The sequence below is a fragment of the Enterobacter sp. SA197 genome (assembly GCF_054131575.1).
Genome location: NZ_CP096393.1, coordinates 4,890,294 through 5,005,636 on the forward strand (window position 1 = coordinate 4,890,294; position 115,343 = coordinate 5,005,636).

Here is a 115,343-nt window from a genome sequence, read left to right on the forward strand (position 1 = left end):
CTTAACCGCCAGCGTAACCCGTACCTGCGCATCGCTTCCCTGGTGATCGCGATGGCGGTCGGCTATGTCGTGGCCATGATGATGGGCATGCTGCCGGACTATGTTGCCCCGGCCGACACCTTTATGATCCCGACGCCGCTTTACTACGGTCTGAGCATCGACTGGAGTCTGCTGCTGCCGCTGATGCTGGTCTTTATGATCACCTCTCTGGAAACCATCGGCGACATCACCGCCACATCTGACGTCTCTGAGCAGCCGGTTTCCGGCCCGGTCTACATGAACCGCCTGAAAGGCGGTGTGCTGGCAAACGGGCTGAACTCTTTTGTTTCTGCGGTATTTAATACCTTCCCTAACTCCTGCTTCGGTCAGAACAACGGCGTTATTCAGCTGACCGGCGTTGCCAGCCGCTATGTAGGCTTCTTTGTCGCCGTGATGCTGATGGTGATGGGCCTCTTCCCGGCCGTGGCCGCTTTTGTGCAGCAGTTGCCTGAGCCGGTACTTGGTGGTGCGACCCTGGTGATGTTTGGAACGATCGCCGCTTCCGGCGTGCGCATCGTTTCCCGCGAACCGCTGAACCGCCGCGCCATTATGATTATCGCGCTGTCGCTGGCCGTGGGCCTTGGCGTCTCTCAGCAGCCGATGATTTTACAATTTGCTCCTGACTGGCTGAAAAACCTGCTCTCCTCCGGCATCGCCGCAGGGGGTATCACCGCCATCGTGCTGAACCTGGTATTCCCTGTCGATAAGCAGTAATTCCATCGCGGCAGCGGGTCACACCGCTGCCGCTGTCGCCCCGCTGTAACGCTCTTTCACTAATCGTACCTTGAGGATTGCGCACAAATCGTGCATAACTCCTGTATCGGTATTCGAGGATGGAAGATCATGAAATTTATTGGAAAGCTCCTTCTTTTCGTTGTTATCGTCCTGCTGATCGCAGTAGTTGCCTGCTATTTCCTGCTGAAAACGCAGTGGGGTGCAACCCAGGCCAGTAACTGGATTAACGAAAACAGTGACTATCACCTTACTTTCGATGCCATCGATCACGCGCTTTCTTCGCCGTCCCATGTCCGTTTACGCAATGTGAATTTTGGCCGCAAGGGCCAACCCGCGACGCTGGTCGCTAAAGGTGTCGACATCGGCCTGAGCAGCCGCCAGCTTACCGATCCGCTGCATACCGATACCATCCTGCTTCAGGATGGCACGCTGAATCTTTCGCCGGCTACCGCGCCTCTGCCCTTCCAGGCTGACCGCCTGCAACTGAGCAATATGGCCTTTAACAGCCCGGCGACCGGCTGGGATCTCAGCGCCCAGCGCGTGACGGGCGGCGTGAGTCCCTGGCAGCCGGTTGCCGGGAACGTGCTGGGAACGCAGGCGCAAATCCAGATGAGCGCGGGCTCCATGACCCTTAACGGCGTGCCCGCCAGCAACGTGTTGATACAGGGGAGCATTGATAAAGGCACGGTGACATTAACCACTCTCGGCGCAGACATGGCACGTGGTTCGCTCACCGGCAATGCGCGGCGTGACGCAAACGGCGGCTGGGTGGTGGATAACCTGCGTCTGAACGATATACGCCTGCAAAGCGACAAGTCGCTGACTGACTTTTTCGCCCCACTGACCACCCTGCCGTTGCTGCAAATCGGGCGACTGGACATCACCGATGCGCGCCTGCAAGGTCCCGCATGGGCCGTTACCGACCTTGATTTGAGTCTGCGTAACCTGACGCTTGCCAACGGTGACTGGCATACCGATGACGGTCAGTTGTCGATGAACGCCAACGAATTCATTTACGGCTCACTGCACTTCTTTGACCCCATTCTCAACGCCGATTTCACCCCGCAGGGCATCGCCGTTAAACAGTTCACCACCCGGTGGGAGAACGGCATGGTGCGCACCTCAGGCTACTGGGCGCGCAGTGGTAAAGCACTGGTGCTGAACGATGCGGCCATCGTCGGTCTGGAGTACACGCTGCCTGAGACCTGGAAACAGACCTGGATGGACAGGCTCCCTGACTGGCTGCACAGCGTTGAAGTGAAAAAACTGAGTGCCAGCCGTAATCTGGTCATCGACATCGATCCCACCTTCCCCTGGCAACTCACCGCCCTTGACGGCTACGGCGCAAACCTGATGCTGGCGCGGGATCGTCAGTGGGGCATCTGGAATGGCAACCTTAAGCTGAATGCCGCCGCTGCGACCTTTAACCGCGTGGACGTTCGCCGCCCGTCATTAGCGCTGAGCGCCAACAGCAGTACGGTTAATATCACTGAACTGAGCGCCTTTACCGGCAAAGGGCTGCTTGAAGCGACCGCGGTGGTGGGGCAAACGCCTGAGCGCAGCGTCAACCTCAGCCTTAACGGGCGCGGCGTACCCATGAACGTACTGCAGGAGTGGGGATGGCCGGTGTTACCGGTCAGCGGTGAGGGTAATTTGCAACTGACGGCCACCGGCCGGGTTCAGGCCGATGCCCCTCTCAAACCCACCGTGAACGGTGAGCTGTCGGCGGTAAATGCGCAACAGCAGCAGATCAGGCAGAGCATGCGCGGTGGTGTGGTGGCGGGCGCAGACGTCGCCGCGTCACAGCCGTAGACCAAAAAAAAGGTGCCATCCGGGGATGGCACCTGTGGTGTTGCTAAACCATCAGACCAGCGGCTCTTTGTCGTTATCAACAGGTGACCAGTCAAGTACGCCCTGCTCCCGCACCTGACGCCAGGCGAGGAACGTCAGCATCAGCGTGACCACCCCATAGGCAAAGGTGACCGTTGGCGAGGCGTTCACCGCCATCTGGTGGCCGTGAATAAAGCCGAAGAAGGAGAGCACCGTGGCCGCTGCGGCATAGACCGCCGCCCAGTTAAAACGTCGATCGATAATAAAGGCCGCAATCGCCCCCATCATCAGCCCCGCCAGCACCGCGCCGCCACCAGTGGTCGCCATGCCGTTATAGAGCACGCCGTTGTTGGCCATATTGCTCATCACTTCAGCCGGCAGATTGACGGTATTAGCCCCGGCCGCATTCAGCGCACCGTCCACCTGAGTTTTCGCCCATTCGGCGATGTTCGGCACTAATGCCAGCACAATAGCCGGGGCGTGGCGTTTTGGGGATACCTGGAACGCCTGTGCGCCGATCACAAGGCCGATGAACAGCAGGATAGGCACAATCGCCACCAGCGGAATGATCGACAGCAGCAGGGCGGTCAGGCCGAGGAAGCAGACAATCGCCATGCAGATGCCGGTCGCCAGCGAGTAGCCAATACGCCCGCCCATCGCTTTCCAGCCAGGATGACCGATATAGACCGCAGGCGGGAACGGTGAGCCGAGCAGTGCGCCCACAATCGCCCCAACACCATCTGCCGCCAGCACCGCACGCAGGTTATAGCTGTCGCCGCCCACGGCTGCCGACTCGACGTTGTTGAGGATTTCGGTGAAGTTGAAGATGCCCAGAGGGATTGCGGTGACCAGCAGCGGCCAGACCAGCTCAGAGGGCACGCTGAACACATCGCCCGTCAGCGACGGCAGATGCAGCGCAAAATTGCCCGCCGCCTCTTTAACCGCCGCCGGATTCATGATGTCGCTGAAACCTAAGAAGGTCGCGCCCCAGCCCAGCACGCACCCGACAATAACCACCGCCAGCCCGCCCGGCAGGCCAAACGGCAGACGCACATTACCGACCCAGTTGAGCAGAATAATGGCAAAGCAGATGACCCCAATCCACGCGGTATCAAACATCTGGTAAGCAGGGCGCATGGCGATGAATGCAATGGCAATACCGGCCAGCGTCCCCAGCATGGCGGCACGCGGGGTGTATTTACGGATAGTCGGACCGACCACCACACCGAGCAGGACAATAACGCCCACGATCATCGCCCAGATAAGCCCAAGCTTCCACGCCAGCATCCAGTCTTTATGGATGAGCAGTGTGGGCAGCATCACCACAAACACCACGATAAACATATGCGGCACGCTGGGACCATACGGCAGGGCGGTCACATTATTGCGACCCTCACGCCGGGCCAGTCGCCAGGCAAGCCAGGCGTAGAAGAGGTTTCCAAGGGGAAGGGCAATGCCCAGGGCGGGCAGGATACGGCCATAAACGGTGGTCGCCGGAATTTGCGCGACGTACAACGCCAGCCCGGAGAGGACCAGCACATTCAATAAGACATTGGTGAACAGACCAAAAAAAGCGTTTAAATCGCCCGCGACCCAGAGCTGTGGTCGGAAAGCGGTGTTTCCTTGCGCCATGATCCTACTCCTGACGTTATTACTCAGTCATATAGTGGCCGGTATACGCTCTCCAGCCTCCCAGGGTGGTTATCTCTTTTTGCCCTTCCACCAGCCAGGGTTCGGCCAGTACGCCAAGGACTTCGCTACCGTCACGCAACTCCACTTTGCCGATACACAACCCGGCAGGCTCTTTTTGTAAAATCTCGCCAAGTCCCGCAGGCGGAACGGCCCAAATCTCCAGCGCAATCGGCCCACCGTCCCCGGGGGTACGGATCATGCCAGGATGATTATCGTTGATGGTCCAACAGCGGTAGCAGGCGGCGGTAGTGTCTTCCCTGATAAAGTCAGCCTGTGCAGCAATCATATTCGGATTGAGCACAAGGCCACGCATTAATGTGCCATTTACTGCGAGTAAGATCTTGTTATTTATCATAGTATTTTGCTCTGAATAGACTGCCTGTACTAGCACGTAAAACGGGTTCCGCCCTCGCCACGCAGCGCACGAGCAATACCCTGCGGCGTGGTGATAAGTCCGATGCCCTGCGGTTGACCACGCAGATAGGTCAGCATCGCCTCAACCTTCGGGGCCATGCTGCCTGCGCCAAACTCACGACTCTGTAGCAAGGTTTCGGCTTCGCTGAGGGAAAGCTGGCTAAGCCAGCGCTGCTGCGGCGTACCAAAATCAACCGCCACCTGATCAACCCCGGTCGGAATAAGCAGCATCTGCGCGCCCAGTTCACAGGCGAGCAGCGCCGAAGCTCTGTCTTTATCGATGACGGCCTGCGCGGCAACCAGACTGCCGTCGCTGTCGCGCCAGACAGGGATGCCGCCGCCACCGCAGGCGATGACCAGGACATTTTGTTCAAGAAGGGTACGAATAATGGGGGTTTCGATAACGTCCAGCGGTGCGGGAGAAGCCACCACACGTCGCCAGCCACGCCCGGCGTCTTCACTAATCTGCCAGCCCTGCGTGCTGGCAAGACGGGTCGCCGTCTCATGATCCATGTGCGCGCCGATGGGTTTATCTGGCTTCGCAAACGCCGGATCGTTGGGGTCAATGCGCGTCCGGGTCACCAGCGCAACCACGCTTACCTCCGCCAGCCCCCGCGCGGCCAGCGCATTGCCTAAGGCGTTCTGGAACATAAAGCCCATCGCCCCCTGCGTATCTCCCACCGCGTATTCCAGCGGCACGGTCGGGGCGGCCTCTTTCGCCACTTCGCTGCGCCGCAGAATGAACCCCACCTGCGGTCCATTGCCATGCGTCAGGACAACACGCCAGCCCTCAGCAATCAGCTCCACCACATGCGTGGCGGTCTCCTTTACGGCTTCATACTGCTGCTCAAGGGCGTTTTCACCCGGCGAGCGAATAAGCGCGTTGCCGCCGACGGCGACGACAGCGATGCGGCGTCCAGACATGGTTATCCCCCTTCGGAGAGCGCGGTCAGTCCAGCAATGAAACAGGCCAGCGGTGCGGTGGTAATGCCCGCACCAATTTGTCCAACCCCGGCCAGCCTGTGGGCAATGCCGGTGTTGATGATAGGAAGAATGTTACTGTCCACGACGCGACGGGCGTCAATTCCGCAGCCGCTACCAACAAAATTCAGCGCAGGCAGCGTAAACGCTGGCTGTGTGGTCAGCGTAATTTCATGCATCGCCTGGCTGTGCCGCACCGCATCGGCCGGGGTGCCGCCAACAAACTTCACAATGGCAGGCGATGCCGCCATCGCAAAACCACCGATACCTGCGGTTTCGGTAATCGCAGAGTCGCCTAAATCCGCAGCCGCATCGCTGACGCCAAAGCCGGGGAAGAAGAGACCGTTGACCGGGTTAGCCGGTGCCTGGAACCAGCGGTCGCCGGTCCCGGAGAGGCGAATCCCGAAGTTCACCCCATTGCGCGCCATCACCGTCACCATTGAGCTGTGCGGGACGTTGCTTGCAGCATCCAGCATCGACTTACAGGCGGCCATTGAGAGATTAAGAAAGAAGTGGTCGTTAGCGGCAATAAACTCCAGCACCTCCGGCCCGTGCGCAATGCGCGCGAGATCGGGAGCAAGGCGGCGGAACAGCAGACCGCTCGCCGCCACATTACGGTTGTGGCACTCGTCGCCCATGTGCAGCGCCTGAGCAATAAGCGGCTTAAGTTCAATGTTGCCGCTCATCGCCAGCGCCTGTTTAAGCGTCGGAGCAAGGACGTCAGCCATCCAGCGCAGGCGGTTGAGCACATCTTCGTGGTTAGCGCCAAAGCGCAGCACTTTGCCCAGGCCTTCGTTGAAGTTGCAATAAGCGCGATTACCGTGAGTCTTGTTTTCGACCACCCACACCGGCATCGACGGGCTGATAATGCCCGCCATGGGTCCGGTCGCGTGATAATGGTGACAGGGCTCCAGCGCGACTTCGCTGTTTGCGGCCATCAGCATGGCCTGCTCAACGCTGTCGGCCCAGCCTTCCAGCACAATGGCACCGGCAATCGCGCCCTGCATCGGGCCGCACATATCCGCCCATGCGATGGGCGGACCGGCATGAAGAATTTTACGCGCTGTCGCCAGCGCAGGAATGGCGTCCCGGGCGGTGGTGATGTCCACCAGCACCGGTTGCGCATCCAGGTAACGCTGAAGCGCAATTTCATTGGCAGCATCGACCCGCGTATCGGCGGTCAGTGTCGCCAGCATCCAGTTAGCCTTTTCGTCCCCTTCAGCTGCCGGCTGCCATTGCAGATGCAAAACGTCCCCACCGGCATCACGCAGATTATCGGCGAAGCTCTCCAGACCGAGATTGATAACGCTAAGTGGTTGTTGAAATAACGACGTCATACTCTATTTCCGTTGTTGTGCGACAAATGCCGCCAGCCGTGCAGCCTCGATATTACTCTCAGCCACCAGTACACCCGCCTGATGCAGACGTGCAATTTGCTGCTGACGATTCTGGGGATCGTCTTCAGTGCCACAAACATGTGCGATCAGTAAAAGTGTTCGCTGCTGCCGGGCAGCCTCCTGCTGCAGGGTGTCCAGTACCGGCAGCAGCCTGGCGCACGGATCGGCGCTGGCACCGTAGCCCAGGACAATATCGAACAGCAGGACAGCCGTTGCGGGGTCGCGCCCTTCGGAAAGCAGGCGCGCGTTGCGTAGGGTGGGATCTATCATCGGATGCGGTCGGCCCTGCGTGAATTCGTCGGCACCCATATCAACCAGACTGTGTCCGTTACCCTGCCCGGGATTTCGCAACGGCTCAGCGCCCTGAACAGGCGCATTAGATTCACAGGTGAGGCCAGCCGCCAGCAGGGCGAGTTGTGCTTCGTAACAGAATGTGCCACCGGCGAAAACGCCGCGAATGTCTTTTTGTACTGCCGCCATCGTCCCGATTCTGGTGCGGGCTTCGGCGAGGAGGGATTCCCTGGTATTGGACTCCTGAGGCGCTTTTTTGCCCTCTGACGTGGCTACCGCGACTTCAGCTGCATGGAGCAGGCTGCGTGCGGGGATAACGCCTTCATATTCTAAGCTGTGGTCTTCGGCGCCGAGAAAATGGACGACAACCGGTTTGCCACTCTGGCGCGCGCTGGCCAGTACTTTTTGCATAATCCCTGGTGCGGGCGGTTTTGAAATAAGAACAATAAGGGTAGTGTCTGGATCCTCGGCGAGCATACGTATTCCCTGAATCATGCTCAGGCCGCCGATAGCCTCATGTAAATCTCGTCCGCCCGTGCCGATAGCCTGCGACACGCCCGCGCCGAGATGGTGAATATGACAGCTTACTTCCTGTAAACCGGTGCCGGAGGCAGCCACCAGGCCTATTGACCCGCGCCGCACCACGTTGGCAAAGCCAAGCGGCATACCGTTAATAATTGCAGTACCGCAGTCCGGCCCCATGACCAGCAGTTCATGCTGGCTGGCATAACGTTTAATCGCCGCTTCCTGCTCTTCGGGGACATTGTCGCTAAATAGCATCACGTGGAGGCCCTGGCTCAACGCTTTCAGGGCTTCTGCCGCCGCGTAACGCCCCGGCACCGAAATCAGGGCGAAGTTGGCCTGCATTTCATCGTGCACTCCCATAGCAATACTGACCGCCGGGCGGTGCACGTCATTCGATGTTTCCTGCGTTGTCGATGGCCGCAGCAACGAGGCGGCAAGTTCCAGCGCTTGCGCCGCCGTCTCATCTGTCGCGTCGAGCGCGATCAACAGATCGTTGGGCCGCGCCTCAAGGGTGATCTCCAGACCCGCATCGCGCATACGCTCGAGATTGGCGGGGGTGGCCATCGCCACCGAAGCCTGCTCAACGCCATCCAGGGCATTCAGTCGGGCGGAGATCTGCATAAGGGAAACGGAGTCCTTATACAGATTCGGGAAACATTGGTAATGCAGTGCCATCTTAACTCCTCGAACGAAAGCCTTATGTCCGGCGTCACGTCATGGGCGTAGCGCCGAAATGACCGCCGCTGAATCGCTTACCCAGCCAACAATGGCCCCCTGGGCTTTGATCATCTCCAGCGCCGCTTTGTGAAATTCCGGGAAATAGGAGGCGCAGCAATCTTCCGGGATGACCAGCTCATACCCGCGATCGTTCGCTTCACGCGCCGTGCTCTGGACGCACACTTCCGTGGTAACGCCGCAGATAATCAGAGAGGTAATACGGTGAGATTGCAGAATGATATGCAGATCGGTGGCATAGAATGCCCCTTTCCCCGGTTTATCAATAACCGGCTCGCCCGGCAGGGGTGCCAGCTCCGGGATAATGTCGTGGCCTTTCTGGCCGCGGACGAGAATGCGGCCCATCGGGCCCTGCTCGCCAATAAAGGTTTTTCCACCACGGGTTCGTTTTGCAGGCAGGCAATCGCTGAGGTCATCCCGGTGACCTTCACGGGTATGGATGACCAGCAGGCCTGCTTCACGCGCACTTTTTAACAATGCGGCACAAGGTTCAATCGCCCGACGAACAAGAGAGACGTCATTGCCGAGGGCTTCACCAAATCCGCCGCTTTCGACAAAGTCACGCTGCATATCAATGACCACCAGCGCGGTGGTGTTCGGGTCAAACTGAAAGTCAAAAGGTTGTGCTTTAATCGTGCGCATAACGTTCCCTTGTTGATGTTGACTTAAGTGGAGTGTACGGAGTGATAAAGGTATGTGCGCAAAAAGGTTTTCTGTCTCAGCCTCAAAAAAAATGAGCCACCGTTGCGCAGTGAACGACCATAATGGGTAAATCCTGTACTGCCGCGTCTTTTCCTGCATGACGTGCAGATGCGGCAAAATATGCCCGTGAAAAATAAACGGGCAACATTGTGATCTTAAACGGATACCAGAAATCACTGTGACCACATTACCGGATCCTCAGGCAGCATATCACTGCGATTCGCTGCGATTAACCGCTCCGTTTGCATTCGGGTTGCGCGTGCACTCCCTCTTTCAGCGCGCCTGTAATTTGCAAACCACCCGGGGCGACCTGTGGGTAATTCAGACGCAGGGAATGCCGCTGGCACCGGCAGGCATCCTTATTAACCGCCATGACCTGCAACCGCTGTTTCGCGTGGGCGAGCGCCTTTATCTGGACGATGCGGGCAATCTGCGTGGCGAGAAGATAAAAATGCTGCTGAATAACAGCGTGATGCGCTCAACACGACTTTCTGCCCATTCCGACGGCCCTGCCTGCGCGCAACTGGCGAGGCACATTGCGGCCTTTTTCGCCCGCCAGCCCGCGAAGGGTATCCGCCTGGCACTGACCGCTGACAACACACTGATGGCTGCCCACGCGGCCCTCATCCACTGGCTGCGCAGCAGAGAGGGTAACCTTCACGCCATCCTCACTACCTTTATTGGCAGAGGTGAAGGGCTAACACCGGCGGGAGATGATTTTCTGCTGGGGGTGCTGCTGGTCCTGGCGTGGGCTGAGAAACCTGAAGCTCTACCGTTCAGGGATGCCCTGCCTGGTTTACTCACCCGCACCACCGATATCAGCCGGGCGATGCTGGCACAGGCGTGCCAGGGGCACTACGGCGAACAACTGCTCGGACTGACCCAGGGTAATGCGCAGACCTGGCCTGGCCTGGTGGCTAAGGTGGCGGATTATGGTCACTCCTCTGGTCACGATATGCTGGCCGGCATGCTGACGGCCGCGCAGATTTCAGGCGAGAGGGGTGAAAAAACCCCGCTGCACGTCGGGTCGTTTTAACTGCTGTAACCACCAGTTATAACAGGGGCGCGAAGGCCGGTTCTGCCAGGCCAGAAACAGCGGCGTCGCCTGTTTACTCTCCTCAACATGCAACAGCGCCAGCTGCCCGTCATTAATATAATGCTGGCAGAAATGTCGCGGCAAAAAGCCGATGCCCAGGCCGTTCAGGTGCATGGCAATTTTCGTGCGATAGTCAGGGGCCACAATCGCTTTTTGCCCCCGCAGTTGCCAGGCCACTTTGGGTTCCAGCTTGACGGAAGTGTCATGGATACAGACAGCAGGATAACGTCGCAGGTCATCGGCACGCAGTGGACGATTGAGGGCGGTCAGAGGATGCTGCGGGCATATCGCAAATAACCAGTCGACTGTCGGCATCTCAAGGCAGCAGATCTCACCGGGCAGCGCCACCTGGTTAGGTGCGCCAATGGCAATATCGGCGCGCTTTTCCAGCAAGGCGTCCCAGACACCGTCATGCACATCAATGGAAATATGAATTTCTGTTTGTGGAAAATGACGTTCACTTTCCCCCAACAGGGGATAAAGCGGTTTAAGGCTGACAATATTATTCAGCGTAATATTGAGACGCGTCTCAACCCCTGCGGCAATTCGCTGCGTGGCAAACTGGAGTTCATCCAGCTCACTGAGAATAAGCTGCCCTTTTTTAATGAAATAGTTTCCGGCCTCGGTCAGCTCCAGCTGTTTTCCCAGTCGTTTAAATAACTTAAGACCGAGTTCGCTCTCAAGCTTGTGCACCGTGTAGCTCAACGCAGTCGGGACTTTGTGCAGCTCTTCTGCCGCAGCAGCGAAACTGCCACAGCGTGCAATGGTGATAATCACATTCACTGCCTGTGCACTGATCAACGTGCCGTCTCCCCTGCCTGAAAGCGTTTTGGTACTGTTTACCGCATAACGCAGGTGCAAACCAGCGTAGTGTGAGGATCCGCATTCAATCCTGCTAATAAAGGTGGTAATGCCCATCCAGGAATTAATCACCCAGGGAAAGTGCTTACGCAGGATTAACGAAAAAAACCTATTTCCATATATTTCAGCGCGTAATAAAAAATTAAATAGCCCACAATTTATTCTGGAGTTTTATGCTTCATCCCTTACTTAAGACGGTTTTTTACACTGCTTATACGGCCTGGATAAATGCCCGCTTCAATCACCATTCTGGGTTATTGATATTTAATACTTTAATGATTTCTACGTTAAAAAAAGATAGCATGTGTATAGCTGAAGTTTATATATTTGCTGAAAATAAAGCGCGTGTTAGCAAAGCTGTAATTTAAACCCTCAATAATTTACGTTGCATCGCAGCGGTCGGCGACTGACTCCCCATGAACATTGATAACTCTCTGACTGGGTCAATAAGCGCAGCCCGCGATAAACCACATGCAGCAGGACGGGGGAGCCACGTGATAATAAGGCGAATGCGTAATAGCCGTAGCATTGCATTGCATCGTACCCCTACAACTGGCGCACTGCCAACATAACGCATGTCTCTGCCTGTGCCTGGTTTTCAGGATAACATCGGTAGTGGGTACTAATTATTATGTAAATCATGAGTATAACGATGAATCACTATGATGATTTGCAGAGGTTTAAGGATAAGACCCGCAACCAGCAGTATGATTTCAAGGATTTGTCTGCACAAAATACGTCGCAAGAGAAGGGTAGCTGGGCGCTTATCAATCAGCTTTCACCCGTATCCGAGGAGAACAAACTGGCTATGGGCGGCCACGTATCGCTGCCACAACCTCAGCCAGTGACCCCCGCCCTCTTCACATCTCAGAGCAACCAGCCCGTGGCTGCGCACCCTGAAACCGTGGCTGAGCCGCACGCAGAGGTTACCCCGACCTCCGCGACCTCTATCCTGCGCGATGTGGCGCAACAACTCTCATCTGCGCAGGGCGCTGTCGCCGCACCGACGCAGACAACCGCTGCGGTAACACCCGCCCCGGATACGCCTGAAGCCTCAACACCTGACCTTGCTGCACCCGTGCCGCCGGAGCCTGCCCGGGCTACCCCCGTGCAACCCGCGCCCGCTCAGGTGGCATACGCACGGCCCGCGCCTGCCAGCTACGCCCGGCTGTTTGCGCCCAAACCGGCAGAGTCGAAGCCGGCAACAGAAAAAAACCAGCCATTACACACTTTGTTAGAAAGGATCGCTTCATGCCGTTGATTTGTGTTTGTTCGCCAAAGGGGGGTGTCGGGAAAACGACCCTGACGGCAAATCTGGCTTATGCACTGGCGCGGTCAGGTAGTAAAGTCCTTGCCCTGGATTTTGACGTGCAGAATGCGTTGCGCCTGCATTTTGGTGTTCCCCTCTCCGATGGCCGCGGCTATGTCGCAAAAGCCACAGAATCCTCAGACTGGAGCCAGTTTGTCCTCACCGCTGGCGGCAATATTTTTGTCCTTCCGTATGGTGAGGTCACCGAAGAGCAGCGCCTGCAGTTTGAAGAGCGTTTGGCCCACGACGAACACTTTCTGGTTCGTGGCCTGAACACCTTACTGAATTACCCCGGCCTGGTTATCGTTGCCGACTTCCCTCCCGGCCCATCGGCGGCCCTGAAAGCGATGTCACGTCTGGCCGATCTGCACCTGGTTATCCTTCAGGCCGATACGGCCTCCCTCTCTATGCTGCCGCACGTGGAAAACAATCGTCTGACCGGCGATGTGCTGAACCGGAAAGCAGGCCATTACTTTGTGCTGAATCAGAGCGACAACCGCCGCCAGATTAGCCGTGATGTCACCGCCTTCATGGAAGAGAAGCTAGGGAATCAGCTTTTGGGCGTCATCCATCGCGATGAAAGTGTCCAGGAAGCGAACGCCTCTCAGCAGTCCATTTTTGATTTCAGTCCTGCCTCCGCCGCCGCATTTGATATTGAACTCATTGCGAAACGGGTCGCCGGGATTGTAGGCGTCCATATCGGAGACGGCACGGTTCATAGCAAACCGACGATGTCTGGCTTCTAATTCGCGCAGGGCAACACATGAAAAAGTTCCTCTACCTTTTGCTGGTGCTGGCAATGCTCCCGATTGCCGTGCTGGTCGTCATCACGCCGATGGACAGCCAAAAGCAGTATATTTTTGGCCTGCTCAGTATCGGCATTTTGTTTTTAATGGGTATGGTCAGTAAAAAGCGCAGCGTCTCCGTGATTATGGTGGTGATGTCGGTACTGTTATCAACCCGTTACATGTACTTCCGGCTGACGCAAACGCTGCACTTTAACTCCGAGATAGAAACCATTCTTGGTATGGGGTTATTCCTCGCGGAAGTTTACGTCTGGATAATGCTGCTGCTGAGTTATTTGCAGACGATCTGGCCGCTCAAGCGTGGCATCGTTCCTCTGCCGGACGACATGAGCCAGTGGCCGACGGTTGACGTTTACATCCCGACCTATAACGAACCGCTGGACGTGGTGCGTGATACGGTGCTGGCGGCGCAGTGTATTGATTACCCGCGCGATAAGATGAACATCTACCTGCTGGATGATGGCAAACGTCGTGAGTTTGCGGTCTTTGCCGCCGATGTCGGCGTCGGTTACATCACGCGTAACGACAACAACCACGCCAAGGCCGGTAACCTTAACCATGCCATGAAGCTGACGCAGGGCGAGCTGATTACCGTGTTCGACTGCGATCACGTGGCGACACGCATCTTCCTGCAGGCCACCGTCGGCGGCTTCCTGAAAGACCCGAAGCTGGCGCTGGTACAGACACCGCACTACTTCTATTCACCGGACCCGTTTGAACGTAACCTCTCCGTTGGACGCAACATCCCCAACGAAGGCTCTCTCTTCTACGGCCCGATTCAGCAGGGTAACGACAACTGGAATGCCACCTTCTTCTGCGGCTCCTGTGCGGTGATTCGCCGTAGCGCGCTGGAAGAGATTGGTGGCTTTGCCGTTGAAACCGTCACCGAAGATGCCCACACCGCACTGAAGCTGCAGCGTCGTGGCTGGGGTTCCGCGTTCCTTGATATCCCTCTGGCTGCCGGTCTGGCGACCGAACGTCTGGTGCTGCACGTGATTCAGCGTACCCGCTGGGCGCGCGGCATGACGCAGATTTTCCGTCTTGATAACCCGCTGTTTGGCCGCGGGCTGACGATTCAACAGCGCCTCTGCTACCTGAGCGCCATGCTCTATTATCAGTTTGCCCTGCCGCGTATCGCGTTTCTGACCGCACCGCTGGCCTACCTGCTGTTCAACCTGAACATCATTCACTCCTCGGCGAATCTGATTTTCGCCTACGCGCTGCCGCATCTGTTCCTCGCGATTTATGTGAACTCAAGGATGAACGGACGTCATCGCTACAGCTTCTGGGGTGAGATTTATGACCTGGTGCTGGCCTTCCACATTGTGCTACCGACCGTGGTGACCATGATTTTCCCGAAGCGCGGCAAGTTCAACGTTACGGATAAAGGCGCGCTGCTGGACGTGGGTTACTTCGACTTCAGCGTAGTACGTCCGCATCTGATTATCGCCCTCCTGCTGGGTGCCGGGGTGATTGCGGGCATCGTGCGCGCCTTTGCCCATGACTATTTTGGCGTTGACCCGCGCGTTATCGCCCTTAACGTCGGCTGGGGTTTATACAGCCTGATCTTCCTGCTGGCCGCCATTGCGGTGGCACGTGAAACCCGCCAGACGCGCAAAACGATTCGTGTCGATGCGGCGATCCCGGTGCTGCTGCACCATGCCAGCGGCATCGTGTCACGCAGCGTTACCGCCGATCTGTCGATGGGTGGCTGCCGTATCGTGGCTCCGGATGAGCGCCACTTTAAGGATGAGATTGAAGAGATTGAGCTGCTGCTTCAGTCCGGTGCGATCAATATCCCGGTCAAAACCATTGCCAGCGATGACGAGTTTATCCGCCTGATGTTCGACGATATTCCGCTTTCGCGCCGCCGCGAGCTGGTGCGCGTTGTACTCTCCCGTGCTGACGCCTGGATTAATCCACCCAAGCCACAGGACAACCCCTTCCGCTCGCTGGGCACCATCATGCGTTGTGTGTTTGATCTCTTCTGGTTGACCTGGAAAAGCCGCCGGGAAAACCGTCGGTTACGTGCGCAGGCCGCAGCGCGGGAGGAGAATGCATGAAGCATTTAACTACTCTGGCCCTGCTGGTCGGGGCGTTGTTTATCGCGCCAACCTACGGCGAAGAGACGTCTATTGAGTCCCTGTTACGCCTCAACGAACCGGCACCCACGGCGCCTGCGGCGCTCTCCCAGACCGCGCCGGTGTTTGTTCCTTCGGTGGTTAACAGCATCAGCATTGCGCAGATGGGTTTCCCACAAGGCATTTCGCTAAGTGGCGGGCAATTTCAGGGCGGCGCGGCCTTTACGCTGCCTGTTGATCAGGTCATCACGACCGCACGTCTGGCATTGACCCTGAAAATATCGCCGGCGATGGCCACCCGCAACGCCAGTATGCAGCTGATGCTCAACGGGCAGCCGCTGGGCACCGTTCCGCTGACCGCCGCCGACAGCGACACTGCGAGCTATCAGCTGGATATTCCCGCCGCGCTGCTGGTCTCCAGCAACAGCCTGAGCTTCAAGGTGAACGATGGCGATGCCATGCAGTGCCAGCGTGATCTGACGGATAAGTATCGCGTCACTATCATGCCGGATTCGCATTTTGAACTGGAAGGCCAGCAGCTGGATATTGGCTCAGATCTCAGCCACTTCCCGCGCCCCTTCTTTGACAGCATGCAGATGACCCCGGCGGCAATCGCGATGGCCTTCCCTGCCACCCTCAGCCCGGATGGCATCAGCGCAGGTGCACTGATTTCGTCGTGGATGGGGATTCAGGCCGACTACCGTGGCGTGGCCTTTGCGGCCTATCACGACCGTCTGCCGGAGAAAAATGGCATCCTGATTGGCCATCCTGGCGATCAGATTGGCGGACTTACCCTCCCGCAAACCGCCCGACCGCTGCTGAAAATCGTCGATAACCCGGCGAACCCGGTTTATAAGCTGCTGCTGGTGGTGGGCAAGGATGAGGGCGAATTGCGTACCGCCGCCTGGCGCTTAACGCGTGGTAACTTTGCGTTGCAAACGCCGTCTGAAGAGGTCAGCGCACAAACGATCCCGGAGAGCAAGCCCTACGATGCCCCGCGCTGGATCCCCACCGATCGTCCGGTGAAGCTCTCTGAACTGATCCGCAAGGATCAAAGTCTCACCACCACCGGCCTCTGGCATGATGCGCTGCGCGTGGCGTTCCGTGCGGCCCCGGACCTGTTTCTGTGGGACGGCGAAACCATTCCGCTGCACATCGGTTACCGCTTCCCGACCGAAAGCTGGATTGATGAAGACCGCTCCTGGTTAAGCATGACCATGAACGACACCTTCCTGCACAACCTGCCGGTGAACAAGCAGGGAGCGCTGGAAACGCTGTGGCACAAACTCGGTGGCGATGCGCGACAGGAGAAGTTCGACATGCCACTGGAGCCGTACATGATTTACGGCGACAATCAGCTGTCGCTCTACTTTAATATTCAGCCGAAGGCGAGCGCGCCGTGCAGTGTGCTGCTGAACAACAACATTAAGAGCCGCATCGAAGAAGATTCGTGGATTGATCTGAGCAACACCCGCCACTTCGCGCTGCTACCCAACCTCTCCTATTTCGTGGGCGCCTCATTCCCGTTCACGCGAAATGCCGATTTTTCAGAAACGGTACTGATGCTACCCGCCCAGCCGACCGAGACGCAGATCGCCACGCTGCTGGATATGGCGGCACGCTCCGGTAATGCGACCGGCACGGCGCTTGGCCATAACCGCGTTCTGTTGGGTATCCCTACCGCAGGCGCTGGCCCTGAACTGCTCAAAGAGCGTGATGTGCTGGCGGTAAGCGGGTTGAATCAGCATGACTTCAACAGCGCCCTCCTCACTGACTCGCCGTTTGTGCTGCACGACAGCACGCTGGGCGTGCGTGAACTCACCACCTGGCAGCGGGTTAAGCGCTGGGTCGCGGGCGACTGGAGCTCTGACGGACTGGAAGCGGACCGCTACTTCTCCTCTAACGAGGCGTGGCGCGGGTTTGTCAGCTTCCCGTCACCCTGGAATGACGCCCGTCTGGTGGTGCTGGCGCTCGGTAGTAATGACGAGCAGCTGTCCCGGCTGCACGGCGATTTAACCTCGGCGCGGATCAACGCCGGTATTCGTGGTGATGCGGCTGTTATTACCAATGAAAATGGCGTGCGTAGCTTCCGCGTGGGTGAACAATCGCCACGCGGCGAAATGCCCGCCCAGATGATGATTATCTGGTATGCGAACCAGCACTCCGCCATGCTCGCCATCCTTGGCCTGGCATTTGGCTGCATTGGTGGCCTGTCGCTGTATGTCTGGCTCAGAAACCGGGCGAAAAAACGCCTGGATCTGGATAAACGCAACTAAGAGGGTGATAAGAATGACGATAAAAACCGCCCGCCGTTTGACGACGCTGTGCCTTTCCGGCGTCCTCACTTTCGGAACCCTGGGTCAGGCCCAGGCTGCACAAAACGACGCCGCACTGAAGGCGCTGTTCGATCAGGCGAATTACTGGCACGAAAAGTCCCATGATGACCTGGCGATGGAGTCGCTGAAAAAAGTGTTGATGGTGGATGCCAACAACACGCAGGCGATGTACCTGATGGCGCTGTGGACGCAGCAAAACGGCGATCTGCAAACGTCGGCCCAGTGGCGCGCGCGCCTGGCGCAGGTTTCACCCGGCGACGCCGGTTTACAGGCGCTGGATAACGCCAAACAGCTCACTCAGGTGCCGCAGGGTCAGTTGTCGCTTGCCCGCCAACAGGCCCGCAGTGGTAACGTCCCCGCGGCGCTGGCGACCTGGCGCAGTATGTTCAACGGTGAAACCCCGCCGCCAAGCCTGGCGCCGGAGTATTACCTGACGATGGCAGGGGACAAAGCGCTCTACCCGCAGGCCGTCGCGCAGCTGAAAACGTTCGTCATGCAAAATCCGCAGGACAATGCGGCCCGCATCGCACTGGGGAAAATGCTGACCTGGCGTGAAGAGACGCGCCGCGACGGTATTCTGCTGCTTGAGCCGATGGCCAGTGGCAGTAAGGATGCCGATGAGGGCTTACGTCAGGCGCTGCTGTGGCTCGGGCCGCAGGCCGGTGACGAGCGCTTTTATGACACCTGGCTGCAGCGCCACCCGCAGGATGCCGACGTTCAGAACTACTACCGGAAAAATATTGGTGGAGCCGCGAAAGGCGCAGGTTATACCGCGCTCAACAGCGGGGACGCCAGTGCCGCGAAGCGCAAGTTTGAACAGGTGCTGCAAACCAACCCGGATGACGCCGACGCGCTCGCCGGAATGGGTTATATCGCCCAGCGCAGCGGCGATTACAAAGCGGCTTCGCAATACCTGAACCGGGCGGCAAGCCAGGGTGGCGATGCCTCTGGCGAGCGTAAAGAGCAGGCTGCCGACGCCGCGTTTTATGGCCAGCTGGCTGAAGCACAGCAGACTTTAAAAGAGGGCAACATCAGCCAGGCGCTGGCGCTCTCCTCCCCGCTCGCTCAGGAGAGTGGCGAGCGCGGCACCGCCGCCAGGCTGTTCCGCGCGGACGTTCTGCGCCAGAACAAAGATTACCCGCAGGCCGAGCAGACGCTGCGCAGCGTGCTCAACGAGCAGCCGCAAAACGGCCCGGCGCGGGAAAACCTCTACTACGTGCTGCGCGATCAGAATAAAACCGACGAAGCGCAGGCCGTTCTGCGCACCCTACCGGCCTCGCTTCAGCAGCGCCTTGCGCCGCGTGCGGTCGCCGGTGCGCCGGGCGATCCTATCCGCCGTCAGGCTCAACAGCTTGAGGCCAGCGGCAACACCTCGCAGGCCATCAATGTGCTGCGTCAGGGCGTGGCCCGCGTGCCGGATGACCCGTGGCTGCGTCTGGATCTGGCCCGTCTGCTGCAAAAGTCCGGTCAGGAGGGCGAAGCCGCGACGGTGATGATCCCTGCCGGACGTGAAGGCGCAGGAGCAAACTCACTCTATGCCGCCGCGCTCTTTGCCAGCGAAAGCGGCGCCTGGCAGCAGGCTAACTCCCTGCTGGGGCGGATTTCGCCCGCCAGTCGCAACGGCCAGATGCGCGATCTCTCTGAGAGCGTGAACTACAACCTGCAGATGGCGACGGCAGAACGTTACCTCGCGCAGGGGAACATGACCGCCGCGTCAAACACCCTGAAAGCGCTGGCCAATCAGCCGCCGAAATCTCCGGCCGATGCCGGGAAACTGGCCCGTATGCTGGCCCGTACCGGCGACATGACCGGCGCCGTCGCGCTGGTGCGTGACAGCATGAAAGCGGGTGTGCAGGGTAACGCCGGGGACTATGCCGACCAGGTGGCCGTCCTGAATCAGGCGGGGCTGACCCAGGAAGCGCAGACCTTTATGTCCAGCCCGGAGATCCAGTCACGCAGTACCCCGGCACAGCTCGCGGGGGTACGTAATGGCTATGTGATTAACGAGGCGGACGAACTGCGCGAGAAGGGTAATTATGCAGCCGCGTATGACATGCTTATCCGCGCCCTGCAAAGTGACCCGCAGAATACCGACCTGATGTTCGCTATGGGCCGCCTCTACCAGACCGGCAAGATGAACAAAGAAGCGGGCGTGTTGTATGACTACCTGATGACCCGCGACTCCGACGATCAGGCCGCCCGCGTGGGCGCAATCGACGTGGCGCTGGCAGAAGATAACGTGCAGAAGGCCACGACGCTTGCCAGCGGCCTGCGTAGTGATAACTCCCCGGAGCGGATGCTGTTGCTGGCGCGCCTGGAAGAGGCCAAAGGCAACCATCAGCAGGCGATGACTTACCTGCGTAACGCGCGCGGCAAACTGGTTGGGCTTGAGTCCGGTAACAGCACCGGCACCCCGACCATCGGCGGCGTGCTGCTGGCGGATAACCCGTTTACCACCACCAGCAAAACCGCCACGCCGAACTCCATTTATGGCACCTCGCTGCCGTGGCAGGTGGCACAGCAGGCACGCGAGCCAGGCTCCACCCTGCCGGGCACCACCCGTACCGATCTGCCAATGGAAACTGCCCAGACCCGCACGCTGCGTCAGGTTGACGAAATGATGCAGCAGATGGACGAGAAGAACGGCATGTGGTTGCAGGGCGGCGTGGAAGTCCGTGGTCGCGACGGCGAGTCAGGTACCAGTAAACTGACGGAAGCGAAAGCGCCGCTCACCTGGTCCAGCTCACCGTTTGGCGATTCACGCTTCGAATTTACCGCCACGCCGATAACCTTAAGTTCAGGCAGTGCGTCGGGCGATGCCTGGCGGCGCTCTGGCGCGAACCCGCTGGCGAATGCGGTGAGCAATATCAGCGCGTCCGTCAGCAACGCCAGGAATTCGCCAGCCAACGATGGCAACCCCGATAAGTTTGACGACCTGAGCAACCTCGCAGACGCCAATAATCTGTCGCCGTTTACCGATAAGGGCTTCGACAGGCTGACCACGCTGCTGGGGGACACCAGTGATACCAGCCGTCTGCGCGCCCTGAGCCGCTCCAGCTATAAAGCGAACTACAACGACACCATTCGCTCCTCAACCGACTCGCAAAACGCCAGCGGCGTTGAGCTGAATATGGCGTTGAGTGGCGACAGCTATCGTATGGACATTGGCAGCACGCCGCTCGGGCAGGATCTGAGTACCCTGGTCGGTGGCGTGAAATGGTCGCCAAAACTGACCAATTATCTGTCGCTTATTTTCACCGGTGAGCGCCGCGCCATGACCGACAGCCTGCTCTCCTACGTGGGGCTGAAAGATACCTATTCCGGCCAGCGCTGGGGCCAGGTCACCAAAAACGGCGGCAACCTGCAACTGAGCTATGACGATGGTGACGCGGGCTTCTACGTGGGCGGCGGTGGTTACAGCTACCTCGGTGAAAACGTGGCAAGCAACACCAGCGTGAATGCCGGAGCCGGGGTTTACCTGCGTCCGTGGCATGACGATTTCCGCCAGCTACAGACCGGCTTAAGCGTCAACTGGATGAACTTCTCCAAAAACCTGAGCTATTACACCTTCGGCCAGGGGGGCTACTTCAGCCCGCAGAACTACGTCAGCGTGTCGCTGCCGGTCGACTTCTCGCAGAAAATCGACAACTGGAAGCTGAGCATTGGCGGGTCGGTGGGCTATCAGTCCTATACCCAGGATAAGAGCGACTACTTCCCGAACGATCCCTATGCCCAGAAGATGTTGCAGCAGCTGGCCGACCTGGGCTTCACCAAAGAAGCGCAGTACAAAAGCTCGTCGCAAAACGGCATTGGTTACACCTTCCGTGGCGGGGTGGATTACAACGTCAATAAAGATATGACCGTGGGCGGAAAAGTAGGTTACGACACCTTCGGCAATTACAACGAAAGCACCGCCGGGATCTATTTCCGCTATATGTTGGGAGACAAATAATGACATCGGTAACGGCGAATCCTTTGCTGCATACCTATTTTCAGGGGCAACAGACCCCGGCAGGCTGGTTTGATCTGCTGACCGTGATGATTGATGGCATGGTACGTAACGTCGGCGAAGCGGAGAGTCAGCCTTTTTTGCGCCAGATGGGCGAGGCAATGGCGGACCGCTTCCCGCTACCGGGTTCTGAGACCGTGGGCGAGCTGGAAGCGAACATCAATGCGAAGCTGGCACAGTTCAACTGGGGCTTTATCGATATCGAAGCCAGTGAGACCGGCATGAGCTTCCACCACCAGGCGCTGCCCGTCTCCCGCGATGAAAACAGCCAGACCCGTTGGTGCTACGCTTTTTGCGCCATACTTGAGGGGCTCTATTCCCGCTGGCTGCTGGGCCAGGGCGGCGGTTCGCACGTCGCCTTCAGCCGTGAGCGCCTTTATTCCGTGTCGGACGTGACGTTCCGCTACGCTAACCCACAATGAGTCTGTTTATGTTTAAACGCGTGATACCTGCAATGGTGATGATGGTGAGTGTGCTGTTTTCGTCGTTCGCCTCGGCGGGGCAAGCCTGGGACACCTACAAAGCCCGTTTCCTGATGCCGGATGGCCGTATTGTGGACACCGGCAATAACAATGTCTCTCACTCGGAAGGTCAGAGCTACGGCATGCTGATGGCGGTCGTCAACAATGACAAGGCCGCCTTTGACAGCATCTGGGGCTGGACCAACAAGACCTTGAGAAACAAAGACAACGGTCTGTTTTACTGGCGTTATAACCCGGTTGAAGCCGACCCGATCGTTGATAAAAACGATGCCACCGACGGCGATGCGGTAATCGCCTGGGCGCTGTTAAAAGCCAGCCAGCGCTGGAATGACAACAGCTACGCCACAGCGTCTGACGCCATTACCCAGGCGCTCATCAAGCATACGGTGATTAACTTTGCAGGCTACCGGGTGATGCTGCCAGGGGCGAAAGGCTTTAACCTCAACAGCTATGTGAACCTGAACCCGTCCTATTTCATCTTCCCGGCGTGGCAGGACTTTGCCAGCCGCAGTCATTTGACCGTGTGGCGTGACCTGATTCGCGATGGCTCTACGCTGCTTGGCAAGATGAGCTTTGGTCAGTCGCGCCTGCCCACCGACTGGGTGGCGCTCTCCGCCGATGGCAAACTGACGCCCGCCAAAGAGTGGCCGCCGCGCACAAGCTACGACGCCATCCGCGTTCCGCTCTATATCGCCTGGTGGAACCCACAGAGCACACTGCTCACCCCGTGGCGCGCCTGGTGGCAGGGCTACAACCGCAGCCGCACCCCGGCGTGGGTGAACGTGACCACTAACGACACCGCGCCCTACAACATGAACGACGGCCTGCTGGCCGTGCGTGATTTGGTGCTGAATGAACCCGTGAGCGAACCGCAGATCACGGCGCAGGATGACTACTACTCAGCGAGCCTGAAGATGCTGGTCTGGGTATCGCAGCAGAAGTAGTGTTGGTTTTGTGGGGTTTGGAGCCCTCACCCTAACCCTCTCCCCATAGGGGAGAGGGGACTGTCTTGTGCGGTTTGTAGCTAAATAGATCAGCCTCGACAGACTTTGATTTTCTGCCCTATCTGGCGCAGAACTGCACGGAACCGATTTTCCCCCTCGCCCCTTTGGGGAGAGGGCCGGGGTGAGAGGAAACCTTACAATTGCACCCGAATCTCACCGCCCTGCGGCGTAATCACCACGCCCCATTCGCTACCCGACTGCGAGCCGCCCTGCACGCCCGCCACCTTAGCAACATTACGCAGGCACAGCGACCAGTTGCTCGCTTCGCCTTCGCTCTGCACGCTTATCACCCCGACCTCGCGTTTCGCCCGTAAACGGAACTGCACCTTACCCTGCGCATCCGGCACTTCGCACATTGCTTCGTGCCCGTCCTCCAGCGCAAACAACTGGAATGCCGTGCCTTCATGCCAGGCGTAGTCCGGCTTCTGGTCGTTCTCACCGAGCGCCAGCAGCGTGTTGCCGCGCACGTACACCGGCAGGCTTTGCATATCATGAACCTGCTTATGCCAGCGGCTGCCCTGTACTTCGTCGTTGTGCCACAGGTGCGTCCAGCGCCCTTCCGGCAGGTAAAACTGCACATCGCCCGCTTCGCTGAACACCGGGGCCACCAGCACGCTGTCGCCGAGCATGTACTGGCGGTCGAGGTAGTCGCAGGCCGGGTCATCCGGGAACTCCAGCATCATGGCGCGCAGCATCGGCGTACCGCACTCGTTGGCTTTCGCCGCCTGACGATAGAGATACGGCATCATCCGGCACTTCAGCTCGGTAAAGTGACGCACCACGTCGCAGGACTCTTCATCGTAGGCCCACGGCACCCGGTAGGATTTGCTACCGTGCAGGCGACTGTGGCTGGAGAGCAACCCGAACGCGCACCAGCGCTTGTAAACATCCGCCGGCGCGGTGTTCTCAAAGCCGCCGATGTCGTGGCTCCAGAAACCAAAACCAGACAGCCCAATCGACAACCCGCCGCGCAGGCTTTCAGCCATCGATTCATAGTTGGCGTAGCAGTCCCCGCCCCAGTGCACCGGGAACTGTTGTGCGCCGACGGATGCCGAACGCGCAAACAGCACCGCCTCTTCCTCGCCTACGGTCTCTTTGAGCACGTTCCACACCAATTCGTTGTAGATGTACGCATAATGGTTGTGCATTTTCTGCGGATCGGAACCATCATGCCAAACCACATCCGTCGGAATACGCTCACCGAAGTCGGTTTTAAAGCAGTCGACGCCGATATCCACCAGCCCTTTCAGCTTGTCGGCATACCATTTACAGGCGTCCGGGTTAGTGAAGTCATAAATCGCCAGCCCAGGCTGCCACTTGTCCCACTGCCAGAGCGAACCGTCCGGGCGCTTGAGCAGGTAGCCTTTCTCTTTCAGCTCCTTAAAGACCGGGGATTTCTGCCCGATGTAAGGGTTGATCCAGACGCAGACTTTCAGCCCTTTGTCCTTCAGGCGGCGAATCATCCCTTTCGGGTCCGGGAAGGTCACCGGGTCCCATTCAAAGTCGCACCACTGGAAGGCTTTCATCCAGAAGCAGTCAAAGTGGAAGACGTGCAGCGGCAGGTTGCGCTCCGCCATGCCGTCGATAAAGCTGTTCACCGTCGCTTCGTCGTAATTGGTGGTGAACGAGGTGGTGAGCCACAGGCCGAAGGACCACGCAGGGGGTAAAGCAGGTCGCCCGGTGAACTGCGTGTAGCGGTTGAGCACCTCTTTCGGCGTCGGGCCGTCGATCACGAAGTACTCCAGGTACTCGCCTTCCACGCTGAACTGCACTTTGGAGACTTTTTCGGAGCCGATTTCAAAGGAGACGTTTTCCGGGTGGTTCACCAGCACTCCATAGCCGCGGTTGGTGAGGTAGAACGGGATATTCTTGTACGACTGCTCGGTGCTGGTGCCGCCGTCGCGGTTCCAGGTTTCCACCGTCTGGCCGTTACGCACCAGCGCGGTAAAGCGCTCGCCGAGGCCATACACCGTCTCGCCCACACCCAAATCCAGGCGCTCGAACATGTAGTTGCGCACGCTGTTGCCGTCCTGCACATAGCCGTTGTTTTTCGCCTGGCTGCCGGTAATGCGCACGCCGCTACGCAGAAAATCCAGCGACCAGAATTCGCCTTTGGTGACCCGCACGCTGAGGTTGCCGCTTTTCAGCTCGGCAAATGCAGCGGTGTTTTGCATCTCTGTTTTTACATCGCTCAGGACGTTGAGCGGATAGTGCGGGCCGTTATCGAGCGCCCCCTGGAAGTGCTCAATGCGCACACCCACCACACCTTCCTGCGGCGAGAAGAAACGCAGAGTGAAAAGCGGCGTGTCCAGTTGCCAGGTGCGCTCGCGCACATCACGCGGCGCGGCGTGAACCACCATCTCATTCCCCTGCTGCTCCACGTCGAACACCTGAATGGGGTGGATGAGGTTCAGCCCAGGCTGAATAAGCCAGTTTCCATCACTGATTTTCATAACAATGTCCTCTTAGTTTTGAAATTCTTTGTTCGCTGACACGTCCGCAAAATCCTGCTCGTTGCGACGCGCACCCTGCGCCAGTTCCGCCATCATCTTGATGAGGAACGGGGTTTTCAGCGTGTAGAAGCGTTTGGCGATAATCGCGCTCAGCAGGTAGCAGATGGCCGGAACAATGGTGAACAGGGCAATGATGATGCTGATGGTGGTGCTGTTCTGGCTGCTGGCCGCCGCGTCGTAACCGCCGCCTGCAAGCATCCAGCCAATCAGCGCGCCACCAAGGGCGAGGCCCAGTTTGAGCACGAACAGGGTGCCCGCAAAGCTGATGCCGGTGAGGCGTTTACCGTTGCGCCATTCGCCGTAGTCGACGGTGTCGGACATCATCACCCACTGAATCGGGGTCACAAGCTGGTGCAGCACACCAATCACGAAGATAAAGATGAACATGGTGATGTTGGCGGTCACTGGCACGAAGAACATCGCCAGGCTGACCACCGCCAGCGCGGCGTTGGTCCACCAGAAGACGCTGACTTTGCACTTCCAGTCGGTGAGCGGTTTTGCCAGCGCGGAGCCAATCAGGTTGCCCACGCAGTAGGTGGTGAGGAACAGGGTGAAGATGCCCGCGGAGCCCATAATCCAAGTGCAGTAATACATCATCGCGCCGCCGCGCACGCAGACGGCGAGGATGTTGAGGATGGTGAGCAGGCCGACGATGCGCCACTGGTCGTTCTGCCAGATGTCGCGCAGATCTTCACGCATCGGCGTGGTGCTCGGCGGCACCTGGATGCGTTCTTTGGTGGTGAAGAAGCAGAATGCAAGCATCATAAAGGCAACCACCGAGAGCACCGCAATGCCGCCCTGGAAGCCGAAGGCTTTGTCATCGCCGCCAATGAGGTTGACCAGCGGCATCATCAGCACGGTGGAGAGCATGCCGCCCGCCGTCGCCAGCACGAAGCGCCAGGATTGCAGGGAGATGCGCTGTTTCGGGTCGTCGGTAATCACACCGCCCAGCGCGCAGTACGGGATGTTGACCACGGTGTAGAGCAACGTCAGCAACGTGTAGGTGACGGCGGCGTAAATCAGTTTGCCGCTCTGGCTGAGGTCCGGAGTGCTGTAGGCCAGCACGCACACCAGGCCAAACGGAATGGCACCGAACAGTATCCACGGGCGGAATTTCCCCCAGCGGCTGCGGGTGCGGTCGGCAATCAGCCCCATGCAGGGGTCGGAGATGGCGTCCAGCGCACGCGCCAGCAGGAACATGGTGCCCACAAACCCGGCGGGAATGCCGAAGATATCGGTATAGAAGAACATCATGTAGAGCATGACGTTATCGAAGATGATGTGGCTGGCGGCGTCACCCATGCCGTAACCAATTTTTTCCTTCACTGAGATGATGTGCGAGTTCATGAAGATTCCTTACGCGCAAAGGTGCGCTGAGAATGGTTCTGAACGTTGTAAACCATCACCTTTTACGCAGGAATTGCGTTTTCTGGTTATCAAATTACGATTCTTGTTTTCTGTGATCGTGGTTCCGCAATTACCCAGAAAATGGTAACTCGCGGAAAAGGTAAGGATTTATCTCAAACGAGGGGAAATTCGCGAAGCAGAGCGAGAAAAAAGTGTGATGGGGGATATGGTTAGCACTTGAAAGTGGCTATAATGCGCCCCGCCTCCATGTAGCAATCGAGGCGCGGAAGATCGTCGTCTCCGGTGAGGCGGCTGGACTTCAAATCCAGATGGGGTCGCCAGCGATCCCGGGCAGGTTCGACTCCTGTGATCTTCCGCCAGTTTGTCTATATGCTTATTTAAATCCGTTTTTAATCATACAGTTAAGATTAAATCTTAATTCCTCTGCTTCCTCCACGCCGCTAGTACTTTCAATATTGCCTAATTTCATATGTTGGAAGCATTAGCAGAAATCATTAAAAAAAGTGTACGAGTTAATTGTAATAGTGCACTATATTTAGAAGAATAAATTGATATGAAAAATTTGGCCATAATCAATATGGTATATTACATCAGTCAGAGATTAGCTTAAATGAGTACGTCAGATTTAAAAGTGCTAAATGGCGTTTTTTCTAAAAATTTCATTAACCTTTTGATTGATGATCCAGTTTGTGCTTTATGGAAACTGAAAGCACTCACCCTAAAATTTAATATAGTATTAAATGAAAACACACCGCTGATCTCTTGTTCTTTAGATGGGATTTATAAAAAAATGCTCAAAGAATATAGAACTGAGTATATTTATAAAAATGCAATTGCTGAAAAAATAGTTAAAGGAAAGCATAAGTTATCTAAAAATTGCTATTTTGATACTGAGTTTAGAGTTAACTCTTCAATCGCGGATGTAATAATATCTAATGGTACCACTGTAGCATATGAGATAAAAACTGAATATGATTCATTTACCAGATTATTCAATCAGTTATCAGATTACTCTAAGGTTTTCGATAAGGTTTATGTCGTAATGCCCGACCATAAATATGAACTTTGGTCAAGTAACATAGATCCTGAATATGGTATAATGACATTGAGTAAAAGCTACACATTAAAAACAAAAAGAGAAGCCCAAAGTAATATATCAAAACTTGACAAGAGTTTGATATTTTCATGTTTGAGAAGAGATGAATACATTAATATATTCAAAACAGGAACAAATACAAACGAAATTAACGTCAAACCTATTGACGTAAAAAAAACCTGTAAAGATTATTTTCTAACACTCAGTAATGAAAAGGCTCATGACTACTTCAATGAATGCCTTAAAAAAAGAAATCTTGAAAGAGAATTACTTTCTCTTTCAGATTGCATCCCCAACTCTTTAACATCTGTAGTATTAACTACCTCTTTATCTAATAAAAGAAAAGGATTGTTAATTGATGCATTGATAGGGAATAATTGACATTAAATCTGGAGGATTTTATGTATTTTCCGCTACTCAGAGCAAAAAGAAATGAACTACTAGCATTAAGAGAATCCATTGGCATTAAGAATAATACCTATAATTGAGGCGGTTAACTCTACCACTTCAGATTTATTTCGTTGCCTAAACGAACTGGAGGAGAAAGGATCCAATCCAGTTATTATAGCTAATCCGCAAGTTGGTTTCTTTTCAAAAAACCAAAGAAAACTCAATGTATTAATTGATGAGATAATTGACATTAATCCAAATGTTTGTTTAGCATTTTGGTTGACAGAAGGTACCACATTTGAACAATTAGAAAATTTCTTTGGCAAATACAATAATCAAAACATATCTATTATTCACTCTGCTAGCAGTAAAGATTTAGAAGGTCTATTTGCATTAATAGGTCAATGCATTAATTTCAAATGGAATTTTTTTATAAAGGAAAAAACCGGGAGAAAATATCGGAGTCACTTTAATGATTACGATAATGTTCTTTTAGAAGATTCTTTTAATAAGTTAGACCGTAACGCTGATTATGATGAAGAAGAGTTTTTTAGCGATAATATATTTACTTTTGACCAAGAAAATTTCATAGGGGTCGGTGACTATACAATTCTTGGTTCAAAATATACTGAGAATGGTGGACCAGCTATAACAGCCGCAATTCACCTTACCTATGAGGAAGAAGAAGAAGAAGTATGGATAAAACATTTTCTTTCGGAGCAAAGAGATAAAGTTGAAGAAGATGGTTCAACATTAGTTTCTGAAGCCTTACCAAAATTGATAGAATTTCTGGAGGAGAATGAGAAAACCTTATCATTCTCACACGCATGCCAAGAGTTTAAGGATATTTATGATTCCGGCGAACGTACTAGTTTAGGAAAGATAAAGAAAATATCTATTAAACATCATATTGAACTTATGAATTACATTCTTAGCAACAGATAATTTTAATTTAAATTTGATAGTCAGTATTTATTTCATACTGACTATCAAGAAAAATCTATTATTTTTAAATACAGAAATCTAATCTTTAATATTTTTTATGTACAACCAATAGGTAAAAGATCTATTCCATATAAAAGAGCCTGCAAACAAAAATTGCACAATTTGATTAGAAAGCTATTACCTAGCTAGCACTATCCTATAGTAACTACATAATCAGCCTTTTTAATGATTAATAACTTTAAAAATCAAACATTAATAAAATTTGCAATTTCAGATAAATATGACAAAGATCTTTTAGTTTCTAATGAGAGTAAATTTTTATTCAATTCAGATGGATCGGAATTATACCTCGATACTGAATACTTTAATTTGCTCCTAGACTTTCTCAACTCACTTTTGAATGAATCCTCGATATTAGAATAGATCAAGTTATTCAACCTTCTCAGTGTTGAACCTGAATCACTTATAACCGTATCTTTGACTACATCTTTTTTAGAAACCTCATTAACAACTTCTTTCTTTACAGGATTAATTTCTCTAATTACTTCTGACTTTATTTCTTCTTGCTGAGAACCTGTTACGTTAATAGCCTCAATGTTATTTATCGCTTCATCGATAACTGTATTCATGTTATTTTTTAGACTAAGCAATCTCCTGTAATCTTCATAACTGATAAATCTATTATGCGCAATTACATTCCTTAATGTGTACAACATTTCCCACCACTTTATTATTTGTGCCTCTTTTGTATCAATTATTGATGAAAAATATCTTTCCCAATTACTTTTGGGAATAAATCCTTTAATATATTCAAGATCAATTGCATCATTAGACATAAGGATTCTTTGTAAGTCATTAGTTTTGAGAGTATTGTATCTTTCAAAAAGAAAATTAGAAAGCTGAATAAAATCAGTTTCAGATAAGAAGTTATTAAATTGTAGGTCAGCTTTCTTAGCTTCCTCATTTCTAATAGAGTTAATTACATCTTGCGGTGTATTCTCAGCCACCCAGTCCAACCCTACTTTAGCCGTCATGAAAAGGGTTATTAATTTCCTCATCTTATTCTCAATCTGGTTTATATGTCTATAACCATCAACAGAGAAGTCTAAAGAAACATCATCCCGCAACGTATTTAACTGAGAGTGTTTTATTTCCTTTATTGTGTCAATTAGTTCCTTATTGAAATCAATGAATTTTAATTTTTTATCATCATCATCTTTCTCTATATCAGGGGATAAAACTTTAATAACATAACTTCGACATTTATGATTAGAAGATTCTATTTTGCTAATAATTAAATTGTAATGTTCCTCGTTATAGGAAACAATATCACCCTCTTTAAAGATTAAATTTTCATTCCCTTGAATAATACTTTTCAAATGTTCTTTGTTTTGGCTTAACTTTATTTCCTCAGAAAATATAAGCAAATATTCTTTTACATATTCCATATGTGCCTCTTGAAGAACGGATAGTTTATTAATTTTATTTTTATAGATTTAAAAGACAAGCTAAGTTGTAAAAATAGTTTAATATTCTGAAAATTGTGTCATTCAAACGAATGATAACCTAATGGCCTACTAATTTTTCTTATGGACAAATTAAACCTAACCTTTTGGCTCAACCCCCTTCCCCCGCAACGCCTCTCTCGCCAGTTCCTTTAACCAACTGGCGAGACTGACTCCTTCTTCTGCCGCTACGGCATCAAGCTGTTCCTTCAGTGCCGGATCAATGCGCATTTTGAACTGTGGTGACTGACCGCCGCCTTTGGGTTTTTTTTCGCGCGATATGATTGACATGAGGCCACCTATTTTTTAATCTTATTCACATAGGGGGCCACCTAAACCACCTAATCAATCAACGCTCAAGCGGTGCGCGAACACCACCGGAGCGTCTAACCACACCAACTATCAAGGAGTTGATTATGGCTGATTTGCATTCTAACCTGGACATTACGACCACTGGAACCTCGCGTGAGTTAATTGTGGGATATCGCCCGAGAGGTCGTGATAAAAGTTCGCCGAGTTTGACGATTTCCGGCAAGTGGTTGCGGGAGGTGGGGTTCGATACCGGGCAGCATTACACGCTGCGCGCGATGAATGGTTGCATCGTGCTGACGGCTTTTACCGATAAAGAAGAGAAGCTCACAGCGGAATTAAAAGAAGCGCGTCAGTGGTTAGAGGGAATTAAAGCGGCGGTGCAGCCCGAGACACAGGGCGTGACGTCATTAACAGCCAAAGTCGCGCCCTTACCCGATCTGAAAAAACTCATCGAATTAGCCTACTGACAGAGTTAGCCGCCTGCGGATGTTCAAACTGGCAACGAGCTAATAAGCCTTAAACGAATTGTCGGATGGCGCTTCGCTTATCCGACCTACAGATATCTTCCGGCCTCGGAGTTCGGTTGTACCCAACCGCTAAAAAGTCGGGTAACACTGCGCTTACCCGACCTACAAATACTTACTCCCACTCAAACAGAACCTCCCTGTCCCGTCTTTTCACCACCCCGCTTATTTGCGGTGGCGGCGCTGGAAGTCCTGCATAAAGTCGGCGAGTTTCTCAACTGCCGTTACGCTCAGGGCGTTATAGATTGATGCGCGCACGCCACCGATGGCGCGGTGGCCTTCGAGACCGGAGAAATCTGCGGCACGGGTCTCTTCGAAGAACGCGGCTTCAATCTCTTTGGTCGGCAGGGTGAACGCCACGTTCATGTCGGAACGGTGCTCAGGTGCGGCCCAGGAGTGATAGAAATCGTCGCTGTTGTCGAGAATGCTGTAAAGCAGGTCAGCTTTCACGCGGTTGATTTCACCCATTTTTTCCACGCCGCCCACATCGTTGAGCAGCCAGCGGGTCACCAGCAGCACCACGTAAATGGCGAAGACCGGCGGGGTGTTCAGGTTGGAGTGCGCTTCAATCTGGCGACGGTAGTCGAGGAACGCAGGCAGCTCTTTGGTGCCCGCCTGCACCACGCTGTCGCGGATCAGCACAATGGTCACGCCTGCCGGGCCGATGTTCTTCTGCGCATGGGCGTAAATCAGGGAGAACTTGTCCGCTTCGCACGGTTTGGAGAGGAAGTCAGAAGACATGTCACACACGCGCGGCACGTGGTCGTGGCCCAGCACGCGGTTGAATTGCAGGCCTTCCACCGTCTCGTTGGAGACATAGTGAATGTATGGCGCGTCCGGGGAGAAGGTCACTTCACCCTCGTCCGGCAGACGACGATAGCCGTCGCTCTCACCGCTCCAGACCACTTTTACCGGGCCTTCGCGCATCGCTTCGGTGACCACTTTGCGGCTCCAGTAACCCGTTTCCAGGTACTCGGCGGCGTGCTTTTTGCCACGCAGCATGGTCATTGGGACCTGGGAGAACTGCTGGGTCGCGCCACCTTGCAGGAACAGGATATGGAAATCATCCGGCAGGTTAAGCAGCGTGCGAATGTTGTTTTCCGTTTCGCGCACCACGTTTTCAAACCACGCGGAACGGTGGCTGATGCCGAGGATGGACAGGCCCACTTCCGGCACGTTGATGATCGACTGCTGAACCTGGTTCAGAACCACTTCCGGCAGCGCGCCCGGCCCACCGGAGAAGTTAAGGGCGTTCTTTGGATTTAATGACATAAGTTTTCCACTGTACTCAAATTAATGACCAACCCGCGCTAACAGCAGGTTGCGAAATGCGTTAATGACTTTGCTCATGTGAATCTGTTTATTCGGGAACAGCACCTCATCGTCCATGGCGTGAATAACCATCGCCGGATCGATTTCAAACACCAGGAACTGCCCGTCTTTGGTTTCTGCGCAATCAATCCCGAGGTAATCCAGGCCAGTGCGCTGGTAAATAGCGTCCAGCGCGGCCTTATGACGCTCGGTAAAATCGGCAAAGGTATTTAAAAATTCGGCTTCTTCAGCACGTTTGGCGGCATCTTCATACATACCCGCATTGACGTAGTGAATCATCCAGTGCGACGAAATGCCCATGTGGCAGGCGTAAGGCTTGCCGTCGATCAGCACCACGCGGAATTTGCGGAACTGGCCGTCGTCGCCGCTGTAATCAATAAATTGCGACAGGAAGAAGACCGGCTCATTCAATTCGGTAAGGTAAGTCGCCACTTCAGCAGGGGTATCGAGCTTTTGTAGCCCGTGGCCGCCGTGGGTGCCTACCGGGCGCACAATGATGGGAAATTGATGTCCGGCGGCTACGTCCGAGAGCATCATGCTGCCTGCGGCAACCTCTTCCAGTTCGCGACGGGTCACATGCAACGCCGGGCTGATTTGCAGGCCGGGCGCGTTTTGCAGCAGCAGGCTGGCGGTGTTGCGCTCAGACGAGAACACAAACTGCGGCGCGTTAATCACAGGCTGCGGCCAGCCGGCGAGTTTGTGCTCCAGACGATTAATAAGCTCGCGGGTCTCATCGCTGGCACCGATGGCGACCATCGTCAGATCATGCTCTGGAATGGCCCAGGCCAGCGGCTCTGCGCCGTGCGGATCAACGAAGTAATAGATGAGGTCGACGTCGCTGTTTTCCAGCAGACAGTCGATCGGCACGTTAGCAGACAAGTTACCCGGCACCACCAGCATCAGCAGGCGCAGTCTGGCAGGCTGAAGCGCTGCGGGGCGCACGTAAACGCGCTGTTGCGTCAGCGCCTGCTCCTGAATGGTCAGCCCGAGCTCTTCGTGTTTGAGGCTCATCATTGCGGTGGAGAGATTCATCCACAGCATGGCGTCGTCGGGGTTGTCCTGCGCCTTCGCAATCATCTCCTGGGTATGGGCAGTGAAATCCATGCCGGCAATGCTCATACGCAGAAAGGGTGCGAGTCCGAAATAAGTGGCCGCTGGGGGGAACGCTGCTTCGGACGCGGGCAACGTGTCGGCTGACGCTGGAGTATTCAATCGTCAATTCTCTTTTTGGAGGAGGAGTCCCGAAGCTTCGCCTGGTAGCGGCGAAAGTTTCAGTCATAACCGCACCATTAAACCAGCAGTCAAGAAAAGCTAAACGCCAATTATCCTCTGTTTTTGGATGCATTTCGGAGAATTTGCCCGCGAGAAGGGGCTGCAGGGCAGGGGCAAAGGCCATAGCGGAGGAAATACTTAGCGTCCTACCAATTTTAGTAGATCCCCCTTTAAACCAACTGCAAAAACTACTTAAGTTATAAAACCCAACACAATATGCTACAAGAAGCGTAGCGGGATTTTATTGGCAGTTTTTTTATCTGCAACAACAGTGAAGATTTAACCTAATCAAAATTATCTCCTTAAAGTTCGCAAGGCGTTGCCGATAACCCCTACCAGGGATTACTTCGTGAGCAGGCTAATGATCAGTCTCAAAACTAACCTTCCATCGCTAAACGCCCAAAACCAGGCGGCTAAGAGCAAATCTGAACTTGATGCCTCCATTCGTCGACTGGGTTCCGGGCTGCGCATTAATAGTGCCAGCGACAACGCGGCCGGGCAGGCGATTGCTAACCGTCTCGCCAGCCAACAAAGCGGGCTGTCGCAGGCGAAGCGCAATGCGGGTGATGGACTGTCGATGGTGGAGACGGCAGAAAGTGCGCTCGATGAAATCAATAACCGTCTGCAGCGCATCCGTGAACTGGCGGTGCAGGGGCTGAACGGCATTAACTCGCAGGAAGATTCAGACGCCATTCAGGCGGAGATTAACCTCAACCTGAAAGCCATCGATCAGCTCAACTCCACCTCGAACTTCAACGGCATTCCTTTGCTGGATGGCAGCGCGGGCAAGATGGGGTTCCAGGTGGGTACACATGATAATGAGAAAATCGACCTCGATTTGTCGTCCCCTGGCTTCAGCGTGGATGAACTGGGGCTAAAAGATCTCATCATCAGCGGCCTCAGCGGGAGTGTCTCTGACGTTAATAATTACGTGGGAAATGCCAGTTCGATGTCGCTCAGCAACCCCGCTATTAGCGTGAGCTATTCCACCACCTTAACGTCCCCTCAGCTGGTCAGGGGCACCGATAATCTGTATTACATTAAAGGCAATGATGCGAACGGCAAACCGGCCTATTACCATGCGAACTACTCTGCAAGCTGGGACACCCAGACCGGTACCGGCGCTATTTCAGTCAGTGCTACCAGTAGCACAGCCGCCTACAATGCAGCGGGCCAGATCCCTTCCCGTGCCATCACCACCCTTAATGTGTTCGACACTAACGGCGCGGTGGTCAGCGGCAGCACGCTGACCCAGGATAACGGCCAGTATTATATTCAGCAGGGCGATACCTACTTCCCGGCCAGCCTGACGTTTGGGCCATCCGGCTCGGTAACGGCGCAGATGACCAGCGCGACCGGTAAGGAAGACTTTGAATTTACCACCCTACCCACCAACGTCACCGCCACGCCCGCGGTGGACAGCAGCACGGTAGCCTCGACTTTTACCGATGCCAATGGCAACGCGGTAGCGGGCAGGCTGATGAAGTCCGGCAGCCTGTACGTGATAGAAGTGAATAACGGCGGCAATTTGCAGTATTACCCCGCCAGATTTACCGCCACCTCGAACGGCACCACGACCTCGTTAAGCGTCACCGCTACCAGCACCACCCTGGCAAACAGCTTTACCCCGGTCACCAGCGTCAGTGGTACATCCTATGTGACGCTCGACCCGGCAAAAGTGCAGGTCAATTACACTGACGCCGAAGGCAAAACCTTTAACGACGTGCTGCGCCTGGACAGCGACGGTAACTACTATATGGATCTGCCCGGCAGCGGCACATCCAAGACCGCCACCCTGGTGGTTCGCAATACGCCAACCAGCCCGTATTTGCTGAAAACGCTCAACGGCGTGGGCGATGTGCAGATTTATTACACCCCCAGCATGTTTTCTAACACCGATACCGCCACCAACCATACGGTGATGACCATTTCCGAGGTAGGTTCAGGAATTCGCCTGCGTCACCCGGATGACCCGCTGGCCACGCTTGACCGCGCTATCAACCGCATCGATACCCGTCGCACGCAGTTGGGTGCCGTGGCGAACCGTCTTGAATCCGTGCAGAACCTTCAGGACAGCGCCACCAGTGCCATCGCATCAAGCCGTTCCCGCATTGAAGATGCCGATTATGCGACCGAAGTGTCGGCAATGAGCCGTGCGCAGATTCTGCAACAGGCCAGTGCGGAGATGCTGATTAAAGCCAATAGTACGCCAGAGCTGGTGCTGGCGCTGCTGAAGGGGTAAGGGCGGTGTTGGCGGTTTAATATTGTGGTCGCATCCCCCCCTCACCCCAACCCTCTCCCTCAGGGAGAGGGAGCCGTGAGTGCCCTGACTCAAGCACCCTATCGTTCCCTCGCCCTTTAGCTTCAGCCCACGCCGTACCGTCTCCTCGCCTCGTAGCCTCAGCCCACACCGTTCCGCCCCCTCGCCCTTTAGCCTCAGCCCACACCGTTCCGCCCCCTCGCCTCGTAGCCTCAGGCCGCACCGTACCGTTCCCTCGCCTCGTAGCCTCAGGCCGCACCGTACCGTTCCCTCGCCCCTCCGGGGAGAGGGTTAGGGTGAGGGGCCGTTTTGCCCCTCTCACGCCCTCAGGGCAGATCAGGCCATCCGCAAAGGAAAATCAATTTTTTCGAGGCTGAATACTCTCTTATGGTCACCAGCCTCATTTTTGGAAACTAAATTTTTTCCTAAAACGTTTTGTATTTACTGTCAAAATAAAAACCCGTTCCTATTATTACGCCGTCATGTAACCTGAAACAGGAAAAATAACGGCAAAATATTAATTTCACCAATACATCCAAATACACATATCCACTCTATAAATATTTCCCACCCAATATTTATACTTTGCCCCGGTTTCGCCCTGTAAAAACGAGAGCCACACAATTCACCCCATAAACGGGAGAGTGGGTATGAAGGTTCTCTTTTCCGCCTGGCTTATTTTTGTCGCGTCTGTGACCTCTGCCCAGGCGGGCATTCAGATTAACGCCACACGGGTCATCTACCCTGCCAGCAAAAAAGAGGTTACGCTCGGCATCACTAATGAAGCCGACACGCCGCGTCTGTTGCAAATGTGGATTGACAGCGGTAACCCGGATGCCAGACCGGAATCAGCAAAAATTCCCTTTCTGGTCACCCCGCCCATCTCCCGCATTGACCCCGGAAAAGGGCAGACATTACGCATCATATTTACCGGTGGCGTCCTGCCTGCCGATCGTGAATCCGTTTTCTGGCTGAATATTCTTGAGGTCCAGCCAAAGTCCGGCGTTAGCAAAGAGAACAGCGACAGAATTAAATTTACGGTCCGTTCCCGACTCAAGGTTTTTTACCGACCAACCGGACTGCCGGGCTCACAGGGTGATGCCGCCGCGCAATTACGCTGGCGGCTGATTAGTCAGGGTAAGGGCTATGCCCTTGAGTGTGATAACCCCACCGCCTGGAACGTCTCTTTTCATGATGTCCGGCTGAAAAGTGCCTCTGCCGTGGCGGACGCAAAGCAAAATGGTATGTGTCCGGCAAAAGGGAAGAAATTATTTCCGGTTAAGGAGGTGATGGCGCCTCGTTCCGGCAGAGTGCTATTTACCACGATTGATGACTATGGCGGATATAAAGAGGGTGAGTCCGGTTATGGGCCTTAATAAATAAAATCTTTAAGGAAAACCCATCAAAATCAGAGCGGCACATTATTTAAGAAAATAGGAAATCAAGGATGAGAATAATTTTCCAGGTCACGCCAGTTATTAATAAGACCCTGCTCATTAATATAATCCGAGGTAGTAAATGAATAAATTAATGTCACCCATCCTGTTTTCTGTCGGATTTATTTCATGTACGCCTGAATGTTGGGCGGATTGCAGCACCCTGAATCCTCAATCCTATGAAAGAACGCTACCCTCTTTCGTAATATCAGTCCCCAAAAATAGTGTGCGCGGGCCTGTTGGAAACGTTATGAGTCTTGCTGATGGTCCCTCCTCAAGCGTTAGCTGTAACGCAGGCAATGTAAATATGAAGCTACAGTTGGGCACAACAATGACACCTTCAGATTACGACCCCACTGTATATAAGACAAACATCCCTGGAATCGGCATCAAGATTTGGAGTAACTGGGTCATGACAAGTGGATGGCCCAGCGGAACGCCAATTGTTACGCTAACTGATATTCCGCAGTACTGGTACTCCTGGCCTGCGAGTGCGACAAGTGCAGAAAACCGTATTGCAGGAATCAACGTACAGTTTTACATCATCGGCCCCGTATCTTCAGGAACAGTAACGCTGCCTTCACCTATGGTGGCTGCATGGGCTAACACCGGTACCGGAGATACTGGTGCAGTTCGCTATAGCGAGCTCAGGATAAATAGCGGAAATGTGGTCGTTAAAGCTGCAGCATGCAAGACGCCGGATATTCAGGTTGATCTGCAGAAACATGCCAGTACGGAATTTACCGCCGTTGGCACAACCAGCCCTGCAACGCCTTTTAATTTTGAAATTAAGAACTGCGATCCTAACATCAACTCAGTCAATTACACATTTAAGCCAGGACCGGGGGTCACTCTGGTCAGTGCCGGAAACAACGACCAGCATATCACGCTGGACAGCACCTCATCCGCCAGCGGCGTGGGTATTCAGGTACTGGATGCCTACGACACGCCTGTTCCTTTCAATACAAAAATCACTTACGGCGGCTATAACAAAACCACCGGCGGGAGTTATACCATCCCCATGAAAGCGCGTTATATCCGTACCGGTGCCATTTCTGCCGGAACGGCTAACTCGGCCGTGGAATTCACCATGACGTATGAGTAGGGAAGTTCCCTGTTCGAATGCGGGAAACAGGCAAGATTCCGCATTGAAAAAAGATGAAATGTGCCGGGCGAGGCTGCACTCATCCGGCTATCCACGTCAGCCTAAAGCAAGAAACGAGAAAATATATAAACAAAAACTATGAATTAATATTAAAACATTCATTGGCGCAAAATTAATATCAATAAAAATGATTATGCATTTAGGGAGTGTGGAGGAATTAGAAAAATAATACTTTGTTTTTTATATAATTATCACCACCACACACTTAAGCCGCTCATAAAAATACCCACCACGCATTCCATTAAAAATGCAAATCCTTTCCCGTCTCCAAACAAATAACCATTTGAAGCGGCATCCGGTTTTTTGTACAATCCGCAAAAATAATATTATTCAAGTGATAAATTTATCCAGCTCATTTATAAGCATACAATTATTCACCTTACAAATAAAAATTACTTTAAGTTATATGCTGGCACGAATATCAAAAAGTTTATTCATTAGGGATGTGTATGAATCATCTTGCTTACCTGCTTTCTGCTTTGCTGTTCTTATCAGGAATCGCCCAGGCGGGCATTCAGATTAACGCCACAAGGGTCATCTACCCTGCCAGCAAAAAAGAGGTTACGCTCGGCATCACTAATGAAGCCGACACGCCGCGTCTGTTGCAAATGTGGATTGACAGCGGTAACCCGGATGCCAGGCCGGAATCAGCAAAAATTCCCTTTCTGGTCACTCCGCCCATCTCCCGCATTGACCCCGGAAAAGGGCAGACATTGCGCATCATATTTACCGGCGGCCCCCTGCCTGCCGATCGTGAATCCGTTTTCTGGCTGAATATTCTTGAGGTCCAGCCAAAGTCCGGCGTCAGCAAAGAGAACAGCGACAGAATTAAATTTACGGTCCGTTCCCGACTCAAGGTTTTTTACCGACCAACCGGGCTGCCGGGCTCATCGGGTGATGCCGCCGCGCAATTACGCTGGCGGCTGATTAGTCAGGGTAAGGGCTATGCCCTTGAGTGTGATAACCCCACCGCCTGGAACGTCTCTTTTCATGATGTCCGGCTGAAAAGTGCCTCTGCCGTGGCGGACGCAAAGCAAAATGGTATGTGTCCGGCAAAAGGGAAGAAATTATTTCCGGTTAAGGAGGTGATGGCGCCTCGTTCCGGCAGAGTGCTATTTACCACGATTGATGACTATGGCGGATATAAAGAGGGTGAGTCCGGTTATGGGCCTTAACAAATAACAATATTTACGGAAGGAAGAGAACAGGGAGTAACTATGAAAAACTTGAGTATTTCTTCGAGGTTAGCATTCTTATCTTTTTTAATAATGATGAGTCCGTTAACCAGGGCTGGATGTACAGCAAATCCCCCAACAAATTTTGATATCACCCTTCCCGCTACAACGTTTACGGTTTCTCGTAACCAACCGCCAGGGCCGATTGGAAGTGAACTGTATTTTCCCGGCCCTGGGGTCACTAACTATGGTACTTGTACCTTACCCAACACTGCTTACGAACTTATTGGTTTTCTTTCGCCGATGACTAAAGTGACGCACCCCTCACTCCCTGACGATGTTTACAAGACGGGTTTAGAGGGGATCGGCTTTAAAATTCGTTCTGTGTGGAGTAATTCAGTGGTCATTGGTAATGATCCAAGACTTTATTTCACGATTGGTCCAAATTACCCAGGGGGTGGCGGCGGACTATGGTTAAGTAATATTTACATTCAGTTTTATATCACTGGAGCCGTGGAGAATGGAAATGTAACATTACCTAGCCCATTAGTAGGCGGGTGGGTAACAACCTCCTTATCCACCGCTGATGGTGCGTTATTTCAGAACGTAAACATTAAAGGTGGCCCCATCACTTTCAACGTCGCCTCCTGCAAGACGCCGGATATTCAGGTTGATCTGCAGAAACATGCCAGTACGGAATTTACCGCCGTTGGCACAACCAGCCCTGCAACGCCTTTTAATTTTGAAATTAAGAACTGCGATCCCAACATCAACTCAGTCAATTACACATTTAAGCCAGGACCGGGGGTCACTCTGGTCAGTGCCGGAAACAGCGACCAGCATATCACGCTGGACAGCACCTCATCCGCCAGCGGCGTGGGTATTCAGGTACTGGATGCCTACGACACACCTGTTCCTTTCAATACAAAAATCACTTACGGCGGCTATAACAAAACCACCGGCGGAAGTTATACCATCCCCATGAAAGCGCGTTATATCCGTACCGGTGCCATTTCTGCCGGAACGGCTAACTCGGCCGTGGAATTCACCATGACGTATGAGTAGGGAAGTTCCCTGTTCGAATGCGGGAAACAGGCAAGATTCCATGTCAGGAAAAGATGAAATTATTGCAAAGCAATGAGTTATAAAAACTGCCCCTGTCTTCGGCGAAAGACGGGGCACTCTTTTCATCAAATCTGCGCCAGACCGCCGTCGACGAACAACTCAACACCGTTGATATAGCTTGCGTCATCGGAGGCGAGGAACAGCACCGCGCTGGCCACTTCAGACGGCTTACCAATACGTCCTGATGGCACTTGCTCAGAGAGCCAGGATTTGGTGCCTTCCGCCTGATCGCCACCGCCGAAGAGTTCATTCAGACCAGCAGTGTCGGTTAAGCCAGGGCTGACGGCGTTGACGCGGATACGGCGCGGTTTGAGATCCAGAATCCAGCTACGAGCAAAGTTACGCACCGCCGCTTTGGTGGCGGAGTAAACGCTAAACGCCGGGGTGCCTTTGACGCTGGTGGTGGAGGCCGTCATCACAATGGACGCACCGTCTTTCAGCAGCGGCAGGGCTTTTTGCACCGTAAAGAGCACCCCCTTCACGTTGGTATTAAACGTCTGCTCATAGTGCTGTTCGGTAATTTCACCCAGGGCGGCAAAGTCGCCGCCACCGGCATTGGCCACCAGCACATCAATCTGCCCGTGCTGCTGTTGAATCACATCGTAGAGGTGATCGATATCGCCCAGTTTTCCCATATCCCCCTGCACGCCGACCACGCTGCCGCCAATCTCTTGTACCGCCCTGTCGAGTGCGTCCTGACGACGCCCGGTGATGTAAACCCGTGCGCCATCTGCAGCGAATGCTTTTGCAGTTGCCAGACCAATACCGCTGGTGCCGCCCGTTACCACCACCACTTTGTTGTTGTATCTGTTCATTTCATACTCCGGTTTATTCCGTTGGGTTAGTGGTAAGGAGCATATCAGTGGAACGATGGTGCAATAAGTCAGCAAATATGCTACCTATCGTTCATATAACAGAACGATGAGAAGACGATGCGTACTGACCTGAATGACTACCGCTACTTTGCCGAGGTGGTCCGCCACGGTGGGTTCACCGCTGCGGGGAGAGCCTTACATGAACCAAAGTCAAAGCTCAGCCGTCGCGTTGCTGAACTGGAGTCGCGCCTGGGCGTAAGGCTGATTGAGCGCACCAGCCGCCGCTTTCGGGTTACCGAAGTAGGTGAAGCCTTTTATCAGCGCTGTCGGGCCATTTTGCAGGAGGCGGAGCAGGCAGAAGCGCTGATCGTCAATGCCAACGCCGAGCCGCAGGGTCTGGTACGCTTTAGCTGCCCGACCGGCATGGTGGAGGTGGTGTCCGACACGCTGATGGCTTATATGCACCGCTACCCGAAGGTGCGACTGCAAATCGTCGCCGTCGATCGCGCCGTTGATTTGATTAACGAGCGTATCGATGTTGCCCTGCGCGTACGTACCGAGCTGAACAGTGATGCGGAGCTGATTATGCGCACCCTGGGGATCTCGCACCGGATTCTGGTTGCCAGTCCTGAGCTGGCGCGCCGCGCCGGAGAGGATATCGCCATGCTACCTGCGCTGCCCACGCTCGGCACCAATGATGACGACCCGGAAGTGGAATGGCCGCTGGAAAACCAGGAGAAACAGCGCCTGCCGCTGCGCCATATGCCGGTGATGAGCTGTAGCGATTTCTCCGCCGTGCGCACCGCCGCACGGGAGGGGCTGGGTATCGCTTTTCTGCCGGAGCACTACTGCCATCAGGCCCTTGAGAAAGGGGAGCTGGTGCAGATCTTCCCGCAATGGCGCAGCGTGCCGGGGATTGTCCACCTGGTGTTCACCACCCGCAAAGGGCTGCCGCCCGCAGTCAGGGCACTGATTGACAGTCTGGCCACGTCGTTTGCGGCGTTAAAAAGGTTGTGATTCTGCCAACGTCGCCCCTCACCCCTGCCCTCTCCCCAAAGGGGCGAGGGAGAAAACCGCCCCTCTCCACTTGCGCATATTAAAAATAAATAATTACCCTTTTATTTATTCACAAAAAAAATATAAAGCAAAGCTCAATCACTCTTTCATTTAATTCATAAAATAAATAACTAAAAAACCATAATTTAAGCATGTGACCGACCTCAATAAATTAGTATGGAATACAAACTAAATAAGTAAAATAGCTTTACAAGCTGTGCATCTCAGGCAATAAATACGCAAAAAAGGACATCAGGGAAGATTCATTTCTTTGATTAAGTATGGAAAGCAGACTAAAAGAGTATTCATGATGAATGCAGGCATCCCCAATACCTTACGGCAGATGAACTCCACTCTGGTGTTAAATATTATTCGCCAGCATGGACCGCTATCCAGAGCGCAGGTAGCCAAAATAAGCGGCATAACCAAAGCCACGATCTCTGACATTATTAGCGGCTTAATTCATGAAGGCACCATTTATGAGGGCGGTGTCAGCGCGCAAACCGGCCAGGGCAGAAAAGGCATCCTGCTTAATTTTGATCCCTTTGCCAGACTGGGGGTGGGGATTGATTTAGGCGGAACCAAGATAACTTATTCCGTCTTCAATCTGGACGCCGAAATCTTATATAAGAAGCGTGAAGCTACGTGGAAAACCAGCGATCGGGACATCTTTATTGAGCAATTGATCAACGGTGTGGCCAGCTTTATTCGGGAAAGCGGCGTGGACAAGAGCAGGATAAGCGTCATTGGCCTCGCAACGCCTGGGATTATTGATATCAACCGCGGCGTGGTACTGGAAGGGTCCCCCAATCTGCCCAACTGGGGCAATCTTGCCCTCGCCGACGCACTCACCCGGAGTCTTTATATTCCGGTGGTACTGGAAAACGATATTCGGGCGGCGCTGGTAGGCGAAATGTGGTGTGGAAAATGCCGTGATATCAGTAGTGCTGCCCTGATCGGTATTGGCACCGGCCTCGGTTCAGCCCTGCTGATTGACGGTAAAATCATTCGCGGGGCGAATAACGCAGCTGGCGAAATTGGCTATATGATTTTTGGCCGTGAACAGCTCTTTCAGGACTGGCGAAATAAAGGCTGTTTTGAAAGTTACTGCTCCGGCTCGGGTCTAAGTGAACGTGCTATGACGCTGCTTCGCCAGCCGATGACATTAGAGCAGGTAATTCAGAGCGTTGAGCAGAACGATCCGCTCGCCTGCGCGCTGATTGACGAAATGGCCGATTATCTGGCGATGGGCATTATTAATCTGGCCGCTATAGCCAATCTGCAAAAAGTCATTTTAACCGGAGGCGTTACCCATGCAGCGGATTATTTCCTGCCACGGGTACAGACGGTTCTCGACAGGCAATTGTCAACCAATATGCACGTTACGGTTGAATTATCAGAACTTCGGGAAAAAGCCCCGCTTCACGGCATTGCTATTCTGGCGCTTTCAACGCTTTACCCCTCAATCGAGTTTATTCCAGAAACGCAGCTTTAATAATGCTGGCGAGTTAACAAGGAGAATAGGATGGCAGGAATCCACTTACACCCGCACGATATTCTGGACGAAGGCATGGACGCTATTCTGCAGCGCATTGACGGCATGCAGAGTGTTGAACATCTCTTCGTCGAGCTCAATACCATTTTCGAGCGCAATCCCTATCCGACAGGCGTCTTGCCGCATAACCCCGTTCACGATTCGGTGATGGGTAACGGCATGCTACACGTCAATATCTACAGCGGTGACGCACGTATCCAGCAAAGCATCGATGCTGGCGTCCTCGCCGGAAATGACCCTCTGTTAGCCGTGAAGCATGCCACCGAGGGCACACGTTTTAAGGTCATTCCGTGGGTCAATATTCTGAATGGCGACTTTGCTGGCGATGTAAAAAGTAACCATGTTATTGATTACCGAGGGCGGATTATTAAATATTGGCTGTGCCCGAACGCGCCGGACGTCGCGGATTACTGGCAAAAAACCTTCAGTCGTATCAAGGAAAGATACGGATATGACACTTTCCTGATTGACCGCATTCGCTTCCCGGACTGGGCGGGTAAAGAGGTCAACCCGGCAGGACTGTTCACCTGCTTCTGCCCACACTGCCAGAACGCCATGAAGGAACAGGGGATTGACCCGCAAGCGGTAAAAGCAGAGCTGGAAACCCTTTCCGACGCGCTTGCAGAGGGCAATTTTGATGTTCCGGTCGAGGCATTTCGCAACAACCCGCTTATCGCACGCTGGATTGCCTTTCGCCAGCAGAGCGTCACCGGACTGGTAGAGCGCATTCTGAAACAGGCCAAAGAGAACATTGGCGACATCCATTTCTGGCTCGATCTCTGGCCACCCGCCTGGAGCTGGATCCTCGGTCAGGACTACCACGCGTTGACCCGTCATGCGGATACGCTCAAACATTTTCCCTATCATAAGCTGGGTGGGGGCGCGGATGTGCAGGGACTGGTTAACTTCTTCGCCAGCGATGAAGACACCCAGGAGCTGGCCTTCTCGGCGGTGAAAAAACTGTTCGACCTGCCCTACGACCTGACTTACGCCGACTTCAAACGGTCTGGTTTCCCGATTCGTTTCGTCAAAGAACAAAACGACCGGGTGCGGCAACTTTCTCAGCCGGGCACCTTTATTTTCAGCGGCATACAGATGTGGAATTTACCGCCCGACGAACTGCTTGATGCTGTGCACGCAGCCAAAGCGAGTGCCTGCGATGACCTGCTTTACTACTGCTATGGATGGGCCGACCAGGCGCTGTTTGACGCTATCGGCGAGGAAGAAAAAAACAAAGGAGCTGAACAATGACTAACGCGCAGAAGTGGAAGGTCTTTTTCCTGCTGTTTATGACCATGTTTTTACTTGGCGGCATTCAAAACACCAAAGGGCTGATTCTCGAACAGGTGCAACACAGTATCGACCTCAATTTGAGCCAGGTGGGTACGCTTATCACGCTGTTCCAGATTGGCTTCCTGATCTCCAGTTTACTGACCGGCTACCTGACCGATAAAAAAGGCCTCAAGGTGATGATGCTGATTGGCTCATTGCTGATGATAGTCGGCCTGATGGGGACCAGTCTGGCCTACACGGTCGCACTGTTCTTCGGTTTCTATCTGGTTATCGGACTGGGAATTGGCTCAATGATGGTGTCGATTGTGACCGTCATCCCGACGTTCTATAAAGAAAAAGCTGGGATGATGTTCAATATCTCGAATGCGATGTTCGGCGTCGGGATGATAGTGACCCCGCTGATTTTGCATCAATTGTTTGCCAACAGCGTCTCCTGGCGCAGCTTCTATGTCGGCATCGCAGTGATTGTGGTGGTACTGGTACTGGTGCTGAGCACCCTGAAATTAGAAAATACGGCACAGTCTTCCATGAAGATCAGTGACTTTGTGCAACTGCTGGGGCAGAAAGATGTGATGATTGTTATCGCATTTTTACTGTTCTACGTGGCCGCCGAAGCCGCATTCCTGAATTTCTTCCCGATTTTCTATGCAGCCCTGGATATTAACGGACTGGATGCCGCTGGCAAAGCCGCCAAAGCTGCTTATGTGATCTCTTCCTTTGCGGGTCTGTTTACCATTGGACGCGTGATCGGCGGATTTATCACTCTGAAGTTGGGAGAGCGCAGGACGCTGATCGGATTCTCGGTACTGTCGCTGGCCTCCATCATTGCCAGCCGCATGCTGGTCGTGGAGTTCGTCTATCTGTTTATGCTGTTCGGATTTGCCATGTCGGTGCTGTTCCCAACGGCGGCGGCCATTGCTACCCGTTTAACTACCAAAAGCGGTTCAGTGATGGGGCTGATTTATGTCGCCTCCGGCTTCGGTGGCGCGCTGGCAGGTTCGGTAATTGGGCTTATATCAGACAGTTACGGTATCGCTACCGGGTTTAATTTCATCATCGCCTTCGTGGTCGTGTTCCTTATCCTTGCAATGATAATAAGAGAAAGAGCGTAGTAACTGCAGTGTCTGTTTGGCGGCAGTCTGGACTCCCCCCTTCTGGATAATTGCCGCCTTTTTTAACCCGCATGGGTATGCCTGTCTTCTTCATTGACCTCGAAAAGGCTCTCCGCCATAACAGGGGGGAGCGGCTTATTTTAAGACGTCGTTTACGCGCCAGCTGCACATAGTGACTGGTCAGGGTGTGGACAGATTTCTTCCCTTTCAGACCGTTAAACGTTCCGATCGCCGTGTTATTGTTTTAAATTTACCAGGAATCGGGAAGGGTGTCAGTCAGGGTGATTCCGGCATTAGGCAGCGCATAGGAAATAAGGAACTGTTGCACCAGTAAAGATGTGCCGCGAATAATCCAGACATAAAAGCGCATAAGATTTTCCAGCGGCGCAGGACCCTATCAGCGAATTAATGCAAAACTAACCACATGAATTAAAACAAAAAAAACAATAAGCGGTAATGGAATAGTAAATATCAGCCCGGCATACAGCATCGGCCAAAAAGAATCGGGCACTAAAGATAACCCATCAGGCGCACGTCTCCTTCCCTGAAATTATTATTTTTAATGGCAATAAGTTAAACGACATAAAGTATATAAATAAGACGGAGCCAACACGGGGTAATTCGGGGCGTATCCAGAGATACAAAGAATGTTTATGCGTTTAAGATATAAAGAGAGGATTTTATAACAGCCAGGTTACCCGTTACAGCCAGACATAAACGGGTAGTTAACGTTAGCCTCAATAAACTCAGGCCTGCACAGTCCAGTCAGCCAGCCGTAGACCCGGGACACGTTCGAATTCGCGCGTATTATTGGTGACCAGAACCAGCCCCAGTGCACGCGCATGGGCAGCAATCATACTGTCGTAGGGGCCAATCGGCGTACCCAATTTTGCCATTTCTGCTCGAATTTGCCCGGTATGGGTTGCGGCTTCAATCCCATAATTGAGGACTTCCAGCCTGGCGACAAATCCTTCAACAACCCGTAGATTTTTTTCTGGTATAACGGATTTTTCTGCACCGTAAATCAGCTCCATCATGGTGATTGAGCTGATACACATACGGTCATAATGTTGCTGAAAAGCCTCTCGAACAATTTGCGGTTTGTTCTTGATGGTAAAGATGCAAATATTGGTATCCAGCATGTATTTAAGCATTACAATTCTTCCCTGCTTTGCTCTGCTGATTGCTCACGCTCGCTCATAAAGTCAGGACTGGCGCTCTCGCCATCGAACCAGCTATCCCATGCTTCTCCTGCTGGCGTAATAATACGAGTCCGACCCAGCGCTACAATTTCCACCTGTTTTACATCGTCAGGCAAAGCTACGGCTTTAGGTAAACGCACTGCCTGACTACGATTACTTTTAAAAAGCGTCGTTTTTTCCATGTTCCCTCCTTTGATGAAAATTTATCCGATAAGCGTAAAGCATACGTGGGATATGTCAACGGGATATACATGCTGTCTCGTATTTCATACTGACCACATGGGGCACTCTCTTCATCAAATCTGCGCCAGTCCGTCGTCAATGAACAGTTCGATATCATTGATATAACTTGCTCATCGGAGGCGAGGAGCAGCACTGCGCTGCCCACGCTCGGCACCAATGATGACGACCCGGAAGTGGAATGGCCGCTGGAAAACCAGGAGAAACAGCGCCTGCCGCTGCGCCATATGCCAGTGATGAGCTGTAGCGATTTCTCCGCCGTGCGCACCGCCGCACGGGAGGGGCTGGGTATCGCTTTTCTGCCGCAGCACTACTGCCATCAGGCCCTTGAGAAAGGGGAGCTGGTGCAGATCTTCCCGCAATGGCGCAGCGTGCCGGGGATTGTCCACCTGGTGTTCACCACCCGCAAAGGGCTGCCGCCCGCAGTCAGGGCACTGATTGACAGTCTGGCCACGTCGTTAGCGGCGTTAAAAAGGTTGTGATTCTGCCAACGTCGCCCCTCACCCCTGCCCTCTCCCCAAAGGGGCGAGGGAGAAAACCCATCCCACTTTGCTTCTCTGGAGCGGGAGAAAACCCGTCCCTTTGCCTCTCCGAAGAGGGAGAAAACCCGTCCCTTTGTCTCTTCGGAGTAAGAGAAAACCCGCCCCTTTGTCTCTCAGGAGGGAAAAACCACGTCGCAAAAGGCCGGGAAGGCCGCGTCGTTTGCGGCGTTAAAAAGGTTGTGATTCTGCCAATGTCGCCCCTCACCCCTGCCCTCTCCCCAAAGGGGCGAGGGAGAAAACCCATCCCACTTTGCTTCTCTGGAGCGGGAGAAAACCCGTCCCTTTGTCTCTTCGGAGTAAGAGAAAATCCGCCCCTTTGTCTCTCAGGAGGGAAAAAACACGTCGCAAAAGGCCGGAAAGGCCGCGTCGTTTACGGCGTTAAAAAGATTGTGATCCTGCTAACGTCTCCCCTCATCCCTGCCCTCTCCCCAAAGGGGCGAGGGAGAAAACCCATCCCACTTTGCCTCTCCGGAGTGAGAGAAAACCCGCACCTTGCCGCTCTGGAGGGAAAAACCACGTTGCCAGAGTCCGGGAAATAAGCAAAAACCTGTGTGAAAGCCGCAAACCGCGCGGGCGATCCCCTCGCCCCTTTGGGGAGAGGGACAGGGTGAGGGGATTCTATTCATGAACTCACCTCATAACCACAATATGATTTCGCGGGATTATCACCGCACCGAATCTCATTAAACTTATCCTCATCACGCACCGGTGCATTTCTCCCCTGCCGGTACATTCTGACGTAATTAATTGAGATCCTATGACTAAATCCACAAACGGGCCGCTGTTTGTCGCGATCCTGAGCGCGTTAATGGCGTTCACCTCACTGTCGACCGACATCTATCTTCCCGCCATGCCGGTCATGGCCGCTCAGTTGCAGGGCAATGTTGAACTCACCGTCACCGGCTTTCTTATCGGCTTTGCCTTCGCGCAACTGGTCTGGGGCCCCATCAGCGACCATCTCGGTCGTCGGTTGCCACTCTTTATTGGCATGGTGTTGTTCGTGATTGGCTCGCTGGGCTGCGCCCACTCCACCTCCATCAACGAGATTGTCTTCTGGCGCGTCTTTCAGGCGATAGGAGCCTGCACAGGGCCTATGCTGGCACGGGCAATGATTCGCGATCTCTTTAGCCGCACCCACGCCGCCCGGATGCTCTCCACACTGATGATTGTGATGGCGATAGCTCCGATAGCAGGCCCGTTGATGGGCGGGCAGATTATCCGCGTCACCACATGGCATGCCATCTTCTGGCTGCTGGCGGCGATTGGTGTACTGATGTTTCTGTCGCTGTGGCTGTTGCCGGAAACCCTGCCCGCAGAGAAACGCACCCCGGCCTCGCTTCGCGGCGCATTTCGTAATTACGGTGTGCTGCTGAAAAACCGCCTGTTTATGCGTTACGCCCTGTGCCTGACCTTCTTTTACGTCGCAGCCTATGCGTTTATTACCGGTTCGCCACGGGTCTACATCAGCTTCTATGGCATCGATCCGCAGTATTACGGCTGGCTGTTCGCAGTGAATATTATCGGGGTCGTGGGTATGAGCATGGTGAATCGCAGGCTGGTACAGCGGTATTCACTTGATATTTTGCTGAAGGCGGCCGTGTCCGTCGCGGCCTTCGCTGTGGTGATGCTGGTTGTGGCGGTGAAGTGGCACGTCGGTGGCATCGCGGCCGTGGTCGCCTGTGTATTTATCTTTTTCTCGATGAACGGGGTCATTGCCGCCACCTCGACCGCCGCGGCGCTGGATGAGGTGCCCACTATAGCCGGTTCCGCATCGGCATTAGTCGGTTCCCTGCAGTATGGCAGCGGCATTATTTCGTCTTCGCTGCTGGCACTGTTTAACGATGGCACCCCCTGGACGATGGCGTGGATCATGGCGCTCTTTACCCTCGCCAGCGCCGCGATTATCGTTCTGCCACGTCATCCTTAAGGCGCATCGCCTCAATAAACAGTGAAAAGGCGGCCGTGTGCTGGCGTCTGCTGGGGTAATAGAGATAGTAGCCGGGGAAGGGTTCACACCAGGCTTCCAGCACCCGAACCACGTCGCCACGCTCAATTTCTCTGGCAACCGCATCTTCCGGCAGGTAAACCAGCCCCACGCCGGAGACCGCCGCCTCAATGCGATGACGTAAGGCATTGATAGTCAGCTGTCCGTCAACCCGCACTTTCAGCTCCTTACCCTCCTTTGAGAACTCCCAGGGCAGCAGGCCACCGAGCGTCGCCATTCGCATATTAATGCAACGATGATGTTGTAGATCTGCCGGGGTTTGGGGTGGCGGATTGCGACGAAAGTAGTCCGGCGATCCGATAATCGCCATGCGCATCGGCGGGCTGACGGGAATAGCAATCATATCTTTTGCCACCGACTCGCCAAGGCGAATGCCGGCATCAAAGCGCTGGGTGACGATGTCCATCAGCGCATTATCAACGGTCACCTCTACGTTGATGTCCGGCCAGCGGACGAGAAAATCTTTCAGCACCGGCCAGAGCACCGCGTCCACCGCGTGTTCGCCCGCGGTGATGCGGATATTCCCGGCGGGGACGTCACGCATCCCTTTGAGGATGTTGAGTTCGGTTTCGATGTCGCGAAAATGCGGCCCGATGCGTTCCAGCAGGGTTTCTCCGGCCTCGGTGGGCGACACACTGCGCGTGGTGCGCGTCAACAGGCGAATCCCCATCCGCTCTTCCAGCCCGCGCATGGAATGGCTCAGTGCCGACTGCGATACCCCCAGTCTGGCAGCGGCGCGGGTAAAACTGCGCTCCTGAGCAACGACGAGGAAGGCGATAAGATCGTTAAAATTTTCTTTTAGCACGAGGGAGGTCCGGGGGTACGGGAAAGTAAAAAAGTATATATAAAATATTCATGAATTTGCCTCACAGGTCCTTTCTGATTTACCTGCTAACCCATTTTCGCCACGCTGCGTAAGCTTATTATCATGATATTTCGCGTTCCGGAGAAGCAAATGAAGATTACCCGCAGTGCATCCGTGCCCTCAGCCGCTGGCCCGCAAGATTACTTCACAGGTCGCGTACGTATCGACTCCCCTTTCAGTGCGCAACCCCCTGCCCGCGTCGGCGGTGCCATTGTGACCTTTGAGCCCGGTGCGCGCACCGCATGGCACACTCATCCGCTCGGCCAGACGCTGATCATCACCCACGGCAAAGGCTGGATCCAGTGTGAAGGCGAGGAAATTGAGGAGATGAATCAGGGAGATATCGTCTGGATACCGGAGGAGGTGAAACACTGGCACGGCGCAACGCCTGATAATGCCATGACCCATATCGCTATTGCCGAGTCACAAGATGGCAGCCCCGTCTCCTGGCTTGAGCAGGTGACTGACGAACAGTACCGCCGGTAAGCGCGAAAAGCACCTGACGCAACGCCAGGTGCGTTATCCGGTTTACTTGCCTGCGTTGTTCAGCGCTGCCATTTCATCGGCGGAGAGCGTCAGGGAAAGCGCGGTGACGAAGCTGTCCACCTGGGGAATTTTGGTCGCACTGGCAATAGGCGCGGTCACGCCCGGTCGGGCAATCAGCCACGCCAGCGCCACTTCTGCCGGTTTCACATCATGTGCTGCCGCTACCTCGTCGAGCGCATCCAGAATGCGGAAGCCACGGTCATTGAGGTATTTACCGATACCCTCGCCACGCTGGCTCTGGCCCAGATCGTTTTCGCTGCGGTATTTACCGGTGAGGAATCCTGAGGCCAGACTGAAATAGGTCACAACACCAATATTTTCCCGTATCGTCAAATCCTGCAATGCGCCTTCAAAGCTTTCGCGATTGTAGAGATTGTATTCCGGTTGCAGCACCTGGTAGCGCGGCAGGGATTTTTCATCTGCCACCTTCAGGGACGCCTGCAGTTGCTCCGCATTCAGGTTGGAGGCGCCGACCGCACGAATTTTCCCGGCCTGCAGCAGTTTTTCATAGGCGCCCAGAGTCTCTTCATAGGGCGTATCGTCGTCCGGCCAGTGGGAGAAATAGAGATCGATATGGTCGGTTTGCAGACGACGCAGCGAGTCTTCCACGGCCTGCGCAATCCAGCGACCGGAGAGCCCTTTTTTACCCGGTTCGCCAAGATCGGAACCCACTTTGGTAAACAGCGTCACTTTGTCCCGTGCGCCTGGTCGGGCCGCCAGCCATTTACCGATAATGGTTTCGGACTCACCGCCTTTGTTGCCGGGTGCCCAGGCGGAGTAGACGTCAGCGGTATCAATGGCGGTTAAACCTCTTTCCAGCAACGCATCCAGCAAACTGAAACTCTGCTTCTCATCGACGGTCCAGCCAAAAACGTTACCGCCAAAAACCAGCGCGGGGATCTGTAACCCTGTGGTACCAAGCGTTCGTAAAGTCATATATGAGTAACCTCAAGATGAAGGGCGGGCTGACGTGGGCGCTCCATGCCTGTTCAGCCAGGACAACAATGAGCGGTTCATCACTGAACCGGAACCCTGATTTTTGTGTGACTTAAACAATAGTCGCCTATCGTCACACATGGGGTTAGCAAAACGTGGCTTTTAGGGCTTATTAGATGGGTTCATGAGTTTTCGGGGATCTTAAGGGCTGCGAAGTGTCCGATAACGATAAATCCGCCCCAGGGCAAGGATTTATCGTCATCGGGTGGAAGGTTAGTTTCCTGTTACCGCATCAATCAACTCATTTGCCAGTTGGGTGAAGCGACTGACATGCACATGAATCGTTCCTTCTGCGCCTGCGATGGCATATCTGGCCTTCTCAAGCGGCGGTTCGACCTGCGTTTTTTTGGAATAAATTTCTGATTCCGCCACCAGCCTCAGGCGAGCGGGTTCAGGCTGCGCCACGGTGGAGATAACCAGCCAACGTGGAGCCTTCACACCCGGCTGAATCAGCATCCGGGCAAACAGACGATGGCTTTGCAACAGGGCAGGCTGACGATACTCAAAATCCGCGTATCCCAGCTTTTGCAACGGTTTCCAGTCGGCGTCATAAACCACCGCCTGAGCAGCGAGGAAACGATCGTCGTCCAGAGGGGTGGTAAATTCAAGCGTATAGTCGCCGTTGAATGCCGGAAGAGCTACCACCTGCGCGTGCGGGTTGCCATTGCCTTCGACAACGCGCGGGGTATTCGCGTCGAACGTCAGCGTCAGTGAGTATTTGCTGTTAAGGCTCTGTGCCGGAAGCTGGTCTAAGGTGACACAGCAATTGGCCGGGGTCACCACACCGATGTCGGGGTCCGTGGTGACGAGTTGCGCGCAGCCAGTCAGCCACAGCAGGCCTAACGCCATCGGGATAATCTTTTTCATAGTTCGCTCCTGAATTCTGTTTTCCATTACCACCAAAGCTCAAAGTTAAACCCAAAGGTCACTTCTTCTACGCTTCCCCGGTCGCTCTTCACCGGTGCGGCATATTTATCGTGGTCACCGTAGCGATTGAGGCGCTCCCACTGGGTATCGGAGTCTGACCAGGTAGCAAACAGACGCAACGCCGGACGTGCCCACACGCCTTTCCCTGCCTGAATCATCTGTGCAAGTGTCACTTTATACAGGTGGTTAACGCCTGCATTATTCTGCGCGTCAACACGCTCGTAGCCGAACTCCAGGGCGGTAGACAGGTAGTCGTTCCAGCTATACTGCGGACGCAAACCGGCACTGAACCAGGTCATCCCGGTATTGTTATCAAGGTTAATATCCTGCCAGGCTACCGAGTACATGCTCTGGATATTGTCGGTGAAGTTAATCTCGCCGTAGTTAAAGACACGCCAGCTGTCGCCCCCATGATCGACACCGGTATTGTATTTCATGGCACTGGCACCTTCTGCGCTCATCAGGCCACCCGCCAGCGCATCGCGCCCGTACTGTAAGGCGAGGGTGTTACTGCCCATCGACCAGGCCTGGCGATAGACAACCGACAGCATGGAGCCGTTGGTGGTGATGTTGCTCTCGTCGTAGCTGTCGTTCTGGGCGAAAACGTAGTTCAGACCCGTCGTAACGTCCGCATTATCGTTGATTTTCATCTCGCTCAGACGAAGGTCGATATTGTGCAGCGCACGCTGATCGGCACTGGACTCCGGCGCCAGCCAGGCCACGTGGCCTTTCGCAAAACCTAAATCAACGTTCTCGAGGCCAATACCGTTGTCGGAGACATCCCAGTATTTAATGTCGATCATATGCACTTCATGGCGCTGGTAAAAACGCTTACCGACCCAGATTTTGGCATCCGGTTGTCCCGGCAAAATATTGTAGACCGAGGCCCAGGTCTGCAACGTGCCCACGTCGCCCCAGGACTCTCCGCTGCCGATATACCAGGTAAAATCAAAAATGGCGTCAGTGCTGGTGGTGATGTCGGTTTTAAATCCGCCTTCCCACCAGTTCATTTCATTACCTAAACGATAATTACCAAAACCTTCTGAGGCGCGAATAACATCATTCAGTTTTCCTTTGCCCTCATTTCTGTCTTTGTTGTCAGTGTAGATATTCCCCCATTTTACATAGCCCATTGGGGTGAAGTTCTCGAGAGCGGCAGAGGCAGAAAAAGGCAAAGCTAACGCGAGCAGAGGTAAAAAACCACGGCGTATAATCATAGTAATTTCCATATTTTTTAATATTTGATTTTATTTGCCAGCAGTTCAGCGACTGCTGACAGGTATTACCGGTCAGGCACGTTTTTGCACTAATGCTTCCATGACCTCGTCATGATATTGACCGTTGAGTTTGTAATAGCGGCGATAAATAAAGAAGCTAGCGGCAACCAGAATAAAAGGAATACCGATCATTAACACCCGCATCCCAAATATGGTGCCCGGATCCTGCACCTCATTCGGCACGTAACCGATGACCGTCAGCCCGATACCAATCAGGAAGCCCGCGAAGGCTGAAGCAGCTTTGACAAGCATAGTCTGTACCGAGAAAATCACGCTTTCACTGCGCATACCGGTTTTATACTCGCCGTAGTCAACCACGTCGGCCAGCATCACGGTCGCCATTGCCAGCGAGAAGCCAGAGCCCAGTTTGAGCAGCGCACCAGACAGACCAACCAGGATGTGGTTTTCCGGCATAAACATCCCAGATAATAGCAAGATAGCGCAGCTTAACACCGGGAACAGGCAGGCGAGACGCCATACCGTTGGCCGGGAAACACTGGCCACCACTTTCGGGAAAAGCACCAGACCGGCAATTTCCGCCGCGCCCGCCAGCATCATAAATACCGGGAATAGATCCTTATTACCGATAGCATAGGCGAAGTAGTAAATAGCAAAACCACCCGCCAGCTGCATCGCCATGTTGAAGGTCAACACTATGCCAATCAGGGCCTTCAGCTGGTCATTTTTCGTGATGATATTGACCATATCTTTCAGGCGGATTTTGGGTTTGCTGATCTTCACGTCGACCACGTCTTTGACGTTCACCACGGTGATGATGGCACTGAAAATAAAGAAGATAGCAATTGCGATGCTGACGCGAACGAAACCGACAGCACTGTCACCCTCGCCCAGCAATTCAATCGCTTTCAGGCCGAAGGCACCCATCAGCAGCCAGGCAATACTAGCGAACAGACGCGGGATTACGACAATTCTTTCGCGCTCTTTCTTTTCTTTGGTTAATGACGGAATCATCGACCAGTAAGGAATATCCATCATCGTGTAGGTCATGCCCCATAATACATAGGAGATCGAGGCGTAAATATAGAGCCAGATGCCTTCAAATTCATGGGAAATAAATACGCCAACCATCACCACGGAATTGACAATAGTGCCAATTAAAATCCACGGGCGGAATTTACCCCAACGGGTTTGGGTGTTGTCGACAATGAGACCCATGATCGGGTCGGTTATCGCATCCCAGATCCTGGCGAATAAAAATAGCGAACCCACAAAGGCGGCAGAAAGGCCCACCACGTCGGTATAATAAAACATCAGATATAAATAAATAATTGAGCAGGCAAGATCTTTGCCCAGCGCTCCAATGCCATAGGAGAGCTTACTGGTATTGCTAATACTCATACAGGTCCCTTATTTTTTTATGGTAACAGGTCAGTGGTAATATTAAGGCCGCGCGTTAAGCAGCAGCAGCACGGCAGATTCGGGATCCAGTACCGGCATGGCCAGCCCGGCATGTTGCAGCCATTCGCCTGACAGCGTCACACCCTCCTCAACCCAGGTCGGTTGGGTGCTGACGATGCCGTCACGGAAGTTTTCGGCAGCGTCAATAACGCGCGCATCATATTCGCACTGCGGATCTAGCCCCTGAAGGCGCAGCGTTCCGCTCATGGCCCAGGTCGGCATGGCAATCTGGGCAATGGCAACCAGCGCCTGACGGCGGTCGGGCGAGACGATTGAGGTCAGCATCTGCGCCTGCGGATCGTCACTGTCGAGACGGTAAAGTGTGCCTGTATGAATGAGAGAACGGTATTGCTTATACAATTCGATATAGCGGCTGAAGCCGGCTTTATCTTCGTCCGAAGCCTTTAACGGATCCAGTTCGATCCCCAGATGGCCGAAGAGGGCGGTAATACCGCGGAAATGGATATCCGAAACCCGGCGGGTCGAGTGGCTCTTTTTCGCCCCGATGTGCGCGCCCATCACTTCCGGTGGGAAGAAGTAGCTGAAGCCGCGTTGAATGGTCTGGCGTTCGAGTGCATCGTTATTGTCCGATGGCCAGAAACGCTGCACATGGCGCAGGATCTCGTAGTCAATACGCCCCCCACCAGCCGCGCAGGACTCAATATCCACAGTCGGATGCTTCGCGCGAAGTTCTGCCATCAGCGCATACAGCCGTTCAACCTGGCGGGTCTGCGCCGGGCGTGCCTGATGCCCAGGCTGAACCACTTCACGGTTCATATCCCATTTCAGGTACGAAATAGCGTAACGGCTGAGCAGGGTATCAAGACGCTCTAACAGATAGTCAAAGACCGCATCGTTGCTCAGGTCCAACACATACTGGTTACGACCGATGGGCTGCTGATAGTCACTAAGTTGCAGTAACCAGTCCGGGTGGTGGCGATAGAGGTCGGAATTTTTGCTGATCATCTCTGGCTCAACCCACAAGCCGAAGCTCATGCCCTGTTTCAGGACGTGATCGATCACCGGCCCCAGCCCTTGCGGGTACTTTTTCGCATCAACAAACCAGTCGCCCAGGGCGGCTTTGTCGTCGTTGCGACCGGTAAACCAACCGTCGTCAATGATGAAGCGTTCCACGCCCATCTTCGCGGCTTCTGTTGCCATGTCCATGATGTACTGCGGCTGGTGGTCGAAATAGATTCCTTCCCAGGTATTGAGGTGAACCTGTCGCGGCTGCGCCGGGCTGAAGCTCAGCAGCTGATGGCGAAGGTGAGCGTGGAACTGCTGGCTCATACCGTTCAGACCCCGATCGCTCCAGGTGGCATAAAGCCACGGTGTCGCGATGCTTTCCCCGCTTTGCAACACCACTTCGCCCGGGACATACAGGGCTTCCGCCTGCAATACGCGACGACCATCGGCCTTAACGTCAATACGCATACGGTGGTTACCGCTCCAGGCGAAATGCGCGCCCCACACCTCACCGTGGTTTTCACTAAAACCTTCGGTACCGGCGATCAGCGCAGGATAGTGCTGGTGCGACGTGCGCCCGCGACGGTTTTCCTGCTGATAGCCGCCGTGCAGCAGGCTATGGCGGTGCTGCTGAAATTCATAGACCCAGCGGCCATAGAACGAGAGACATTCATTAGCGCGCTCTGGCAGGGGCAGGGTGATCGCGAGACGCGAGAGTTCATAAGGGCCGTTACCGGTATTGGTTAAGGTGTGGTTGATTTTGATGACGTCACTGTCGCAGTCAAACTGCAGTTGGGTATCAACCCGTAAACCGGCGGCGCGATCTTCGCTGTGGATCTGTAAACCTTCACAGCTCTCTTCGAAGCTGACGATGCTAAACACCGGCGACCAATGCTTCCCGCTCCGATGTCCTTCGATGCCAGGGCTGCCGAACAGGCCGCGACCATTTTCAGCCATCAGCGATACTGGCGTATCCACATCCAGCCTGCCGTAGGGGACGGCGCGAGCAAGGGCTGTTTTAACGGCATTAGACGGGGCTAACTTGCGACCCCAATAGAGGATCTCGCCCCCAGAGGCGGTATCGACGCACAGCGTAGAGGTATTTCCTGAAAGAAAGCGTGTTTGTTCCATCACATTGTCCTGTCACTATTCCTTATGATCGCGAAGACAGTAACACTCATTACAAAATGTAATTGTGACCGCTCACCCATTTGCTGTTATGCCATATATTTTTAAGAAAATATCAAGGCATTAAGGTAATGTTAACCTTCAATAAAAAATAATATGCCTTTGATATTAATGGATTATTTATAATTTGTGAGCGAAGAACAATTTATTGTAGTGTTGATGTGGGTCAGCGGGGCGATGGCGGCACAAGGGCCGCCATCGACTGACGAAGGGTGAGATTAACGACGCGTCCAGCACAGGCTGTAGTGGTAGTGCGGCTGTTGCAGCAAATACTCTTCAGACACGCTCGGGCTCCAGGAGTCGTCCCCGCCGATGCCCATATGGAAACCATCAATGTTCAGCCAGCTGCCCGGCTCTTCTTCCAGCAGGTGGCGGTGCGAGGTGTCACGCAACTGGGCCTGGCTGTAACGGCTGAGGTTGAACTGAAAATCGCCGGACCAGCAGTTTTCAGCGTATTCGAGGCGCGTCGTGCCGCAGCGCAGGCCGTTTTCGCTCGGGAAAACGTACGGGGTATACATTTCCGCTAACGGGCGCTGCCAGAGATCGTAGCGCGCTGAGTGACGGCGATCCGGGTAGTTTTCATGCGGACCCAGGCCCAGCCAGCTAACCTGTGACGCCACGTCCGCCAGCTGGCATGTCAGTCCGATACGCGCCGGAGGAGGCGTCCCCTGTGCAACGTCAACCTCCACATTGATCCGCAGCTCGCCCTGGCTATCAATTTCGTACGTTTTACGGCTAATAAATAGCAGCTTTCCGTGCCCCAGCCAGTGATGCACCGAACGCAGTTGCACTGAATGGGCCAGCGCGTCGGCATGCAGGCTCACCAGATGAGAGGTCATCGCATAATGACCGGCGGCTTTCCAGCGTTCTACCCAGGCGTTCGGGTCGATACGAGTGACTTCGCTGACGCCAATGTCGTTATCAAGTGGCGCACGTGTGAACTGATCCTGAAGCGGAGCCAACAGCAGGTTATGCCCGCGGCTGATCCATTGGGTCAGCAGGCCGCTGGCCCTGTCAAACTGCCAGCGCTCGTCGCCATGCTGAACCTCATAGCCTGTATCATTGCTCCTTAACAACGGCGCGCTGCCTTCGATGGACTCAGGCTCACCGGACAGTATGCCAGGCAATTGCCACTGCTCGCTGGCACAGAGATGGTTCGCATCGCTCCAGGCCGTGGCGGCAACCTGGCGCACCTCCACATTCAGCCAAAGCTGACCGCTACGGGTGACGGTCGGCAGATCCAGAGTGAACGTCTGCTGACCCTGCGGCGGGATAGCGAGGGCCATATCACCGCTGGCGAGGGATTCGCCATCCAGCTTAAGCGACCAGAACAGCTGTTCGTTATCGGTGGAACGGAACAGATACTCGCTGGTGACCTCCAGCTGGTTACCCGCCAGCCAGCGGAACTGGAAAAACTGCTGCGCGTGACGTGCTTCATACAGCGAAGGGTGCGGCGTGCGATCGGCGAACACCAGGCCATCCATGCAGAACTGGCGATCGTTCGGCGTGTCACCAAAGTCGCCGCCGTAGGCCGAGAAGACAGTGCCATTCTCATCACGTTTGTTCAGTGACTGGTCTACCCAGTCCCAGACGAATCCGCCCTGCAGTCGCGGATACTGGCGGAAGGCCTGCCAGTACTTATGGTACCCCCCGAGGCTATTGCCCATGGCATGGGCATACTCGCAGAGGATCAGCGGGCGGGTCTCTTCGGGCATGCCAACCCACTTTTTAATTGACCATTTTGGTACCTGAGGGAAGGGCTGGTCCTGGTCGACACGAGCATACATCGGGCAAATGATGTCAGTGGCCGGGCTGTTGGCACCGCCGCCTTCGTACTGCACCGGGCGCGTCGGATCGTTGGATTTGATCCAGCGATAGAGCGCGTCATGATTGTCACCGTGACCCGACTCGTTGCCCAGCGACCAGATAATAATCGACGGATGGTTACGATCGCGCAGCACCATGCGGGTAACGCGTTCGATCATGGCCGGGAGCCAGCGCGGATCGTTGCTCAGGCGGTTCATCGGCACCATGCCGTGGGTTTCAATATTGGCTTCATCCACCACATACAAACCATATTCATCGCACAGCCGGTACCACTGCGGGTGGTTCGGGTAGTGGGAGCAGCGGACGGCGTTAAAGTTGTTCTGCTTCATCAGCAGGATATCCTGGCGCATCGTCCCGATATCCATCACTTGGCCGTTGTCCGGGTGATGCTCATGACGGTTCACGCCGCGAACCAGGATCGGCTGGCCGTTAACCTTCAGCAAACCGCCGCTGATTTCCACCTTTCTGAAGCCGGTATCGTAGGCTTCCGCCTCAATAAGCGCGCCCGCCTGCTTCAGCAGCACCACGGTGCGGTAAAGGGTGGGGACTTCCGCACTCCAGAGCGCCGGTTTTTCTACCGCCATGCACAGGGTGGTGCGATCCTCATAGCGGCCGCGTTCGTCAATAATCTCACTCTTAAGAGGCTGCTCTGCTTCGGTCACCAGCTCATCGCCGCGCCACAGCTGCACCGCCACGTGCGTGTCATCGCTAATCTCACCTTCGACCACAACCTGCGTTTCAAGGGTGGCTCGAGTGAAATCGTCGTTAAGGTGCGTGGCGATCTGTACATTCGCCAGACGCGTGTCAGGTTTATGCAACAGGGTAACGTCGCGGAAAATACCGCTCATGCGCCACATGTCCTGGTCTTCCAGGTAGGTACCATCACTCCAGCGCAGCACCATCACCGCCAGACGGTTCTCCCCGGCGACCAGCACCTGGCTAAGATCAAACTCCGAGGGCAGGCGGCTGTCCTGAGCGTAGCCAATCCACTGTCCGTTACACCACAGATGGAACGCCGAATTTACGCCATCGAGGATAATGCGGGTTTGCCCCTTCTCAAGCCAGGCAGGGTTGACATTAAATGTGAGCGAGTAACAACCGGTCGGATTTTCCTTTGGAACAAAAGGAGGATTAACCGGGATTGGGTAGGTTACGTTGGTATAAATTGGCGCGTCGTAGCCTGCCATCTGCCAGTTAGACGGGACTTCAATGCTCTGTGCGTCGGGCAGATCCTGCTCCAGCCAGCTTTCCGGTACCGCTTCAGGCTGCGTAAAATAGCTAAATTGCCAGCGTCCGTTAAGGATTTGTCTGGCGGGCGACAGGTTATTCAGGCGGCTATCCTCAGCCGTGCGCCAGCTGGAAAATGGCGGATGAGCAGCCAGGATATTAAGCTGGGTGACGGCGGGGTTTTCCCAGTCGCGGCGGGCAAGCACAGCGGCTAAAGATAGCGGATTCTGACACATAGTCTGGGTTCCTTGTTTAATTTTGTTATTCGCTCACAATTTAAATTACTATGCGAAGATACCCGAAGTTTGTAAAGCCCCATCACAGGATAAGGTGATGGGATTCACAATTAAAATGCCCCGGCGGTGGGGCTGTAAGGAGGGGTTATTTCAGGCGAGCGACCTGGCGGGCCAGACGTGCTAACTCTTCGGAAAGATGCTGCGGCGAGATGGCTTCCGATTGCGGTTTGCTCGTGGTTTTACGCTCAATCAGGCTCACCGGCAGCAGCTCCGAGGCGGTCTCTTTCCCTTCAATTAAGGCCAGCAGACGCTCGGTGCTCACCTTACCCAGCGTTTTAAAGTCCTGCTTAATGGTGGTGAGTGGTGGCGTAAAGCAGGCGCTGTCTTCAGTGTCATCGTAACCGACAACCGACACCGCACTCGGCACCGCCAGGCCAAACTCCGAAAGTGCGCGCAACGTCCCAAGGGCCATCTGATCGTTGGCCACCAGAATGGCGGTCGGGATGATCCCTTCATTCAGGAGACGGGTCACGTGCTGATAGCCAGAAAGCGAACTCCAGTCGCCGTGCATCACCGCCACGGGTTCGAGTTGATGAGCAGCCAGATATTGCAGCCAGCCTTCGTAGCGCAGGCGCGCAGAGATTGAGCTTTGCGGCCCGGCCAGCAGGGCAATCTGCTGATGCCCGAGCGCCACCAGATGCTCCACACCAAGCCTCGCCCCCATCAGCGGGTCGAAGACAATATGGTGCATCTCGCTAGAGGGAGAGGCATCGAGAAACAGCACTGGAATGGCGCCGCACAGTCGCATAATTTCCTGGGTGTGCTCGTCTTCCATAGGAATGTTGACCAGGATGCCGTCCACACGCTGAGACAGCAGCTGGTTGACGGCTGTTTTAGTGGCTTCCAGCCCCGGCTTCTCGGTCATGGATATCACCACATTGAAGTGTAACTCACTGGCACGCGATTTCACCGCTGCCACAATCTGCGACGGTGCATGCAGGGCCAAATTGCTAGTGGCAAAACCGAGCGTATGGCTCAGTTTGCCAGCAAGTTGCTGCGCCATACGGTTAGGAATGTAGTTCAGCGCATCCATCGCTGCTTCAACCTTAAGGCGTGTCTTCTGTGAGACATGGGCGGCACGGTTGATGACCCGGGAGACGGTCTGGTAAGAAACGTTGGCATTTTCGGCCACGTCGTAGAGGGTTACAGACTTCGGTTTCATGCCGGGAATCCTTGCCATTCATCGTTATGAAGATGTCCGCCTGGCGGCGAAAATAACACGGAATATCATAACATCAGTCGGCTAAGGGCAGTAGATTGACAACGTGACGCGTACCTAATTCTGGCCTGAAAATAGCGCCTGTTGTCCACAGGCAATCATCCGTTTACGCCATATCGATTCGGATATGCTGATGCGATAATTAGCGCGGTGAGCGAAAGAGAGACAGCGTTTTAAGCTGCGCGGTTATCGCACGCAGCGGCTCGCGTAGCGTGCTGTGCAGCTGACGAATCGCCAAGGAGAACTGCTTACGGTGCGGGCAAATCAGGTTCAGCGGTGCCGCCTCACCAGGCTGCTCCGGCAGGAGCACCTCAAGACGGCCAGCCTGCACATCCTCACTGATATCAATCCAGGATTTATAAACTATCCCCATGCCATCGATGGCCCACCGGCGGGCAACGTCGGCGTCATCGCACAGCATCCGGCTTTTTACAATCAGCTGGCGACGCATCCCGTCCTGCGGAAAACTCCATTTGTCATAGACGTGGCTGTTCATGGTGAACAGCAGGCAGTGATGGTTAACGATATCGTCGAGGGTCTGCGGCCTGCCATGTTTCGCCAGGTAAGCGGGGGAGGCCGCCAGTACCCGGCGGTTATCTTCCGCCAGCGGCAGTGCCACGTAGCTGCTGTTATCCAGCACGCCATAACGAATGGCGATATCCACCGGATCGCGAAAGACATCGCTGATCTGGTCCGAGAGCGATAAGCGCAGCGAAATTTTTGGATGCTGTTCGCAAAAACGGGTAATGAGCGGTAACAGCACGTTGCGGCCAATATCTGAAGGTACCGCCACGCGCAATTCCCCCTGGAGGTCATCTTCACTGCTGTGCAGGCTTTCCGCACCTGCCTGCACCACGGCGAGCATCTCCTGTGCGAAAGGCAGGTACTTTTCCCCTTCTGACGTCAGACGCAGGCTGCGGGTGGAGCGCACAAACAGGCGTTTGTCGAGCGTGCGCTCCAGCCGATGGACGGCAGCACTGACCTGCCCCGGCAGCAGGCCTGCTTCCCGCGCCGCACTGGAAAAACTGCCCAGCGCGGCAGAACGAACGAATAAGGTGACATCTTCCAGGCGGATCATGACGGCTCCCTCGCCGGATCATAAGAAGCCTCTTTTGTGCCAGAAAACGTCCGCGCCGCACAGAGGGAACGGCGTTATTTTCACTGCGGGTGTGAAAGTGCTGCTTAATCAGGGCAATTTATCTCACCGTCGTTTGCGTTTATTCTCGGCACACCAGACGGGGCGGTACGCCCCTCGATTTTTCATTTTTGCGCCAGGAGAGAGATGATGACTTTAGATGATGCAGTGGTTGCCCGTCATACCGTGAAGGCTTTTGAACCCGGGAAAACGCTACCCCAGGATCTGATTGATACCCTGCTGAACGTGCTGCATAACAGCCCTTCCTCGGTGAACTCCCAGCCGTGGCATTTTGTGGTTGCCTCCACCGTAGAAGGCCGCGCCGCCATCGCGAAATCCACCGCCGGCGCCTTTATTTATAACGAACCTAAAGTGCTGAATGCGTCCCATGTGATTGCGCTCTGCATGCGTACCGACATCACTGAGGAGCATCTGCAAAACGTGCTCGCTCAGGAGAGTGAGGATGGCCGTTTCGTGGCGGACGGTGCGCAGGCCGGTCAGGACAAGAGCCGTCGCTCCTATGTGGATATGCACCGCTATGAATCACGTGATGTGCCGCAGTGGATGGAAAAGCAGGTTTATCTGGCCCTTGGGGGCCTGCTGCTGGGTGCCGCCATGCTGGGTATTGACGCCACACCGATGGAGGGGTTTGATCAGCGCGAGCTTGACCTGTCTCTTGGCCTGCGTGAAAAAGGGCTGACCAGCGTAGTGCTGGTATCCCTGGGATATCGCAGCGAGAAAGATTTCAACGCAGCACTGCCAAAGTCCCGCCTGCCGCGTGAAGCGGTGTTTACCTTTATTTAAAGACTGTTTGTCGGGGGGCATTCTGCCCAGCAAAACAAAAGCCTCCTGATGGAGGCTTTTTTCAGGGTTAGCGCTCAGGAATAATCAGATCCCCGCGCACCACGCAGGCACCCAGCACGCTTTTGGTTTTTTCATTCAGCCATGCCACGATGCGCGCTGCCATAGCATCCATGGAGTACTCAATCGCCGGAATTTTCGGAATACCCGGCAGATGCAGCGAACCAGCCAGACTAAAGACCATGATGTCGCCCGGAACCGATTTATTAAATGCCTGCAACTGCGGGATCACGCGCTGGGCCTCTTGTTCATCGGCCACCAGCAACGCATTGAAATTCAATGTTGTCGCGTTATTGAGCAGCACCTGGAGCGCCACCGATGACGAGGTGTCATCCATAAACACGAGGTTTCGGTTAAACGGCAGGAAATTGTTTTCCAGCGCGTGCTTATAACCGAGCAGCACCTGGTCGGCAGAACCACGGGCATCGGGGTGGATCAGCGCGATTTGCCGACGTCCCTGACTAATCAGGAAATTACAGGCCGTCTCGGCGGCGAAGGCGTGATCAAACTGGATACTGTTTGGCGTGTCAGCTTCGGCACAATCCACCAGAATGACGTTTTCCTCGTTAATATCGAGCGGGAAACGCGCACCAATGATCAGGATGTCATCGCACAAACCGCAGGTGAGCTCGTCCAGGGCATTCATCACGCCCGCTTTGGTATTTGCAAAGCGCAGCAGCAGGTGTTTTTGGCTCTGACTGAGGTGTTTTTCCAGCGCGTAGAGATAGCCGGTTGTCTGGTTAATGTTTTCCTGAGCGCAAATAACGCCGATGCAGCCTGTTGACTGGCTGAGTAAGGACTGGGCAATCACATTGGGCCGGTAATTCAACTCATCAACCGCTTTCAGTACGGCGAGGCGACTGGCTTCCTTAACCCCGCGCGAACCACTCAACACCCGTGAGACTGTGGCTTTCGACACCCCAGCTAAACGTGATACATCGTTGATTGTAGACATCTTTCTCCCCTGGCAGGCGACATGCTCGCGCCTGCAAAAACCAAGTACCACAACGGCTCATAATATAACCATTCGCAGTATATCCTTTTCTTTTTTTCATGGAAACCGATTTTCCGTTTTGCCGCTTTGCTATCAAAAAGCCGCCCAATTCCGTGAGCTGAATCCAGAAAAAAGAGCTTATATGATCGAGACTTTGATGACTATCACACTTCCTTTGCGATCAAATGGAAACCGGTTTCCATATGTTATCCAATCATCTCCGCAATAACTTTTTACATTCGAGGATGGTCAACGATGTTCAGGATTATGTTGTGTTGCTCCGCAGGGATGTCCACCAGCCTGCTGGTGAGAAAAATGTTGGATGAGGCGAAGGAGCGGAATTTACCGGTCGAGATCGACGCCTTTGGCGTTGCCGAGTTTGATATGCAATTCCCGCGATACCAGGTTGTGCTTCTCGGACCGCAAGTGAAATATATGTTAAACACGCTGTCAGAAAAGGCCGCTGCCGCCGGCATCCCCGTGCAGCCCATCAATCCGATGGACTACGGAATGCAGCGTGGCGATAAAGTTCTGGACTATGCCCTGTCGCTTATTGAAGCGGCGCACTAAAAGGTGAACCCATGAGTTCGTTATATCAGTCTATGATTGGCGTTATTGAGCAGTCCATTACTCCGCTGGCGGGCAAGCTGGGACAGCAGAAATACGTTATCGCCATTCGCGACGGCTTCACGGCCGCGCTGCCGTTCATGATCATCGGCTCGTTTATGCTGGTCTTTATTTTCCCGCCGTTCTCGCCGGATACCACCAATGGTTTTGCCCGTGCCTGGCTGGATTTTTCCACGCAGTACCGTGAACAACTGATGTTGCCGTTTAACCTCAGCATGGGCGTGATGACATTCTTTATCTCGGTGGGGATTGGCGCCAGTCTGGGTCGTCAGTTCAGTCTGGATCCGGTGATGACCGGTTTGCTGGCGTTTATGGCATTTCTGCTGGTGGCTGCGCCCTATCATGAAGGGCAGATTTCAACGCAATATCTCTCCGGTCAGGGCATCTTTACTGCACTACTGACGGCAATTTACTCCGCTCGCGTTTACGCCTGGCTCAAGCAGCACAACATCACCATCAAGCTGCCAAAAGAGGTGCCAACCGGCGTTGCCCGCTCGTTTGAAATTCTTATCCCGGTGCTGGTGATTATCGGTACGCTGCACCCGCTGAACCTGTTCATTGAAGCCCAGACCGGCATGATCCTGCCGCAGGCAATTATGCACCTGCTGGAACCTCTGGTTTCTGCCTCTGACTCCCTGCCAGCGATCCTGCTCTCAGTGCTGTTGTGTCAGATTTTCTGGTTTGCTGGTATCCACGGCTCGCTGATTGTCACCGGCATCATGAACCCTTTCTGGATGGCGAACCTCTCTGCTAACCAGGCGGCCCTGGCCGCAGGTGCGGCACTCCCGCACGTCTATCTGCAGGGTTTCTGGGATCACTACCTGCTGATTGGCGGCGTAGGCTCCACGCTGCCACTGGCCTTCCTGCTGCTGCGCAGTCGCGTGCTGCACCTGCGTACTATCGGCAAGATGGGCGTAGTACCAAGCTTCTTTAACATCAACGAACCGATTCTGTTCGGCGCGCCGATCATCATGAACCCGATGCTGTTCCTGCCGTTCGTCTGCGTCCCGCTGGTGAATGCCGTTCTTGCCTACGGTGCGACCCGTATGGGCTGGCTGGCGCAGGTGGTTTCGCTGACGCCGTGGACGACACCTGCACCTATCGGCGCTTCCTGGGCGGCCAACTGGGCGTTGAGTCCGGTCGTCATGTGCCTGATTTGTATGGTGATGTCTGCCCTGATGTACCTGCCGTTCCTGCGTGCTTATGAGCGCACGCTGATGAAAACGGAAGAACAAAAAGCGCAGACCAGCGCACCGATGGCGGAAACCGTCGGCAGTAACTGAACAAGGAGAGAAGCATGAAATACGCATTTCCTGAACACTTCTGGTGGGGCAGCGCCTGTTCTGCACTCCAGACGGAAGGGGAAAGTTCGCAGGGCGGGAAAAGCGCGACAACCTGGGACGCCTGGTATGCCAGCCAGCCCTGGCGCTTCCACGGTCAGATTGGGCCGCAGGAGACCTCGACCTTCTGCCAGCACTGGCGTCAGGATATCGCTTTGTTAAAACAGCTCAACCACAACAGCTTTCGTACCTCGTTGAGCTGGGCGCGGCTGATTCCCGATGGCACGGGTGAGGTAAACCCACAGGCGGTGGCCTTTTATAACGACGTCATCAATGAGCTGCTGGCGCAGGGGATCACGCCATTTATTACCCTGTTCCACTTCGATATGCCGATGGTAATGCAGGAGAAAGGAGGCTGGGAGAGCCGTGAAGTGGTAGATGCCTTCAGCCGTTACGCGCAGATTTGCTTTGAGCTTTTCGGTGATCGGGTTAATCACTGGTTCACCTTTAACGAGCCGATTGTGCCGGTGGAAGGCGGCTATCTGTATGATTTCCATTACCCGAACGTGGTGGACTTCAAACGGGCTGCTACCGTCGCGTACAACACCGTTCTGGCACATGCCAGCGCTGTTCGGGCATTTCGCGCCGGCCACCACGGCGGTGAAATTGGCATCGTACTGAACCTGACGCCCTCCTATCCGCGCTCGCAGCATCCGGCAGATGTGAAGGCCTCGCACTATGCCGATCTGCTGTTTAACCGCAGCTTTCTCGACCCGGTTTTGCGTGGCGAGTATCCCGCGGATCTGGTGGCGCTGCTCAAAGCATACGACCAGCTTCCCGCCTGTCGGCCAGAAGATGTGGCGCTGATTGCGGAAGGGAAAATCGATCTGTTAGGCATTAACTACTATCAGCCGCGCCGCGTGAAGTGCCGGGAAAATGCGGTTAATCCGGACTCCCCGTTTATGCCCGAATGGCTGTTTGATTATTACGAAATGCCGGGGCGCAAAATGAACCCGTATCGTGGCTGGGAAATATACGAACCCGGTATTTACGATATTCTGGTTAACCTTCGTGATAATTATGGCAACCCGCGCTGCTTTATTTCTGAAAATGGCATGGGCGTCGAAAACGAACAACGCTTTATTGAAAATGGTCAAATAAACGATCAATACCGTATTGCGTTTATTTCCGATCATCTCAAATGGCTACATAAAGGGATCAGTGAGGGATGTAATTGCCTTGGTTACCATATGTGGACATTTATTGATAACTGGTCCTGGTGTAATGCATATAAAAACCGCTACGGTTTTGTGCAATTAGATCTGAAAACCCAACAACGTACCATTAAGAAAAGCGGCGAATGGTTTACTGCCACCGCAGGCAATAATGGTTTTGATGAAGAGTAAATGAAAATGGTCGCATTAGAAGAAGCGGTAATGGAAATTATCGTTAACGCCGGTCAGTCACGCAGCCTGTGCTTTGAAGCCCTGCGTGAGGCCCGTCTGGGTAACTTTACCGAAGCGAATAACTTGCTACGTGAAGCCGACGGTTATTCACGCCAGGCGCATCAGATGCAAACCAAATTGATTGAACAGGATGCCGGGGAAGGCCGGCAGCCTATGACATTAATTATGGTACATGCGCAGGATCATTTAATGACGTCATTACTGGCGCGCGAATTATCGGAGGAGATTATTCATCTTTATCAGCGTTAAGCGTGGAGAAGTGATTACGGTAAATTAGTTTAATCTGTACCCAAATTAAAAATAACAAAATCAGCTTGTTTTGATAAAGGCATGTTGTTCTGTCTCATCAGGACGGGATGGTTATTGTCTGAAAATAACAAACTATACTGAGATAATCATGAAATTAAATAAAACACTTCCAGTGGCGCTGGCGGTTGCGGCTGCACTTTGCTCTGGTTCGGTGATAGCACAAGAATTTACTCAGGAACAAATTGACGCCATCGTCGCGAAAGCGGTGGATAAGGCCCTGGCGGAACGGCAGGCCAAAATGGACGCCGCAATTAACAAAAAAGCGGATGTCATAACGGAACCAGAAACAACGGCACAAACGCCGGATCTGGCCATTCCCTACGGCGTGAAATTCAGCGGCTATGCCCGCTATGGCGCGCATTATCAGACCGGCGATCAGAAATACGTGGGGGTCGACGGCTCTTATAACGGCTCCTCCGCCATTGGTCGTCTGGGCAACGAAGGCAACGGCGGCGAATTCCAGCTGTCCAAAGCCTTCAGGAGTTCGCACGGTGCCATCTGGGACGTCAACGTCATGTTTGACCACTGGGGCGATGAAGTGAACCTGAAAAAAGCCTATGCGGGCGTCACCAACCTGCTGGAATCCAACCCTAATGCCTATTTCTGGGCAGGTCGTGACTTCCACCAGCGTCCGCAGCAGGGCATCAACGACTACTTCTGGATGAACCACGACGGCCAGGGCGCCGGGGTAAAAAACTTCGACATCGGCGGTGTTCAGTTTGACGTCGCTACCGTCGCCTCCGTCGAGTCCTGTAATCCTGAAATGATCGATGAAGGGGATAACCCGTCACGTATCTCCTGTACCGGTGGCTCCGGCACGGGCGATAAAGGTAACTATGCCGTTACCTCAAAAGTGCATGGTATGAAGGTTGGTCCACTGGATCTGGAAATCTACGCCAACTATGGCTTCGACTCCAAAGCTATCGATCGCGATGAGCGTCTCAGAGCCTGGCAGGGCGGCGTGGTCCTGAGCCACACTAACGACAGCGGCGTGAACAAGGTGATTGCCCGTTATTCTGATAACTCAGATAACAGCGTTTACAACAAAACCGACGATTTAACCGCTATTTACGCCAGCTTTGAGGGGTTGCATAAGTTCAGTCGTCAGATGCAGGTGGAGTATCTGCTCGCCTTCCACGACTACGACAACAGCGCGATTAAGACCGACAACCGTAAGAACTATAACGCCATCGTGCGCCCGATGTACTGGTGGAACGATGTTCACTCCACCTGGCTCGAACTGGGCTGGCAGAAAGTCTCTTATGACAATGGCGGCGATAACAATGGCTGGAAAGCGACCCTGTCGCAGAATATCTCTATCGATATGGGGCCGGAATTCCGTCCGATGCTGCGCTTCTACGTAACCGGTGGTGAGGTAGACAATAAGCGCACCGCGCGCGTGAACGGAACAGACGACACCACGCTGGATTCGCTCAACATCGGCGCAATGTGGGAAGCCTGGTTCTGATTGCCTGGCTTCTTTCAGCAGCGCCAGCATTGTGTCATGAAATAAATCTGTGACAGCGATGACTGGGTCCGGCTGAAAATCGACGACGCGTATCCGTAAGGCCGGGGCGCCGCGCAGGGATGCGCGGCGAGGGCGGCTTTACAGGGACGTTTCCTCCGCCCGTCCCCGATAAGCCTGGAGGATTAAGCGTTGTGGACCGCGCAGCGGCGATTTTCGTGGCCGGGAGCCCGGGTCGCCAGGGTGGTGGCGGTGAACCACCCTGGCACGTTCACGGGTTCTGGTGTGACAGAGAAGCAAAGAACATAAGGTGAACGGAATGACCATCATAGCCGCATATTCCCCTCACCCTGACCCTCTCCCCAAAGGGGCGAGGGAATTGTCCCTGCTCGCATTGTAAGCCAGCACAGATGCAACCCCGATCACAATCTGCTTATGCTATGATGCGCGGCTTAATAATAAGCAATCAGCATGGCAGGACTGAAAATGGGTTCCACAAAAAAAGGGATGCTTTACGTACTGGTAGCCGCCGTTTTATGGGGTAGTTCAGGCGTATGTGCGCAGTACATCATGGAGAGAAGTCATATTGATGCCCCCTGGCTGACGATGGTACGTCTGCTCTCTGGCGGCATGGTGCTGCTTATCCTTTCGTTCTTTAACGGCGATAAAATCTTCTCGATTGTTAAAAACCGCAAAGACACCCTGAGCCTGCTCTTTTTCTCGCTGTTTGGCGCGCTGATCGTACAGCTGACCTTCCTGGTCACTATCGAAAAATCTAACGCCGCCACCGCGACCGTGCTGCAATTTCTTTCCCCGACTATCATCGTGATGTGGTTTGCGCTGGTGCGTAAAACCCGGCCCAGCCTGCTGGTTACGGCGGCCATTGGCACCTCGCTGCTGGGTACGTTTTTACTGGTCACGCATGGTAATCCGACTACGCTTGCCGTCTCCACGCAGGCCCTTATCTGGGGTATTGCTTCGGCTTTTTCAGCCGCACTTTATACTACCTACCCCTCAGCGCTGATTGCCCGCTACGGTACGCTGCCGATTGTGGGTTGGAGTATGTTTCTGGCGGGGATGATGATGACGCCGTTCTATGCCGGACGTGGCAATGACTTTGTCATTGATGGCAATCTGGTGATGGCCTTCTTCTACCTGGTGATGATCGGCACTGCCCTGACCTTTAGCCTGTATCTGAAGGGGGCGCAGATGATAGGCGGCTCACGCGCCAGCATTCTGAGCTGTGCCGAACCGCTCAGTAGCGCCCTGCTGTCGGTGGTCCTGCTGGGTATCGCGTTCACCCTGCCGGACTGGCTGGGCACCTTGCTGATTGTTTCGTCCGTGCTGCTGATTTCACTCGATTCGAGAAAGCGCGTTCAGGTTTCTGCCTGAGTTAATCAGAGCGGCATTTTCCCCTCCCCCTGGCCCTCTCCCCAAAGGGGCGAGGGGACTTTCCGTACTCGTATTATTTTTTGGGGTTTCCTCAGCTCTCAGGGTGAGGGCGTCGTCCGTGCTCGCAGCAGAATCTCACTTCACCTTCACTTTGCTCGCCACCAGTAGCGCAGTGAGCAGCATCAGCGAACCTGCCAGCACCAGCGGTGACAGTAACCCCAGGTTATCCAGCGCATACCCACCCACAGCGGCACCACAGGTATTGGCCAGCTGAATCACCGCCACCTGAATTGACCCGGCTTTTTCAGCCTGGTCTGCGAGCGAGCGGGTGATCCACGTCGACCAGCCAACCGGAATCAGCGCAAACGCCAGCCCCCAGACAATGGCTATGCCGGATGCGACAACCTTATCGCTCCCCCACAGAATCAGCACCAGGGCGCTTATCGCCAGAACCAGAGGGGCGCAGGCCAGCGCCAGCTTCACCGAGCGCTTCAGTATATGTGACGAAAACGAGGTGCCCACAAAACTGGCGATACCAAAGCTAAGCAGCACCAGCGTCAGGCCGTCGACGTCGAAGCCAGCCATGTTCATATAAACCGGGCGAATATAGGTAAAGAAGGAGAACTGCCCGGCGAAGGCCATAAAGATGGCGATCATGCCGGCAAACACCCCAGGGCGTTTAAGCAGGCCGAACATATTCTGATGATGTTCCGTCTGCCCCGGCATCGACGGCAACGCCTTCCATACCCAGGCAATGCACAACACCCCCATCAGGGCAGCGCCATTGAACACATGACGCCAGCCGATAATGCCGCCAAGAAAGCTGCCGAGCGGCGCGGCAATCACCAGCGCTATCGATACGGCGCCAAAAATCACCGACAACGCTTTCGGGATGGTGCGCGCAGGCACCAGCCTTAACGTCAGCGAGGCGGACATCGCCCAGAAGCCCCCCAGAGCCAGCCCCAGCAGAGCACGTCCTGTCAGCATCAATGAAAAGTTACTGGCGAACGAGACCAGCAGGCAGGAGAGGGTCAGCAGAATGGAAAAGGCAATCACCACGTAGCGCCTGTCTGTTTTGCCAATAATGTTGGTGATAAACAGACTGGCAAACATAGCGACAAACGCCGTAACGCTTACCGACTGTCCGGCCACCCCTTCAGAAACCCCCAAATCCTGGGCCATTGGCGTGAGCAGGCTGACCGGAAGAAACTCCACGGTAATCAGGCAGGCGACGCAAAACGCTACGGCAAAAACCGCCGACCAGTTGGGGCGGGTGACGCCATTGCTTATGGGCTGCGTAGCGGATGTCTCAATCATTTTTTTGTTACCTGCCGTGGTTTTTGCGTGAAAGTCGCGCAGTGTAACAAACAAAGATGTGATTCATTTAACAGTTTGGCAACTTTTTTGCCGCTTTGCGCAAAAGAGATCAGTGCAGCCAGTGAACCCCTTCTTCGGTGACAAACAGGGTGTTATAGCGCATCTGAAAAGCGTTGAGCTCTGATGTATCAGGATCAAGTTCACGCAGAAAACCCAGCGCAAGTCGGATTTGCGCATCCGTAATCGGGGCGGCCAGGCGGGCTTTTTGCAATAAACGATGCCAGTACTGAAGGTGGCGTTCGCTGCCATCGACGATAAATACCTCCCAGATGAAGAGTACCTGAGCGGCATTTTGCAGATGGGCTTCGTCCGGGCGCGCCAGGTAACGAATGAACTCGCTGCCTGGCGTTTTGCCCATCTGGTCGATCATGGTTTCTACCGGCACGGGCGTGATGGAAAGCCGTTCACTCAGGCGGCGGATTGCCCTGCGCGGCTCAGAGGTTAACACTCTGAATCCAATAATAAAAACAACAATCAGGGTCGCAAGCGTCAACCAAATCATGAAAACTCCTGTGAACTTTTACGGGACATCATAAAAGTAAATCAGGCAAAAAGGACAGCCTTAACCGCAGGTCAGGGATTTTATCGTTGAATGAAAATCGGGCAGAGGAGTGAGGTGAACGGGTGCGCTCATAAAAAGGCCCGGTCAGACCGGGCCAGGGAGGTGAAGTCGGTACTTTATTCGAAGAAGACCGCCAGTTTATTGAACATGCCCGGCGAAGACTGATTGCGTACCACCTGAACCACATCTTCCAGCTTTTCAATCTGACTGATCATCTGCTGTAAGCGCTGGTCGTCATTCACCAGCAGCCAGATTCGGCTCTGTTCACTCTCTTTAATCGGTAAACAGAGAATACCTTCGACGTTGAAAGCGCGACGGGCAAACAGGCCGCACACGTGGGTCATGACACCCGGATGGTTACGCACGGTGAGTTCAAGAATGACGTTGTCAGAATTTGTCTGTTGCATGGCTTATTCCCCCACCATTTCAGTATTTGCCGCACCCGGCGGCACCATCGGATACACTTTTTCATGCGCGTCGATGCGCACATGGATGAGCGCCGGGCCGGGGCGCGAAATGATAGCCTGCAACGCCGCATGCGGGTCGGCCTCGGCGTTCAGATCACAGCTGTGCAGGCCAAAACCGGCGGCAATCTGCATAAAGTTGATCATCCCCGGATAGGTCGCCGCAAAGACGCCCTGCTTATAGAACAGACTCTGCTGCTGATGCACCAGCCCCAGCGCTTCGTTGTTCATCAGGATGATTTTCACATCCAGATTGTTCTCGGCGGCGGTCGCCATCTCCTGAATGTTCATCATCAGGCTGCCGTCCCCGGAGAAGCAGATCACTTTACGGTCCGGGTTAGCCAGCGCCGCGCCAATAGCCGCGGGCAGACCAAAGCCCATGGTGCCCAGGCCGCCGGAGGTCAGCCACTGGCGTGGGCGGTTCAGCGGATAGGCCTGCGCGGTCCACATCTGGTGCTGACCGACGTCGGTAGAAATAATGGCGCTGTCGTCAACACAGGCGGCAACAGCGTTGATCAGCCCATAGTGGCTGAGCGGATCGCCCGCCTGCGGAATGGCAGACGGGAACTCCTGCTGCAACTGGCTGACGGTATTGCGCCAGTCGTCACGCGGCTGGGCTTCAATCTGCGGCAGTAACTGCGCAACCACTTCACCGACATCCCCCTGAATGGCGATATGCGGCTGTTTGATTTTGCCGAACTCGGCGCGGTCGATGTCCACGTGAATGATTTTGGCGTTAGGGCAGAACTGTTCGGTTTTGCCAATCGCCCGGTCATCAAAACGTGCGCCCATAACAATCAGCAAATCAGACTCTTGCAGAATAAAGTTGGTACTACGTGCGCCGTGCATCCCCAGCATCCCCAGCGACAGCGAGTGTGCTTTTGGCAGCACGCCCAGCGCCATTAAGGTCATGGTGGTCGGCAGATTCGCTTTTTCTGCAAGGGCCCGCACCGCTTCGGGTGAATTGATGACGCCCCCACCCAGGTAGAGCACCGGGCGTTTTGCCGCGTTGATCATCGCCGCCGCCTCTTGTACGCGCTGCGGTTCGAATTCCGGGGCGGGTGCTTTCTCGCCAGGTTCAGGCAGCTCGCTCAGTTCGATAGTGGCAGTCTGAACATCTTTAGGAATATCTATCCACACCGGGCCAGGACGGCCGGACTGTGCGATACGGAAAGCATCGCTTACCACCTGCGGCAGCTCGCTGATGTCGCGGACCAGGTAGTTGTGTTTTGTGATGGGGATAGAGATACCGTAAGTGTCGACTTCCTGGAATGCATCGGTGCCAATCATCGAGGCCGGCACCTGGCCTGTAATGCAAATCAGGGGGATGGAGTCCAGGCGCGCATCAGCAATGGCGGTTACCAGGTTGGTGGCACCCGGTCCGCTACAGGCGATACAGACGCCCGGTTTGCCCTGAGTACGGGCCATGCCCTGCGCGATAAACCCGGCGCCTTGCTCATGACGCGCCAGAACGTGGCGGATTTGCGTGCTCTGGCTTAACGCATCGTATAAAGGGAGAACCGTGCCGCCGGGAATGCCGGTGACCGTAGTGATCCCCTGACGTTCCAGTAAATGAACGATCAGCTGCGCGCCGGTAAAGCGTGTTGTAGAAGTTGTGCCCGAACTTGCCATGCTCCAGTCCTTTTCTTCTGGGCCGACTTTCCGGGCTGGTTAAAACAGAAAACCCCGCCCGGTTTGCGCCGGCGGGGTTTTGGAATCGTGTGTTGTTCCAGTCCCTACGGCGCGTTGCCGACGACCACCACCACACGCACGACGACCACCGCGGCGTTGTGCGCGGTTTTTAGTAGGTTCATCGTCATAGTGGAAGCGTTCATTTAGGAACTCGTGTCTGAATGATTAACAGGATTTATACAACCACAGGAAACCCTTTTGAACAACCGGTTTTTATGGCCCGCAAAGAAAGTGGGCTACCGGTCACATTTCATCTGTCAGTTCATGAAAACAAAAAACCCCGCCGGAGCGAGGTTTTTAGCCAGGTTTTCGCGGGTGGTAACCGCAAAGCACACTGTGTTACGTCAACAGTGAAACTATACGATTAATTCATCTTGTACGCAATTTCAGCGCGCAATTCAGGCAGTCTGAGTATGTGACAGGATAGAAATTTCGTCCAGAAATAACTGTAAATATATACAGTGATTATTTATACTGATATTGCTTTTCACAGTGTGAATAAGGGGCCGCGTTGATACCGGCGCATATCAAGTCCTGGCTGAAACGGGTGGTGCCGTCAGTGCCTTAACCCCTTGAGAGCACACTGTGTTACGCCAACAAAACGGCTGGTAACAGGCAGCGGAAAGGTACGTCAGCCGGTCGTGCTCCTTTTGCCAAAAGGAGAAGCGTATGAGCAACATGGATATGACTGTTCTTATCCTGAAACTCATTGTTGCGTTGTTGCAACTGCTTGATGCCGTCCTGAAGTTCCTGCAGTAATTCAGGTTCAAGTCGCACCGAAGGGGGGCAGGAAACTGCCCCCCTTTAATAACCTCCCCTGTCGGTGGTGTTACAGGAAAGCCTGGCGGTCAGAGACATTCGTGTTACATTTTTATGACGTTCAACGCGAATCTTTCCCTATGACCCTCACGGTTTTTTGCATCTTACTGTTCGCTGCACTGCTTCACGCCAGCTGGAATGCCATCGTTAAAGCGGGCAGTGATAAGCTCTACGCCGCCATCAGCGTGAGCGGCTCCGCCGCCGTAATAGCGCTCGTGATGCTCCCTTTCGCCCCCCAGCCGGCGTTCGCCAGCGTACCCTACCTGGCAGTGTCCTGCGTGTTACAGGTGGTGTACACAGTACTCGTCGCCCGGACTTATCAGGTCTCTGACATGAGCCAGACCTATCCGCTCATGCGCGGTACAGCACCGCTGCTGGTGGCGATGGTGAGTGTGATTTTTCTCGGCGACTCCCTTTCGCTTCAGGCCTGGTCGGGCATTGCGGTCATCTGCCTCTCAATTCTCGGTATGGCCTGCAACGGTCGTCATCGATCGCGGCAGGGCATCTGGCTGGCACTGCTCAATGCCTGCTTTATTGCCGGGTATACGCTGGTCGACGGCACCGGGTTCCGCCTCTCGGGTACTGCGCTGGGCTATACCCTCTGGACGTTTTTCCTGAACGGATTTTGTCTGCTGCTCTGGGCAATGACAACGCGCCGCCAGGCGGTATCACGCTACCTGTTGACGCACTGGAAGATGGGCGTGCCGGGGGGTATTGGTACAATGGGCTCCTACGGGCTGGCATTGTGGGCAATGACTCAGGCTCCGCTGGCGGTGGTGGCTGCGCTGCGCGAAACCTCAATCCTGTTTGGGGCATTCATTGCCTTCGTGCTGCTTAAAGAGAAGGTCTCCGCCCTGCGAATAGTTGCAGCCTGCGGCATTGCGCTGGGTGCGATACTGCTGCGTCTGTCCTGATAGCAGACTGGCAATAAATCTTGCCGAAAATCGTTTACAAAACCTGCCTGTTTCGTATGCCGCTTTATTGCCGCCCGTCTTGTCTTGTCACATTACCGTGGTAGATTCCTCTCGAATTTCACGGTTATGGCAGCAGTCTCTCCTTTAACATCTACTTTTTACCATGTAATCGACGAATGAAAAGAGAACGTAATGTCAGTTTGCTTCTGATGCTGGTACTGCTGGTGGCAGTCGGGCAGATGACGCAAACCATTTATATCCCGGCCATTGCTGGCATGGCGCAGGATCTGAACGTGCGTGAAGGCGCGATGCAAAGCGTAATGGCCGCCTATCTGCTCACCTACGGCGTGTCACAACTGTTTTATGGCCCGCTGGCCGATCGCGCGGGACGCCGTCCGGCCATTCTGTTTGGCATGAGCATTTTTATGCTGGCTACGCTCGTGGCCCTCTTCACCCAAAGCCTGACGGTGCTCATCATCGCCAGCGCCTTTCAGGGAATGGGCACCGGCGTGGGTGGTGTCATGGCACGTACACTGCCACGCGACCTCTATTCCGGCACTGAGCTACGCCACGCCAACAGCCTGTTAAATATGGGGATTCTGGTCAGTCCGCTGCTGGCTCCGCTGATCGGCGGCCTGCTGACTACGGTGTGGAACTGGCGTGCCTGTTACCTCTTTTTACTCCTTCTCTGCGCGGGTATTACCTGGAGCATGGCGCGCTGGATGCCGGAAACCCGCCCTACTGGCACCCTGAACATGAGCATCATAGCGCGCTATAAAACCTTGCTCGGCAACGGCATGTTCAGCGGTTATCTGCTGATGCTGATTGGTGGCCTGGCAGGTATTGCAGTGTTTGAAGCCTGCTCCGGGGTGTTGATGGGCTCGGTGCTGGGGCTGTCCAGTATGGCTGTCAGTGTGTTGTTTATTCTGCCCATTCCCGCTGCCTTTTTTGGCGCCTGGTTTGCTGGTCGGCAAAACAAGCGCTTCTCAACGCTGATGTGGCAGGCCGTCGGCAGTTGCCTGCTGGCAGGCGTGATGATGTGGATACCCGGCTGGCTGGGGATAATGAACCTCTGGACATTATTGCTGCCCGCCGCACTCTTTTTCTTTGGCGCGGGCATGCTTTTCCCCCTTGCTACCAGCGGCGCAATGGAGCCTTTCCCGTTCCTCGCAGGCACCGCTGGTGCGCTGGTCGGCGGGCTGCAAAATATGGGCTCCGGCGGGCTGGCATGGCTCTCGGCAAAATTGCCGCAGACCAGCCAGTTTAGTCTCGGGATGCTGATGACGCTCGCGGGGCTGCTGATTCTGCTGAGCTGGCTGCCGCTGGCGATGCGCCAGGGGCAGCATGAGCAGACAGTTTAGTGTTGCGATGGCCCGGCTTAACGTCGGGCGCTTCACACGTCGGGGCGATCATCAGCTTTAATAACGGCTCCGTAGTAGGGCGCCAGTCCCCCTCTTCACCGTCATAAAACTGGGTATCAGCGTTGATTGCATAGGGAATATGCGCTCTGTTGAGTTCACAGGCCATAAAGGTTGCGAAGGCGATTTGCGATTCAGCGGGGGCATTTTTAATGGTCTCACCCACCGACCAGCCGCCCACCCAGCTGGCATGCCCCGTTTTTTGCTGCCAGCGAACCGCGGTATTAATACGCTGGCGGATAGCCGCTTTCTCTGCCGCTGTGCCCGAGGTCCACGGGTATTTTCCGTTATTCTTCTGCGGCCCCCAGGGAAAAATATGCCATTCAGCCAACAGATAGTTCTGGCTGTGCGGCGGCAGTTTCAGGGTATTAAGCTCCTCCGGTGCGGCACGCAGGCGTGGGGCAATAAAAATCATCCGCTGCGGGTTTATCTCATGCACGGTTCTGATGATGTTTTCATACGCCCGGCCGAGGACCGCCTGATCACGGTTAAGTTTATCCGCCGGGTCATAAATCAGGTCAAACCCCAACTGTGGATGTTCGTTACCAAACCAGGTAGCAACCGTCTTCCACCATGCCACCAGCTGGGCTTCGTTTTTTACACTGGGGTCCGCTTTGAAAGCGTCCGCCTGATAGGAAATGATGGGGATCAGGCCATTTTGCTCACAGGCTTCAACCAGCTTACGTAAATGGATTAATCGTGCTTCGGTCAGGGTATCCGCGACGCGAATGCGGACATGACGGATCCCTTCTGCATAGAAGTCACGGGCCACCAGCGGGTCGAACTCCCGAATGCCGCGATCGGTCCGCGCCCAGTCCACATCCAGGCCCACCCCCAACTCACGGGCATAACGCGCCGCCGCAGGCAGCGTATCGGCAGCAAACGCAGAAAGCCCGGACAGGAGCAGAGCAACAGTTAACAGAGGTTTAAACACGATTGACCTTGCCAAAATCAGTGGTGATGAGATGTATTTAACATGCTTTTAAGCCAGAGGTGCAGCATGAAAGCGTAAAAATTCACTGCCCGATGGTCATCGGTGAGGATATCAGTCACCCCCTGTTGTTAACAGTGGCATTCCGGGTAAAAATCGCCGAAGGTAGGGTTTTCACTTTCGCCTGGCAGACACCATGAATCACGACGATATTGAACGCCTCATCGCCCGTTTCCCGCTGGTTTCCTCTTTGCAACGATTACAGGAAATCCTCTGGTTTAATCCTGGCACCACCTCTCTTGCACAGGGCCTGCCTTACGTAGGGCTGACGGAGCAGGACGTTAACGCGGCCCACGCCAGACTGGACCGTTTCGCCCCTTATCTGGCGAAGGCGTTCCCGGAAACGGCGGCCACCGGTGGGATTATTGAATCCGAGGTAATCGCCATTCCACGAATGCAGAAGCGGCTGGAAAAGGAGTACGGGAAACCTGTCAGCGGGGAGATGCTGCTGAAAAAAGACAGCCACCTGCCCATTTCCGGCTCGATTAAAGCGCGTGGTGGCATTTATGAGGTACTGGCTCACGCAGAAAAGCTGGCGCTTGAAGCAGGACTGCTCAGCACAGAAGCGGACTACAGCGTGCTGCTCTCTCCTGAATTCAAACGGTTCTTTAGTCAGTACAGCATTGCCGTTGGTTCAACCGGCAACCTGGGGCTGTCGATTGGCATCATGAGCGCCTGTATTGGCTTTAAGGTGACGGTGCACATGTCCGCTGACGCCCGCGCATGGAAAAAGGCCAAACTACGCAGCCACGGCGTGACGGTGGTGGAGTACGAAGAGGATTACGGCGTAGCGGTTGAGCAGGGACGTAAAGCGGCGGAGTCCGACCCCAACTGCTTTTTCATTGATGATGAGAATTCCCGCACCCTGTTTCTCGGTTATGCCGTTGCCGGGCAGCGTCTGAAAGCGCAATTTGAACAGCAGGGCCGCATGGTGGATGCGTCTCATCCGCTGTTTGTTTACCTGCCGTGCGGGGTCGGTGGTGGCCCCGGCGGCGTCGCCTTTGGCCTGAAACTGGCCTTTGGCGACCATGTACATTGCTTCTTCGCCGAACCGACTCATTCGCCCTGTATGCTGCTCGGGATTTACACCGGTCTGCACGATAACATCGCTGTTCAGGATATTGGTATTGATAACCTTACCGCAGCGGACGGCCTCGCGGTTGGTCGGGCATCGGGCTTTGTTGGCCGTGCAATGGAGCGGCTGCTGGACGGCATTTATACGCTCGATGATCAGACGATGTACAATCTGCTCGCGTTACTGGCGCAGGAAGAGGGAATTCTGCTTGAGCCGTCGGCGCTTGCCGGAATGCCGGGGCCGCTGCATGTAAGTGCCAGCGATGAATATCATCAATTGCAAGGCTTAACGACAGAACAGATGGCGAAGGCCACACACCTGGTCTGGGCGACCGGTGGCGGCATGGTGCCGCAGGCAGAGATGGCGCAGTACCTGGCCAAAGGTGAGGGATAACGGTTTTGCCGCACTTGCTCTTCCTGGTGCTACTATCAGAACAGAAACAAACAGCGACATGGAGTTTTGCGTAATGGTCATACAGAATAAGTTTGGTTCACTTGGCCTGTTTTTGGGTGTCATTGCATTATTGATGGGCCTTATCCACTCTTCGATGGGTCCTTTTTCCAGCCCCGTCCCCACCGTAGAAAAAGTCATTGCTGAAAAAATCACAGCCGTGAAAAAAGGGATTGTTGCCGGGTTAAAAGGCGAAGAGCCGCAGACCTACACCGTCGTGAATAAGCCTGCGGATATTGACAAGATAGTAGATAATACGGGTCTCGTTATGGCCGTTATGGCGCTGCTTTGCGCGTTTATTGCAGGCATTCGCAAAGAGAATCGCTGGGGGATCTATGGCGCCCTCTGTTTCGGCGGCGGCACCCTTGCGTTTCATGCCCTGTTGTTCGGCATCGGTGTGGTTTTTACGATTCTCCTCATCCTCGCCATCATCGCCTTTTTCACAGGAACTTCTCCCTTCTGATGTAGCTAACCCATTCCCCAGAACAGTACCGCCAGCAGTTGCGGCGTGATAATGCGCAGAAACATGACCAGCGGGTAGACGGTAGCGTAGGAGAGTGCGGCAGCGCCGCTGGTGGCATGTAAGCCGTTCGCGAATGCCAGAGCTGGCGGATCGGTCATCGATCCGGCCAGCATGCCGCACAGCGTGAGATAGTTCATTTTACCCAGCAGGCGCGCCAGTATACCGACGGTTAATAGCGGGATGGCGGTGATAAAGATGCCATAGCACATCCAGTTCACGCCGTCGCCGTGAGTGAGCGTGGCGATAAAACCACCGCCTGACTTCAGCCCCACGACCGCCAGAAAGAGCACAATACCGAGCTCCCGTAGCGCGAGGTTTGCGCTCGGCGGCATAAACCAGTAAAGCTTGCCGATGCTGCCAATACGCCCAAGGATCAGCGCCATGATAAGCGGCCCCCCCGCCAGGCCGAGCTTCAGCGCCACCGGGAACCCCGGGACAAAGAGCGGAATCGACCCCAGCAAAACGCCAAGGCCAATGCCGATAAATACGGGTAGCATTTGTACCTGCTGAAGCTTGTGCTGCGCGTTGCCGAGCTCGGACGCAACCGCGTCGATGGCCGCCTGCCGTCCCACCAGATTGAGAATATCGCCAAACTGCAGACTGGCGTCACTGCTCGCCACCAGCTCTACCCCGGCGCGGTTAAGGCGGGAGATCACCACATCGTAACGCTCTTTAACGTGCAGATCGCGAATGCGTTTGCCGAGCACCTTTTCATTAGTGACCACAATGCGTTCGACGCGCAAATCCGTACCGCGTGTTGAAAGTGAGGTTTCCACTTCCTGGCCCATCACCAGCTGCGCGCTGTGCAGGTCTTTCGGTAATCCCACCAGATGCAACAAGTCACCTAACTGAATGAGCGTGCCGGGAGAAGGCACCATCAGCGTTTCATTCCGTTTCAGGCGCGAACAGATAATCTTGTCGCTGTTGAGCATGGGCACGTCCTGAATCGCCATGTTATTCAGATTCGGGTTTTCGACGCGAATGTTGATGGTTTTGATCAGGGCGTTACCGTTGCTGGTGCCAGCATCGTGCTGTTCGGCTTCGCGCTCTACGTTGACCCGAAAGCCCACGCGCAATAGCCACATGGTGAGTAAAATCCCACAAATACCAAAGGGGTAGGCCATCGCGTAGCTCATCCCCATCTGATCGAGGATAGTGGTCGGCGTCCCGAGGTCGTGAAGGATTTGCTGCCCGGCACCCAGCGCCGGCGTATTGGTCACGGCACCGGAGAAGATGCCGAGGATCACCGGTAGCGGGATGTTAAAGAGTTTATGCAGGATGGCGGTTACCAGCCCACCGAGGATAACAATCAGGATGGCGAACAGGTTCAGGCGCAGCCCCGAGACGCGCAGCGAAGCAAAAAAGCCCGGCCCCACCTGAATACCAATGGTGTAGACAAAGAGGATGAGGCCGAACTCCTGAATGAAGTGCAGCATCGGACTACTGAGCGTCACGCCCGCCTGGTCAACAAAGTGGCCGACGATAATCCCGCCAAACAGGACACCGCCTATCCCGAACCCCACGCCACGAATTTTGATATTGCCTATCCATAATCCCACTACCGCGACCAGAGCCAGTACGCTTACAGTTAACGCTATATCACTCATAAGAATTCCCTGTGAATAACATTGTAAACACAAGGGATTCTCTCAGAGCTGCCGCGGGATGTATGGGCTATGGCGCACAAAAAAGCCCCGCGAGGCGGGGCTTAAGAGGATAAGTTCTGCTATGACTAGCTATTTAACGCAGGACGCTCACTGATGGCGATACGCTGCGGGGCAATGGCTTCCGGTACGTTACGGGTCAGGTCGATATGTAGCAAGCCGTTGTTAAAGGTCGCCCCGGAAACTTCCATATGTTCGGCCAACGTAAAGCTCAGGGTGAAAGGCTGAATCACCAGCCCCTGATGCAACCATTTTGGCTCGTTCGCCGGTTTTTCGGGCGTCCCTTTAATCACCAGACGCGTACCTTCAAGCTGGATATCCAGATCCTGCTGGCTAAAGCCGGCCAGCGCCAGGGTAATGCGATAGTGATTATCATCGCCTTTTTCAATGTTGTAAGGCGGGAATGATTGTTGCTCAGCGGTGTTTTGCAGGGCGTTCGCCAGTTTGTCAAAGCCGATCCACTGACGCAGTAATGGGGATAAATCATAGTTACGCATAGTCTGTTTCTCCTTCTGAGAAGCGAGTAAGGTCCTGCAAGCCTTGCGGCTCGCATCTGCTCCCTGACGGCGAGCAAAGTAATTTACGAAGATTCTGTCGCTTAGTTGATTTCGATACGGCGCGGTTTGTTCGCTTCAGGAATAACCCGCTCAAGATCTACATACAGCAGGCCATTGACCAGGTTCGCGCCTTTTACATGGATGTTTTCGGCGAGCTGGAATTTGCGCTCAAAGTTGCGCTCGGCAATGCCCTGGTACAGATAAGTGCGCTCTTTCTGCTCGGCGGCATGTGCGCCTTTAACGATAAGCAGATTGTCCTGAGCAGTGATTTCCAGTTCGCTTTCTGCGAAACCGGCAACCGCAATCGCGATGCGATAGTTGTTTTCGTCAACCAGTTCAACGTTGTACGGGGGGTAGCCGCCGTTACTTTGGCTCTGATTATTTTCCAGCAGATTGAACAGACGGTCGAAACCAATAGCAGAACGATAAAGCGGGGAAAGGTCGAAGTTACGCATAAATAAAAGCTCCTGAAATCAGCGAGATAATCAATTGCCTTCCATAATGGACAGGCTGCTGTAGCGCAACACCCTTGCGGCGTGTCTCCGGCTACACTCTTAAAGTAGGGTTGAGGATCGATTTTTCAAGGGTCAAATTCTGACTTTTTTTTGCAGTTTCGCACGCTTTGCATAGACTGGAATCACAGCACAAAATGCCAAATTGCGATGGCCGCCACAGAGCGAGCCCCGAAGTCTGTTTTTCTCTGCAGGGTAGCTACAATGCCTGAAGCAGTCCTCATACTGCACATAACTATGATTAACTTATGATGAAAAAAATTCTGATAGTTTCAACGTTACTTAGCGGATTGGTGAGTGTCAGCGGATGCTCCAGTGTCATGTCGCACACCGGTGGTAAAGAGGGTGTTTACCCTGGAATGAAAGCAAGTTCGACGATGCTCTCAGATGATGACACCCATATCGGCATGAAATCCCTGGTGGTTCTGGATATGCCCTTCACGGCGGTAATGGATACCCTTCTGCTGCCGTGGGACATGTACCGCACCGACAGCTCCATAAAATCACGCGTTGAAAAAAGCGAGCATGACAGCCTGGCGACGAATAACGTCATTCCGCCAGCACCAATGCCCGCGCCCTGATTTACAGACCCGTTTCCGTTACCCAGAGTTGACGGAAACCCTCCACCTCTTCCATCCAGGCGATGCGTTTCCCGTCAGGCGAGAACACGACCGCGTCGGCGGAGGGGGGATTTGCGTGATCGGAAGTCAAAAAGGTGATTTCACCACTCTGGGCATCGCAGAGCGCAATACGGTTTTCAACAATAAAACCCAGCGCCTTACCTGTTGGATGCCAATTGAACGCGGACTGAATGCCAGTGGTTAATTGGGTCAGCTGTTGTGGCTCACCGCCCTCGGCGGATATCAGCCAGAGTTGCACAACGCCCGCGTCGTCTCGCATCAGAAAAGCAATGTGTGTCGCCTGCGGATTGCTGCGCACCCAGTGTCGCGGAACGTTAACCAGCCCAGGCCATGTGCGCCGATGGGTGAACGTCAGTCGCTGCTGAATAACGCCTTTCGGCGGCGCTGGCAGGGTGGTTGCCGTCCCCTCCAGTGGTGCATCGTCCGCCTGTTTCCAGCCGGACGCACTCTCAGGCAACGTCACAATAAACAGCTCCGGCACTTTCTCGCCTTTTTCTGACAGGGTATCGCCAATAAACGCAATCCTGCCGTTACCCACCCATCCCTCTTCGTAAGCCCGGTTAATCTCATCGCTGCCCGGCATGGGGTTAACGGTTGTACGACTGACCAGCACGCACCAGTGGCTGCCTGCATATTCACGCGGATGCATACCACCAGGCACCACCGGGCCATACGGCACCGCCACCCCCACATTGCGCAGGTCGCAGCGGGCATCCCATTCATGCATCACATGATCGTTATAGGTAAAGCTGACCTTTTCACCGTTGGGGCTAAACACATGCACATGGCTGCCGCCGCGCAATGCCCCTGGAGTATAGGGGGCGGTGATATCCATCGCATCCAGATTCGCGGTGTTGCCTTGGGTGGTAATGACGCCCCGGCGGTGGTGAAAGTCATAGTGCCAGTCGGCATCCGGGTTTTCCGGGCCGTGGATAAACACATATTTCTCGTCATGGGGATGAACGGTCACCACGCCGACATGCGCGCCTTCAGGTGCCTGATAGATAACCTCAAGCTCGCCAGTATGAATATTGACGCGCTCAATGGTTTTTCCGGTAAAGGAGGCGCCGGACGGACGCACATCAAACACCAGCCACTGGCTGTCCGGTGTCCAGGTATGAATGTTGGTAAGTTGATGATGACGGGGAGCTGTGGTGATCTGTTTCATGTGTTGGATAACCCTGATGCCATGTTTTGCATCAGGGTATCGCAAGGCAGAGGGATTAACCTACCCGTTTTACATCCCCGGCCAACAGGATAGAGGAGAGAGCCCCACCAGCTTGCGGTGGAAAATCCGCTTCCAGTCCGCTCGGGTTAACGGCTGGCGCGCCTCTTTTTTCACCGGCGCATCACCGTCAATCAGACCACCGCCTTCGCGGATGTACTCAAGTTCTGCCGGCGTCAAGCTTTTAGTCAGACGGGGGAGTTCAGTACAAACTTCTCAATGACGTAAGCCACGCCATCTTCCAGATTAGATTTGGTGACAAAGTCAGCCACCTCTTTGACAGACGGAATAGCGTTATCCATCGCAACACCCATGCCAGCGTATTCGATCATAGCGATGTCGTTTTCCTGGTCGCCAATGGTCATGACCTCTTCCGGCTTGATACCCAGCACATCGGCCAGTGATTTCACGCCGGTGCCTTTATTCACGCGCTTATCGAGTATTTCGAGGAAATAGGGCGCGCTTTTCAGCACGGTATATTTCTCTTTCACTTCCGCCGGAATACGGGCAATGGCTTTATCCAGAATCTCTGGTTCGTCAATCATCATCACTTTCAGGAACTGGGTGTTCGGGTCCATATTTTCCGGCTCGCAGAACACCAGCGGGATGGTCGCGACAAAGGATTCATGCACCGTGTAGAAGCTGATGTCGCGGTTAGCGGTGTAGAGCGTGTTGCGGTCAAGCGCATGAAAGTGAGAACCGACCTCGCGGGACAGTTTTTCCAGATACAGATAGTCGTCATAACTCAGCGCAGTTTGCGTCACCGTGCTACCGTCACTGGCATTTTGTACCAGCGCGCCGTTGTAGGTGATGCAATAATCCCCGTCACGCTCCATATGCAGCTGTTTGACGTAAGCATGCACACCGGCGTAAGGACGCCCGGTGGTCAGGACAACTTTGACGCCACGTTCACGTGCGGCCGCAATAGCATTTTTAACAGCAGGAGAGATGGTATGGTCCGGTAACAACAATGTTCCGTCCATATCAATTGCGATAAGTTTGATAGCCATGAGATCCCCGGAGTAAATGATTCCAGACTCATGCTAACGCGATTTAGCTCAAAAAACAGCAAAAGAGTCGGGGGAAAAGGGGCCGGGATCGTAGCGAAAGATTCCTCTTTTGCGGGCAAAAAAAAGCCCGGAGGCAGGATGCCACCAGGCTTTAATGCAGACGATGACCGATTAAATATCGATATTCGCCGCTTTCAGGGCGTTCTCTTCGATAAAGGCACGACGTGGTTCGACGGCATCGCCCATCAGGGTGGTAAACAGCTGGTCTGCCGCAATTGCATCTTTAACCGTGACGCGCAGCATACGGCGGCTGTCCGGATCCATAGTGGTTTCCCACAGCTGATCCGGGTTCATCTCACCCAGGCCTTTATAACGCTGAATCGAGAGGCCACGACGGGACTCTTTCACCAGCCAGTCCAGCGCCTGCTCGAAGCTGGCAACCGGTTGTTTGCGCTCGCCACGCTCAATGTACGCATCTTCCTCGATCAGACCACGCAGCTTCTCGCCCAGCGTACAGAGACGACGATACTCCGCACCGGTCACAAACTCATGATCCAGCGGGTAATCAGTGTCCACACCGTGGGTACGGACACGGATAATCGGCTCAAACTGCTGCTGTTCAGCGTTTTCACGGATGTCGAATTTCCACAGGCTACCGTGCTGCTCACTCTCATTAAGCTCAGTGACCAGCGCATTGACCCAGCGTGTTACGGTCTGTTCATTACCCAGATCGCTCTCACTCAGCGTCGGCTGGTAGACCAGCTCTTTCAGCAGGCTACGCGGGAAGCGACGTTCCATACGACCAATCATCTTCTGCGCGGCGTTGTATTCGGAAACCAGACGCTCCAGCGGCTCACCGGCGAGAGCCGGCGCACTGGCGTTGGCGTGCAGAGTCGCACCGTCCAGCGCAATGGAAATCTGGTACTGGTCCATCGCTTCATCATCTTTGATGTACTGCTCCTGCTTGCCTTTCTTCACTTTGTACAGCGGCGGCTGAGCAATATAAACATGGCCACGCTCAACGATTTCCGGCATCTGACGATAGAAGAAGGTCAGCAGCAGCGTACGGATGTGCGAACCATCGACGTCCGCATCGGTCATGATGATGATGCTGTGGTAACGCAGTTTGTCCGGGTTGTACTCATCGCGGCCGATGCCACAGCCTAAAGCGGTGATAAGCGTAGCGACTTCCTGCGAGGCGAGCATTTTGTCAAAGCGCGCCTTTTCAACGTTCAGGATTTTACCTTTCAGCGGCAGAATGGCCTGGTTTTTACGGTTACGCCCCTGTTTTGCAGAGCCGCCCGCAGAGTCCCCTTCCACCAGGTAGAGTTCAGAGTGTGCCGGGTCACGCTCCTGGCAATCCGCCAGTTTGCCCGGCAGGCCTGCCAGGTCCAGCGCGCCTTTACGGCGGGTCATTTCACGGGCGCGACGTGCCGCTTCACGGGCGCGCGCTGCGTCGATAATTTTACCCACCACGATTTTGGCGTCAGAGGGGTTTTCCAGCAGGTATTCGTTCAGCAGTTCGTTCATCTGCTGTTCAACCGCCGATTTCACCTCAGAGGAGACCAGCTTATCTTTGGTCTGGGAGGAGAATTTCGGGTCCGGCACTTTAACCGAGACAACGGCAATCAGGCCTTCACGGGCATCGTCACCGGTGGCGCTGACTTTGGCTTTTTTGCTGTAGCCTTCTTTATCCATGTAGGCGTTCAGGGTACGGGTCATCGCTGCGCGGAAGCCCGCCAGGTGCGTACCGCCGTCACGCTGAGGAATGTTGTTGGTAAAGCAGTAGATGTTTTCCTGGAAACCGTCGTTCCACTGCAACGCCACTTCGACGCCGATACCGTCTTTTTCGGTAGAGAAATAGAAGATATTCGGGTGGATCGGGGTTTTATTTTTGTTGAGATATTCAACAAATGCCTTGATGCCGCCTTCATAGTGGAAGTGATCTTCTTTGCCGTCGCGTTTGTCACGCAGGCGAATAGATACGCCGGAGTTCAGGAAGGAGAGCTCACGCAGGCGTTTTGCCAGAATCTCGTATTCGAATTCAATAACGTTGGTAAAGGTTTCGTAGCTCGGCCAGAAACGCACCATAGTACCGGTTTTTTCGGTTTCACCGGTGACTGCCAGCGGCGCTTCCGGAACGCCGTGCGCGTAAATCTGGCGATGCACTTTATTATCGCGCTGGATAACCAGCTCCAGTTTCTGCGACAGGGCGTTAACCACTGAAACGCCGACGCCGTGCAGACCACCAGAAACTTTATAGGAGTTGTCATCGAATTTACCGCCCGCGTGCAGTACGGTCATGATGACTTCCGCGGCAGAGACACCCTCTTCCGGGTGAATACCGGTCGGGATCCCACGACCATCATCCTGTACAGAAACCGAGTTATCGCTATGGATAGTGACAACGATGTCTTTACAGTAACCTGCGAGCGCTTCGTCGATAGCGTTATCCACAACCTCAAATACCATGTGGTGCAGACCGGTGCCGTCATCCGTATCGCCGATATACATGCCCGGGCGCTTACGTACCGCATCCAGCCCTTTCAGGACTTTGATACTGGAGGAGTCATAAGAATTCGACATCAACGTTTCTCGCTCATTTTATCTTGGGTTAATCCGTTATTTTACCCTTTTCCACGGTGAACATCTTCGAATTTTTGTCCGACATGTCCATAACGTGTTCAGCGCTTATGGCACTGACAAAAACCTGTGATTGCGAAGCTTTTAAGCGGCTGGCAAGCAGTCCGCGCTTCTCATCATCAAGTTCGGAGGCAAAATCATCTATCAGGTATAAGCACCGTCTTCCGCTTTCACGGGTTAAAAACTCGCCCTGCGCCAGTCGCAGAGCACACATCAGCAGTTTTAACTGCCCACGGGAAAGCGTATCTTCTACCGGCGCACCGTCTGCACGAATGCGGAAATCCGCTTTATGCGGGCCGTGTGCGGTATAAGTCAGCATACGATCGCGCTCAAAGCCCCTTTCGAGCACTTCGGCGTAATCGGTCTCCTTTTCCCAGCCGCGCTGAAAAGAGAAGGTCAGGTTGAATTCCGGTAAAAATTGTTTGCAGGTGTCCGCCATATCAGCCGCGATGGCGGCACTGTACAGGGCACGCCAGCTACTGATTTGCTCGGCCAGCGGGATGAGTTCTTTGTCCCAGGGGCGCAATTGCCCGTAATGCCCCACCTGACGCAGCGCGGCATTACGCTGTTTGAGCAACCTTTTGAGATTGCTCCACGCGGTAAAGAATCCGGGCTCGTTGTGAAAGCAGCCCCAGTCAAGGAAGGCTCTCCGGTATTTAGGGCCACCGTTAAGTAACGTAAAGCCCTCGGGCGTGATGAGCTGCATCGGCATCAACAGCGCCAGCTCTGCCACCTTGTGACCGTCGGTGCCATCAATGCGCACCGTGCTGTCACCAAGCTTATCTTTAGTGAGACCAATGGCGGTTTCTCGCTCTTCACCCAGCAATCGCCCGTGCAATACGAAGGATTCCTGTTCGTGGCGGATCACACGACCAATCTGCAAGCTGCGAAATGCCCGGCCATGACCGAGCGTGTAGATGGCTTCCAGCACGCTGGTTTTGCCGCTGCCGTTGGCACCTACCAGGAAATTAAAGCCAGGAGACAAGGCGAGATCCGCATTTTCGATATTGCGGAAGTCTTTGATGAGTAATCGGGTAAGCGACATATTTCAGAGCATCGTCCAGGGGGCGTGAGTGTCGCAGCCAGTTCGTCTACCGCCAGCGCGCCGAAAGCGGAGCGTACACGAAGTACGTGAGCATTTCGAGCACTGCCGGGAGGCGAAATGGCAAGTAAACCAGCCCCGTTTCAGATACTACAGTCTCATGGGCATGACAACATAGGCCGCGCTTTGCGATGCCGCATCTTCAATCTGCACGCTCGACACCGAATCCGTCAGCAGAATGCGCACATTCTCGCATTTCAACGCATTAAGCACATCAAGCACGTAGCTGACGTTAAAACCAATTTCCATCTCACTGCCCGCGTAAGTGACATCAAGGATCTCTTCTGCCTCTTCCTGCTCAGGGTTATTCGCCGTGATTTTTAATTGATTTTCACTGACATAAAGGCGCACACCGCGGAACTTCTCGTTAGAGAGAATCGCCGCGCGGGCGAAAGCCTGCTTGAGAATATCGCAGCCGGCATCAAGATGTTTATCCGGGTTCTTCGGCAATACGCGGCGATAATCGGGGAAACGACCGTCAACGAGCTTCGAGGTAAAGATAAAATCACCGACGTGCGCGCGGATGTTGTTGCTGCCAATCTGCACCCGGAGCGGATTCTCCCCGCCGTCGAGCATTCGCATCAGTTCGATGACGCCTTTACGCGGCACAATCACTGAATGGTTGGGCAGGCTGACGCCAATTGGCATAGAACAGACCGCCAGACGGTGACCGTCGGTCGCGACGGTGCGCAGCTCTTCACCTTCAGTTTCGAACAGCATACCGTTTAAGTAGTAACGCACATCCTGATGGGCCATCGAGAACTGCGTCGCTTCGATCAGACGCTTCATCGTGGCCTGAGGGAGGGTGAATTCCACTTCGCTCTGCCAGTCATCCAGATTCGGAAAGTCAGCGGCTGGCAGGGTGGAAAGCGAGAAACGGCTGCGTCCGGAACGGACCAGCATACGTTCACCCTCAAGCTGCACGGCGATTTCCGCCCCTTCCGGCAGACCACGGCAGATGTCAAAAAACTTACGTGCCGGTACGGTTGTCGCACCAGGCTCATGCGCCGCCTGTAGGCTGACGCGGGCAACCATTTCCATTTCGAGATCGGTGCCGGTCAACGACAGGATACCGTCTGCCACCTGCAACAGCAGATTACCGAGGATAGGCAGCGTCGGACGGCCGCCCAGCGGGCCACTGACCTGTTGCAGCGGCTTTAAAAGATGTTCACGTTCAACGGTAAATTTCATAGCGTCACTTTCATCGCATCAGGAAGACAATGTTCTGATTAAGTTGGAAAAATCTTCTTTGATATCGTGGCTCTCTTCACGCAACTGCTCAATTTTACGGCAGGCATGGAGCACGGTAGTGTGGTCCCGACCGCCAAACGCATCGCCAATCTCCGGCAGGCTGTGATTGGTCAGTTCCTTCGCCAGCGCCATCGCCATCTGACGCGGGCGAGCCACCGAACGGGAGCGGCGTTTAGACAGCAGGTCCGCCACTTTAATTTTGTAATACTCCGCCACCGTCTTTTGAATATTGTCGATGGTGACCAGCTTTTCTTGTAATGCCAGCAGATCGCGCAGCGCCTCGCGCACGAAATCTATCGTTATTGCGCGTCCTGTAAAGTTGGCATTAGCAATCACACGGTTCAGCGCACCTTCGAGTTCACGCACGTTAGAGCGTAGACGCTTGGCAATAAAGAACGCCACCTCGCCTGGCAGACGGATGTCATTCTCGTCCGCTTTTTTCATCAGGATCGCCACGCGGGTTTCCAGTTCAGGCGGCTCGATCGCTACCGTCAGTCCCCAACCAAAACGGGATTTCAGACGATCTTCAACCCCGTTGATCTCTTTGGGATAACGATCCGACGTCAGTATGATCTGCTGATTGCCCTCAAGCAGAGCGTTAAAGGTGTGAAAAAACTCTTCCTGCGAGCGCTCTTTATTAGCAAAGAACTGAATATCATCGATAAGCAGCGCATCCACTGAGCGATAATAGCGTTTAAACTCTTCGATCGCGTTGTTTTGTAAGGCTTTAACCATATCCTGTACAAAACGTTCAGAGTGCATATAAACCACTTTGGCATTGGGCTTACGCGCCATAATGCCATTACCTACCGCATGTAAAAGGTGGGTTTTACCTAAGCCCGTTCCCCCATAGAGGAAAAGCGGGTTATACGCGCCGCCCGGGTTGTCTGCCACCTGACGGGCCGCCGCACGCGCCAGCTGGTTAGATTTACCTTCGACGAAGTTATCAAAAGTATGTTTGAGGTTAACGTTAGAACGGTAGGTGGGCTCCGCTGGTGCCGGCACATTATCCCAACCAGAACGCGCTGCCGGGGCAACACGCTGCGGTTGTTGCACGTGAGGCGTTTGTACCGGAGCGGCTACATGAGCAGGCTCCCGGTGCAGTTGCGTAACGGGTTTTGTCCCGACTTCAAAACGCAGTTGCGGCACATCCGTGCCGCAGAAATCGTTCAGCAGCCCGTTAATATTATTGAGGTATTTGTCTCTGACCCAATCGAGTACAAAACGGTTTGGCGCATACAAAGCCAGCGTGTTATCGCTCAGTTCCGCCTGCAAAGGGCGGATCCACATGCTGAATTCTGTGGCTGGTAACTCATCCTGCAATCGGGCAAGACACTGCTGCCAAAGCGAAAGTGACACGGCGGACTCCACTCGAACAAAATCGATAAATAAAAGACAGAAACATTAATGATTGTTGACACACGTCGATAAGACCCAGCAGGGGTGACGTGCGAACCGCTATCTGCGGTTTTACACTTCATCCTTCCGGCTGCCATGTTGCAGGCGGCTCTTTGCGCGACGAAGAAGGATAGTGTAATGCCCGGCGCTGATCCCTGGATCGCGATCGGGACCGCGGATCATAGCCTAAACTGCTTCAGAGATCTTGTGTTTCTCACAGATTCTTCACGATTTATCCACAGGGCAATCGGGAATCGGCTAAGTGTAAACGATCCCGGATAGGGTGCGGGACGATTTACACCGCATATTGGAAAATTTAATGAGTAATCCCGAAATGGGGCTTAATCGATCTAACGAAGATCCTGGACGATCCTTGCGATTTCCTGTTTGGGTCGTATAATCCTCCCCCCGGCGCGTTAAGCTCATTTTCAACCGTCGGACGCTGACTGTTTTTCACCCTAAAATGTGCAAAAATAGACGCGTTATAAGGAAAGAGAATTGACTCCGGAGTGTACAATTATTACAATCCGGCCTCTTAAATCACCCACACTGAAGCGTTAGTCGTTCGCTTAGCCTTACGGGCATACGCAAAAGTCAGTGAATTCATTCAAGTTTAGGTAGAAATCGCCATGAAACGCACTTTTCAACCGTCCGTACTGAAGCGCAACCGTTCTCACGGCTTCCGTGCTCGTATGGCTACTAAAAATGGTCGCCAGGTTCTGGCTCGTCGTCGCGCTAAAGGCCGCGCACGTCTGACCGTTTCCAAGTAATAAAAGCTAACCCCTGAGTGGTTAAGCTCGCTTTTCCCAGGGAGTTACGTTTGTTAACTCCCAATCATTTCACCTTCGTCTTCCAGCAGCCACAACGGGCTGGCACGCCGCAAATCACCATCCTCGGCCGCCTGAATTCGCTGGGGCATCCCCGTATCGGTCTTACCGTCGCTAAAAAAAATGTTAAACGAGCTCACGAGCGCAATCGGATTAAACGTCTGACGCGTGAAAGTTTTCGTTTGCGTCAGCACGAGCTTCCAGCAATGGATTTCGTGGTGGTAGCGAAAAAGGGGGTTGCCGATCTCGATAACCGTGCTCTCTCGGAAGCGTTGGAAAAATTATGGCGCCGCCATTGTCGCCTGGCTCACGGCTCCTGATAGGCCTTATCCGGGTCTATCAAATCCTGATTAGTCCGCTACTCGGGCCGCGTTGCCGTTTCACCCCAACCTGTTCTCACTATGGAATTGAGGCATTGCGCAGGTTTGGAGTGATAAAAGGCAGTTGGTTGACAGTGAAACGCGTATTAAAATGCCACCCTTTACATCCGGGTGGAGACGATCCCGTCCCGCCAGGACCCTTTAATACCAGAGAACACTAACGATGGATTCGCAACGCAATCTTTTTGTCATCGCTTTGTTGTTCGTGTCTTTCATGATCTGGCAAGCCTGGGAGCAGGATAAAAATCCTCAACCTCAGCAGCAGATCACGCAGACTACGACCACCGCAGCGGGTAGCGCAGCCGACCAGGGCGTACCAGCCAGTGGCCAGGGGAAACTGATTACGGTTAAAACTGACGTGCTTTCCCTCACCATCAACACCCGTGGTGGTGATGTTGAGCAGGCACTGCTTCTGGGTTATCCGAAAGAACTGGGTTCTAACGAGCCTTTCCAGTTACTGGAAACCACCCCGGAGTTTATCTATCAGGCGCAGAGCGGTCTGACCGGTCGTGACGGCCCGGATAATCCGGCGAATGGACCACGTCCGCTGTACAACATTGATAAAGATGCGTTCGAACTGGCGGATGGCCAGAACGAACTGGCGATTCCGTTGACCTATACAGATGCAGCGGGTAACACCTTCACCAAAACCTTCACCCTGAAACGTGGTGAATATGCGGTGAACGTGGGCTACAACGTGCAGAACGCCAGCGAAAAACCGCTGGAAGTCTCTTCCTTTGGTCAGCTGAAGCAATCCATCAATCTGCCATCGCACCGCGATACCGGCAGCAGCAACTTCGCCCTGCATACTTTCCGTGGCGCGGCCTACTCCACGCCGGATGCGAAGTATGAGAAATACAAATTCGATACCATTGCTGATAACGAAAACCTGAACATCAGTGCCAACAACGGCTGGGTAGCCATGCTGCAACAGTACTTTGCTACCGCATGGATCCCGCGTGTTGATGGCGCGAATAACTTCTATACCAGCAACCTGGGTAACGGCGTTGCCGCTATCGGCTACAAATCCCAGCCGGTTCTGGTACAACCAGGCCAGACCGCCGCGCTGAACAGCACCCTGTGGGTGGGCCCGGAGATTCAGGACAAAATGGCTGCCGCTGCACCACACCTGGATTTGACCGTGGATTATGGCTGGTTGTGGTTCATCTCTCAGCCGCTGTTTAAACTGCTGAAATGGATCCATAGCTTCCTCGGCAACTGGGGCTTCTCCATCATCGTTATTACCTTTATCGTTCGTGGCATCATGTACCCGCTGACTAAAGCGCAGTACACCTCCATGGCGAAAATGCGTATTCTGCAACCTAAGATCCAGGCAATGCGTGAGCGTCTGGGTGATGATAAACAGCGTCAAAGTCAGGAGATGATGGCGCTGTACAAAGCGGAGAAAGTGAACCCGCTGGGCGGTTGTTTCCCACTGCTGATTCAGATGCCAATCTTCCTGGCGCTGTATTACATGCTGATGGGCTCTGTAGAGCTGCGCCACGCGCCTTTCGCTCTGTGGATCCATGACCTGTCTGCACAGGACCCGTACTACATCCTGCCGATTCTGATGGGCGTGACGATGTTCTTCATCCAGAAGATGTCGCCGACCACCGTAACCGACCCGATGCAGCAGAAGATCATGACCTTCATGCCGGTCATCTTCACCGTGTTCTTCCTGTGGTTCCCGTCAGGTCTGGTGCTGTACTACATCGTCAGCAACCTGGTAACCATCCTTCAGCAGCAGCTGATTTACCGTGGTCTGGAGAAGCGTGGCCTGCATAGCCGCGAGAAGAAAAGCTCCTGATACGCTTTATTTTTCAAGCCGCAGCGGCGTTAGCTGCATGCACTTACCGCCTTGCTGCAGCTTGAATGATTTTGAGTATTCACGGTAAAGTTAATGCCAGAGAAGGCGGTCATTAGACCGCCTTTTTTACATTTAAAGAGAACTATCATGAGCCATAACGACACCATTATCGCCCAGGCAACCCCACCCGGCCGCGGCGGCGTCGGTATCCTGCGTATCTCTGGCCTGAAAGCCCGTGAAGTAGCCCAGACCGTTCTGGGCAAGCTGCCAAAGCCTCGTTACGCCGATTATCTGCCGTTCAATGACGTTGACGGCAAGGCGCTGGATCAGGGGATCGCCCTGTGGTTTCCGGGCCCGAATTCGTTTACGGGCGAAGATGTGCTGGAGTTACAGGGACACGGCGGCCCGGTCATTCTGGATTTACTGTTGAAGCGTATTTTGACGATCCCGGGCGTGCGCATCGCCAATCCGGGCGAGTTCTCCGAGCGCGCTTTCCTTAATGACAAGCTGGATTTAGCCCAGGCGGAAGCCATTGCTGACCTCATTGATGCCAGCTCTGAGCAGGCGGCACGTTCCGCGCTGAACTCGTTGCAGGGTGCATTCTCTGCCCGCGTAAACCACTTAGTGGAAGCACTCACTCACCTGCGGATCTACGTTGAAGCGGCTATCGACTTCCCGGATGAAGAAATAGATTTTCTTTCCGATGGCAAAATTGAAGCCCAGCTCAATACGGTCATTGTCGATCTGGACGCTGTACGCGCTGAAGCGCGTCAGGGTAGCCTGCTGCGTGAAGGGATGAAAGTAGTGATTGCAGGTCGCCCCAATGCCGGTAAATCAAGCTTGCTGAACGCGCTGGCGGGCCGTGAAGCGGCGATCGTGACGGACATTGCCGGCACTACACGCGACGTACTCCGTGAGCACATCCATATTGACGGCATGCCGCTACATATTATCGACACCGCCGGCCTTCGTGATGCCAGTGATGAAGTTGAACGCATCGGTATCGAACGCGCCTGGCAGGAGATCGAGCAAGCCGACCGCGTGCTGTTTATGGTGGATGGCACCACGACCGATGCGCAGGATCCCGCTGAAATCTGGCCTGACTTCATTGCCCGTCTGCCGCAAAAATTGCCGATTACCGTTGTGCGTAACAAAGCCGATGTCACAGGCGAGACGCTGGGTATCAGCGATGTGAATGGTCACTCACTTATTCGTCTTTCCGCACGGACCGGCGAGGGTGTAGAGGCGTTACGAAACCATCTTAAGCAAAGTATGGGGTTCGACACCAACATGGAAGGCGGCTTCCTTGCTCGCCGTCGTCACCTTCAGGCGCTGGAAGAGGCGGCAAATCACCTGCAACAAGGCAAAGCACAGCTGCTGGGCGCCTGGGCTGGCGAGTTACTGGCCGAGGAGCTACGCCTTGCACAGCAGTCGTTAAGCGAGATTACCGGCGATTTCACCTCCGACGATCTGCTGGGGCGTATTTTCTCCAGCTTCTGTATCGGGAAATGACCACGACCGCGGAGTTGCTTAGCGCCCTCTACGAGGCGACCAGTGAAAAAACGCTGGCCGCCTGGCTGACGGCGCCTGATTGCGGCGCGCCCATGCATCAGCCCTATTACGATCCACATAAACTGGCGCTGGCAACGGGATTTCAGCCCGCAATGCCGGAGGGGATTTCCGCGTTGCGCCATGCCCTGGCCTCGCTGACGCAGGGTGACGAGCGGGCAGATGTGCTCCCCCCGGACGGTTTCCATTTTACTTTTTTGCCCGTCACCCTCCCGCTCTATGAGCAGTATGGTCAGCCTGAGGATATCGCGCCGTTGCTTACCCTCTGGCAGACCTGGCGTCAGCAACAGGTTCAGATCCGTGATCTGCGGCTGGTCGCGCTGCCCGGTCAGCTTTTACTGGCAGGAATACCTGATGAGGAAAGCCTGCGTTCACGTCAGGCATTCTGCGAGGCGCTGCTGGCTTCTCCCTGGCGCGATCGCCTGATCGCCCGTCATGCACATACCCCATTGCCACCGCCATTCTGGCACACCACACTGTTACGATATCGTGCACAATTCCTTCCCCTGCCAGTTCGGCACTTTTTTATGCAGCATCGGCATCAGCGCTTTGGCAGCGTAGCGGGAGGCGTGATCCTGGCTCAGGTGAACTACAACTGGACGCAGGTATATCCCTGCTAATCCAATTGTGAAGGAAATATGTAGATGAGTACCTATTGACTAAATTAATTGTAAAAGTCGCCCCCAGGGGCTTTTCAGATAGGTTTTTCCACATTAAAACCTAAGCGATATACGCGATAATGCGAATTATCGTTTTCAGTACCAGACCATTATCATGGAGCGAAAAATGGCCATGCATTTTGCAAGAGGGATCCTCTCAGAACGATGTGTAGATTCAGCCCGACTGTCACAACTCTGTCGTGACAGTGCAAGGCAACTTCCCGATCACCAGCAGTCGCGTTTCCTGGCCTCAAGAGCCTTGCTCGCCGAGCTCATGTTTATGCTATATGGCGTCAGTGAATTGCCGGACATCATGACGGAGTCCTCAGGACGCCCCAAATTTGCCGATCCCGATCTACCCCACTTTTCGCTGGCTTATGCCGGGAACATGGTGGGTGTTGCCATCACGACCGAAGGTGAATGCGGCCTGGATATGGAACTCCAGCGTGCAACACGTAGCTTTCATAGCCCACATGCCCGGCAGGGCAAGCATTTTTCCAGCAATGAACTGCTCTGGATTAACAACCAGAACGATCCGAACGAAGCCCAGGCGCAGCTCTCCACCCTCCGGCAAAGCGTACTGAAGCTCATCAGCCAGATACAGGATGGGCCTGACATGCTGCAGCTATTGCCCGGTGCCGGGCGCCTGCGCGTTCAGCAGCTGGCCCAGGTAGAAGTGCTGTGCGATGCCGAAGATGTCCTTATCTGGTCGGTCGCTGCGACGCCCGCAATAGAGAGCCTGAAAATCTGGGAATATGACAGTAAAAATGGCTGGCGTTATCTCGCTGATGTACAGACCCGGGCTAACGATCCTGCCTCCCGTTTAATGCGTTTTACCAGCTTGCCTGCGGAAAAAGTTCTCCACTCTCACTGATTTTATCGCAAGGAACAGATAATGACGGCACCCCTGAAAGTTGTGACATTACTGGGAAGTCTGCGCAAAGGATCATTCAATGCAATGGTTGCCCGCACGCTGCCTGGGCTCGCCCCGGCGGAAATGACGATCTCCCCCTTACCCTCGATCGGTACTTTTCCGCTTTATGACGCCGATCTTCAGCAAGATGAGGGTTTTCCGGCAAGCGTGGAAGAGATGGCGCAGCAGATTCGTGAAGCCGATGGGGTGGTGATCGTAACCCCGGAATATAACTATTCGGTACCGGGTGGATTAAAGAATGCTATCGACTGGCTCTCCCGCCTGCCTGTCCAGCCTTTTGCGGGTAAGCCAGTGCTGATTCAGACCAGCTCTATGGGCACCATTGGCGGCGCGCGCTGTCAGTACCATTTGCGCCAGATTCTGGTGTTCCTGGATGCGATGGTGATGAACAAACCGGAGTTTATGGGCGGTGCCATTCAGAACAAGGTCGACCCGCAGAGGGGAGTCGTCGTAGACAAAAGTATCCTTGATCACCTGACCAAGCAGCTCGCGGCGTTTAGCGATTATATTCAGCGCGTTAAAATCTGATAAAAAAAGCCCGGTCGCATCATCGCGTACCGGGCCTGTTTCACTGCCGTGGCTGAGATTAATGGTCGATAAAGACGATTTTCAGCAGGAACAGTAGCGCAACGACAATCACACACAGGCTCAGGTCGCGCAGACGGCCAGTGAAAATCTTCATCACGCAGTAGGAGATGAAGCCCAGCGCGATACCTTCAGTGATTGAGAAGCTGAACGGCATCATCACCGCAGTAATAAACGCAGGAACCGCTTCTGTCAGGTCATCCCATTTTACGCGAGAGAGGCTGGAGGTCATCAGCACACCCACGTAAATCAGCGCGCCTGCGGCAGCGTAACCCGGCACCATACCCGCCAGCGGCGAAAGGAAGATAACCAACAGGAACAGGATGCCAACGACAACGGCTGTCAGACCCGTGCGGCCACCCACCGAGACACCGGAAGAGGACTCAATATAGGCCGTCACGGAAGAGGTGCCGATAAAGGAGCCGGCAACGGACGAAATACTGTCGACATACAGCGCCTGCTTCATACGCGGGAATTTACCCTTTTCGTCCACCAGCCCTGCTTTATCGGTCACACCGATAAGCGTACCGGAGGAGTCGAACAGGTTCACCAGCATGAAGGAGAAAATCACCCCGGCGAGGCCAATGTTAAAAGAACCGGCCAGATCAACATTACCCACCACGCTTGTAATGCTCGGCGGAGCCGAGACAATCCCGTGATACTGCACATCGCCCAGCAACCAGCCCAGCAGGGTGGTCACAACGATGGAAACCAGCACCGCAGCATGGATGTTACGGGAAGCCAGAATCGCGATGATAAAGAAGCCCAGCACGCCCAGCAGGACGCTATGTGAGGTCAGGTTACCGATCGACACCAGCGTGTCTTTGTTCGCCACGATAACGCCCGCGTTTTTCAGCCCCATCATGCCGATGAAAAGACCGATGCCGCTGGTAATACCCACACGCAGGCTGACCGGAATATTGGCAATCATCCAGTAACGCACACGGAAGATGGTGAGCAGCAGCAGGCCAACGGCGCCCCAGAAAATCGCGCCCATGCCAATCTGCCAGGAGAGGCCCATCGCCCCGACAACCACAAACGCAAAAAACGCATTCAGACCCATCGCAGGTGCCAGTGCCACCGGCAGGTTAGCAACCAGGCCCATCAGAATGCTTCCGAACGCCGCAATCAGGCAGGTGGTAACGAATACCGCGCTGGTATCCATGCCAGCGACACCCAAAATCTGCGGGTTTACAAAAACGATGTACACCATCGTCAGAAAGGTGGTGAAACCGGCGATCACTTCGGTGCGTGCCGATGTGCCGTGTTCGCGCAGTTTAAACACGCGTTCAAGCAACCCCTGGCCCGACGCCTGGGTAGTCTGTTGTTGGCTCATTATCAATTTCCGAACAAGGGAGGGAAAATTCGTCGCTATCCTATACCAAAATGAGACACTATTGACCGTTATCGCCCACTTTTTTTCATTGAATTTGCTTATACGGCAACGATTGCGTGGGGTAATCAGGCTTAAGTAAACGTTAAACTTGCAAGTAACAGGAAAAGGCATGTCTCAAATAGCAGCTGTATTTTTTGACTGTGACGGCACCCTGGTCGACAGTGAAGTCATTTGTTCGCGCGCGTATGTGCATATGTTTAAAGAATTTGGCATCGATCTCGACCTGGAGGAGGTGTTCAAACGTTTCAAAGGTATGAAGCTTTACGAAATCATTGAGGTGATTGGCGAAGAGCATGGCGTGGCGCTTGAGAAAACCGCTCTGGAGCCGGTGTTCCGCAGCGAAGTTGCTCGTCTGTTTGATGCTGAACTGGAAATCATTCCCGGTGCGCAGGAGCTACTGGATGCCATTACCGTGCCCGTCTGCGTGGTTTCCAATGGCCCGGTCAGCAAAATGCAGCATTCATTAGGAAAAACCGGCATTTTGCACCATTTCCCGGATTTGCTGTTCAGTGGTTACGATATTCAGCGCTGGAAGCCGGACCCGGCACTGATGCATCACGCGGCGAAAGCGCTGGGGGTAGACACGAAGCACTGCCTGCTGATCGATGATTCCGTCGCCGGCGTTCAGTCCGGTATTGCGGCGGGGATGGAGGTGTTCTACTTCTGCGCCGATCCGCATAACAAGCCTGTTACGCACCCGCAGGTCACGACCTTTACGGCGCTTTCACAACTGCCGGAACTCTGGCGCGCCCGCGGCTGGAATATCACCCGCTAAACTTATTAATTCCATTAATACAACGCATTACAGCGATAACACCGTGCAATGGAAAAAAGTAGCGGCGATGACAGGGTCCGGCTGAAAATCGACGACGCGTATCTGTAAGGCCGGGGCGACGCTCAGGAATGCAGGGCGAGGGCGGTTCACCGCCCTCGCACGTTCACGGGTTCTGGCGTGACAGAAAAGCAAGGAACATAAGGTGAAGGACATGACCCTCAGAGCTGCATGTTCCCCTCACCCTGACTCTCTCCCCAGAGAGGAGAGGGAACCTTCCGTGCTCGTATTTTCTGTGGGGATCCCTCAACCTGCGAAAAGAGAGGCGTAACACCTTACTTAAATAACTTCTGAACAAACTCAGCATAGGCCGGACGCCAGACATCCATTTCATGCCCCAGGCCGGGGTACATTTTATAGTCAAACCTGATGCCCTGCTTTTCCAGTTCGGTCTTGAGCCCGGCAATATCTTTTCCGGTCACCGGGTCTTTTTCGCCCACCACGACGGTAAAATTGTGAAGCTGATTATTGATGGCCTGCGGTTGATTAAGCTGTGCCGTAACCCCTGCATCCGGCACCGTTGTGGTGGTCACGCCGCTGAAGGTGGCCAGCCAGCCGAAGCTCTCCAGGTGGTTCATGCCTGAAACCAGCGCCTGGTACCCTCCCTGCGACAATCCGGCCAGCGCGCGGCCCTCCGCGTCCTTACGCACATTAAAGCGTCCGTCGACCAGCGGAATGATGTCATGCATTAATTCGCGATCGGCCGCCTTCGCATTGAGTGGATAGAAGGTTTTGCGACGCTCCTGCGGCGGATAGTTTTCAGGAATCGCCTGCACGATGTCGGTTTCGGTATCCGGCACGACCACCAGCATCGGCCTGATTTTGCCTTCTGCCAGCAGGTTATCCATGATTTGCGGCAAACGCCCCTGATCGATAGCTGAAAGGCCGGTATCACCGAATCCATGATAGAAATAGAGCACCGGCAGTGGCTCGCCTTTACCGTCATAGCCCGGCGGCGTCCAGATATAGACGCGGCGTTCAGCGCTCAGCGCTGTTGAGTGATAGGTGACCGTCAGCAGATCGCCGTGCAAAACCGCGCGATCGTCCAGAATACTTCCCGGAACCAGAATCAGACTGGTATTCACCTGACGCTGGGGTTTCTGGAAACGGCTTCCCGTATCCACCGATCGAAACCCGTCCACATCAAAATAGTATTCATAGAGATTTGGCTTCAGGCTCTCGCTCTTCCATGACCAGACACCGTTTTCGTCTTTGGTCATATCATGGGAAGCGAAACTGTCCGGCGTGGCACCCGTAATCACGGATACGCGTTTCGCCCCCGGCGCGAACAGGCGATAGGTAATGCTCTTGTCTTCGTTAACCTGAGTAACGTACTGACTTACCGGTATAGACTGTTCTGGCGTGACCGGGAACGGCGCGGCAACGCCGGGCCCCGCCATAGCGCCGGAGAGGGCAGCCAGGGCAACGGCAAGGCAGCTAAGTTGTCTTTTCATATCGTCTCCTTTGTCGTGTGGTTCAGTTAGCGCGCATCCTGTGCGTGAGCCAGAAACAAAAAAACCTGGCATCCCGGTGAACGAGATGTCAGGTTTAGCCCGCAACGCGGTAGCAATCCGCCTTAAAGCATAGTGGACGGACGTCGCTGAACAACACGCAATCCGTTGAAGTGTGACGGGAAGCTAAAAAGGTTGAGGTCAAAAGACAAACGCCAGCATACGCTGGCGTTCAGAGGATGAGGCGGAGAATTACTCTTTCGGGTCGTGACCGGCAAGCAGTTTATCCAGCTCGTCGCCACCAACGTGACGGAAATCCTGACCTTTTACGAAGTAGAAAATGTATTCGCAAATGTTCTGGCAGCGATCACCAATACGCTCAATGGAACGGGCACAGAACAGCGCCGTCAGCACGCTTGGGATTGTGCGCGGATCTTCCATCATGTAGGTCATCAGCTGACGCACGATGCCTTCATATTCCTGATCCACTTTCTTATCTTCACGGTAAATACGCACCGCTTCGTCGATATCCATCCGGGCGAATGCATCCAGCACGTCATGTAGCATCTGAACGGTGTGGCGACCCAGCGACTCCAGGCTTACCAGCAGCGGTTGATGCTGCGAAGAGAACTTCTCAAGCGCGGTGCGGCAGATTTTGTCTGCCACATCGCCAATACGTTCCAGTTCTGCGATGGTTTTAATGATAGCCATGACCAGACGCAGGTCACTTGCCGTCGGCTGACGCTTGGCGATAATGCGCACACAGGCTTCATCGATGGCAACTTCCATCATGTTGACCTGTTTGTCACCTTCAACCACGCGCTGCGCGAGTTCGCTGTCCTGATTGTGCATCGCGGTGATCGCATCAGAAAGCTGCTGCTCCACCATCCCACCCATGGTCATGACCTGAGTGCGGATACTTTCCAGCTCGGCGTTGAACTGGCCGGAAATATGTTTATTAAGATTAAGGTTGTCCATCGTTCCTCCAGATGCCCAAAAGATTTCTGGCTGTAGCAAGGCGGCAACTGCACGGAGCTCCGAAAGCGTAGATAACTACGTGACCGGAGTGAGCAAAGACAGCCAACGCGGGTACGGCCTGAAAGATGAAGGGCATATCAACCGTAGCGGCCAGTAATATAATCTTCGGTTTGTTTCTTCTTCGGCTTCGTGAACAGATCGTCAGTATTACTGAACTCAATCAACTCGCCGAGGTACATAAACGCTGTGTGATCGGAGCAACGTGCAGCCTGCTGCATGTTGTGGGTAACAATCACGACGGTGTAATCCTGCTTAAGCTCAGTGATCAGCTCTTCAATGCGACCCGTTGAGATAGGATCCAGAGCAGAGCAGGGCTCGTCCAGTAACAACACTTCCGGGCGAATTGCGATACCGCGTGCAATGCACAGACGCTGCTGCTGGCCACCGGAGAGAGAGTACCCGCTCTGGTGCAGCTTATCTTTAGTTTCGTTCCATAATGCGGCTTTGGTCAGGGCCCACTGCACACGTTCGTCCATATCCGCGCGGGAGAGCTTCTCAAACAGGCGCACACCGAAGGCGATATTGTCATAAATCGACATCGGGAACGGCGTTGGCTTCTGGAAGACCATCCCAACTTTAGCGCGCAGTAGCGCGATATCCTGGGTATTGGTGAGGATGTTGTCCCCATCCAGCAAAATTTCACCTTCTGCGCGCTGTTCCGGATACAGTTCGAACATCTTGTTAAACGTGCGCAGTAAGGTGGATTTACCACAGCCTGATGGCCCGATAAAAGCCGTGACCTGATTTTTGGCAATGTCCAGGCTGATGTTTTTCAGGGCATGGAATTTACCGTAATAGAAGTTCAAATCACGAACCTGAATTTTGTCCGGCGTTGTCTCAACCATACTCATTTGTCTCTTTCCTCAATCAGCACCGCTTGCGCCGTGCCGCAAAAATTAGTGTTTCTTCTTCGCGAAAATGACGCGCGCCAGGATATTCAGCAGCAACACGCACAGGGTAATCAGCAACACACCAGCCCAGGCCAGCTGCTGCCATTCCGCAAACGGACTCATGGCAAATTTGAAGATGGTGACCGGCAGGTTGGCAATAGGCTGCATCATGTCGGTGCTCCAGAACTGGTTCGACAGCGCAGTAAACAGCAAGGGTGCCGTTTCACCCGCAATACGCGCCACTGCCAGCAGCACCCCGGTCAGAATGCCGGATACGGAGGCTTTCAGCGTAATTGCAGAGATCATCTTCCATTTTGGCGTCCCCAGTGCATAAGCCGCTTCACGCAGACTGTCCGGCACCAGTTTCAACATGTTCTCGGTAGTTCGAATCACAATTGGAACCTGTAGCAGCGCCAGGGCAATAACACCTGCCCAACCAGAGAAGTGCTGCATTTGCATCACCACAATGGTGTAGACAAAAAGACCGACAACGATAGAAGGAGCAGATAGCAGGATGTCGTTAATAAAGCGGATCACTTCGGCCAGAAGAGATTTGCGGCCGTATTCCGCAAGGTAGATCCCGGCCAGAATGCCAAGCGGCGTACCGAAAGCTGTTGCCCAGAAAATCAGTAATCCACTGCCTGCCAACGCATTCGCCAGCCCGCCGCCTGCGGTATTGGGTGGCGGAGTCATTTCAGTAAACAGAGCAAGAGACATGCCGTCGAAACCGCGCGTCACGGTCGACATCAGGATCCAGATCAGCCAGAACAGACCAAAGGCCATAGTCGCCATAGAGAGCGTCAGAGCCACCCGGTTTTTTGTACGGCGCTTTGCCTGCATTTTACGGCGGGATTCGGCCAGTTCTGTAGAGGTTTGCATTTCGAGAGTCGCCATTAGCGTGCCCCCTCGTTCTTCGCCAGACGCATAATCATTACTTTAGAAATCGCCAGAACGATAAAGGTGATCACAAACAGGATAAGTCCCAGCTCCATCAGTGCGGCAACATGCAGCCCGGATTCTGCTTCCGCGAACTCATTCGCCAGCGCAGAGGTAATACTGTTGCCCGGCATATAGAGCGAGGCGCTGTCGAGCTGATACGTGTTACCGATGATAAAGGTCACCGCCATGGTTTCACCTAACGCACGGCCCAGACCCAGCATCACACCACCAATCACGCCGTTTTTGGTAAACGGCAGAACAATGCGCCAGATAACTTCCCAGGTGGTGCAGCCAATACCGTAGGCCGACTCTTTCATCATCACCGGGGTTTGTTCGAACACATCGCGCATTACTGCTGCGATGTAAGGAATAATCATGATGGCGAGGATAACGCCAGCGGCCAGAATGCCGATGCCAAATGCCGGGCCGGAGAAGAGCGCGCCAACAAAAGGAATGGCGGACATGACATTACCGACCGGCTCCTGGAAATATTTCGCAAACAGCGGCGCAAAAATAAATAAGCCCCACATGCCGTAAACGATACTCGGAATAGCCGCCAGCAACTCAATCGCAATGCCTAAAGGACGCTTAAGCCAGGCCGGAGCCAGCTCAGTCAGAAAGAGGGCAATCCCAAAGCTGACCGGCACTGCTATCAGCAGGGCAATAAACGAAGTGACCAGCGTGCCGTAAATCGGCACCAGTGCACCAAAAATTTCGTTGGGTGCATCCCACTCTTTCGTCCACAGGAAGGAGAAACCAAATTTCTGGATACTCGGCCAGGAGGAGAAAATCAGCGACACGATAATGCCACCGAGCAGCAATAGCACAATCAGCGCAGCCAGTCTTACCAGCGCGCTGAATATCATGTCACCTTTTTTGCCCGGAGGGCTAAAAGCCGGCTTGGTTGCAGCCATATATCACTCTTTAAGTTTGGGCCAGGAAGCGCGCATTTTATCGTGCTTCCTGGCTAACGTAATGCCATACCCTGGATAATTCGCGCTACAGCCACTACTGCTGCCGCGCGAAGTGATGACGGGTATTTAATACAGCGCTTTACCGCTGCTGTCCTTCACGTTGGTTTTCCATGCTGCGCGAACCTGCTCAACAACGCTTTCTGGCAGCGTTGCGTAATCCAGTTCGTTGGCTTGTTTGCCACCGTTTTTGTAAGCCCAGTCAAAGAACTTCAGAACTTCAGCACCCTGCTCAGGTTTTTTCTGCTCTTTGTGCACCAGGATGAAGGTAGTGGAGGTAATCGGCCACACGTCTTCGCCTTTCTGGTTGGTCAGGTCCTGCGCGAAGGATTTGCTCCAGTCGATGTTTTTCGTCGCGTTGGAGAAGCTCTCTTCAGTCGGAGAGACCGGCTTGCCATCAGCAGAAAGCAGCTTGGTATAAGTCAGGTTGTTCTGCTTAGCGTAGGCGTATTCAACGTAACCGATGGAGCCTGGCAGACGCTGAACAAATGCAGCGATACCGTCGTTACCTTTACCGCCAAGACCCGTCGGCCAGTTAACGGTAGAGCCAGCGCCGATAGAGGATTTCCACTCTTCATTCACTTTTGCCAGGTAGCTGGTAAAGACGAAGGAAGTACCGGAACCATCAGCACGACGCACGACGGCGATGTTCTGAGAAGGCAGTTTTTTACCTGGGTTCAGCTTAGCGATTGCTGCGTCATCCCATTTTTTGATTTTGCCAAGGTAGATATCGCCCAGGGTTTTACCATCCAGCACCAGCTCACCCGATTTGAAACCTTCCAGGTTAACGGCCAGCACCACGCCACCGATAACGGTAGGGAACTGGAACAGACCTTCCTGAGCCAGTTTATCGTCAGCCAGAGGAGCATCAGACGCACCGAAATCAACGGTGTTAGCAATGATCTGTTTTACGCCGCCAGAGGAGCCGATACCCTGGTAGTTTACTTTACTACCGTTTTCTTTCTGGTATGTATCAGCCCACTTGGCATACACCGGCGCCGGGAAAGTTGCACCCGCACCCGTCAGACTTGCAGCGGCATTAACTGCAAAAGCGCTCAGAGAAAAGGTCGCGGCGACAACAGTTGCGACAGTGGTACGCATAACGTTCATAATGTCTCCTGCTAGGAATCGTAAATCGTTGTTTAGTGGCTACGATGAGCAAAATAGGACACTTTGATGACAGTTATATGCAAGGATTGTTACTGTTTGATGACAATGGCCATTAAAGTCGGAATGCGAGTAAAAATAGTTGCAGCATCATGGGGATGCTGAAGTTGATGACGTTTAGTTTTCAATAAGGTTTTAGTTTTGTGACAGTTAAAACGTAGTTGATGCGCTGAGAATGTCACCCGTTAGCGTTGAAAAAAAGAGGTATCTCGCCAGCCGGTGAGATAAAAAACGCCCCGGCTGGCGGGGCGTTTGAGGCGTTACTCGACCGTCACAGATTTGGCGAGGTTTCGCGGCTGATCCACGTCCGTGCCTTTAATCAGCGCAACGTGATAAGCCAGCAGCTGTAGCGGTACGGTGTAGAAAATCGGCGCAATCACTTCATCAACGTGCGGCATCTCAATGATGTGCATATTGTCGCTGCTGGTAAAACCGGCATCCTTATCAGCAAAGACATACAACACGCCACCGCGCGCGCGCACCTCTTCAATATTGGATTTTAGTTTTTCCAGCAGTTCGTTATTGGGCGCGATCACAATCACCGGCATGTCGTCATCAATCAACGCCAGCGGGCCATGTTTCAACTCACCTGCCGCGTAGGCTTCAGCGTGAATGTAGGAAATCTCTTTCAGCTTCAGTGCCCCTTCCAGCGCAATCGGGTACTGATCGCCACGCCCGAGGAACAGCGCGTGATGCTTGTCGGAGAAATCTTCCGCCAGTTGCGCAATGCGTTTGTCCTGCGACAGCATTTGCTCAATGCGGCTCGGCAGAGTCTGAAGACCGTGAACAATCTCATGCTCCACGGAAGCGTCCAGCCCTTTAAGGTGGGCCAGTTTTGCCACCAGCATCAACAGCACCGTGAGCTGAGTGGTAAACGCCTTGGTGGAGGCCACGCCAATTTCCGTACCCGCATTGGTCATGATGGCCAGATCGGATTCGCGCACCAGTGACGAGCCCGGTACGTTGCAAATTGTCAGCGATCCCAGATAGCCCAGCTCTTTGGAAAGACGCAGCCCTGCGAGGGTGTCTGCCGTTTCACCAGACTGAGAGAGCGTGATCATCAGGCTATTGCGCCGCACTGCGGATTTGCGGTAGCGGAACTCAGAGGCAATCTCCACATCGCACGGCACGCCCGCCAGCGACTCAAACCAGTAGCGGGAGACCATCCCGGAGTTATAAGAGGTTCCGCAGGCAATGATCTGAATATGTTCAACCTTACTCAGCAGTTCATTAGCCTGGGCACCCAGCTCGCTTAAATCCACTTCACCGTGGCTGATTCGCCCGGACAAGGTATTTTTAATCGCGTTCGGCTGCTCATAAATCTCTTTTTGCATGTAATGACGATAAGCGCCTTTGTCGCCCGCGTCATACTGCAAATTAGATTCAATCTCCTGGCGTTTCACGCTGGTGCCGGTGTTATCAAAGATGGAGACAGAGCGGCGCGTCACTTCGGCAATATCACCTTCTTCAAGGTAAATAAAACGACGCGTTACGGGCAGCAGAGCCAGCTGATCGGAGGCGATAAAATTCTCGCCCATGCCTAAACCGATAACCATCGGACTACCTGAGCGCGCAGCCAGCAGCGTGGACGGATCACGGGAATCCATGATCACCGTACCGTAGGCACCCCGTAGCTGAGGGATAGTGCGCAGCACCGCGTCGCGCAGCGTCCCACCCTGTTCAAGCTCCCAGTGCACAAGGTGAGCAATCACTTCGGTGTCAGTTTCGGAGACGAAGGTATAACCGCGCGCTTTCAGTTCTTCACGCAGCGGTTCGTGGTTCTCAATAATACCGTTGTGTACCACGACAATGTGGTCAGACACATGCGGGTGGGCGTTGCCTTCTGAAGGTTCGCCGTGCGTCGCCCAACGGGTATGCGCGATACCGGTGCCGCCATGGAGCGGATGTTCTTCCGCCGCCTGCGCCAGTATTTGTACTTTTCCGAGACGACGCAGACGGGTCAGATGACCCTGAGCATCAACCACTGCCAGACCCGCTGAGTCATAGCCACGGTATTCCAGACGACGTAACCCTTCGAGAAGGATTTCTGCAACATCACGCTGCGCGATAGCGCCAACAATTCCACACATATTTTTTTGATTCCGATTTTGGCTTTACGCCATGCGTTGTCGGTCAACCTGTATGCCTGTTTCCAGGCGCCCCGAGCCTTGTAGAGAGTGGGGTTATTATTATAGTACTGCCAGTGGGTGGGGGATTATGTTATCCCCTCAACCCGCTCCGCTCCCGAAAGGGAAGGAGATAAAGATTGCACCGTCAGGGTGTCTGTTTCTTTTTTACCGGGCGCTGCCAGCCTTGTTTATTGGTCTGCGGAACGCGGCTTAATACCAGTTCGTTGTCGGCAACGTTACGTGTCACGGTGGTGCCTGCTGCAATGGTCGCTCCGTTACCGATGGTCAAGGGTGCCACCAGCTGGCTGTCTGAGCCCACATGCACACCATCACCAATAATCGTTGTATGTTTATTAGCACCATCATAGTTGCAGGTGATCGTACCGGCACCGATATTCACGTTATCGCCAATTTCAGCATTACCCAGGTAGCTCAGGTGTCCCGCTTTCGAGCCTTTGCCCAGACGCGTTTTTTTCAGTTCGACAAAGTTGCCGACATGGGCACCTTTTAGTAGCTCAGCGCCCGGACGCAGACGCGCGAAAGGACCAACGGTGCAGGCCGCATCAAGATGCGCATCCTCGATAACAGTGTAGGGACTGAGTTCACAATCGTCGCCGATGACGCTGTTTTTAATGACGCAGCCCGCCCCGATTTTGACGCGATTGCCCAGCGTCACGTTTCCTTCCAGAATGACGTTAACATCAATCTCAACATCACGGCCATGCGTGAGCGAACCGCGCAGGTCAAAACGCGCTGGATCGCGCAGCATCACGCCAGCCAACAGAAGTTTATCTGCCTGTTCGGCAAGGAACACGCGTTCAAGGCGGGAGAGCTGCAGACGATTATTAACGCCTTCAACTTCACTCAGGCGATCCGGGTGAACTGCCGCGATGGTTTGTCCTTCCTGGTAAGCAAAACCGATGATATCGGTAATGTAATATTCACCCTGAGCATTATTGTTGGTGAGCTTGCTTAACCAGCGTTTTAAATCGCCGCCATTGGCGATGAGAATGCCGGTATTGATTTCCCGGATTTTACGCTGCTCTTCACTGGCATCTTTTTGCTCGACAATACCGCTGACCTTGCCGTTCTCACGCGTAATGCGTCCGTAGCCGGTCGGATCGTCAAGTTCAACCGTAAGCAGGCCTATGCCACCCTGCGGTTTAGCATTTCGAAGACGCGTCAGGGTTTGGGCTGAAATCAGTGGCACATCGCCGTACAGCATCAGGATGTCTTCATCATCAGCGAAGAAAGGTGCCGCCTGCTGCATAGCATGGCCGGTGCCGAATTGCTCGGCCTGTAAAACCCAGTTGAGTTTGTCGTCGGACAGTGTTTGTTTTAACAAGGAGCCGCCGTGACCGTACACCAGGTGCACATTGCTGGCACCAAGATTATTAGCTACATCAATCACATGCTGAACCATCGCCTTTCCGGCGAGGGTATGCAGTACTTTCGGCAGATCGGAATACATGCGTGTTCCCTTGCCCGCAGCAAGGATCACCACACTCATTTTCGTGTTCAACATACGTGCCCTGACTATAATTAGAGTGGAATTTTTACCGTTTCACTTTGAAACTTCTACATTTTTTTTGATGCGAATTGGCCTGAAGATGAAATACGCAACCTGTCTCGCAGA

Annotated in this window: 98 protein-coding genes, 1 tRNA gene, 2 pseudogenes and 1 other annotated feature (1 of these 102 only partly in view); of the genes and pseudogenes, 50 read left to right on the plus strand and 51 right to left on the minus strand. The window is 54.1% G+C overall.

What is annotated here, in order from left to right:
- Window positions 1–753, plus strand: the 3' portion of a protein-coding gene (locus tag M1D91_RS22945) for a uracil-xanthine permease family protein (protein WP_437433301.1). Its footprint begins 633 nt before the window's first position; 753 of the gene's 1,386 nt are visible here — the last part of the coding sequence; the start codon falls outside the window, past its left edge; it ends in the stop codon at window positions 751–753.
- Between the two features lie 129 nt (window positions 754–882).
- Window positions 883–2,586 (plus strand): AsmA family protein, encoded by a 1,704-nt coding sequence (locus tag M1D91_RS22950; RefSeq protein WP_437433302.1) that lies wholly within the window; start codon window positions 883–885, stop codon window positions 2,584–2,586.
- A gap of 51 nt (window positions 2,587–2,637) precedes the next feature.
- On the opposite strand, the gene M1D91_RS22955 is transcribed toward M1D91_RS22950, so the two are convergent.
- From M1D91_RS22955 to M1D91_RS22980, 6 genes are read right to left on the minus strand one after another with little or no spacing between them, the layout of a single operon-like run.
- Window positions 2,638–4,236, minus strand: coding sequence for a regulator (locus M1D91_RS22955; RefSeq protein WP_437433303.1), 1,599 nt, complete (start codon window positions 4,234–4,236; stop codon window positions 2,638–2,640).
- 19 nt (window positions 4,237–4,255) lie between these two features.
- The gene (locus M1D91_RS22960) at window positions 4,256–4,651 is read right to left on the minus strand and encodes an allophanate hydrolase-related protein (RefSeq protein ID WP_437433304.1); all 396 of its coding nucleotides are present in this window, start codon (window positions 4,649–4,651) and stop codon (window positions 4,256–4,258) included.
- A gap of 29 nt (window positions 4,652–4,680) precedes the next feature.
- Window positions 4,681–5,634: a carbamate kinase gene (locus tag M1D91_RS22965; RefSeq protein WP_437433305.1), complete on the minus strand. Its 954-nt coding sequence runs from the start codon at window positions 5,632–5,634 to the stop codon at window positions 4,681–4,683.
- Window positions 5,635–5,636: 2 nt separating this feature from the next.
- Window positions 5,637–7,028: a YlbE family protein gene (locus M1D91_RS22970; protein WP_437433306.1), complete on the minus strand. Its 1,392-nt coding sequence runs from the start codon at window positions 7,026–7,028 to the stop codon at window positions 5,637–5,639.
- A gap of 3 nt (window positions 7,029–7,031) precedes the next feature.
- Window positions 7,032–8,579, minus strand: coding sequence for an acyl-CoA synthetase FdrA (gene fdrA / locus M1D91_RS22975; RefSeq protein ID WP_437433307.1), 1,548 nt, complete (start codon window positions 8,577–8,579; stop codon window positions 7,032–7,034).
- Between the two features lie 39 nt (window positions 8,580–8,618).
- A complete protein-coding gene (locus tag M1D91_RS22980) occupies window positions 8,619–9,281 on the minus strand; it encodes a cysteine hydrolase family protein (RefSeq protein WP_437433308.1) in 663 nt (220 codons plus the stop codon).
- 238 nt (window positions 9,282–9,519) lie between these two features.
- Between M1D91_RS22980 and M1D91_RS22985 the strand changes: the two genes are divergently transcribed.
- Window positions 9,520–10,377: an oxamate carbamoyltransferase subunit AllH family protein gene (locus M1D91_RS22985; protein WP_437433309.1), complete on the plus strand. Its 858-nt coding sequence runs from the start codon at window positions 9,520–9,522 to the stop codon at window positions 10,375–10,377.
- Here the strand turns inward: M1D91_RS22985 and M1D91_RS22990 are convergent.
- Window positions 10,330–11,214, minus strand: coding sequence for a LysR substrate-binding domain-containing protein (locus M1D91_RS22990; protein ID WP_437433310.1), 885 nt, complete (start codon window positions 11,212–11,214; stop codon window positions 10,330–10,332). The genes M1D91_RS22985 and M1D91_RS22990 overlap by 48 nt on opposite strands.
- A 736-nt stretch (window positions 11,215–11,950) precedes the next feature.
- Between M1D91_RS22990 and bcsO the strand changes: the two genes are divergently transcribed.
- The 7 genes from bcsO to M1D91_RS23025 are packed head-to-tail and all read left to right on the plus strand — an operon-like array spanning window position 11,951 to window position 23,265.
- On the plus strand, window positions 11,951–12,559 hold the full coding sequence (bcsO, locus tag M1D91_RS22995; protein ID WP_437433311.1) for a cellulose biosynthesis protein BcsO: 609 nt from the start codon (window positions 11,951–11,953) through the stop codon (window positions 12,557–12,559).
- Window positions 12,550–13,353, plus strand: coding sequence for a cellulose biosynthesis protein BcsQ (bcsQ, locus tag M1D91_RS23000; protein WP_437433312.1), 804 nt, complete (start codon window positions 12,550–12,552; stop codon window positions 13,351–13,353). Before bcsO ends, bcsQ begins: the two co-directional genes overlap by 10 nt.
- A 17-nt stretch (window positions 13,354–13,370) precedes the next feature.
- The gene (bcsA, locus tag M1D91_RS23005) at window positions 13,371–15,476 is read left to right on the plus strand and encodes a UDP-forming cellulose synthase catalytic subunit (protein WP_437433313.1); all 2,106 of its coding nucleotides are present in this window, start codon (window positions 13,371–13,373) and stop codon (window positions 15,474–15,476) included.
- Window positions 15,473–17,770: a cellulose biosynthesis cyclic di-GMP-binding regulatory protein BcsB gene (bcsB, locus tag M1D91_RS23010; RefSeq protein WP_437433314.1), complete on the plus strand. Its 2,298-nt coding sequence runs from the start codon at window positions 15,473–15,475 to the stop codon at window positions 17,768–17,770. The genes bcsA and bcsB overlap by 4 nt, the downstream gene beginning before the upstream one ends.
- Window positions 17,771–17,783: 13 nt before the next feature.
- On the plus strand, window positions 17,784–21,782 hold the full coding sequence (locus tag M1D91_RS23015) for a cellulose biosynthesis protein BcsC (protein WP_437433315.1): 3,999 nt from the start codon (window positions 17,784–17,786) through the stop codon (window positions 21,780–21,782).
- A complete protein-coding gene (gene bcsD, locus M1D91_RS23020; RefSeq protein WP_437433316.1) occupies window positions 21,782–22,261 on the plus strand; it encodes a cellulose biosynthesis protein BcsD in 480 nt (159 codons plus the stop codon). The genes M1D91_RS23015 and bcsD overlap by 1 nt, the downstream gene beginning before the upstream one ends.
- A gap of 8 nt (window positions 22,262–22,269) precedes the next feature.
- On the plus strand, window positions 22,270–23,265 hold the full coding sequence (locus tag M1D91_RS23025; protein WP_437433317.1) for a glycosyl hydrolase family 8: 996 nt from the start codon (window positions 22,270–22,272) through the stop codon (window positions 23,263–23,265).
- Window positions 23,266–23,459: 194 nt separating this feature from the next.
- Here M1D91_RS23025 and yicI read toward each other — a convergent pair whose 3' ends face one another.
- Together yicI and M1D91_RS23035 are read right to left on the minus strand one after the other, a co-directional pair.
- Entirely contained in the window at window positions 23,460–25,778 is a 2,319-nt protein-coding gene (gene yicI, locus M1D91_RS23030) for an alpha-xylosidase (protein WP_437433318.1), read from the minus strand.
- Between the two features lie 12 nt (window positions 25,779–25,790).
- Window positions 25,791–27,185, minus strand: coding sequence for a glycoside-pentoside-hexuronide family transporter (locus M1D91_RS23035; protein ID WP_437433319.1), 1,395 nt, complete (start codon window positions 27,183–27,185; stop codon window positions 25,791–25,793).
- Between the two features lie 285 nt (window positions 27,186–27,470).
- Between M1D91_RS23035 and M1D91_RS23040 the strand changes: the two genes are divergently transcribed.
- From M1D91_RS23040 to M1D91_RS23050, 3 genes are all read left to right on the plus strand, one after another.
- A tRNA-Sec gene (locus M1D91_RS23040) sits at window positions 27,471–27,565 on the plus strand.
- 251 nt (window positions 27,566–27,816) lie between these two features.
- Entirely contained in the window at window positions 27,817–28,683 is an 867-nt protein-coding gene (locus M1D91_RS23045) for a sce7726 family protein (protein WP_437433320.1), read from the plus strand.
- Window positions 28,684–28,761: 78 nt separating this feature from the next.
- Entirely contained in the window at window positions 28,762–29,637 is an 876-nt protein-coding gene (locus M1D91_RS23050) for a sce7725 family protein (RefSeq protein ID WP_437433321.1), read from the plus strand.
- A gap of 245 nt (window positions 29,638–29,882) precedes the next feature.
- On the opposite strand, the gene M1D91_RS23055 is transcribed toward M1D91_RS23050, so the two are convergent.
- Window positions 29,883–31,085: a hypothetical protein gene (locus tag M1D91_RS23055; protein WP_437433322.1), complete on the minus strand. Its 1,203-nt coding sequence runs from the start codon at window positions 31,083–31,085 to the stop codon at window positions 29,883–29,885.
- Window positions 31,086–31,241: 156 nt separating this feature from the next.
- Window positions 31,242–31,433 carry a toxin-antitoxin system HicB family antitoxin gene (locus tag M1D91_RS23060; RefSeq protein ID WP_437433323.1) on the minus strand — a complete coding sequence of 64 codons (192 nt, stop codon included), beginning with the start codon at window positions 31,431–31,433 and terminating at the stop codon, window positions 31,242–31,244.
- A gap of 125 nt (window positions 31,434–31,558) precedes the next feature.
- Here M1D91_RS23060 and M1D91_RS23065 point away from each other — a divergent pair, with 125 nt between their 5' ends.
- Window positions 31,559–31,921 (plus strand): SymE family type I addiction module toxin, encoded by a 363-nt coding sequence (locus M1D91_RS23065; RefSeq protein WP_437433324.1) that lies wholly within the window; start codon window positions 31,559–31,561, stop codon window positions 31,919–31,921.
- Window positions 31,922–32,143: 222 nt separating this feature from the next.
- On the opposite strand, the gene M1D91_RS23070 is transcribed toward M1D91_RS23065, so the two are convergent.
- Together M1D91_RS23070 and M1D91_RS23075 are read right to left on the minus strand one after the other, a co-directional pair.
- A complete protein-coding gene (locus tag M1D91_RS23070) occupies window positions 32,144–33,250 on the minus strand; it encodes a phosphoserine transaminase (RefSeq protein ID WP_437433325.1) in 1,107 nt (368 codons plus the stop codon).
- A 21-nt stretch (window positions 33,251–33,271) separates the two neighbouring features.
- Entirely contained in the window at window positions 33,272–34,414 is a 1,143-nt protein-coding gene (locus tag M1D91_RS23075; protein ID WP_437433326.1) for an ATP-grasp domain-containing protein, read from the minus strand.
- Between the two features lie 529 nt (window positions 34,415–34,943).
- Between M1D91_RS23075 and M1D91_RS23080 the strand changes: the two genes are divergently transcribed.
- From M1D91_RS23080 to M1D91_RS23100, 5 genes are all read left to right on the plus strand, one after another.
- Window positions 34,944–36,824 carry a flagellin N-terminal helical domain-containing protein gene (locus M1D91_RS23080; protein WP_437433327.1) on the plus strand — a complete coding sequence of 627 codons (1,881 nt, stop codon included), beginning with the start codon at window positions 34,944–34,946 and terminating at the stop codon, window positions 36,822–36,824.
- Window positions 36,825–37,492: 668 nt separating this feature from the next.
- Complete coding sequence (locus tag M1D91_RS23085; protein WP_457975879.1) at window positions 37,493–38,218, plus strand: fimbrial biogenesis chaperone; 726 nt, start codon at window positions 37,493–37,495, stop codon at window positions 38,216–38,218.
- 472 nt (window positions 38,219–38,690) lie between these two features.
- On the plus strand, window positions 38,691–39,383 hold the full coding sequence (locus tag M1D91_RS23090) for a fimbrial protein (protein ID WP_437434564.1): 693 nt from the start codon (window positions 38,691–38,693) through the stop codon (window positions 39,381–39,383).
- Window positions 39,384–39,892: 509 nt separating this feature from the next.
- Window positions 39,893–40,618 carry a fimbrial biogenesis chaperone gene (locus M1D91_RS23095; RefSeq protein ID WP_457975880.1) on the plus strand — a complete coding sequence of 242 codons (726 nt, stop codon included), beginning with the start codon at window positions 39,893–39,895 and terminating at the stop codon, window positions 40,616–40,618.
- 42 nt (window positions 40,619–40,660) lie between these two features.
- Complete coding sequence (locus tag M1D91_RS23100) at window positions 40,661–41,683, plus strand: fimbrial protein (protein WP_437434548.1); 1,023 nt, start codon at window positions 40,661–40,663, stop codon at window positions 41,681–41,683.
- 125 nt (window positions 41,684–41,808) lie between these two features.
- Here the strand turns inward: M1D91_RS23100 and M1D91_RS23105 are convergent, their stop codons facing one another.
- The gene (locus tag M1D91_RS23105) at window positions 41,809–42,558 is read right to left on the minus strand and encodes an SDR family NAD(P)-dependent oxidoreductase (protein WP_437434547.1); all 750 of its coding nucleotides are present in this window, start codon (window positions 42,556–42,558) and stop codon (window positions 41,809–41,811) included.
- 117 nt (window positions 42,559–42,675) lie between these two features.
- On the opposite strand from M1D91_RS23105, the gene M1D91_RS23110 reads away from it, so the two are divergent.
- The 4 genes from M1D91_RS23110 (at window position 42,676) to M1D91_RS23125 (ending at window position 47,574) form a co-directional block, all read left to right on the plus strand.
- A complete protein-coding gene (locus M1D91_RS23110; protein ID WP_457975882.1) occupies window positions 42,676–43,575 on the plus strand; it encodes a LysR family transcriptional regulator in 900 nt (299 codons plus the stop codon).
- Window positions 43,576–43,921: 346 nt separating this feature from the next.
- Window positions 43,922–45,109, plus strand: a complete 1,188-nt coding sequence (locus tag M1D91_RS23115; RefSeq protein ID WP_437434509.1) for an ROK family protein — start codon at window positions 43,922–43,924, stop codon at window positions 45,107–45,109.
- A gap of 30 nt (window positions 45,110–45,139) precedes the next feature.
- Window positions 45,140–46,420 carry a hypothetical protein gene (locus M1D91_RS23120; protein WP_437434510.1) on the plus strand — a complete coding sequence of 427 codons (1,281 nt, stop codon included), beginning with the start codon at window positions 45,140–45,142 and terminating at the stop codon, window positions 46,418–46,420.
- A complete protein-coding gene (locus M1D91_RS23125) occupies window positions 46,417–47,574 on the plus strand; it encodes an MFS transporter (RefSeq protein ID WP_437434511.1) in 1,158 nt (385 codons plus the stop codon). The genes M1D91_RS23120 and M1D91_RS23125 overlap by 4 nt, the downstream gene beginning before the upstream one ends.
- Window positions 47,575–48,320: 746 nt before the next feature.
- On the opposite strand, the gene vapC is transcribed toward M1D91_RS23125, so the two are convergent.
- Window positions 48,321–48,728, minus strand: a complete 408-nt coding sequence (gene vapC / locus M1D91_RS23130) for a type II toxin-antitoxin system tRNA(fMet)-specific endonuclease VapC (RefSeq protein ID WP_437434512.1) — start codon at window positions 48,726–48,728, stop codon at window positions 48,321–48,323.
- On the minus strand, window positions 48,728–48,958 hold the full coding sequence (gene vapB / locus M1D91_RS23135; RefSeq protein ID WP_437434513.1) for a type II toxin-antitoxin system VapB family antitoxin: 231 nt from the start codon (window positions 48,956–48,958) through the stop codon (window positions 48,728–48,730). Before vapB ends, vapC begins: the two co-directional genes overlap by 1 nt.
- A 234-nt stretch (window positions 48,959–49,192) precedes the next feature.
- Between vapB and M1D91_RS23140 the strand changes: the two genes are divergently transcribed.
- Both M1D91_RS23140 and M1D91_RS23145 read left to right on the plus strand, forming a co-directional pair.
- Window positions 49,193–49,498 (plus strand): LysR substrate-binding domain-containing protein, encoded by a 306-nt coding sequence (locus tag M1D91_RS23140; RefSeq protein WP_457975884.1) that lies wholly within the window; start codon window positions 49,193–49,195, stop codon window positions 49,496–49,498.
- An 817-nt stretch (window positions 49,499–50,315) separates the two neighbouring features.
- Window positions 50,316–51,485 (plus strand): multidrug effflux MFS transporter, encoded by a 1,170-nt coding sequence (locus tag M1D91_RS23145; protein ID WP_437433036.1) that lies wholly within the window; start codon window positions 50,316–50,318, stop codon window positions 51,483–51,485.
- On the opposite strand, the gene M1D91_RS23150 is transcribed toward M1D91_RS23145, so the two are convergent.
- Complete coding sequence (locus M1D91_RS23150) at window positions 51,460–52,368, minus strand: LysR family transcriptional regulator (RefSeq protein ID WP_437433037.1); 909 nt, start codon at window positions 52,366–52,368, stop codon at window positions 51,460–51,462. The two genes, M1D91_RS23145 and M1D91_RS23150, sit on opposite strands and share 26 nt — an antisense overlap.
- A gap of 150 nt (window positions 52,369–52,518) precedes the next feature.
- On the opposite strand from M1D91_RS23150, the gene M1D91_RS23155 reads away from it, so the two are divergent.
- Window positions 52,519–52,914 carry a (R)-mandelonitrile lyase gene (locus M1D91_RS23155; RefSeq protein WP_437433038.1) on the plus strand — a complete coding sequence of 132 codons (396 nt, stop codon included), beginning with the start codon at window positions 52,519–52,521 and terminating at the stop codon, window positions 52,912–52,914.
- A gap of 42 nt (window positions 52,915–52,956) precedes the next feature.
- Here M1D91_RS23155 and M1D91_RS23160 read toward each other — a convergent pair whose 3' ends face one another.
- The 8 genes from M1D91_RS23160 to M1D91_RS23195 all read right to left on the minus strand — a co-directional run bounded on the left by M1D91_RS23160 (window position 52,957) and on the right by M1D91_RS23195 (window position 65,394).
- Window positions 52,957–53,910 (minus strand): aldo/keto reductase, encoded by a 954-nt coding sequence (locus M1D91_RS23160; protein WP_437433039.1) that lies wholly within the window; start codon window positions 53,908–53,910, stop codon window positions 52,957–52,959.
- A gap of 273 nt (window positions 53,911–54,183) precedes the next feature.
- On the minus strand, window positions 54,184–54,837 hold the full coding sequence (locus tag M1D91_RS23165; protein WP_437433040.1) for a MalM family protein: 654 nt from the start codon (window positions 54,835–54,837) through the stop codon (window positions 54,184–54,186).
- A gap of 26 nt (window positions 54,838–54,863) precedes the next feature.
- Window positions 54,864–56,114 (minus strand): carbohydrate porin, encoded by a 1,251-nt coding sequence (locus M1D91_RS23170; RefSeq protein WP_437433041.1) that lies wholly within the window; start codon window positions 56,112–56,114, stop codon window positions 54,864–54,866.
- Between the two features lie 72 nt (window positions 56,115–56,186).
- Window positions 56,187–57,533 carry a melibiose:sodium transporter MelB gene (melB, locus tag M1D91_RS23175; RefSeq protein WP_437433042.1) on the minus strand — a complete coding sequence of 449 codons (1,347 nt, stop codon included), beginning with the start codon at window positions 57,531–57,533 and terminating at the stop codon, window positions 56,187–56,189.
- Window positions 57,534–57,575: 42 nt separating this feature from the next.
- Window positions 57,576–59,690, minus strand: a complete 2,115-nt coding sequence (locus tag M1D91_RS23180; RefSeq protein ID WP_437433043.1) for an alpha-galactosidase — start codon at window positions 59,688–59,690, stop codon at window positions 57,576–57,578.
- Window positions 59,691–59,965: 275 nt separating this feature from the next.
- Window positions 59,966–63,037, minus strand: coding sequence for a beta-galactosidase (locus tag M1D91_RS23185; protein ID WP_437433044.1), 3,072 nt, complete (start codon window positions 63,035–63,037; stop codon window positions 59,966–59,968).
- A 145-nt stretch (window positions 63,038–63,182) separates the two neighbouring features.
- Entirely contained in the window at window positions 63,183–64,259 is a 1,077-nt protein-coding gene (locus M1D91_RS23190) for a LacI family DNA-binding transcriptional regulator (RefSeq protein WP_437433045.1), read from the minus strand.
- 199 nt (window positions 64,260–64,458) lie between these two features.
- On the minus strand, window positions 64,459–65,394 hold the full coding sequence (locus M1D91_RS23195; RefSeq protein ID WP_437433046.1) for a LysR family transcriptional regulator: 936 nt from the start codon (window positions 65,392–65,394) through the stop codon (window positions 64,459–64,461).
- 207 nt (window positions 65,395–65,601) lie between these two features.
- Between M1D91_RS23195 and nfsB the strand changes: the two genes are divergently transcribed.
- A complete protein-coding gene (nfsB, locus tag M1D91_RS23200) occupies window positions 65,602–66,255 on the plus strand; it encodes an oxygen-insensitive NAD(P)H nitroreductase (RefSeq protein ID WP_437433109.1) in 654 nt (217 codons plus the stop codon).
- A gap of 67 nt (window positions 66,256–66,322) precedes the next feature.
- Here the strand turns inward: nfsB and M1D91_RS23205 are convergent, their stop codons facing one another.
- On the minus strand, window positions 66,323–67,267 hold the full coding sequence (locus M1D91_RS23205) for a LacI family DNA-binding transcriptional regulator (protein WP_437433047.1): 945 nt from the start codon (window positions 67,265–67,267) through the stop codon (window positions 66,323–66,325).
- 294 nt (window positions 67,268–67,561) lie between these two features.
- Between M1D91_RS23205 and M1D91_RS23210 the strand changes: the two genes are divergently transcribed.
- From M1D91_RS23210 to M1D91_RS23235, 6 genes are all read left to right on the plus strand, one after another.
- Complete coding sequence (locus M1D91_RS23210) at window positions 67,562–67,876, plus strand: PTS sugar transporter subunit IIB (RefSeq protein WP_437433048.1); 315 nt, start codon at window positions 67,562–67,564, stop codon at window positions 67,874–67,876.
- A gap of 11 nt (window positions 67,877–67,887) precedes the next feature.
- Window positions 67,888–69,216: a PTS sugar transporter subunit IIC gene (locus tag M1D91_RS23215; RefSeq protein ID WP_437433049.1), complete on the plus strand. Its 1,329-nt coding sequence runs from the start codon at window positions 67,888–67,890 to the stop codon at window positions 69,214–69,216.
- 14 nt (window positions 69,217–69,230) lie between these two features.
- A complete protein-coding gene (locus M1D91_RS23220) occupies window positions 69,231–70,619 on the plus strand; it encodes a glycoside hydrolase family 1 protein (protein ID WP_437433050.1) in 1,389 nt (462 codons plus the stop codon).
- 6 nt (window positions 70,620–70,625) lie between these two features.
- Window positions 70,626–70,928: a PTS lactose/cellobiose transporter subunit IIA gene (locus M1D91_RS23225; protein ID WP_437433110.1), complete on the plus strand. Its 303-nt coding sequence runs from the start codon at window positions 70,626–70,628 to the stop codon at window positions 70,926–70,928.
- A 148-nt stretch (window positions 70,929–71,076) separates the two neighbouring features.
- Window positions 71,077–72,456 (plus strand): carbohydrate porin, encoded by a 1,380-nt coding sequence (locus M1D91_RS23230; RefSeq protein ID WP_437433051.1) that lies wholly within the window; start codon window positions 71,077–71,079, stop codon window positions 72,454–72,456.
- A 483-nt stretch (window positions 72,457–72,939) separates the two neighbouring features.
- A complete protein-coding gene (locus M1D91_RS23235; RefSeq protein WP_437433052.1) occupies window positions 72,940–73,845 on the plus strand; it encodes an EamA family transporter in 906 nt (301 codons plus the stop codon).
- Window positions 73,846–73,980: 135 nt separating this feature from the next.
- Here M1D91_RS23235 and nepI read toward each other — a convergent pair whose 3' ends face one another.
- The 5 genes from nepI to ivbL form a co-directional block, all read right to left on the minus strand.
- On the minus strand, window positions 73,981–75,162 hold the full coding sequence (gene nepI, locus M1D91_RS23240) for a purine ribonucleoside efflux pump NepI (protein WP_437433053.1): 1,182 nt from the start codon (window positions 75,160–75,162) through the stop codon (window positions 73,981–73,983).
- Window positions 75,163–75,271: 109 nt separating this feature from the next.
- The gene (locus M1D91_RS23245) at window positions 75,272–75,724 is read right to left on the minus strand and encodes a DUF1198 domain-containing protein (RefSeq protein WP_437433054.1); all 453 of its coding nucleotides are present in this window, start codon (window positions 75,722–75,724) and stop codon (window positions 75,272–75,274) included.
- Window positions 75,725–75,900: 176 nt separating this feature from the next.
- Window positions 75,901–76,191, minus strand: a complete 291-nt coding sequence (gene ilvN, locus M1D91_RS23250) for an acetolactate synthase small subunit (RefSeq protein WP_437433055.1) — start codon at window positions 76,189–76,191, stop codon at window positions 75,901–75,903.
- 3 nt (window positions 76,192–76,194) lie between these two features.
- Entirely contained in the window at window positions 76,195–77,880 is a 1,686-nt protein-coding gene (ilvB, locus tag M1D91_RS23255) for an acetolactate synthase large subunit (protein WP_437433056.1), read from the minus strand.
- 104 nt (window positions 77,881–77,984) lie between these two features.
- Window positions 77,985–78,083, minus strand: a complete 99-nt coding sequence (gene ivbL, locus M1D91_RS23260; RefSeq protein WP_103281084.1) for an ilvB operon leader peptide IvbL — start codon at window positions 78,081–78,083, stop codon at window positions 77,985–77,987.
- A gap of 458 nt (window positions 78,084–78,541) precedes the next feature.
- On the opposite strand from ivbL, the pseudogene M1D91_RS23265 reads away from it, so the two are divergent.
- From M1D91_RS23265 to emrD, 4 genes and pseudogenes are all read left to right on the plus strand, one after another.
- Window positions 78,542–78,613 (plus strand): annotated as a pseudogene (locus tag M1D91_RS23265) (hypothetical protein); the annotation flags it as partial.
- Window positions 78,610–78,699 carry a type I toxin-antitoxin system toxin TisB gene (gene tisB, locus M1D91_RS23270; RefSeq protein ID WP_437433057.1) on the plus strand — a complete coding sequence of 30 codons (90 nt, stop codon included), beginning with the start codon at window positions 78,610–78,612 and terminating at the stop codon, window positions 78,697–78,699. The pseudogene M1D91_RS23265 and the gene tisB, both read left to right, overlap by 4 nt.
- A gap of 140 nt (window positions 78,700–78,839) precedes the next feature.
- The gene (locus M1D91_RS23275; protein ID WP_437433058.1) at window positions 78,840–79,673 is read left to right on the plus strand and encodes an EamA family transporter; all 834 of its coding nucleotides are present in this window, start codon (window positions 78,840–78,842) and stop codon (window positions 79,671–79,673) included.
- A 176-nt stretch (window positions 79,674–79,849) separates the two neighbouring features.
- Complete coding sequence (emrD, locus tag M1D91_RS23280) at window positions 79,850–81,034, plus strand: multidrug efflux MFS transporter EmrD (RefSeq protein ID WP_437433059.1); 1,185 nt, start codon at window positions 79,850–79,852, stop codon at window positions 81,032–81,034.
- On the opposite strand, the gene M1D91_RS23285 is transcribed toward emrD, so the two are convergent.
- The gene (locus tag M1D91_RS23285) at window positions 80,937–82,025 is read right to left on the minus strand and encodes a cellulase family glycosylhydrolase (RefSeq protein ID WP_437433060.1); all 1,089 of its coding nucleotides are present in this window, start codon (window positions 82,023–82,025) and stop codon (window positions 80,937–80,939) included. The genes emrD and M1D91_RS23285 overlap by 98 nt on opposite strands.
- A 193-nt stretch (window positions 82,026–82,218) precedes the next feature.
- On the opposite strand from M1D91_RS23285, the gene dsdA reads away from it, so the two are divergent.
- Both dsdA and M1D91_RS23295 read left to right on the plus strand, forming a co-directional pair.
- Complete coding sequence (gene dsdA / locus M1D91_RS23290; protein WP_437433061.1) at window positions 82,219–83,550, plus strand: D-serine ammonia-lyase; 1,332 nt, start codon at window positions 82,219–82,221, stop codon at window positions 83,548–83,550.
- A gap of 73 nt (window positions 83,551–83,623) precedes the next feature.
- On the plus strand, window positions 83,624–84,070 hold the full coding sequence (locus M1D91_RS23295) for a hypothetical protein (RefSeq protein WP_437433111.1): 447 nt from the start codon (window positions 83,624–83,626) through the stop codon (window positions 84,068–84,070).
- Window positions 84,071–84,075: 5 nt separating this feature from the next.
- On the opposite strand, the gene M1D91_RS23300 is transcribed toward M1D91_RS23295, so the two are convergent.
- The 3 genes from M1D91_RS23300 to ibpA form a co-directional block, all read right to left on the minus strand.
- Window positions 84,076–85,737 (minus strand): putative transporter, encoded by a 1,662-nt coding sequence (locus M1D91_RS23300; protein ID WP_437433062.1) that lies wholly within the window; start codon window positions 85,735–85,737, stop codon window positions 84,076–84,078.
- A gap of 125 nt (window positions 85,738–85,862) precedes the next feature.
- Entirely contained in the window at window positions 85,863–86,291 is a 429-nt protein-coding gene (gene ibpB, locus M1D91_RS23305; RefSeq protein WP_437433063.1) for a small heat shock chaperone IbpB, read from the minus strand.
- A 101-nt stretch (window positions 86,292–86,392) separates the two neighbouring features.
- Window positions 86,393–86,806: a small heat shock chaperone IbpA gene (gene ibpA / locus M1D91_RS23310; RefSeq protein WP_437433064.1), complete on the minus strand. Its 414-nt coding sequence runs from the start codon at window positions 86,804–86,806 to the stop codon at window positions 86,393–86,395.
- Window positions 86,800–86,875: a sequence feature (ROSE (Repression Of Heat Shock gene Expression) occurs in the 5'-region of heat shock genes and acts as an RNA thermometer to modulate expression.), on the minus strand. It overlaps the preceding gene by 7 nt.
- Window positions 86,876–87,111: 236 nt before the next feature.
- On the opposite strand from ibpA, the gene M1D91_RS23315 reads away from it, so the two are divergent.
- On the plus strand, window positions 87,112–87,444 hold the full coding sequence (locus M1D91_RS23315) for a YceK/YidQ family lipoprotein (RefSeq protein ID WP_437433065.1): 333 nt from the start codon (window positions 87,112–87,114) through the stop codon (window positions 87,442–87,444).
- Window position 87,445: 1 nt separating this feature from the next.
- On the opposite strand, the gene M1D91_RS23320 is transcribed toward M1D91_RS23315, so the two are convergent.
- The 7 genes and pseudogenes from M1D91_RS23320 to dnaA form a co-directional block, all read right to left on the minus strand.
- Complete coding sequence (locus tag M1D91_RS23320; RefSeq protein WP_437433066.1) at window positions 87,446–88,672, minus strand: DUF3748 domain-containing protein; 1,227 nt, start codon at window positions 88,670–88,672, stop codon at window positions 87,446–87,448.
- Between the two features lie 99 nt (window positions 88,673–88,771).
- A pseudogene (locus M1D91_RS23325) lies at window positions 88,772–88,927 on the minus strand (MFS transporter); the annotation flags it as partial.
- Complete coding sequence (gene yidA, locus M1D91_RS23330) at window positions 88,918–89,739, minus strand: sugar-phosphatase (RefSeq protein WP_437433067.1); 822 nt, start codon at window positions 89,737–89,739, stop codon at window positions 88,918–88,920. The pseudogene M1D91_RS23325 and the gene yidA, both read right to left, overlap by 10 nt.
- Before the next feature lie 171 nt (window positions 89,740–89,910).
- A complete protein-coding gene (gyrB, locus tag M1D91_RS23335) occupies window positions 89,911–92,325 on the minus strand; it encodes a DNA topoisomerase (ATP-hydrolyzing) subunit B (protein ID WP_437433068.1) in 2,415 nt (804 codons plus the stop codon).
- 28 nt (window positions 92,326–92,353) lie between these two features.
- On the minus strand, window positions 92,354–93,427 hold the full coding sequence (gene recF, locus M1D91_RS23340; protein ID WP_437433069.1) for a DNA replication/repair protein RecF: 1,074 nt from the start codon (window positions 93,425–93,427) through the stop codon (window positions 92,354–92,356).
- Window positions 93,428–93,574: 147 nt separating this feature from the next.
- Window positions 93,575–94,675 (minus strand): DNA polymerase III subunit beta, encoded by a 1,101-nt coding sequence (gene dnaN / locus M1D91_RS23345; RefSeq protein ID WP_437433070.1) that lies wholly within the window; start codon window positions 94,673–94,675, stop codon window positions 93,575–93,577.
- Window positions 94,676–94,693: 18 nt separating this feature from the next.
- Window positions 94,694–96,094: a chromosomal replication initiator protein DnaA gene (dnaA, locus tag M1D91_RS23350; protein WP_437433071.1), complete on the minus strand. Its 1,401-nt coding sequence runs from the start codon at window positions 96,092–96,094 to the stop codon at window positions 94,694–94,696.
- Between the two features lie 373 nt (window positions 96,095–96,467).
- On the opposite strand from dnaA, the gene M1D91_RS23355 reads away from it, so the two are divergent.
- The 9 genes from M1D91_RS23355 to M1D91_RS23395 all read left to right on the plus strand — a co-directional run bounded on the left by M1D91_RS23355 (window position 96,468) and on the right by M1D91_RS23395 (window position 102,837).
- A complete protein-coding gene (locus tag M1D91_RS23355; RefSeq protein ID WP_437433112.1) occupies window positions 96,468–96,533 on the plus strand; it encodes a hypothetical protein in 66 nt (21 codons plus the stop codon).
- Between the two features lie 229 nt (window positions 96,534–96,762).
- Window positions 96,763–96,903 carry a 50S ribosomal protein L34 gene (gene rpmH, locus M1D91_RS23360; protein WP_000831330.1) on the plus strand — a complete coding sequence of 47 codons (141 nt, stop codon included), beginning with the start codon at window positions 96,763–96,765 and terminating at the stop codon, window positions 96,901–96,903.
- 17 nt (window positions 96,904–96,920) lie between these two features.
- Entirely contained in the window at window positions 96,921–97,280 is a 360-nt protein-coding gene (gene rnpA / locus M1D91_RS23365; protein WP_088221260.1) for a ribonuclease P protein component, read from the plus strand.
- Window positions 97,244–97,501 (plus strand): membrane protein insertion efficiency factor YidD, encoded by a 258-nt coding sequence (yidD, locus tag M1D91_RS23370; RefSeq protein ID WP_437433072.1) that lies wholly within the window; start codon window positions 97,244–97,246, stop codon window positions 97,499–97,501. Before rnpA ends, yidD begins: the two co-directional genes overlap by 37 nt.
- Before the next feature lie 2 nt (window positions 97,502–97,503).
- Window positions 97,504–99,147: a membrane protein insertase YidC gene (yidC, locus tag M1D91_RS23375; protein WP_437433073.1), complete on the plus strand. Its 1,644-nt coding sequence runs from the start codon at window positions 97,504–97,506 to the stop codon at window positions 99,145–99,147.
- A gap of 147 nt (window positions 99,148–99,294) precedes the next feature.
- Window positions 99,295–100,659, plus strand: a complete 1,365-nt coding sequence (mnmE, locus tag M1D91_RS23380; protein ID WP_437433074.1) for a tRNA uridine-5-carboxymethylaminomethyl(34) synthesis GTPase MnmE — start codon at window positions 99,295–99,297, stop codon at window positions 100,657–100,659.
- A complete protein-coding gene (locus tag M1D91_RS23385) occupies window positions 100,656–101,336 on the plus strand; it encodes a hypothetical protein (RefSeq protein WP_437433075.1) in 681 nt (226 codons plus the stop codon). Before mnmE ends, M1D91_RS23385 begins: the two co-directional genes overlap by 4 nt.
- A 166-nt stretch (window positions 101,337–101,502) precedes the next feature.
- Window positions 101,503–102,249, plus strand: a complete 747-nt coding sequence (locus tag M1D91_RS23390; protein ID WP_437433076.1) for a 4'-phosphopantetheinyl transferase family protein — start codon at window positions 101,503–101,505, stop codon at window positions 102,247–102,249.
- A 21-nt stretch (window positions 102,250–102,270) separates the two neighbouring features.
- Window positions 102,271–102,837 carry an NADPH-dependent FMN reductase gene (locus tag M1D91_RS23395; RefSeq protein WP_437433077.1) on the plus strand — a complete coding sequence of 189 codons (567 nt, stop codon included), beginning with the start codon at window positions 102,271–102,273 and terminating at the stop codon, window positions 102,835–102,837.
- 58 nt (window positions 102,838–102,895) lie between these two features.
- On the opposite strand, the gene M1D91_RS23400 is transcribed toward M1D91_RS23395, so the two are convergent.
- On the minus strand, window positions 102,896–104,230 hold the full coding sequence (locus tag M1D91_RS23400) for an NCS2 family permease (RefSeq protein ID WP_437433078.1): 1,335 nt from the start codon (window positions 104,228–104,230) through the stop codon (window positions 102,896–102,898).
- Window positions 104,231–104,399: 169 nt separating this feature from the next.
- Here M1D91_RS23400 and yieH point away from each other — a divergent pair, with 169 nt between their 5' ends.
- Window positions 104,400–105,065 (plus strand): 6-phosphogluconate phosphatase, encoded by a 666-nt coding sequence (gene yieH, locus M1D91_RS23405; protein ID WP_437433079.1) that lies wholly within the window; start codon window positions 104,400–104,402, stop codon window positions 105,063–105,065.
- Window positions 105,066–105,397: 332 nt separating this feature from the next.
- Here yieH and M1D91_RS23410 read toward each other — a convergent pair whose 3' ends face one another.
- The 8 genes from M1D91_RS23410 to glmU form a co-directional block, all read right to left on the minus strand.
- A complete protein-coding gene (locus M1D91_RS23410) occupies window positions 105,398–106,576 on the minus strand; it encodes an esterase (RefSeq protein ID WP_437433080.1) in 1,179 nt (392 codons plus the stop codon).
- 249 nt (window positions 106,577–106,825) lie between these two features.
- Window positions 106,826–107,551, minus strand: a complete 726-nt coding sequence (phoU, locus tag M1D91_RS23415; protein ID WP_437433081.1) for a phosphate signaling complex protein PhoU — start codon at window positions 107,549–107,551, stop codon at window positions 106,826–106,828.
- A 137-nt stretch (window positions 107,552–107,688) separates the two neighbouring features.
- Entirely contained in the window at window positions 107,689–108,462 is a 774-nt protein-coding gene (gene pstB, locus M1D91_RS23420; RefSeq protein ID WP_437433082.1) for a phosphate ABC transporter ATP-binding protein PstB, read from the minus strand.
- A 45-nt stretch (window positions 108,463–108,507) separates the two neighbouring features.
- Complete coding sequence (gene pstA / locus M1D91_RS23425) at window positions 108,508–109,395, minus strand: phosphate ABC transporter permease PstA (RefSeq protein ID WP_437433083.1); 888 nt, start codon at window positions 109,393–109,395, stop codon at window positions 108,508–108,510.
- A complete protein-coding gene (gene pstC, locus M1D91_RS23430) occupies window positions 109,395–110,354 on the minus strand; it encodes a phosphate ABC transporter permease PstC (RefSeq protein WP_437433084.1) in 960 nt (319 codons plus the stop codon). The genes pstA and pstC overlap by 1 nt, the downstream gene beginning before the upstream one ends.
- 126 nt (window positions 110,355–110,480) lie before the next feature.
- Window positions 110,481–111,521, minus strand: coding sequence for a phosphate ABC transporter substrate-binding protein PstS (pstS, locus tag M1D91_RS23435; protein WP_437433085.1), 1,041 nt, complete (start codon window positions 111,519–111,521; stop codon window positions 110,481–110,483).
- Between the two features lie 317 nt (window positions 111,522–111,838).
- A complete protein-coding gene (glmS, locus tag M1D91_RS23440) occupies window positions 111,839–113,668 on the minus strand; it encodes a glutamine--fructose-6-phosphate transaminase (isomerizing) (protein WP_437433086.1) in 1,830 nt (609 codons plus the stop codon).
- A 184-nt stretch (window positions 113,669–113,852) separates the two neighbouring features.
- Window positions 113,853–115,232, minus strand: coding sequence for a bifunctional UDP-N-acetylglucosamine diphosphorylase/glucosamine-1-phosphate N-acetyltransferase GlmU (glmU, locus tag M1D91_RS23445; protein ID WP_437433087.1), 1,380 nt, complete (start codon window positions 115,230–115,232; stop codon window positions 113,853–113,855).
- Between the last annotated feature and the right edge of the window lie 111 nt (window positions 115,233–115,343).

Bases quoted from the DNA above. Each gene is read 5' to 3' on its own strand.
- M1D91_RS22950 (WP_437433302.1), top strand. From the start codon at position 883: ATGAAATTTATTGGAAAGCTCCTTCTTTTCGTTGTTATCGTCCTGCTG.
- M1D91_RS22955 (WP_437433303.1), bottom strand. From the start codon at position 4,236: ATGGCGCAAGGAAACACCGCTTTCCGACCACAGCTCTGGGTCGCGGGC.
- M1D91_RS22960 (WP_437433304.1), bottom strand. From the start codon at position 4,651: ATGATAAATAACAAGATCTTACTCGCAGTAAATGGCACATTAATGCGT.
- M1D91_RS22965 (WP_437433305.1), bottom strand. From the start codon at position 5,634: ATGTCTGGACGCCGCATCGCTGTCGTCGCCGTCGGCGGCAACGCGCTT.
- M1D91_RS22970 (WP_437433306.1), bottom strand. From the start codon at position 7,028: ATGACGTCGTTATTTCAACAACCACTTAGCGTTATCAATCTCGGTCTG.
- fdrA (WP_437433307.1), bottom strand. From the start codon at position 8,579: ATGGCACTGCATTACCAATGTTTCCCGAATCTGTATAAGGACTCCGTT.
- M1D91_RS22980 (WP_437433308.1), bottom strand. From the start codon at position 9,281: ATGCGCACGATTAAAGCACAACCTTTTGACTTTCAGTTTGACCCGAAC.
- bcsO (WP_437433311.1), top strand. From the start codon at position 11,951: ATGAATCACTATGATGATTTGCAGAGGTTTAAGGATAAGACCCGCAAC.
- bcsQ (WP_437433312.1), top strand. From the start codon at position 12,550: ATGCCGTTGATTTGTGTTTGTTCGCCAAAGGGGGGTGTCGGGAAAACG.
- bcsA (WP_437433313.1), top strand. From the start codon at position 13,371: ATGAAAAAGTTCCTCTACCTTTTGCTGGTGCTGGCAATGCTCCCGATT.
- bcsB (WP_437433314.1), top strand. From the start codon at position 15,473: ATGAAGCATTTAACTACTCTGGCCCTGCTGGTCGGGGCGTTGTTTATC.
- M1D91_RS23015 (WP_437433315.1), top strand. From the start codon at position 17,784: ATGACGATAAAAACCGCCCGCCGTTTGACGACGCTGTGCCTTTCCGGC.
- bcsD (WP_437433316.1), top strand. From the start codon at position 21,782: ATGACATCGGTAACGGCGAATCCTTTGCTGCATACCTATTTTCAGGGG.
- M1D91_RS23025 (WP_437433317.1), top strand. From the start codon at position 22,270: ATGTTTAAACGCGTGATACCTGCAATGGTGATGATGGTGAGTGTGCTG.
- yicI (WP_437433318.1), bottom strand. From the start codon at position 25,778: ATGAAAATCAGTGATGGAAACTGGCTTATTCAGCCTGGGCTGAACCTC.
- M1D91_RS23035 (WP_437433319.1), bottom strand. From the start codon at position 27,185: ATGAACTCGCACATCATCTCAGTGAAGGAAAAAATTGGTTACGGCATG.
- M1D91_RS23045 (WP_437433320.1), top strand. From the start codon at position 27,817: ATGAGTACGTCAGATTTAAAAGTGCTAAATGGCGTTTTTTCTAAAAAT.
- M1D91_RS23055 (WP_437433322.1), bottom strand. From the start codon at position 31,085: ATGGAATATGTAAAAGAATATTTGCTTATATTTTCTGAGGAAATAAAG.
- M1D91_RS23060 (WP_437433323.1), bottom strand. From the start codon at position 31,433: ATGTCAATCATATCGCGCGAAAAAAAACCCAAAGGCGGCGGTCAGTCA.
- M1D91_RS23065 (WP_437433324.1), top strand. From the start codon at position 31,559: ATGGCTGATTTGCATTCTAACCTGGACATTACGACCACTGGAACCTCG.
- M1D91_RS23070 (WP_437433325.1), bottom strand. From the start codon at position 33,250: ATGTCATTAAATCCAAAGAACGCCCTTAACTTCTCCGGTGGGCCGGGC.
- M1D91_RS23075 (WP_437433326.1), bottom strand. From the start codon at position 34,414: ATGGATTTCACTGCCCATACCCAGGAGATGATTGCGAAGGCGCAGGAC.
- M1D91_RS23080 (WP_437433327.1), top strand. From the start codon at position 34,944: ATGATCAGTCTCAAAACTAACCTTCCATCGCTAAACGCCCAAAACCAG.
- M1D91_RS23085 (WP_457975879.1), top strand. From the start codon at position 37,493: ATGAAGGTTCTCTTTTCCGCCTGGCTTATTTTTGTCGCGTCTGTGACC.
- M1D91_RS23090 (WP_437434564.1), top strand. From the start codon at position 38,691: ATGACAAGTGGATGGCCCAGCGGAACGCCAATTGTTACGCTAACTGAT.
- M1D91_RS23095 (WP_457975880.1), top strand. From the start codon at position 39,893: ATGAATCATCTTGCTTACCTGCTTTCTGCTTTGCTGTTCTTATCAGGA.
- M1D91_RS23100 (WP_437434548.1), top strand. From the start codon at position 40,661: ATGAAAAACTTGAGTATTTCTTCGAGGTTAGCATTCTTATCTTTTTTA.
- M1D91_RS23105 (WP_437434547.1), bottom strand. From the start codon at position 42,558: ATGAACAGATACAACAACAAAGTGGTGGTGGTAACGGGCGGCACCAGC.
- M1D91_RS23110 (WP_457975882.1), top strand. From the start codon at position 42,676: ATGCGTACTGACCTGAATGACTACCGCTACTTTGCCGAGGTGGTCCGC.
- M1D91_RS23115 (WP_437434509.1), top strand. From the start codon at position 43,922: ATGATGAATGCAGGCATCCCCAATACCTTACGGCAGATGAACTCCACT.
- M1D91_RS23120 (WP_437434510.1), top strand. From the start codon at position 45,140: ATGGCAGGAATCCACTTACACCCGCACGATATTCTGGACGAAGGCATG.
- M1D91_RS23125 (WP_437434511.1), top strand. From the start codon at position 46,417: ATGACTAACGCGCAGAAGTGGAAGGTCTTTTTCCTGCTGTTTATGACC.
- vapC (WP_437434512.1), bottom strand. From the start codon at position 48,728: ATGCTTAAATACATGCTGGATACCAATATTTGCATCTTTACCATCAAG.
- vapB (WP_437434513.1), bottom strand. From the start codon at position 48,958: ATGGAAAAAACGACGCTTTTTAAAAGTAATCGTAGTCAGGCAGTGCGT.
- M1D91_RS23145 (WP_437433036.1), top strand. From the start codon at position 50,316: ATGACTAAATCCACAAACGGGCCGCTGTTTGTCGCGATCCTGAGCGCG.
- M1D91_RS23155 (WP_437433038.1), top strand. From the start codon at position 52,519: ATGAAGATTACCCGCAGTGCATCCGTGCCCTCAGCCGCTGGCCCGCAA.
- M1D91_RS23160 (WP_437433039.1), bottom strand. From the start codon at position 53,910: ATGACTTTACGAACGCTTGGTACCACAGGGTTACAGATCCCCGCGCTG.
- M1D91_RS23165 (WP_437433040.1), bottom strand. From the start codon at position 54,837: ATGAAAAAGATTATCCCGATGGCGTTAGGCCTGCTGTGGCTGACTGGC.
- M1D91_RS23170 (WP_437433041.1), bottom strand. From the start codon at position 56,114: ATGATTATACGCCGTGGTTTTTTACCTCTGCTCGCGTTAGCTTTGCCT.
- melB (WP_437433042.1), bottom strand. From the start codon at position 57,533: ATGAGTATTAGCAATACCAGTAAGCTCTCCTATGGCATTGGAGCGCTG.
- M1D91_RS23180 (WP_437433043.1), bottom strand. From the start codon at position 59,690: ATGGAACAAACACGCTTTCTTTCAGGAAATACCTCTACGCTGTGCGTC.
- M1D91_RS23185 (WP_437433044.1), bottom strand. From the start codon at position 63,037: ATGTGTCAGAATCCGCTATCTTTAGCCGCTGTGCTTGCCCGCCGCGAC.
- M1D91_RS23190 (WP_437433045.1), bottom strand. From the start codon at position 64,259: ATGAAACCGAAGTCTGTAACCCTCTACGACGTGGCCGAAAATGCCAAC.
- M1D91_RS23195 (WP_437433046.1), bottom strand. From the start codon at position 65,394: ATGATCCGCCTGGAAGATGTCACCTTATTCGTTCGTTCTGCCGCGCTG.
- nfsB (WP_437433109.1), top strand. From the start codon at position 65,602: ATGACTTTAGATGATGCAGTGGTTGCCCGTCATACCGTGAAGGCTTTT.
- M1D91_RS23205 (WP_437433047.1), bottom strand. From the start codon at position 67,267: ATGTCTACAATCAACGATGTATCACGTTTAGCTGGGGTGTCGAAAGCC.
- M1D91_RS23210 (WP_437433048.1), top strand. From the start codon at position 67,562: ATGTTCAGGATTATGTTGTGTTGCTCCGCAGGGATGTCCACCAGCCTG.
- M1D91_RS23215 (WP_437433049.1), top strand. From the start codon at position 67,888: ATGAGTTCGTTATATCAGTCTATGATTGGCGTTATTGAGCAGTCCATT.
- M1D91_RS23220 (WP_437433050.1), top strand. From the start codon at position 69,231: ATGAAATACGCATTTCCTGAACACTTCTGGTGGGGCAGCGCCTGTTCT.
- M1D91_RS23225 (WP_437433110.1), top strand. From the start codon at position 70,626: ATGGTCGCATTAGAAGAAGCGGTAATGGAAATTATCGTTAACGCCGGT.
- M1D91_RS23230 (WP_437433051.1), top strand. From the start codon at position 71,077: ATGAAATTAAATAAAACACTTCCAGTGGCGCTGGCGGTTGCGGCTGCA.
- M1D91_RS23235 (WP_437433052.1), top strand. From the start codon at position 72,940: ATGGGTTCCACAAAAAAAGGGATGCTTTACGTACTGGTAGCCGCCGTT.
- nepI (WP_437433053.1), bottom strand. From the start codon at position 75,162: ATGATTGAGACATCCGCTACGCAGCCCATAAGCAATGGCGTCACCCGC.
- M1D91_RS23245 (WP_437433054.1), bottom strand. From the start codon at position 75,724: ATGATTTGGTTGACGCTTGCGACCCTGATTGTTGTTTTTATTATTGGA.
- ilvN (WP_437433055.1), bottom strand. From the start codon at position 76,191: ATGCAACAGACAAATTCTGACAACGTCATTCTTGAACTCACCGTGCGT.
- ilvB (WP_437433056.1), bottom strand. From the start codon at position 77,880: ATGGCAAGTTCGGGCACAACTTCTACAACACGCTTTACCGGCGCGCAG.
- ivbL (WP_103281084.1), bottom strand. From the start codon at position 78,083: ATGAACGCTTCCACTATGACGATGAACCTACTAAAAACCGCGCACAAC.
- tisB (WP_437433057.1), top strand. From the start codon at position 78,610: ATGAGCAACATGGATATGACTGTTCTTATCCTGAAACTCATTGTTGCG.
- M1D91_RS23275 (WP_437433058.1), top strand. From the start codon at position 78,840: ATGACCCTCACGGTTTTTTGCATCTTACTGTTCGCTGCACTGCTTCAC.
- emrD (WP_437433059.1), top strand. From the start codon at position 79,850: ATGAAAAGAGAACGTAATGTCAGTTTGCTTCTGATGCTGGTACTGCTG.
- dsdA (WP_437433061.1), top strand. From the start codon at position 82,219: ATGAATCACGACGATATTGAACGCCTCATCGCCCGTTTCCCGCTGGTT.
- M1D91_RS23295 (WP_437433111.1), top strand. From the start codon at position 83,624: ATGGTCATACAGAATAAGTTTGGTTCACTTGGCCTGTTTTTGGGTGTC.
- M1D91_RS23300 (WP_437433062.1), bottom strand. From the start codon at position 85,737: ATGAGTGATATAGCGTTAACTGTAAGCGTACTGGCTCTGGTCGCGGTA.
- ibpB (WP_437433063.1), bottom strand. From the start codon at position 86,291: ATGCGTAACTATGATTTATCCCCATTACTGCGTCAGTGGATCGGCTTT.
- ibpA (WP_437433064.1), bottom strand. From the start codon at position 86,806: ATGCGTAACTTCGACCTTTCCCCGCTTTATCGTTCTGCTATTGGTTTC.
- M1D91_RS23315 (WP_437433065.1), top strand. From the start codon at position 87,112: ATGATGAAAAAAATTCTGATAGTTTCAACGTTACTTAGCGGATTGGTG.
- M1D91_RS23320 (WP_437433066.1), bottom strand. From the start codon at position 88,672: ATGAAACAGATCACCACAGCTCCCCGTCATCATCAACTTACCAACATT.
- yidA (WP_437433067.1), bottom strand. From the start codon at position 89,739: ATGGCTATCAAACTTATCGCAATTGATATGGACGGAACATTGTTGTTA.
- gyrB (WP_437433068.1), bottom strand. From the start codon at position 92,325: ATGTCGAATTCTTATGACTCCTCCAGTATCAAAGTCCTGAAAGGGCTG.
- recF (WP_437433069.1), bottom strand. From the start codon at position 93,427: ATGTCGCTTACCCGATTACTCATCAAAGACTTCCGCAATATCGAAAAT.
- dnaN (WP_437433070.1), bottom strand. From the start codon at position 94,675: ATGAAATTTACCGTTGAACGTGAACATCTTTTAAAGCCGCTGCAACAG.
- rpmH (WP_000831330.1), top strand. From the start codon at position 96,763: ATGAAACGCACTTTTCAACCGTCCGTACTGAAGCGCAACCGTTCTCAC.
- yidD (WP_437433072.1), top strand. From the start codon at position 97,244: ATGGCGCCGCCATTGTCGCCTGGCTCACGGCTCCTGATAGGCCTTATC.
- yidC (WP_437433073.1), top strand. From the start codon at position 97,504: ATGGATTCGCAACGCAATCTTTTTGTCATCGCTTTGTTGTTCGTGTCT.
- mnmE (WP_437433074.1), top strand. From the start codon at position 99,295: ATGAGCCATAACGACACCATTATCGCCCAGGCAACCCCACCCGGCCGC.
- M1D91_RS23385 (WP_437433075.1), top strand. From the start codon at position 100,656: ATGACCACGACCGCGGAGTTGCTTAGCGCCCTCTACGAGGCGACCAGT.
- M1D91_RS23390 (WP_437433076.1), top strand. From the start codon at position 101,503: ATGGCCATGCATTTTGCAAGAGGGATCCTCTCAGAACGATGTGTAGAT.
- M1D91_RS23395 (WP_437433077.1), top strand. From the start codon at position 102,271: ATGACGGCACCCCTGAAAGTTGTGACATTACTGGGAAGTCTGCGCAAA.
- M1D91_RS23400 (WP_437433078.1), bottom strand. From the start codon at position 104,230: ATGAGCCAACAACAGACTACCCAGGCGTCGGGCCAGGGGTTGCTTGAA.
- yieH (WP_437433079.1), top strand. From the start codon at position 104,400: ATGTCTCAAATAGCAGCTGTATTTTTTGACTGTGACGGCACCCTGGTC.
- M1D91_RS23410 (WP_437433080.1), bottom strand. From the start codon at position 106,576: ATGAAAAGACAACTTAGCTGCCTTGCCGTTGCCCTGGCTGCCCTCTCC.
- phoU (WP_437433081.1), bottom strand. From the start codon at position 107,551: ATGGACAACCTTAATCTTAATAAACATATTTCCGGCCAGTTCAACGCC.
- pstB (WP_437433082.1), bottom strand. From the start codon at position 108,462: ATGAGTATGGTTGAGACAACGCCGGACAAAATTCAGGTTCGTGATTTG.
- pstA (WP_437433083.1), bottom strand. From the start codon at position 109,395: ATGGCGACTCTCGAAATGCAAACCTCTACAGAACTGGCCGAATCCCGC.
- pstC (WP_437433084.1), bottom strand. From the start codon at position 110,354: ATGGCTGCAACCAAGCCGGCTTTTAGCCCTCCGGGCAAAAAAGGTGAC.
- pstS (WP_437433085.1), bottom strand. From the start codon at position 111,521: ATGAACGTTATGCGTACCACTGTCGCAACTGTTGTCGCCGCGACCTTT.
- glmS (WP_437433086.1), bottom strand. From the start codon at position 113,668: ATGTGTGGAATTGTTGGCGCTATCGCGCAGCGTGATGTTGCAGAAATC.
- glmU (WP_437433087.1), bottom strand. From the start codon at position 115,232: ATGTTGAACACGAAAATGAGTGTGGTGATCCTTGCTGCGGGCAAGGGA.